The sequence below is a fragment of the Bradyrhizobium sp. SZCCHNRI20481 genome (assembly GCF_032485055.1).
In the GTDB taxonomy this organism is placed as follows: domain Bacteria; phylum Pseudomonadota; class Alphaproteobacteria; order Rhizobiales; family Xanthobacteraceae; genus Bradyrhizobium.
The window spans coordinates 1-113,189 of sequence record NZ_JAUEUE010000019.1 but is presented as its reverse complement, the minus strand read 5'-3'; the positions used below and the strand labels follow the sequence as shown (position 1 = coordinate 113,189).

Below are 113,189 nucleotides of genomic sequence, written 5' to 3'. Positions count from 1 at the left end.
GGATTTTACCGCGGAACGCCGGACGGCCAGTTCGGTGGCCAGACGCGCGAGGCGCTGCGGAACTTCCAGGCCTCGATCGGGGCGCCGGCGGACGGATTTGCCACCTCGGACGTGCTCGAACGGCTGCGGGCGCGCTGATCACAGCCCAATCTGCCCTGCCGGTAACCGTGTGGGGCGATTACCGATGCCATCAACACCATCCGGTGAATGCCCGTTTGCGGCCTGATTCGCGTCCTATTATATGGATTGTCACGATCTCGCCGCGCGACGGGTGCGCATGTCAAAGCTGAAGTCCATCCTCAAGCTGTTGAACGAGCCCGGCCCGCTGGTCGTGCTGGCGGTCGTCATCGCCATGCTCGTCGGCATCGCCGGCCCCGCCTCGGCCCAGTTCTTCAACTTCAACCCGTTCGCCTCGCCCCGCCCGGCGCCGCGCGGCGGTGGAGGTGGCGGAGGTTGGTTCGGCGGCGACTTCTTTACTCCGTTCCCGCAGCAACAGCCGAAGAGGGTGATCCAGGACTATTCCAAGGCGCCGCCGCCGGAGAAGCGTGACGGCGCGCCGGACCGCTATGTGCTGGTGCTCGGCGACGCCATGGCCGACTGGCTCGCCTATGGCCTGGAAGAGGCCTATTCCGAGCAGCCCGACATGGGCGTGACCCGCAAGATCAGGACCACTTCGGGCCTCATCAAGTACCAGCCCAAGGGCGAGCCGGCCGACTGGGCCGCCGCCGCCAAGGGCATCCTGGCGACCGAGCGCGCCGACGCCATCGTCATCATGCTCGGCCTCAACGACCGCATCTCGCTGCGCGAGCCCGCGATGGAGAAGACCGAGAAGCCCGACGACAAGAAGGGCGACAAGACCAAGAAGGATGCCAAGGCCAAGCCTGGTGAGACAAAGCCCGGTGAGGCCAAGCCGGGCGAAGCCAAGCCGGATGGCAAGGCCGACACGGCGGCCAAGCCCGACGACAAGGCTGCCGATACCGATCTGCCGCAGGACGAGGCCGACAACGACACGCCCGCGGTCGCGGCACCGGAGAAGGCCGCCCGCTCGCCGGGCGGCCTCTATGAGTTCCGGGACGAGCGCTGGGTCGAGCTCTACACGAAGAAGATCGAGGAGATGATCGCGATCGCCAAGAGCAAGGGCGTGCCCGTGCTCTGGGTCGGCCTGCCTGCGGTTCGCGGTCCCAAGGGCACGGCGGACACGCTGTTCCTCGATTCGCTGTATCGCGATGCGGCCGGCAAGGCCGGCATCACCTATGTCGACGTCTGGGATGGCTTTGTCGACGAGTCCGGCCGCTTCCTGCAGAAGGGGCCGGACTTCGAAGGCCAGATCCGGCAGCTGCGCTCCTATGACGGCGTGTATTTCACCAAGCCGGGCGCACGCAAGCTCGCCCACTATGCCGAGCGTGAGATCAACCGGCTGCTCGCGGCCCGTTCAGCGCCGCTCGAATTGCCGAACGAGCCGGCGACGCCGGACGCCAATGCCGTGCCCGGCCAGCCGGTGCCGCGGCCGGTCGCCGGCCCGATCCTGCCGCTGGTGGCGTCATCCGTCGGCACCGACCAGTTGCTGGGCGGCCCCGGCTCCCGACCTGCGGCGGTCGATGCGCTGGCGGCCCGGACCCTGGTCAAGGGCGAGGCGTTGAGCCCGCCCGCCGGCCGCGCCGACGATTTCGCGTGGCCCCGCCGCGAGGTTGGGCGCGAGCAGGCCAAGGAGCCGCCGAAGGAGTTCACCCGGCCCGAGGCGCCGATGGCCGCGACCTCGCCGGCGGAAGCAACTCCGGCCGCGCAGGGACCGGTGCCGCCGCAGCCGAGGCAGAAGCGGCTGACGACGCCGGCGGCGCCCGCCCAGCAGCCGCCAGCCCAAACGCAGCAGCCGAATCAGGGCGTCCGCGACTTCTTTGGCTTCGGCGCGCCTCAGCAGCCGGCGCGGCCGCCCGCCGCGCGCAATCCGAACGCGCCGCCGCGGCCGCCAGGATTGGTCGGCCGCTCGGCAGCAGCGCTGGAGACCCAGGGCCGCTGATCGTGACCGCATTTCGGCGCTGAGGGCGGTCGACGCGGATCATTCCGGAACAAGATGCCCCATGACAAATCGGCCCGCATTCGAGAACGAATGCGGGCCGATTTTCATCTGATCGTCCGTCAGCGGGGCTGTTGCAGCCTCAGTAGCGCCAGCGCTGCGGCGGCTGCGGCCGGCTCGGCGAGCGCATCAGCATCGCCAGCAGGAAGCCGATGCCGCCGGCGACCAGGAGTGCACCTATCGGATTGTCCTGAACCCGCTTGGTCAGGGCCTGCGTGCCGTCACGCAGCGTTTCGGAGCCGTTGCCGAACGTATCCTTGGCGAAATCCATCGCCGCATCGCCGGCCTCGCGCGCCGCGTCCTTGGCCTGGCCATACATGTTCTGCACGACGCCCGAAGCCTCGCGTGCACGGCCCGACGCCTGCGTGCTCTTGTCGCCCAACATCTCGCCGACGCCGCCTTCGATCTTGCCTGCGACATCCTTGGCCGTACCGGTCAGCCGATCCTGATCCATTGCCGCTCTCCTTCTCTGCATTGTGCGGGATTGCTGGCCTGCTAACCGGCCAGCACGGCGCAGGTTCCGGACCACTACAAAATCAGGCCGCCGTCGACGACGAGGGTCTGGCCGATGATGTAGGACGATAGCGGCGAAGCCAGGAACAGCGCGGCACCGGCCATGTCCTGCGGCGTGCCCAACCGCCGCAGCGGGATGCGCTGCAGCGCGCTCTCGAGACGCTTCGGATTGGCGGTCGTCACCTTGGTCATCTTGGTGTCGACGAGACCGGGCGCGATCCCGTTGACGCGGATGCCGTCCTCCGCCCACGCCTCCGCCAGGGTTCGCGTCAATCCCATCGCACCGGTCTTCGAGGCGTTGTAGGCCGGGTTGCCCATGGTGGAATGATAGGCCGCGGTCGACGAGACGATGATGAGCGCGCCCTTGGCGTCGCGCAGCCGGCCGTGAAATTTCGTCGCACAGGCCATCAGGCTGATGAGGTTGACCTCGACCACCTTGCGGAAGCCGTCCATGGCGAACTCGCCGCGCCGGTAGAGCACCGCGCCTTGCGCCAGCACGAGCACGTCGAGACGATCGAGTTGCGGTGCGAAGCTCTCGATCGCGCCGGGATCGCTCACATCGAGCTGATGGTAGTTCAACCCCACGAGATCGGAGCCCTCGTCTGCGGCATAATCGGCAGCACTCGGTCGCGTGCCGCTGATATCGACGCGCGCGCCCTGCGCGCGAAACGCCTGCGCAATGCCGTTGCCGATGCCGCTCGAGCCGCCGATCACCAGCACCGAGCGTCCCGTGAAATCGAGCGCGTTCATCTCCCCACTCCTTCTATTGTTATTTGTCGGATGGTGTGGGGATCAGCGCAGGCCCTGTCAACGGCATCGCGGCTGTGGCGACACCGGCATCGGCGCCTTCGCATCAATGCTGCTGCGCAGCTACTTCATCGGTGTCAGCCGCAGCAGGCGGCCGGGCGAGTCGTCCTCGATCACCCAGACGGCGCCGTCCGGCGCCACGGCCACATCGCGGATGCGCTCGCCCATGTCCCAGCGCTCGGCCTCGTCAGGCTGACCATCGGCCCGGAAGGCAACGCGGACCAGCGCTTGAACCCGCAGGCCCCCGATCAGCGCCGATCCCTTCCATTGCGGAAACATCGGACCATCATAGAAGACCAGGCCGGCCGGCGCGATCACAGGATCCCAATAGAGCGGCGGCGACGTGAGGTCCGGCCGCGTCGCATGACGCGGGATCGGCGTGCCGTCGTAATTGTCGCCGTTCGACACCAGCGGCCAGCCGTAGTTCTTGCCAGGCTCGATCAGGTTCAGCTCGTCGCCGCCGCGCGGTCCCATCTCGTGCAGCCAGAGCCTGCCATCGGGCGCGAAGGCGAGCCCGTAGGGATTGCGGTGGCCGGTGGTCCATGTCTGCGCCGGCACGCCCTTGTCCTCGGCCATGGGATTGTCCGACGGCGTCGCGCCGTCGAGATTGAGCCTGAGCACCTTGCCGCGCGCCTGCCGCGGATCCTGGGCGCTGTTCGGCTGCATGCGGTCGCCGACGGTCAGGAACAGATGCGCTCCCGAGGGATCGAACGCGACGATGCCGCCGGGCTGCCCACCGCCGCCGGCCGGCGTCTGGCGCCAGATCACGGTGGGGTCGGTCAGCGTGGCGTTGTCATTCGAAACCGACAACACGGCACGGGTCAGTACGAGCCGGCTGCCCTCGCCGCTCGGCTCGGTGTAGGTGAGATAGATCTGCGACGTCGTCGCGAAGCTCGGCGACACCGCAATGTCCAAGAGACCGTTCTGTCCGCGCGCAGCGACCGCGGGCACGTTGCCGATCTGGATCTTCTTCCCACCTTGCGTGACCAGAAAGATCCGGCCCGGCTTCTCCGTGACCAGCATCCGCCCATCGGGCAGGAAGGCGATGGCCCAGGGCGTATCGAACTCGGCAACGCTCCGCGCGTCGAACGGCCGCAACGCGCTGGCCCTGCGACCGCCGGCATTGATGCCGTCGGCATGCGCTGCCGTGGTTGCGATCAGTCCCACCACCAACGCCAAGCGCATGAAGATCTTGGAGAGCGCCATGATCACTCCGGTTTGTTGATCCCTGTCGTAGGCAACGCAAATTCGGCCACGCCGGATGAGTGCCTACCGAATGCGTCCGATCAGTGTTAATCCCGGCAGCGCGCATGCGATGCGCATTTTTCCGTGAGCCGCAAATATGCACCAGCACAGGCAACTCAGCCGCTCGGTCAAGGGATTGACCGTCCTGATCACCGGCGCGGCGTCGGGGATGGGGCGCGCGGCCGCGCGCGTGTTCGCCGATGAAGGCGCCAGCGTCGCAGTCACCGATATCGATGAGGACGGGGCCGGCGCCGTGGCGGCGGATATCCTGGCCTGCGGCGGAACAGCGCGTGCATGGCGGCTCGACCTCGCCGACCGCGACGCCATCAGCGCCGTCGTCGGCGAGGCCGCGGCGCATTTCGGCGGGCTCGACATCCTCGTCAACAATGCCGGCATCTCGGTCCGTGTCGCGATCGACGACGAGGCTTACGACGAGGCCTGGGCGAGAGGGCTTGCGATCATGCTGACGGCGCAGCAGCGCGTCATCCGCGCCGCGCTTCCGCATCTGCGCCGCTCATCCAGCCCGCGCATCGTCAACATCGCCTCGACCGAGGCGCTCGGCGCAACGGCGCTGCACAGCGCCTATTCCGCGGCGAAAGCAGGCGTGACTGGATTGACGCGCTCGCTCGCCGTCGAGCTCGGCCGCGACGGCATCACCGTCAACTGCATCTGCCCGGGCCCGATCACGACCGCGATGACCGCGCGCATTCCTGACGAGCAGAAGGCGGTCTACGCGCGGCGCCGCACCGCGCTTGGCCGCTATGGCGATCCCGAAGAAGTCGCGCACATGACCTTGAGCCTGTGCCTGCCGGCCGCCTCGTTCGTCACCGGAGCGGTGATCCCGGTGGACGGCGGGCTGATGGCCCGCAACGCATGACGTCTGACGCGCCGGCATGACAGCCGTGCGCGCGGCGCTCCGCGCCTTGCGTTGACTTCGCACATCGCCGGCGTAGCCTCTTGCTTCAGAAGAAGCGGACAGGAGTCCGCCGTCATGAGGACGTGAGGAGGACACCATGGCGATCGCCATCCGGCAGTTGCATCCGCATTTCGTCGGCGAAGTGTCCGGTGTCGATCTGCGCAAGAGTCTCGCTCGGGACGAGGTCGCGCAGTTGCAGGCCGCGATCGATCACTACGCCGTTCTCGTATTTCACGATCAGGACGTCACCGACGAGCAGCAGCTCGCCTTCGCGCTCAGCTTCGGCGACCGCGAGCAGGCGCGCGGCGGCACCGTCACCAAGAAGGAGGATTACCGCCTCACCACCGGCCTCAACGACGTCTCCAATCTCGGCAAGGATGGCAAGCCGCTGCCATCAGACCATCGCACGCATCTGTTCAATCTCGGCAACTGCCTGTGGCACTCCGACAGCTCGTTCCGGCCGATCCCGGCGAAGTACTCGATCCTGTCGGCGCGAATCGTGAACCCGAAGGGCGGCAACACCGAATTCGCCGACATGCGCGCCGCCTATGACGCGCTCGACCAGGACACCAAGGACGAGATCGAGGATCTCGTCTGCGAACATTCGCTGATGTATTCGCGCGGCTCGCTCGGCTTCCTCGACTACACCGATGAGGAGAAGGAGATGTTCAAGCCGGTCAGGCAGCGGCTGGTCCGCACCCATCCGGCGCATGGCCGCAAGTCGCTGTATCTGTCGTCGCATGCCGGCGCCGTGCTCGGCATGAGCATGCCGGAAGGGCGGCTGCTGTTGCGCGACCTCACCGAGCATGCGACGCAGCCCGAGTTCGTCTACGTCCACAAATGGACGCTGCACGATCTGATCATGTGGGACAACAGGCAGACCATGCACCGCGTGCGCCGCTACGATCAGTCGCAACCGCGCGACATGCGCCGCGCCACCGTGGCCGGCACCGAGCCGACGGTGGCGCAGCAGGCGGCGGAGTAGTTCTGACTTCAGCAGAGATGCGCGGCCTCATCCCTCTCCATGTCGTCATTGCGAGGAGCGAAGCGCAGAGGCAATCCAGACTGCATCCGCGGTGGACATTCTGGATTGCTTCGCTGCGCTCGCAATGACGACGGAGAGGCAGAGCGCCCCATTAAGCCTTCTCTGATCCCAGCGAGCGCGGGGGCTCCAACCGGACGATAAGGCCTATGCGTGCCCGGCGGCGTTGGACAGCATGCCCGGATCGATGCCGATCTTGCGCAGCGCGAGATCGTATTTGGCGTCGACATTGTCGCCGAAGATCAGCTCCGGATCGGCGTCGCAGTGCAGCCAGCCATTGTCCTGGATCTCTTCCTCCAGCTGGCCCGCGCGCCAGCCGGCATAGCCGAGGGCGAGGATGGCGTGCTTCGGACCGTCGCCCTTGGCGATCGCCTTGAGAATGTCGATCGTCGTCGTCAGGCAGACGCCGTCGTTGATCTTCAAGGTCGCGTTGGCGATGAAGTAGTCGCTCGAATGCAGCACGAAGCCGCGTCCGGTATCGACCGGGCCGCCGCTCAGCACCTTCATGGTCTCGGCGCTGTCGGGCAGGCTGATCTGATCGCTCTTCTCGATGATATTCAGTTGCATCAACAGCTGAGGGAAGTCGATGCTGCCCGCCGGCCGGTTCACCATGATACCCATGGCGCCCTCAGCCGAGTGCGCGCAGAGATAGATCACCGAGCGCTCGAAACGGGAATCGCCCATCACGGGCATTGCAACCAGCAGCTGGCCGTCGAGGTAACCACCGTGAGAGGTGTGATCCCCGATCCCTGTCACTTTGCGGCGAATGTCGCCCAGCCTTTTTGCCTCAGGATTCATCCGCAAGGACTCTCATGATCATTGATATCCTGATATTGGGATGCGCATCTGTCAATCAAGGTTCAGGTCCTCGCGAGGAAATCTGCTCACAAGCATTTCAATGGTTTGCGCCCGAACCGCACTCTAAAGACGTCTCATGTCCGCCTTGGTTCCTCACCACTCTGCCACACTGCTCGTCGCGACCGTCGTATCATCCTGCCTTGCGTTCGGTGCGCAGGCGCAGGATTCCTCGCCCTGGCAGCGCGACAGCCACTCCGCGGTGCGCCTGCTCGCGGGCTCGCGCAGCGGTCCCGTCATGCTGGGCGGCATCGCCCTTGCGCTGCAGCCGGGATGGAAGACCTATTGGCGAACGCCCGGCGATTCAGGCGTGCCGCCGCGGTTCGACTTTTCCAAGTCGGAGAACGTCGAAGCGGTGACGGTTCTGTGGCCCGCGCCGACAAAGTTCGACGACGGCGCCGGCGGACACTCGCTCGGCTATCATGATCAGGTCGTGCTGCCGCTGCGCATCGTCGCCAAGAACGCCGACAAGCCGATGACCCTGCGCGCCGACATCAGCTACGCGGTCTGCGAGAAGATCTGCATTCCCGTCGAAGCGAAGGCCGAGCTCGCCTTCACCAGCGTCGCCAGCACCGAGGATACGGCACTCTCGGCGGCCCTCGACACTGTGCCGAAGCCGGCCACCGTCGGCGATGCCAATCCCTTGACGATCCGCGACGTCAAGCGCGACGGCCAGAAGGACGTCATCGTCGACGTGGCCGTCGCCGATCCGCGCAGTGTCCAGCTCTATGTCGAGGGGCCGACGCCGGACTGGGCGCTGCCGATCCCGACCGTGCGCGACAGCGGCATACCGGGCATCAAGCGCTTCGCCTTCGAGCTCGACGGCGTTCCGCCCGGCGTGAAGCCGGACGGCGCGGCCCTGAAATTCACGCTGGTCGGCCCCGACAAGGCCTACGAGTTCAACTTCAATCTGCCTTGACGGCTGTAGCGCCGGGCGAGCGAGGCGGGGCCGGTCCAACTCAATCTTAACGTTGCGTTGATAGGGAGGACCATCGCCGCCATCCGCGCGGCCGTGGAGCCGGACCCCGCCGTGGCCGTGATGGATGCCCGCAACGCCCCCGCATCGACCGGCCTCGCAGGCCGGCTGAAGGCGCGCTTGGCTGCGCTCGGCGGCAGCGGCGAGGCGTCGCTGACGCGCCGCCTGGCCGGCACCATCTTCCTGATCCGCGTGCTCAGCGCGGGCCTCGCCTATCTCAGCCAGATCCTGCTCGCGCGCTGGATGGGCGGCTCGGACTACGGCACCTACGTCTATGTCTGGACCTGGGTGCTGCTGCTCGGCAGCATGCTGGATGTCGGCATCGCCTCCTCGGCGCAGAAGATCATTCCGGACTACCGCACCGCGGGCCAGCGGGCGCTGCTGCGCGGCTTCCTCTCCGGCGGACGCTGGCTGACGCTGGCGACGTCCACCGCTGCGGCGCTGCTGCTCGCCGGCCTGATCGCGCTGCTGTCGCCGTGGATCGACGCCAGCGAGCGCATGCCGCTCTATCTCGGCTGCCTGACCCTGCCCGCCTTCGTCGTCGCCAACACCCAGGACGGCATCGCCCGCTCGCACGACTGGATGACGCTCGGCCTGATGCCGCAATTCATCATCCGCCAGACGCTGATCATCGGCTTCACGGCGGGCGCCTTCGTGCTCGGCCTCGATCTCGGCGCCACCGCGGCGATGGCCGCGAGCGCGGCGGCAGTGTGGCTCGCGATGCTCGGCCAGATGCTGGTGCTGAACCATAGGCTCGGCCGCCACATCGAGCCGGGCCCCAGACAATATGATCTCCGCGGCTGGCTCGCGATCTCGCTGCCGATCCTCTTGGTCGAGAGCTTCTACCTGCTGCTGTCCTACACCGACGTGCTGGTGCTGCAGCAATTCCGCTCCTCGGAGGAGGTCGGGATCTATTTCGCCGTGGTGAAGACGCTCGCGCTGGTGTCGTTCATCCACTACGCGATGTCGGCGACGACGGCGCATCGCTTCGCCGAGTACCACGCGCTCGGCGACAAAGCGCGGCTGTCGGCCTATGTCGCGCATGCGATCAAGTGGACATTCTGGCCGTCGCTCGCGGCGACCTTGGTGCTGCTCGCGCTCGGCAAGCCGCTGCTGTTTCTGTTCGGCGCGCAGTTCACCGCCGGCTACGACATCATGTTCATCGCCGCGATCGGCCTCGTCGTGCGGTCGGCGATCGGTCCGGTGGAGCGACTGTTGAACATGCTGGGCCAGCAGCGCGCCTGCGCCATGGCCTATGCGGCGGCCTTCGTCATGAACCTCGTGCTCTGCATCCTGCTGGTTCCGCAGTTCGGCGGCTACGGCGCCGCGGCCGCAACCTCGCTGTCGCTGGCCTTCGAGACCGTGCTGCTGTTCCGCATCGTCAAGCAGCGGCTCGGGCTGCACGTCCTCGCCTTCGGCAAGGCATCTTGAGGGAACCAAGTTGACGCATCTGTTGCGTCATCTTGGCCTCGCCTTGGCGGAACTGCGGGCGCGGTGCCGCCACACCTCGTCCCGCGCGGCGATCACGCAAGTGTTGGGTGCAACGCCTTGATATTGGCGCGATCCTCCGGGCAGGTGACTTGATCGCGCTCTGGGGGAGAATGAGATGTCGAGACTGGGGGTCGCACTCTCGCTGGCCGGAACCCTGATGCTGGCCGGCTGCATGGAAGCGACGCTGTCGCCATCGACCGATGCGGCGTTGACGCCGCGCGACCGCCAGTTGCTTGCGCACGCCCCCTATGCCGAGGCGCAGATCCCGCAACAGTTCCAGCGCCACATCGTCGAATACACCCGGCAGGAACAGCCGGGCACGATCGTCGTCGATACCGATGCGCGGTTCCTGTACTACGTGCTGCCCGACCGCAAGGCGATCCGCTACGGCGTCGCCGTTGGCGAGGAGGCGATGGCCTTCTCCGGCGTCGCCACGGTCGGCAAGCTCGCCGAATGGCCGGACTGGATTCCAACCGCCGACATCCAGGCGCGCCTCGGGCCGTATCCGAAGCGCGTCGCCGGCGGCCCGGCCAATCCGCTCGGCGCCCGCGCGATCTATCTCTACGAGGGCAACAAGGACACCCTGTACCGCATCCACGGCACCAACCAGCCCGAATATATCGGCCAGGCGATCTCATCCGGCTGCATCCGCATGACCAACACCGACGTCGCCGACCTCTACAATCACGTCCAGCTCGGATCGACTGTGGTCGTGCTGCCGCCGGGACAGAGCGTCGCGTCCACCACCGCGAGCGTGTTCGCGCGCCGCAGCTGATATCGCGACGTTCTGCGACGCGCGCGCGGGTTACGGCGCGGGGTCGACGCTCAGGTACTCCGGAGGCACGTGGTCGGTCAGCCAGACGCCGTTGTCCGCAACGAAGAACTTCAAACGATCCCGATGCATCGCTGCGGCATCGACGCGCAGCACGATGGGCTCGCCGTGCCGGCGCCCGACATTGACGGCCGTCGCCTCATCCCAAGACAGATGCACCTGCTGGCGTGACTGCGGCCTCAAGCCTTCTGCCATGATTGCTTCGACGAAGCGCGTCGCCGTTCCGTGATACAGCACGGCGGGCGGCTCGCGCGGGGTCAAGCCAAGCTCCACCGCCACCGAATGTCCCTGCGCCGCCCGAATGCGCTGCCCGTCCTGCGAGACCGTGAAGCGCTTCTTGTCGCTGGTCGCAACCACCTGCTCCAGATCGGCCCGGCTGAGGACGGTCCCCGCCGCCGCCGCGCGCGCGATCAGATCATCGATGATCGCCCAGCCCTGCGCATCCAGCACCAAGCCGATTGCATCTGGCTGGTGGCGCAGCACGAGACTGAGGAACTTGCTCAAGCGGACCGGATCGAAGGCCATCGTCTGCATCCTAGCCGTAGCGCAGCTTCAGGCCGAGGATCGCGGCCACCAAGCCCAGCGTGATCGCGTTGGCGACGACCAGCGGCAGGTCGCTGATCAGCGCGCCGTAGAGCAGCCACATCGAGTTGCCGGTGGTCTGCAGCACGAACATGCCCATCGAGATGTCATGGGTCGAGCGCGACCGCCAGGCCTTGATGACCTGGGGCAGGAACGAGCTCGTGGTGCAGATGGCGGCGCCGAGGCCGATGATCGTGGTCAGCAAGGTCAGGGGTCCGTGCGCTGGTCGTGGAAACGCACGCTTGTAGAATGGACCGCGCCGAAGCGAAACCCGCCTCGGCGCGAAACTGGTGCCTCGTTCGGCGCTCTCTGCGATCGTTACGCCGCAGTCCAACCGCCGTCGATCGAGAGGTTGGTGCCGGTGATCTGCGCCGCATCGTCGCCGCACAGGAACAGCGCCAGCGCCGCGACCTGCTCGGAGGTCACGAACTCCTTGGTCGGCTGCGCCGCCAGCAGCACATCGTTGATGACCTGCTCCTTGGTGAGGTTGCGCGCCTTCATGGTGTCCGGAATCTGCTTCTCCACCAGCGGCGTCCAGACATAGCCCGGCGAGATGCAGTTGCAGGTGATCTTGAAGGTCGCGAGCTCGAGCGCCACGGTCTTGGTGAGGCCGGCGATGCCGTGCTTGGCCGAGACATAGGCCGACTTGAACGGAGATGCGACCAGCGAGTGTGCCGAGGCGGTGTTGATGATGCGGCCCCAGCCGCGCTTCTTCATGCCGGGCACCGCGGCGCGGATGCCGTAGAACGCGGACGACAGATTGATCGCGATGATCTGCTCCCACTTCTCCGGCGGAAAGTCCTCGACCGGCGAGACGAACTGGATGCCGGCATTGTTGACGAGGATGTCGACCGAGCCGAACGTGGTCTCACCGAGCGCGATCATGCCGGCGATCTCGGCCGGCTTGCTCATGTCGGCCGGCGAGTGCACGGCCTTGACCTTGTAGTCGCTCTCGATCGCCGCGCGCTCCTTCTCGATGTCGGCGGGGCCGCCGAATCCGTTGAGGACGATGTTGGCGCCGGCCGACGCGAAGGCGCGGGCATAAGCGAGCCCGATGCCGCTGGTGGAGCCGGTCACGACCGCGGTCTTGCCCTTGAGGTTCGTCGTCATTGCTTCACTCCTTCTTGGCGGCAGCGAGACTGCCGTCCTGCGTGAGATCGTAGGTGACCATGGTCTCGCCGGACTGCGGCCGCTCCAGCCAGTCCTTGTGACGCATCGACTGGTGGACGTCGCGAACGCCCGCCTCCCAATGCTCGACCATCGCGACATGGGAGAAGTCGTAGTCCTTCGACGAGGTCTCGTAGCTCTTGCTGCGGTAGATCAGATGCACCACCGTGACGGTGTTCTCCTGTGCTGCCTTGCACAGGATCTCGAGCGACGGATCGTTGCGCAGCTCGTCCGGCAGCCTGGCATAGAGCTCGCGCAGCGCCTTGCGCGTGTTGTGGATCATGCGGTTCTTGTCGGTGTTCATCCGCGTCCGGCTGGAATAGCGGATGTCCTTCTCGCGCTCGGCGGCCTCCAGCAGCGTCCTCGGCAGATCGCCGCGTGCGGAGAACAGATCGACCTGGAAGATCAGGAGATCACGATCGGTCTCGGTGTCGAGCACGTAGTCCAGCGGCGTATTGGAGGCGATGCCGCCGTCCCAATAATGCTCGCCGTCGATCTCGACCGGCGGGAAGCCGGGCGGCAGCGCGCCAGACGCCATGATGTGCTCGGGTCCGATCCGCTTGCCCTGCTTCTTGAATTCGACATTGTCGAAATAGGTGAAATTGCCGGTGGTGACGCCGACTGCGCCGACGGAGAGGCGTGTCTTCAGATCGTTGATGCGGTCGAAATCGACCAGCCGCTCCAGGGTCCGCTTGAGCGGCGCGGTGTCGTAATAGCTGACCGATTGCGGCGTGCCGGACGGCCACAGCGGCGCCGGCGGAAAGCGCGGCGTGAAGAAGCCGGGCACGCCGAACGCTGCGATCAGCCCGGCGCTGACCTCATTGAAGGCCGAGCGGTGATGATCGCCATTGAGCAGCGGCTTCCACGGCACCGGCGACGACACCATCTCCCAGAATTCCTTGAGACGGCCGATGCGTTTGTCCCGGTCGTTGCCGGCGATGATCGCGGCGTTGATGGCGCCGATCGAGATACCGGCGACCCATTCCGGCTCGAAATCGAAATGACACAGCGCCTGATAGGCGCCGGCCTGATAGGAGCCGAGCGCGCCGCCGCCCTGCAGGACGAGGACACGTTGCGATTCGCTGGGGGTTGCAGGCAGCGGGGGAAATGGATGTTGCGTCATTACTGCGGTCATTAGCAAAGCAAGGCGCCAACGTGGCGTCACTTCGCGGTGACGTCAATCCACCCCAAGGGCTAGGTCGGTCCTGACTCGCGCGCGAGCGCCGCGCACGCGGCCTGCGCAAGGCAGCGGCAGCCCTGCCTGTCAGGAGGGCTTCTTGCCGTCCGGCGCGGCCAGGATCATGGTCCAGAACACTTTGTACTTGGTATTCGGAGCATAGCTCGCTGCGATGCCTATTTTTGTGACACCATTTTTCAGCATGTTGGCGCGATGCGGCGGCGAGTCGCGCCAGCCCGAGAAGGCCTCCGCCAGCGTGTGGTAGCCCGCCGAGACGTTCTCGACCGCGACCGCCGCATCATATCCCGCGCCGGTCAAGCGCTTCGCCAGCGGGGCGCGCACGTCATGATCCAGCTTGTTCTTGTCGGCCATCGCCTGCGACTGCGATTCCGCAAGCCGCATCAGCTCGGGATCGACCTCGACCATGCCGAGCCCGTTGTTCTGGCGGTATTGCGAGATCATCGTCGCGGCAGCGACAGCATCGAGCTTCGCGCCCGCGACCGCCATGTCGGCATACATGGTCGGCGCCTGCACCACCGGCGTCTCGGCCGCGCAGCCGGCGAGCAGGAATGCAACGGAGAGAGCGAGTGCCAAATGCTTCAATGAACCAGTCCCTATGCCGACGAGAGAGGCGGGTTGTTGCACATCAACCGTGGCTGAAAGGTGAATCGGAGGTAAGTTCCATCGCGACAATTGCGGCCATTCCTGCCGGCAACGGTTCGTCAACCATAACGTCCGCCCGGTCAAGCGCTGTGGGGCGCGGACCCTCCGAGTGATCAAGCCAAGGACGGCGCCACAACTTTAGTGTCGCACCGGGACCTAGACGCCGCGGCGGTCGTGGCGAGACGCGATGCCGGTCGAGCGGGCTCAACAACGGGCGTCACGGCGTATGGGTCCCGGATCGGCGCCCGCCAACGCTACGCGTTGTCGGGCTTGTCCGGGACGACACTGGTTTTTTGGTTGAGGTCTACGGCTCAGAGCTGCAAGTGCTCGGAGCTCGCGGCATACATCGCCGGATCGAGCTGGCCGCGACCCACGCGGCCACGTGCCCTCACCCCGCAAAGATCCGATAATGCCGCGGCTTCAGTCCGACCCGCTCGCCGATCCTGAGCTCGCGGTCACGCGGGGCGTCGATCTCGATCGTCGCGACGCCCTCCGCCAGCGTGATTTCGGCGCGCTGCACCGGGCCGAAGCTGCGGACATGAGTGATGTCGCCGTCCAGCGTTCCGCTGCCGGCCGGACCGATCACCATGTCGTGGCGGCGCACGAACAAGGTGGAGGCCCCGGCCGCCGCGCCCTCGGCCGCGAGATCGAGCGGGCGTCCCTTGAGGTGCACCGCGCCGCCGGTGATCTCGACCGGCAACATGATCGACTCGCCGATGAAGCCGTGGACGAACGCCGTCGCCGGCGCGTCGTAGACGTCGCTCGGCGAGCCGACCTGCTCGATCCGGCCCTTGTCCATCACCACCACGCGATGCGCCACCTCGAGCGCCTCCTCCTGGTCGTGGGTGACGAAGATCGAGGTGACGTTGATGGAGTGATGCAAGGTGCGCAGCCATTGCCGCAGCTCCTTGCGCACCTTGGCGTCGAGCGCGCCGAACGGCTCGTCGAGCAAGAGGATGCGCGGCTCGATGGCGAGCGCACGCGCCAGCGCGATGCGCTGGCGCTGGCCGCCGGAGAGCTGGCTCGGATAGCGATCGGCGAGCCAGTCGAGCTGGACGAGATCCAGCAGCTCCTTCACGCGCGCGCGGATCTCCGCCTCGCTCTTGCGGACGCGGCGCGGCTGCACGCGCAGGCCGAAGGCGACGTTCTCGAACACGTTCATGTGCCGGAACAGCGCGTAGTGCTGAAACACGAAGCCGACATGGCGCTCGCGCGCGCCGCGATCGAGCGCGCTCTCGCCGTCGAACAGGATCTCGCCGGCATCAGGCCAATCCAGCCCGGCGATGATCCGCAGCAAGGTCGTCTTGCCCGACCCGGACGGGCCCAGCAGCGCCAGCAATTCGCCGTCGGCGACCTTGAGATCGACGCCGTCGAGCGCCTTGAACGTGCCGAACGTCTTGACGACACCCCTGACTTCAATGGTCATGCTGACCTCCCTCATCGAGTTGCCGTTCGAGGACGGTTTTGACGACCAGCGTGATCAGCGCGAGCATCGCCAAGAGCGAGGCGATCGCGAACGAGGCGACCATCTGGTATTCGTTGTAGAGGATCTCGACCAGCAGCGGCATCGTATTGGTCTCGCCGCGGATATGGCCGGACACGACCGAGACGGCGCCGAACTCGCCCATCGCGCGCGCGTTGCAGAGCAGCACGCCATACAGCACGCCCCACTTGATGTTCGGCAGGGTGACGCGGAAGAACGTCTGCGGGCCGGACGCGCCGAGCGAGATCGCCGCCTCCTCCTCCTGCGTGCCCTGCTCCTGCATCAGCGGGATCAGTGCGCGCGCAACGAACGGGAAGGTCACGAACACGGTCGCCAACGCGATGCCGGGAAAGGCGAACAGGATCTGCAGGCCATGGCTCTGCATCCACGGGCCGAAGAACCCCTGCGCGCCGAACAGCAGCACGAACACGAGGCCCGATATCACCGGGCTCACCGAGAACGGCAGATCGATCAGGGTGATCAGGAACGTCTTGCCCGGAAAGTCGAACTTGGCGATCGACCAGGCGGCGCACAGGCCGAACACGAGATTGGTGCCGACCGAGACCAGCGCCACCAGCAGCGTCAGGCGGATCGCGTCCCACGCCTCGGCGTCGGCAAGCGCGGTAAAATAGGCAGCGATGCCCTTGCCGAACGCTTCCACGAACACGACGATCAGCGGCAGCACCACGAACACCGACAGGAACGCCAATGCCAACGTCGTGATGACGATGCGGACCAGGCGCGGCTCGGTGCGCGGATCGGGGCGGCCGGCCTGCGCCAAGCGCGGGCTGGTCGCGGACGATGCCACGGACGGCGCCTGCAGGGTCATCTCCACGCTCATGTCGGGTCCTAGTTCAAGGGCGCCCGGCTCTGCGCCCAGCGCTGCAACCGGTTCACGGCAAAGATGATCAGGAACGCCACGACGAGCATGACCACCGCGATCGCGGTGGCATCGGCGTAGCGGAATTCGGACAGCCGGATCACGATCAGCAGCGGCGCGATCTCGGAGACGTTCGGCAGATTGCCGGCAATGAAGATCACCGATCCGTACTCGCCGACCGCGCGCGCAAAGGCGAGTGCGAAGCCTGTGAGCAGCGCCGGCGTCAGGCTCGGCAGGATCACGCGGGTCACGATCTGCCAGCGCCCGGCGCCGAGGCTCGCCGCCGCCTCCTCGATCTCCGGATCGAGATCGATCAGCACCGGCTGCACCGTGCGGACGACGAAGGGGATGCCGATGAAGATCATCGCGACGAAGATGCCGAGTGGCGTGAACGCCACCTTGATCCCCATCGCGGCGAGCGGCGCGCCGAGCCAGCCCTTCTGGGTGAACAGCGCAGTCAGTGCCACGCCGGCCACCGCCGTCGGCAGCGCGAACGGAACGTCGACGATCGCGTCGAACAGTCGGCGCCCCGGAAAGCGGTAGCGCACCAGCGCCCACACGACGATGGTGCCCATCACGAGATTCACGCAGGCTGCGGCGAAGGCGAGGCCGAACGAGATCTTGAGTGCGCTCAACGAGCGCCGGCTGGTGACGATGTCCCAGAACTGGTCGAGGCTGAGATCGGTCGAGCGGACGAACAGCCCCGCAAGCGGAATCAGGACGATCAGAGACAGCCAGGTCAGCGTCAGTCCCATGGTGAGACCAAAGCCCGGCAAGGTGCTGCGACGTGGTGCAAGTACGTTCAAAAAAAGGCCTGGTCCGTTGATGATCGGTGTCGATGGGCTTGAATCGATTGTGGTGTCCGCCCGCCGCCCCCAGCCTCGTCTCGGCAAATCGAGACCGGGGACAGCGTCTCATGCGCAATGTCGCAGATCGCCGCAACGCCAGCTTGTTGCCTTACTGTCTCGAAGCCGTATCAGACCGGCTGCCACCAACTCGTTCCTTCCGATTCGATCAATTCTTGTAGATTTGATCGAAGATACCGCCTTCCGCAAAATGCTCCTTCTGGGCCTTGGTCCAGCCGCCGAACACCTCGTCGATGGTGAACAGCTCGACCTTGGCGAAGGCCGCCTCGTACTTCTTGGCGACCTCGGGATCCCGCGGACGGTAGGAGTTGCGTGCGGCAATTTCCTGACCTTCCTTTGTATACCAGTATTTCAGGTAGGATTCAGCCACACTCCGCGTGCCCTTCCTATCGGCCACCGAATCGACCACCGCAACTGGTGGTTCGGCCAGGATCGACAGCTGCGGGGCGACGATCTCGAACTTGTCCTTGCCAAACTCGCGCAGCGCCAGATAGGCCTCGTTCTCCCAGGCGAGCAGGACGTCGCCGACACCGCGCTCCACGAAGGTCACGGTGGCGCCGCGGGCGCCGGTGTCGAGCACCGGGACGTGCTGGTAGAGGTCGCCGACGAACTGCTTGGCCTTGTCGACCGAGCCGAACCTCTTCAGCGCATAGCCCCAGGCGGCGAGATAGTTCCAGCGCGCGCCGCCGGACGTCTTCGGATTGGGCGTGATCACCTCGACGCCCTTCTTGAGCAGATCGTCCCAATCCTTGATGCCCTTGGGATTGCCCTTCCGGACCAGGAAGACAATGGTCGACGTATAGGGCGAGGCATTCTGCGGCAGCCGCTTCTGCCACTCCTTGTCGAGCAGACCCTTGCCCGCGATCGCGTCGATGTCATAGGCGAGCGCCAGCGTCACGACATCGGCCTGCAGCCCATCGATCACGCTGCGGGCCTGCGCACCGGAGCCGCCATGGGACTGCTTGACCTCGACGCTCTTGCCGGTCTCCTTCTGGTAGGCGGCTGAAAACGCCTTGTTGAACTCGACATAGAGTTCGCGGGTCGGGTCGTAGGACACGTTGAGCAGGTTTACGTCGGCAGCAACGGCCGACCCCGCCCATGCCAGGCCCGCGATAACAGCCAGAACACGCCGCATCATCCAAGCTCTCCATTCCCTTGACCAAAGCCCGCAATGCTGCAGGCGCGCACTGCAGATCGCCGGATGTGCGGTTCAGAGTCAACGAAACCGGATTCTCTTGTTTCCGGCCGGACATGGGCATTGTGCTACGAAGCGGGGCGCAATGGGATGGCTGTTCTTCGCCGCGACACATTGTCGTCGTGAGGGCGCGAAGCACAGCGAATGGGCGTGATCCAACTCGCATGACACCCGATCGCGCTTGACTTTGTTCATCGCTTGTTCTCACCACGGAATGCACCCCCTGAGTGGGAGCGTGTGGCGGTGTTGAAGACGCACGGCTGGAGTGCCGTCGGCGGAGGTGGTCCGGGCCTCATCCTTCGAGACACCCGCCTCGGGGCGGGCTCCTCAGGATGAGGGGTGAAGCAGTCCGCGAGGCCAAGGACGTCGTTCGATATCCGCGCTGTCCCTCTCCACGAACACGATGTTCATGGCCGCATGCAGCCTACACCGACGACGTCGCCACCGTGTGGATGCCGCACTCCGTCTTGCCGCGGCCGCGCCAGCGGCCGGCACGGTCGTCCTCGCCGGAGTCCGAACGGCTGGTGCAGGGCATGCAGCCGATCGAGCGGAAGCCGGAGGCGACCAGCGGATGCTGCGGCAGGTTGGCCGAGCGGTAGATTTCGGCGATGTCCTCTCGCGTCACGTTCGCAAACGGATTGAACTTCACGCGCGCGCCGTCCTGCTCGACGACCGGGATGGCCGCACGTAGTCCGCCCTGGAAACGCTTGCGGCCATTGATCCAGGCTGCGAACGGCGCCAGCGCGCGTGCCAGCGGCTCGACTTTGCGGATGCGGCAGCAGGCGTCGGGATCGGAGAACCACAACTCGTTATCGGCATCCTCGCGCGCCAGCGCCGCGGCGTCGGGCTTGATCGAGCGTACGTCCCGCAGGCCGAGAATCTCGATGAGCTGGTCGCGATAGGCCAGCGTCTCCGCGAACATGTGCCCGGTGTCGAGGAAGATCACCGGGATCGCCGGATCAACGTCGGCCGTCACCTTCAGGAGCGCCGCCGACTCCGTTCCGAACGACGACACCACCGCCAGCCGCTCGCGACCGATCGCCTCGAGAGCAGCGGCAATGACCTCATGTGGTGCGGCCGTGCGCAGCGTGGCGTCGAGCGCCGCGACCGGGATCTCCGCAACCGAAGGCGATGCAGCCAGCGTGCTCACAGCCCGGCACTCTCCGAATGGCGCAGTTGCAGGCGCTGATGCAGCGCCGAGATCCGGCCGTCGCCGGTCGGCTGGTAGAACACCGAATAGCGTTTCACGGTCTCGGTGAAGGCCTCGGCATCCGTCTGCTTCTTGACCTCGAAGGCATCGAAGCCGGCGCGCAGCATGAACACGAACTGGTCACGCAGCACCTGCCCGGTCGCGCGCAGCTCGCCGCGATAGCCGTAGCGCTCACGCAAGAGACGCGCCTGGGTGTAGGCGCGACCGTCGCGGAAGCTCGGAAACACCAGCGCGATCAGCGCGAGCCGATCGAGATAGGGCACGAGATCGTCGACGTCGCGATTGTTCGGCCAGATCACGCCGAGCTTGCCGCCGCTGCGGCTGACCAGCGCGTCCGGGCCGGCGAGAAAGCGCGTCTCCGAGACGAGGATCGCGCCCTGCGCCGGCAGCTCGGCATCGTCGGTGAGGCGGACGAACGCGTCCGCGATGATGTGTCCGCCCTTAACGAGTGGCATAAACCCGCTCCCTGAATGGTTCGACCCCGAGCCGCTTCACCGTATCGACGAACAGCTCCTCAGGGCTCGCGCGCAGCGCAAGATAGGCCTCGACGATGTCCTCGACGACGTCGGCGACCTCGGCATAGGGCACCGCGGGTCCGATCAGGGTGCCGAGCACGGCGCCCTCATCGGCGCGGCCGCCGATCGTGATCTGATAGAATTCCTCGTTGTTCTTCTCGACGCCGAGGATGCCGATGTGGCCGACATGGTGGTGGCCGCAGGCATTGATGCAGCCGGAGATGTTGATGTGCAGCCGGCCGATCAGGTTCGCCGTGTCGTGATTGGCGAAGCGGCGCGTGATCTCCTGCGCGATCGGGATCGAGCGCGCGTTCGCCAGCGAGCAGTAGTCGAGCCCCGGGCACGCAATGATGTCGGAAACGAGATTGACATTGGGAATCGCGAGGCCAATCGCCTCGAGCGCCTTCCACACCGCCGGCAGATCACGCTTGCGCACGTGCGGCAACGCAAGGTTCTGCTCGTGCCCGACCCGGATCTCGCCGAATGAAAATTTGTCTGCGATATCGGCCAGCGCATCCATCTGGTCGGCGGTCGCATCGCCCGGCGGCTTGCCGACCGGCTTCAGCGACACGACCACGATCGCATAGCCCTGCGCCTTGTGCGGGAAGACCGCGTTCTTGCGCCAGGCCTCGAACTTCTGATCGTGCGCGGCCTGCTTCAGCTCCTCCGGCATGTGCGGCAGCGTCTCGTAGGCCGGATAGAAGAAGCGCGAGCGGATATCCTCGATGATCCCCTGATCGAGCTTGAGCACGCCGTCGCGGATCTGCTGCCACTCCTCCTCGACCTCGGACGCGAACTTCTCGATGCCGAGCTCGTGCACCAGGATCTTGATGCGCGCCTTGTAGATGTTGTCGCGGCGGCCGTACTGGTTGTAGACGCGCAGGATGGCCTCGACATAGCTGAGGATGTCGTGGCCGTGGACGAACGGCTTGATGGTCTTGGCGATGAAGGGCGAGCGGCCGAGACCGCCGCCGACCAGCACCTCGAAGCCGGTCTCGCCCTGCGCGTTCTTGAGCAGACGCAGGCCCATGTCGTGGATCTTGATCGCGGCGCGGTCATGCTCGGACGCCGTGATCGCGATCTTGAACTTGCGCGGCAGGAACGAGAATTCCGGATGCAGGGTCGTGAACTGGCGCAAGAGCTCGGCCCAGATGCGCGGATCCTCGATCTCGCCCGGCGCCACGCCGGCCCACTGGTCGGAGGTGACGTTGCGCATGTTGTTGCCGGAGGTCTGCATCGACTGGATGCCCACTTCCGCAAGGTCGGCCATCGCGTCGGGCAGCTCGGCGAGCTTGATCCAGTTGAACTGGATGTTCTGCCGCGTCGTGAAGTGGCCGTAGCCGCGGTCATAGCGGCGCGCGACATGGGCCAGCCGGCGCAACTGGTTCGACGACAGCGTGCCGTAGGGAATGGCGATGCGGTACATGTAGGCGTGGAGCTGCAGATAGACGCCGTTCTGCAGCCGCAGCATCTTGAACTCGTCTTCGGAGAGCTCGCCCGACAGGCGCCGCTTCACTTGGTCGCGGAATTCGGCGACGCGCTCGTTGACCAGGGTCCGATCGATTTCGTCATAAGCGTACATGAGAGAGCCTTCAGGCTTGAGCCGGGAGCGCGATGGTGGCGCCCGTCAGCCGGATGTGTTCGCGCATATTGCCGGGCTTGACCGCACCGTCGGTGCCAACCTCGACCGGCGCGATATAGGGACCGATCGCGCCGAGATCGTCGGCCACCGCCTCCGACAACAGCGTACGTGCCTCGTCGGCGGTGCGCACGATCGCAGCATCGCTCAGCTCATCCGACCAGCTCTTGGTGCCGGTGCGGTAGATCACCGCGCCGTCCCAGGTCCGGTTCGCGGTGATGATCGAGGGACCGGTGATCTTGATCTTCTGTTGCAGCGGAGAGGTCATTCAGACGGGTTCCAGGAGTTTTGCGATCACGCCACTGAGGTTCTGCTGACGCCACGGCGCCGAATGCGCCACGACATCACCGATGATGAGAATGGCCGGACCGCCATCGATCTTGGCCACGAGGTCAGGCAGTTGATCCAAGGTGCCGACCACGGCCTGCGCGTCGGGGCGCGTGACCTTGGCGAACACACCAACCGGCGTCTGCGGCGAGCGGCCGGCGGCGAGCAGCCCGGTGCGCACGGCAGGCGCGGCCGTCATGCCCATGTAGACCACGACCGTCATCTTGGTGTCCGTCAGCGCCGACCAGTCCACCGCCTCGGCATCGCGCTCCTTGTGCGCGGTGAGGAAGGTGATGCGCAGCGCCTTGCTGCGGAAGGTCAGCGGCACCTCGAACTGCGCGGCGGCACCGAGGCCGGCGGTGATGCCGGGCACGATCGTGTAGGACACGCCGGCGTTGCGCAGCGCGTCGACCTCCTCGCCGCCGCGGCCGAACACGTAGGCATCGCCACCCTTGAGACGCACCGCGCGCTTGCCCTCGCGCGCCGCCTCGATCAAGAGCTTGTTGACGGCGTCCTGGCCGATGCCGGGCTTGCCGACGCGGCGGCCGACCGGCACGCGCGCGGCATCGCGGCGAATGCGATCGAGAATCTCGGGCGTGACCAGCTCGTCATAGAACACGACGTCGGCATCCTGCAGCGCGCGCAGCGCCTTGATCGTCAGCAGGTCCGGATCACCGGGGCCCGCACCGACCAGGGTCACATGGCCTTCGCTGCGGCCCGCATGATCCGCGCCCGCGAACGCGGTCGGATCGGCGATGCCATGCAGCGCCGCCGCGGCCTCGTGCTTGCGCCCCGCCAGTACCAGCGCGCCGATCGGGCCGTCGACGATGCGCTCCCAGAAGCGGCGGCGCAGCGGCATCTCGGTGATCAGCGGATTGATGGTCCTGCGGAAGTCGCCGATGAAGCTCGCGAGCTCGCCGATCCGCGCCGGCAGCAGCGCCTCGATGCGCTCGCGCACGCGGCGTGCCACCACGGGCGAGGAGCCGCCGGTGCCGATCGCCACCACGACGTCGCCGCGATCGACGATCGCCGGAAAGATGAAGCTGGAATGCGCGAGGTCGTCCATCACGTTGACGGGCAGACCAACGCTGCGTGCCCGCGCCGACATCGCAACGCCGATGTCGCCGGCGCCCGCGCATAGCACGGCGATAACGCCAGTGAGATCGGCGCTCAGCGGGTCGCCTTCGGCGCGCTCGATCTGGCCGTGCTCATCGCGCAGACCCGCGAGATTGAAGTCGCCGTCGGTGGCGAACCAGCGGATGCGCGCGCCCGCGGACAGCAACACGCGAAGCTTGGCGCGCACGAGTTCACCCGCGCCAATCAGCAGCACGGGGCCGGTCTTCAGATCGAGAAACACCGGCAGATATTGCATTGCGTTCTTCGGTTTCGGCACTTCGGGGTTGACTGGAATTATTTTCTATATAAGTGTCACGCCGCACACGTAAAGAGAAAATTATTCCTTGGCTTCGCCATAGAATTTTCTCCCAAGCAGGCGATGGCTGATAGCATGCACATTCTCACCAACGACGTTTCCAGAGATCGGTTGCCCTCTTCCGAGATCGAGCAAGCATCTTCCATGCCGCGCGTCCTCAGCGCCGCACCGACCATGGATCATCTCGACCAGCTCGAGGCGCAGAGCATTTACATTCTCCGCGAGGCCTTTGCACGGCTGAAGAAGCTGGCGCTGCTCTGGTCGCTCGGAAAAGATTCCAACGTCATGATCTGGCTGGCGCGCAAGGCGTTCTTCGGCCGCGTGCCGTTTCCGGCCATGCATGTCGACACGGCCAAGAAGTTTCCGGAGATGTACGCCTTCCGCGACACCTACGCGAAGGAATGGGGCCTCGATCTCAAGGTCGAGCCGTGCCCGCCGATCGACGCGGTGGATCCGACCCTGCCCCCCGCGGCCCGCTCGGCTGCGCGGAAAACCGAAGGCCTGAAGATGGCGCTCGCCAAGCACGGCTTCGACGGCCTGATCGCCGGCATCCGCCGCGACGAGGAAGCGACGCGCGCCAAGGAGCGCGTGTTCTCGCCGCGCGGCGCCGAAGGCCATTGGGACGTGCGCGACCAGCCGCCGGAGTTCTGGGATCATTTCAACGCCTCGCCGCCGCAGGGCGCGCACTTGCGCATCCATCCGATCCTGCATTGGACCGAGGCCGACATCTGGGCCTACACCGCGCGCGAGAACATCCCGATCATTCCGCTCTATCTGTCCAGGAACGGCAAGCGCTACCGCTCGCTCGGCGATCAGGACATCACCTTCCCGGTGGCGTCCAACGCCTCCAACATCCCCGAGATTCTCGCCGAGCTCGAAAGCACCAAGGTGCCGGAGCGCGCCGGCCGCGCGCTCGACCACGAGACCGAGGACGCCTTCGAGCGGCTTCGCGTCGCCGGCTATCTGTGAGCGGGGACGAGGCGATGAACATGCGAGTCCCGTCAGCCGCCCCCGCCACGCCGAACGGCACCACCCGTCCGCAGGTCCGCATCGTGATCGTCGGCCATGTCGACCACGGCAAGTCGACCCTGGTCGGCCGCCTGCTGCATGAGACCGGCAGCCTGCCCGAGGGCAAGCTCGAAATGCTGCAGGCCGTCTCGGCCCGCCGCGGCATGCCGTTCGAATGGTCGTTCCTGCTCGATGCGCTGCAGACCGAGCGCGACCAGGGCATCACCATCGACACCACCCAGATCCGCTTCCGCACCAATGCGCGCGAGGTCGTGCTGATCGACGCGCCGGGACACGCCGAATTCCTGCGCAACATGATCACCGGCGCCTCGCAGGCCGACGGCGCGGTGCTGATCATCGACGCGCTCGAAGGCGTGCGCGACCAGACCCGGCGCCACGGCTATCTGCTGCATCTGCTCGGCGTGAAGCAGGTGGCGGTCGTCGTCAACAAGATGGACCGCGTCGATTTCAGCGAGGAGCGCTTCGACACGATCAAGGCCGAGATCTCCGCGCATCTCGAGGGCCTCGGTGTCGAGCCGGTCGCGATCATTCCGATCTCGGCGCGCGACGGCGACGGCGTCGCCCAGCTGACCTCGCGGATCGGCTGGTATGGCGGCCCGACCGTGGTCGAGGCGCTCGATGGCCTGGAGCCGGCAAAGCCGCTGTCGAGCCTGCCGCTGCGCCTGCCGGTGCAGGCGATCTACAAGTTCGACGACCGTCGCATCGTCGCCGGCCGCGTCGAGGCTGGCGAGCTCAAGACCGGCGACGAGATCGTGATCATGCCGGCCGGCAAGATCGCCAAGATCAAGACCGTCGAGGGCTGGCCGCAGACGCCGGTGACGGCGCCGCAGGGCGCCGGCCGCTCGGTCGGCATCACGCTCGACCGCGAGCTGTTCATCGAGCGCGGCGACGTCATCGCCCATGTCGGCCGCGAGCCGCAGGCGGCCCGACGCCTGCACGCGCGCATCTTCTGGCTGCACGACCAGCCGCTCGCCAAGGGGGACAGCATCCTGGTGCGGCTCGGCACCCGCGAGGCGCGCGGCAGCGTGGTCGCGATCGAGAAGGCGGTCGATCCGGGCTCGCTCTCCAACGAGCAGAATGCCGCGATCGCGCGCAACCATGTCGGCGAGATCGAGATCGCGCTGACCCAGCCGGTCGCCATCGATCCCTACGCCGAGAACGCGCGCACCGGCCGCCTCGTCATCGAGGTCCAGGGCCGCATTGCAGGCGGCGGTCTGGTGCTCACGGTCGACGCCGGCAAGCGCGCCGCGCCGGTCGACATCATGCCGGTGGAATCGGCGCTGCAGCCGCAGGAGCGCGCCGACCGCTACCGCCACAAGGGCGCGGTGGTGTGGATGACCGGGCTGCCCGGCGCCGGCAAGTCGACGCTGGCGCGTGCGCTGGAGCGGCGGCTGTTCGGCCGCGGCGGCGCGCCCGTGCTGCTCGACGGCGACACCGTCCGCGCCGGCCTCAACAAGGATCTCGGCTTCACGCCGGAGGACCGCGCCGAGAACATCCGTCGCCTCGCCGAGGTCGCGACCCATCTCGCTCGCAACGGCCACATCGCGATCGTGGCCGCCGTGTCGCCCGCGCGCGAGGACCGCGCGGCCGCCCGTCGCGTCGCCGGCGACCTGTTCCGTGAGGTCTATGTCGCGACGGCCGCCGAGATCTGCGAGAGCCGCGACCCCAAGGGCCACTACGCCAAGGCCCGCGCCGGCAATCTGCAGAACTTCACCGGCATCGGCACCGACTACGAGCCGCCGCTCGATGCGGAGCTGGTGATCGACACCGCGACGCGCGGGATTGCGGACGCCACCGACGAGCTCGAGGCGTTGCTGTCCCGGACAGGCATCCTGTTCGACGACATCGCCGATCTCGGCGCCAACATCTGAGGACGCCGATCGGCGTCCTCTCCATTCCCGTCATTGCGAGCGGCTGAGGTGCGCGTCAGCGCGCCTCAGCCGCGATGCAATTCAGGATCTCACATCTCGTCTGGTCGCCCTGGATCGCGTCGCCGCGATGCGGCTCGCGATGACGGTTGAGAGATGGACGAGCCCGCCGCGTCAGAGCGCCCCAACATAGGCGGTGAGATCGTCGAGCTCGGCGTCGGTCGGCAGCCGCGAATCCATCTTTTTGGCATAGACCTCCCACATCAGCTTGACCGCGTCGCGCAGCGAGGCAGTGCGGCCGTCGTGGAAATACGGTGCGGTCGACGCGGCCGCGTGCAGGGTCGGCACCTTGAACTTGCCGCCGGTGCCGATGTCGTCCCGGCTCTTCTTGTCGAAGCTCGGCAGCACGTGGCAGGTGCCGCAGCCGCCATCGCCGACATAGAGCTCATAGCCGCGCTTCACGGCCGCGCTGGCATCGTCCCTCGGCGTGCCGTCGTCCTTGACCTGCCAGTTCGCCGGATAGTTCAGCGTCCGCACATAGGCGACCAGCGCCGCCAGCGTCTCCTTCGCTGGCTCCGGGCCCTTCATGCGGTTGACGATGATGCCGCGGATGCTGTCTTCCAAGGTCGGCGCCTGGCCGGCCCAGCCGAACACCGAGCGCTCGCCGACGCCCCACAGGGTCGGCGTATTCCGGCCATTGGGATCGCCGTCGGCGACCACATCGAGGCCGACATAGGTCTTGTTGTTGGTATGCCCGGTCGAGAAGTGGCAGGTGGCGCAGGACGCCTTGCCACCGTCCGACAGGCTCACGTCGTTGAACAGCGCCAGCCCCTTCGCGGCGGGGTCCGCCTCGGAGAGGGGTGCAGGCGGAGTCGCGGCCGCCCCAACCGTGGTGGGCGGCGCCACGGGCGGCTCGGTCGCTGCAGCGGCGGGCGGGGCCTTCCGCTTCCTTGCTGCCGTGGCAACGTGCCTGACCCTGGGCCTGTGCGCCGTCTCGGCCGCGTGGACGGATTTCGGCTTCAACGCAGCTACGAGCATCTGAAGCAAGGTCGGCTTTCTCTCAACCGCGCGTCCCTCAGCCGCGTGCAGGTACGGTGCTGTCGACTTGTCGGCTGCTAGGGCGGGCAAGGCGAGCAGGCCGAGACACAGGACGACCGACCGCAGCCCAGTGAACGACATGATGCGCCTCCCCCCACCCCTGCTAGATGCAAGTCGTTATCGATAGCTTTTACGTCCGAAGTGGGACTGTGCGGGGGCAATGAATCGGCGCGGGCGGGATCGAGCGACAGCATCGTGCCGGCCTGACCACGTCTCATGGCGAGCAGGTCGCACTATCTTGCGCGAGAGGGCCATCGACCCCGGCTTGATCGACATCGTCGACCGCACACGCCTCACCCGAGGTGCCGCCCGCAGCCTGGCTCAAATTCGGCCTCGTGACGTCACCCGCGACATCGGCGAGCAGAGCGACAGCCGCAGCCAAGCGTGGTCACCTTCTGCCCGAAGAACTACGGAGGAGTGCGCCGGTTCGCTCTTGGACGCCAAGCCTGCCCATGGGGCCGCCGTACGATCTGCAAGCAGAAATTAGCACTTGATCCGCACAGTTCACGGCACGCGCAGCAACGCTGTCGAGGCGCAGGATGGAGCATCTGGCGGCCTATTGGTCGAGGGCAGAACTGGAGACGAACGGGATTCTGCTGCTGCACCTGATGGGTGCAGCGGCCGTCGGCCTGCTGCTGGGCTACGAGCGCACCTATCACGGACGCGCGGCCGGCATGCGGACCTACGCGCTGGTTTGCGTCGCATCGACCTTGTTGACGGCGATCAACGGCTTTCCCGGCAGCTGGTATGGCGGCATGGCGGTGTCGCCGACCGTCTCCGATCCGACGCGCGTGATCCAGGGCCTGATGACCGGCATCGGCTTCCTCGGCGCCGGCGTCATCATCAAGGACGGCTTCACCATCCGCGGCGTGTCGACGGCCGCCTCGATCTGGATGACATCGGCGATCGGCATCATCATCGGCATCGGCTTCTACGGCACCGCGCTTTGCGCCACGGCACTGTCCCTGGCCGCGATGACCCTGCTCGGCAAGGTCGAACAATGGCTGCCGCATCAGACCACGCTGTCGCTGTCGGTCGTCTATCGCCATGGCCTGCAACCGAGCGAGGCCGAACTGCGCGAATGCATGCGGGCCTATGGCTTCGACGTGCTGGACTGGTGCTACGAATACAGCGAGGCGAAGCGGCAATTCCATTTCGAGCTGGTGCTGCAGGCCGCCGGCCGGTTCGAGACCGCCCAGATGGCGCGCGACCTGTCCACGGCCGAGGACGTGGTCGAATTCCGCCTGGCGCCGTCAAGGGCATGAGGGGAGCAGGACGGAAGCATACGGCCGTCGATCGCAACTGGGCCGATCGGACAAGCCAGCGATGTGCCGCCCTCGAATTGGTTGAAGCTCCGGCTCGTCACCTTCGGCGCGTTGTAGCCACAGCAACGGCGATTCACACCGCCCGCCGGTTGGACATGCGACATCCCGGAGAGATCCGCGCATCGCAACGCATGCTATCTTGCGAGTGCTTGCCCTATCTCGCATATGGAGTCGCTCGATGTGGAAGGCGCTTTGGCGGACATGGACGATCGACAGACCCGCCCTCCTGGGTGACTGGTTGTGGGACGTCTTTGTCGTCCAGCTCGCGGCCTTCCTGGACCGGCTGACGCTGCGGCGGATCATCGCCTTCCTGCCGGTCATCATCCTCGTTGTGGCATATTATCACAGCATTCCGATCCCGCCCGAATTGATGCTGGTCGGCGATATCCTGGCCTATATCGATGTCTTCTCCGTCCTGCTCCTGGTCGGCATCCTCAGCCGCCTCACGACGATCCTGTTTCTCATCAAGCAGGCGACCGCGTCGATCGGACGCCTGGCGAACAGCCTGGCGACAGCGGCGCGCCGCTTGGATGGCCGGCATCGGCGCGAGCGCGGCACAAGCGTCCGGAGGCCCGTGACCAAGGGATCCAACAAGGAAAGCGACGGTCCGGCCATCGTGATTGGGATGGCGTGGGCATAGATCCATTGTTGCGTAGGAGGGCAAAAGCGACTTTGGCAGTCGGCGCGTGGCAGCATGCAGAGTCAGGCACGAGATGATGCAACAGACAACAGACCTGCTCCGTCAATCCGTCCTGCAGTTCGTCGCGGCGCAGACGACGACGCGCAGGCCGCTCTTCGACGAGACCGACGTCGCCCGCGACCTCGGCGTGGACGGCGAGGATGCGCGCGAATTCCTGCTTGCATTTCAACGGCAGTTCGAAGTCGACCTGCCCGACTTCGCGTTCGACCGTCATTTTGGACCGGAGGGCTTCACGTTGACCGGGTTTGTCCTACGGCTTCTCAGCTTGCGCCACCTACGGCAGCCCTTGACGATCGGAATGCTGGTCGAGGCGGCACGGCTCAGGCGGTGGCCTCACAACGGCGCGTAGCCGGGATGAACGGGGCGACATCCAGTGCCTGACGATGATGCGCTACTGGTATCTTCGCTTCTTAAACGCCGCTACGTCCGCGTTAGTCAGCTTAAACCACTCACCGTTCGCTCGCTTGTCTACGAAGCGACGATGCCAATATGCCTCGATGCCTGCGGGATCATCGGTGCGGATCGAGTGAACAAGCGTTGCGGCTTCGGGAAGAGCGATACGAATTTCTTTGACTCGGCGTTCCAATTCATCGCTGCGGCCAATTTTGTAGTGGGTACCGGATTTTATGAGGTAAACTAGACCTTCCCTCGAGTTGGTCGGAGTTTCGGCCTCCACTTTCTGGCCGAGCATCTGGACGATATCGTCGTATCCCGACCTGCCCTCCAACCATGCCCTGAGGTTCGAGATCAATCCCTCTTTTGATCCAAAATAAGAGTGGATTGCCTTCTCGTTCGGGAAGTCCTCGCGCTGCCGCCTGAACATCCGAATTTCCATAATGGTCGGCAGCCGCTTATAGTATCGGGCCGCTTCCACGAAGCTCGCCAGAATATGATCGGCCTCAGACTTACCTTGAAACTTGTTCGCCGCGTAGCCAGCCTCGGCTAGGGCATCACTCCAACGAGCCCAATACAGGCCGCGCCAAGTCCCCTCGGTAATGCCGGTTGCGCTCTCGAACGCGCGAACACCTTGAGCCTGACCGCCGTTAGCCTCCGCAAGTCTCTCTATTTCACTCAAGATTCTGGCGCGCATTGTCAATTTCTACAATTTATCGAGTCTGCTGCGAGAATACTCTATTTGAGGCCCGCTTGAGTAAGCAAGATTGCGCTGCAAACTCCACAGACCGTAGAGCCGGCGAGACGACGCGCGCCGATCATTTCAGTCGCCAATCACTTCGAGCAGGCACCGCGTGTCGCGAGAGCTCACGCGCGCTCCCCTTCACGAACCATCCTTCGTATGGGATCATCAACTCGATGTCCTCAGGCACGACGTCATAAAGCCCGGCATGCTCTCCGTCAGAAAAGAACTCGACCAGATATGCCGGCGGCCTGGAACGATGATCGATCACGATGGTACCTTGCGCGCCGATCGGAAGAGGTATGGTTGGCACCAACCTCCGAAGACGAACGACGTCGTACTCCCTGAACAGCCGCTTCCGCCGCCGGAGGCTCGCAAGGCAGGCTCGGAAAGTGCGGAACACGTGTAGCTCCGTATCAGCAACAGCGATACCGAAGGCCAGACCTATATATCGCCCCGTTCACGCTGGTTTAGCCGCCCGCCACGAGGTACTGACTGCATCAGGCGAGGATCTTCAACCCGTGCTTCTGGACGATTGTCAGCAGCTTGAGCGCCATGCCGCTCGGCCGCTTGGCTCCAGTCTCCCATTTCTCGATGGTGCTTTCGCTCGTATTGAGATATCGGGCGAACACCGGCTGACTGACATTGTTGGCCTCACGGAGCCGCTTGATCTGAGCAGGCTTCATTTCACTGGCGACGGCTAGATGACGGGAATCGAAGTCCCGCATCGTCGCCTTGTCGAGCGCGCCGACTTTGTGAAGCATCGTGGCGGACGAATGAAGCGCTTCCGAGAGGTCGCTCTTGAACCTATTTTTTTTCGTCATGACAGATCTCCACCAAGTCTTCGTCCGCCAGGAGTTGCGCGAGTTGTGCGCTATTCAATGCGGTATAGCTCTTTGCGAGAGTTCGGAAGTCTTCCAGCTCATCATCGTCGATGTTCGCTCTATCCTTCTTGGCGAATAGATATTCGTAGATCCAGTATCGACCGCTCTTGGCGAGGATGATGCTCCGGTGCATGTTCTTGTTCAGACGCTTCTTGAAGACCCCACCTCCCAGATCGTCAGCCTGGCCCTTGATGACTGCCTCGACGGCCTCGCAGAGCTCGATGTCCCTGATACGAGCCTTGCGTGCCGCCTTCGAGAACCATGCGGTTTTGAAAACTCGCTTGAATTGGCCAGCCATGGTTTTATATAGCACCAGGTGCTACAGATTTCAACGCGTACCTCTCGCACGGAAAAGCCTGTTTCCCTCGTCCGGCCAAGCTGATTTGCCCTATCCAGTCCTCGGCCCAAAAATATTCCTCTTTCCTTTTTTCCGAATTCATGCTTATCTCTGCGCATCCCGTCCCACACGAGGGACAGTTCGCGACCGTCACGGACGTCGGGTGCGGGATGCGGTGGGCGCTTTGGGCTGCGGCGTGAGCAATCATGTCGACGGACAGTCCCGAGGCGCACGGCCAAGCCGTGGGGTCCTGGCATCCCGATGCTGATGCCACGCTTGCGATGACGCCAATGCGTCGCGCGGGCAACGGCGACCAGAAAGCCCGGCGCACCGGGGAGACCACGGAGCAACCGTAGAGCCATCGCGCAGGGAAGGCCGGATGTCCGGCTCGTACCTGTGGTTCCTGCCGCCTGCATTTTTTTCTGCAGGCGGGCCATGGGTGCAGCCTGCACCCGGCCTTCCCTGCGCCTCTCGTCATCGAGGGGCGGCACGTCAGCAAAGCTCGGACGCGATCACGCGCCGCGAGGACGAAGTCGCATGAGCCATCACCTCCACGAGCGATCACCTTCGTTGAGTTGTCCGCAGCCGTTTGGTGTACCTCGGAACGCCATTTGCGGCACGCTTTGCGTTGTCACCCTCCCCTGGAGGGGGAGGGTCGGCGCGCGTCGCGGCAGCGATGCGCGGCGGGGTTGGGTGATGCCACGCGCACCGGCGCTCGTGGAGAGATCACCCCACCCCGCCTCGCATCTCGCTTCGCTCGTTGCGGGTCGACCCTCCCCCTCCAGGGGAGGGTCGCAGCGTGCCCGATCCGAGAGCTCCGCACGGTTGTGGGCTCGCGGCCGAACTCTGAGGCGGTCCTGCGAAATTACTTGGCATCACTCCGCCCGGAACCAGCCCGCCTGTCCGCTGCCCCCCGACCAACTGCGATACCCCTCCCCCCTTTCGTGGCCCCCGCTTTGGCGCTAAATGCACTGCACACGCCGCCTTCGAGGCGGCCATTTCAGCACGCCAAGACACGCGCAACGTCGCCCTTATTCGAGAGAAACGTCTCATCATGACTCGTATCGACGCCCATGGACTGAAGATCGCCCCCGTCTTGTTCGACTTCATCGCCAAGGAGGCCACGCCGAAGACCGGGATCGATCCGGACGCATTCTGGGCCGGCCTCAGCGCGATCCTGCGCGATCTCGCCCCGAAGAACCGCGAGTTGCTCGCCCTCCGCAATGCCCTGCAGGACAAGATCGACGCTTGGCACCTCGCCAACAAGGGCAAGGCCTTCGACCTCGGCGCCTACACCGCGTTCCTGAAGGAGATCGGCTACCTGCTGCCGGAGCCCGCGACCCACAAGGTCGAGACCGCCAATGTGGACGAGGAGATCGGCAAGATCTGCGGCCCGCAGCTGGTGGTGCCGCTGACCAATGCCCGCTACGCGCTCAACGCGGCGAATGCGCGCTGGGGCTCGCTGTATGACGCGTTCTACGGCACCGACGCCATCCCGCACGATCCGAGCGAGTCCGGCAAGGGCTACAACAAGGCCCGCGGCGACAAGGTGATCGCCAAGGCCAAGGCGTTCCTCGACGCCGCCGTACCGCTCGCCACCGGCAGCCACACCGACGTGACCGCCTACAGCGTGATCGCCGGCCAGCTCTCCGCCAAGCTGAAGAGCGGCAACGCCACCGCGCTCAAGAACGCCGACCAGTTCGCCGGCTACCAGGGCTCGGCCGACGCCCCCTCCGTGGTCCTGCTCGCCAACAACGGCCTCCACGTCGAGGTCGTGATCGACCGCAGCCACATCATCGGCAAGGACGATCCGGCCGGCGTCTCCGACATGATCCTGGAGGCCGCAGTCTCGACCATCCTCGACATGGAGGACTCGGTCGCCGCCGTCGACGCCGAGGACAAGGTGCTGGTCTACCGCAACACGCTCGGCCTGATGAACGGCACGCTGTCGGCCGATTTCGAGAAGGGCGGCAAGACGCTCACCCGCGCGCTGAACAGCGACCGCAGCTACACCACGCCGTCCGGCGGGACGCTCACCTTGCACGGCCGCAGCCTGCTGCTGATCCGCAATTGCGGGCACCACATGTTCACCGACGCCGTGCTCGACGCCAAGGGTGAGGAGGTGCCGGAGGGCATTCTCGATGCCGCCGTCACCGGCCTCCTGGCGATCCACGACCTCAAGAGCAACTCCAAGGTTAAGAACAGCCGCACCGGCTCGATCTACATCGTCAAGCCCAAGATGCACGGCCCGGACGAGGTGGCGCTCACGGTCGAGCTGTTTTCGCGCGTCGAGAAGCTGCTCGGCCTGCCCGAAAACAGCATGAAGGTCGGCATCATGGACGAGGAGCGCCGCACCACGGTCAACCTCAAGGCCTGCATCCAGCAGGCGTCCAAGCGCATCGTCTTCATCAACACCGGCTTCCTCGACCGCACCGGCGACGAGATCCACACCTCGATGGAAGCGGGTCCGATGATCCGCAAGAACGAGATGAAGGCGCAGCCCTGGATCAAGGCCTATGAGGACTGGAACGTCGATATGGGCCTGATCGACGGCCTGCCCGGCCATGCCCAGATCGGCAAGGGCATGTGGGCGGCGCCGGACAAGATGGCGGACATGCTGGCGCAGAAGGTCGGCCACCCGCAGGCGGGCGCCACCACCGCCTGGGTGCCGTCGCCGACAGCAGCGACGCTGCACGCCTTGCACTATCACCAGGTCAACGTGCACGCCCGCCAGGACGAGCTCGCCAAGGGCGGACCGCGCGCCAAGCTCGGCGACATCCTCACCATTCCGGTGTCGCAGTCGAACTGGGCACCGGACGACGTGCGCCAGGAGATCGACAACAACTGCCAGGGCATCCTCGGCTATGTCGTACGCTGGATCGACCAGGGCGTCGGCTGCTCCAAGGTGCCTGATATCCACGACGTCGGCCTGATGGAGGACCGCGCCACCTTGCGGATCTCCAGCCAGCATCTCGCCAACTGGCTTCACCATGGGGTCGTCACCAAGGAGCAGGTGATGGATTCGCTGAAGCGCATGGCCGTCGTCGTCGACAAGCAGAACGCCAGCGACGCGCTGTATCAGCCGATGGCGCCGTCGTTCGACGGCGTCGCCTTCAAGGCAGCCTGCGACCTCGTGTTCGAGGGCCGCACCCAGCCGAACGGCTACACCGAGTACATCCTCACCGCGCGGCGGCGCGAGGCCAAGCAGAACGAGAAGGCTTAGGCCCGACGTCACAAAGCCCCGGCGATCCGCCGGGGCTTTTTTTGATCAGCGAGAGGTAACATGATCCTCAGATCATATGACCGCGATGTAGCGAAGCAGCGAGATCACGCCGAGCACGATCACGACGACGCGGCAGATCTGCTTGGCCCGGCCGTCGATCGGCAACAGATTGATCAAATACAGAATGAGGATGACGACGAGGAAGGTGACGAGAGCACTGATGAGCATGGGAGTCCCCTGGGAGATGAAGAATGCGCTGGCGCTGTGGAGCTAACCCGCTCGGCGGCTTGCAGTTCCCGGGTCGGAACTTTGGCCACTCCGTTTTCTCCGTAGTTCCACGGACCCACCTCGCATTCAGTTCTTTACCGGTTTGCGGTCGAATGCCGGGAACCGGAGATCAAAATGTTGAATCGCCTGACCATTTCTTCATTGCTGAAGACGGTCATCGCCACCGCCGCCCTCGCCGTCGTCGCCCTCTTCTCGCTGAACGCCTGGAATTCCTGGAGCAGGCTGCAATCTGCCCAGCGGATCGCACGCGTTGCCGAAGTCTCGGGCGTCTTGTTCAAGGCCATGAACAGCATGCGCAGCGATCGTTCGACCACGATCCGCGTGCTGAATGCCGATCAGGCCATGGACGGCGACACCGAGAAATTCCTGCGCTCCGCCCGTGGCATCTACGTCCCTGCGCTGGACCGCAGTCTCGATCTGCTGCAAGGCATCGACTTCCAACAGAACCAGAGCCTGGTTGCCGACCTCGACCGGCTCAACAAGACGCTGACCGCGGAGCACAGCGAGTTCTGGACCGAGATCGTCAAGCCGAAGGCGGCCCGCCGCGCCGGCCTGCCCAAGGAGTATGGCGAGACGTTCGACGCGCTGCTGGTCCTGCTCGACAAGATCACGGTCAATATCGCCGCCAGCGTCAATCATCAGAGTGCGACCGTCGATCAGCTATTGATGATCAAGCAGATGGCCTGGCTGATGCGCAACACGGCTGGTGAAGCATCGCTCGTCGTCAGCAATGCGCTGACGGCCGGCAAGGTGTCGCCCGAAGCGGTGCTGGCCTACACCAAGCAGGTCGGCGGCGTCGATGCCGCGTGGAAGGCGGTCCAGCTCGCCACCTCCGGCATGAGCTTGCCGCCGGCGCTCTCCGCAGCGATGTCGGGCACGGAGCAGGCCTATTTCACGCCGGAGTATGCCGGCCTGCGCGAACGTCTGCTGGCAGCGGTGCAAAAGGGCGAGAAGCCCGAGCTGACGCCATATCAGTGGAGTCCGTTCTCCGTGAACAAGATGACGAGCGCGGTCGCCCTGGCCGAGGCGGCGCTCGACGCGGCCAAGGACCATTCCAGCGCGCAGCAGAGCACGGCGATGGAGTCTCTGATGCTCCAGCTGACGCTACTGCTCCTGGCCGTCGCACTGGGCGGCGCAGCGATCGCCGCCGTGAGCGGCCGGGTGATCCGGCCGCTGCACCGGATGCGCGATGCCATGCTCGCGGTCGCGGGCGGCGATCTCGGCGTCGACACCGGCTACACCCAGCGGCAGGACGAGATCGGCGCGCTTGCCAACGCGCTCGAGACGTTCAAGCAGCAGGCCAAGGACAAGCTCGCGATCGAGGCCCAGGAGCGCGAGCGCAACGCCGCGACAGTTGCGCGCCAGCGCGCGATCGAGTCCTACGTCGCGGAGTTCGAAAGTCTGGTGCGCGGGTCGCTGGAGCAGCTCGGCCAGGCCTCCACCGACATGCAGGCCACGTCGGCCGGCCTCACCAACGTGTCGCGGCAAACCAACACCCGCGCCGAGGTCGCCGCGAGGGCTTCGAACGACGCCTCGATGAGCGTGCAGACGGTCGCCTCCGCGGCGGAGGAGCTGAATGCGTCGATCGCGGACATCTCCAAGCAGGCTTCCCATGCCGCCGGCATCGCCAGCCGCGCGGTCGAACAGGCCCGCATGACCGACGACACGGTGCAGGGGCTGGCGCAATCGGCGAACCGGATCGGCGAGGTTGTCGGGCTGATCAACAGCATCGCCTCGCAGACCAATCTGCTGGCGCTGAATGCCACCATCGAGGCGGCGCGCGCCGGCGAGGCCGGCAAGGGCTTCGCCGTCGTCGCCTCCGAGGTGAAGACGCTCGCGAGCCAGACCGCGAAGGCGACCGACGAGATTTCCGAGCAGATCGCCGACATTCAACGTGTCGCCAATGACGCGATCGACGCCATCAAGCGGATCGGCGGCATCATCGGCGAGGTCAACGAGGTGGCGACCGCGATCGCCGCTGCCGTGCAGGAGCAAGGCGCGGCGACACAGGAGATCTCGCGCAGCACCCAGTTCGCTGCAGATGGCACCAAGAACGTCTCCGACAACATCACCGGCGTGAAGTCGGACGCAGACGCGGCTGCGGCCGCCGCCGACAACGTGCGCAATGCCTCAGAGACGCTGGAGAGCCAGAGCAGAAATCTTGGTCATCTGGTCAGGGACTTCCTCAGCAAGATCCGCGCCGCCTGACGGTCTCGCAGGATCAGTCGGACGCCATCACCGGCGCGCGCTCATACTTCGCGCGCAGCGCCGCGGGCGCCGGCGAGAAGTTCAGCTCGGCGCGCTTGCCGCTGCTGGTCCGGTTGGTGACCTTGAGGCCGTCGTCGCTGGCAACGACGTCACCCTTGCGCAAGGTCGGATCGTTGGCGATCGACACCTTGGCGAGGCCGAAATGGTCCTTGCCGTTGCAGGTGCAGCCGTCGACGATTTCGGTGCGATACTTGAATGCGTTGGGCAGCGCCGAATACGGCTTGCCGCCATCCGTCTCGGCGCCGTCGATCGAGCTGCCATAGACGATCTCGGTCTTGGCCGCCGGGCAGAAGCTGTTGCAGGCGGCCTCCTTGCTCTGGTCACCGGTGGCGCCGAGCGGGAAATAGCGGCCATCACAGGTGCGCACGCACCACGCGGTGCTGCCGCCACCGGAATAGACCGGCTGGCTGCGCGGCGCTGGACGCTGCACCGGCGGCGCCTCGTCGGCGAACGGCATCCGGGGCGCTTGGCGCTGCGGCGCATTGAAGCCGCCGAACAGCGCGGAGATAAAATCCTGCGCTCCCGCCGTGGTCGGCGCTGCCAACGCGCCCGCGGTTGCCATGGTTGCCACTGCGGTGGCAGCGAGGGCACGTCGGCCGTTCATGACACAACTCCCCGCTTAATTGACGGCCGCAACCGGCAGCGACATCGCCTGCCGCCCCGACGGCAGCGACGTCACGCGCGGCGCACGGCCGGCATTGGTGCGCGCCTGCAGCGAGGCGGCTTTCGGCAGCACGACGACCTTCGTCCCCACCTGCACCCGGCTGAACAGGTCGGAGACGTCCTCATTGGTCAGGCGGATGCAGCCCGACGACACGAATTTGCCGATTGTCGTGGGATCGTTGGTGCCGTGGATGCGATACTCGCTGGAGCCGAGATACATGGCCCGCGCGCCGAGCGGATTGCCCGGGCCGCCGGCCATGAAACGCGGCAGATAGGGCTGCCGCGCGATCATCTGCGCCGGCGGATGCCAGTCCGGCCACTCCGCCTTGCGTGTCACGGTCTGCACGCCGGCCCAGGTGAAGCCTTCGCGCCCGACGCCGACGCCGTAGCGCAATGCACGGCCGCCGCCGAGCACGTAGTACAGATAGGTGTTGCTCGTATCGATGATGATCGTCCCCGGCGCTTCCCGCGTATCGAGGTTGACGATCGTGCGGCGCAGACGGTCCGGCAGCCGGCTGTCCTCATCCTGCACCGCAGATGCCGTCGCCTCGTCCGGCGGAAATGCCTGCTGCTCGACCGACGCATATCCGAGAATCTGGGCGTGAGATGCAGTTGCACCTGCGAGCAAGAGGACCGCGACGCCGGCGATCAGCGAAGCCGTCCGCCGCGAATTGCGGCGATGGCCGGAAGCGAGCTGTGTCATGGAATGCCCCTGTCATGCGAGCATCGCGGTGCGATGCGTGATTACCTTCCAAACGCCGAACGTCTCGTCGTAGTTCCGGCTTCGGTGTGGTCGCCCTGCGTCAGTCAAGCGTGTGAGCTCTCACGTTTGCGCGACGGAACCGGATGCCCCCCCGGCTGTTAGATGACAAGTCACGCGAGCTGTGCGCGAACGACTCGATCGGGAGATTCATGGTGCGTGTACTTCCCACCGAGCGGCTGCTCGCCAGCGGGAACGACGATTCAGCCCTGAATGAAAGTCGCCAAGAATTACCTTCCGTGATCAGACGGGTTGACGTCGTCGCCATCGCTCTCATCATCCTCACGGCCGTCTGCGTGACGGGTGTCCTCTATGTCGCCCGGGGATTTTTTCTCCCGATCGTGATGGCGTTCGTGGTCGGCACCATGCTGTCGCCGGCCGCCAACTTTCTCGAACGCTTCCACGTGCCGCGCGGTGTGGGCGCCGTGCTGATCGTGCTCGCGGTTGCGGCAGGGCTCGCCTTCATCATCGGCCTGATCTCGGCGCCGGTGCTGGACTGGACCAATCGCCTTCCCGAGCTTGCCGCCACGCTCAAGTCGAAGCTGCACGTCTTCGATCGGCCGCTGGCGCTGTGGCACGAAATGCAGGCGGCCATCGGCGGCGGAAGCGCACCGGCCTCGGCCAGCCTGGAGCTGCCCAAATTCGATTGGGTTCAGCCGACGATCGAATTCCTGTCGCCGACCTTCACCGAATTCCTACTGTTCTTCGCCACGCTCGTGCTGTTCATCGCAAGCTGGCGCGATCTACGGCGGGCGCTGATCATGACCTTTGGTGATCACGAGGTCCGGCTGCGGACGCTCCGCATCCTCAACGAGCTCGAGCTGCACCTCGGCAACTACCTCCTGACGGTGACGCTCATCAACACCGGTGTCGGCATTGCAGCCGGCCTTGCCTGCGCCATCGCCGGCATGCCCAATCCCGCCGGCCTTGGGGCGCTTGCGGCGACGCTGAACTTCATCCCCATCATCGGGCCCATCGCGATGTTCGCGGTGCTCGTCCTGGTCGGCGCAATCGCATTCCCGACCTTGAGCGCCGGCATGGTCGCGCCCGCCATCTTCGCCGTGATCACCTTCATGGAAGGCCACTTCGTCACGCCGACCATCATCGGCAGGCACCTTGCGCTCAACGCACTCGCGGTGTTCATCGCGCTGGCATTCTGGACCTGGCTGTGGGGCCCGATGGGAGCCTTCCTCGCCTCGCCGCTCCTGATCGTCGCCCTCATCGTGAAGGAGCACCTGCTGCCGGACGATTCGCCGCAACTGCCGTCAGACTAATTCGGTTTCCACCGTCGGAACTTCGGCCGAGACGCAGCGTTTGTCGAGCAGACGCAATCACCTTGCTCCGGGAGCTTGCCATGCCACCGACTGACGGTGAGACCGCCCTGAAGGATCTCGTCGACAAAGCGAACTACGAACGCCTGCAGAAGGATGTCCACGCCGTGAAAAACGATATCGCAGCCCTCACCGAACAGATCACCGATGCGCTCAATGCTTTCGCGGGGCAGGCCAGCAAGCAGGCCCGCAGCGGCTATCGCCAGGCACGCGACAACGTGGACCAGACGTTCGACGACATGTCCGAGCGGGGCACCGCGATGTTTGGTGCAGCCCAGGATGCCGCAAACTCACTCGAGGAGCGGCTCGAGGACGTGATCTCCCATCGCCCACTTGCCACCGTGGGTCTTGCGCTCGGACTTGGATTCCTCATCGGCGCCGCTTGGAGACGCTAAGCGGCGGCCCCTGAAATCCAGAGGCTTGTCTTGTTTCGGCGCCGCGTCTTCGGCGCCGATTTGAGTTTGTTGCGCAGAAGAATGAGACGCCGAGGGTATTGACATGCTGCAGCGCCTGATTGCGGACTTCCAGGAATCGACCGGGCATGCCGTTCGGCTCACGTCGCTCGCGATCGCTGCAGCGGTCGGACTGTTCGTCACCACGAGCTTTCTGTGCGCCGCAGCTTTCGTCGCCGTTCTGAATCGATACGGGCTCGTGGCCGCGTGCCTCACCGGTGCCGCCATCTTCTTCGTGGTGACGTTGGTCGCCGCAATGAGCTACATGGCGCGCAAGCGCGCGATCGCGATCCGTGCCGCGCGGACCGCGGAAACGGCGCGGTCCGCAGTCCAGTCCGCTTTTGCAGACCCGATGTTGCTGGCGAGCGGCCTGCAGATCGTCCGCATGATCGGCATCAAACGGCTGATTCCCATTCTGGCTGTCGGCGGTCTGGCGCTCGGATTCATGGTCAGCCGCCAAGCGGTGGAGGAGCAAACGCCTGCGGAGTGAGGGCTGCCCCGACCGTCATTGCCCGGCGTTGATCGCCTGCTTACGCCTCGGACCGGGCGCGGCGCTGCTGTAGCTAAGTCACACACCGTCCCGGTTGCAGGCGCTTGGCGATCTCCGTCAGCACCGACACCGACGGCTCGCAGGCCACCGGGTGCTTGGCGGCCTTCTCGTTGCCGGTGGTGATGAGCTGCGATCCCTGCGGCGACGGCGGGGAGCCCGCGCTTACACCCATGGGGGTGACGGGGAGCCGCACCAGGAAGGAGGTATCCGCGAAAGCAGCCAGCTTGATCGATACAGTCTGTGACGGCGCCGCAGTACCGTTTTGGTTGGCGCGGTCAGACTTGGCGGCCCGGTTCACGTCATTCGCTGTTGCGACGATCGTCTCGCGAGTGGTGTTCTGAACCGCCAGGCTGACGCCAAGATCATGGCCGGAAGCCAGTTGCATTGCGCCTACGAGCATGGCGGACGCCGCAAGCGAACCCAAAACGGCAACTTTCTTGGTCTGCGACATGTCTCTGCTCCCCTCGCCGCAAGGCGATCGGCATACCAACGTAAGTCGCAGGAACCGGGTTCTCGGTCGGGCAAATCACTTAACCGTGTGTAAACTGCGGCGACATTCTTCAGCTTTATGGCGTCAAAAAATTCGGTCTCACACGGAACGACTTTTCGGGTCACGCGTCATCTCGGCAGCCGGTTATTCCCCCTGCCCCATTGACCGGCGACGCGGGGCACCGCCGTGGTGATGCCGGCGGTGCCCCGCATTCTTTTCTGATCCGCCCTTCCGGTCAGATCGCGGCCCCGACATTCGCGGCGCTTTATCCCCTTTTCGTCCCGGTTATATGTTGAAGCAGCGCGGCTGCGTTCATGGTCCGCGCGCGTGGGGGCAGGGATGCTGAGCTCGCTGGATCGCGTCGGCGTATGGAGAGGGTTTGGACTGGCGCTGGTTCTCGTTTGCCTGTTTCCCGGGATTGCAGCGGCCGACGGCGCCAGGGACACTTGGATCAAGAACCTCGTCGCACAATTGAAGGTTCAGCGTCGCTATCCGCTGCAGGCCTCGGATCAGGGCGGGACGGCCAAGGTCCTGTTTCACATCGACCGCGAAGGCCACCTGATCTCGGCGGTGCTGGCCGAAACGACCGGTGACCCCGCGCTCGACCAAGAAGCGCTCGCCATGGTGGAGCGAGCCCAACCATTTGCGCCACCGCCGCCGGAACTGGCGGACGGCGATCTCACTTTTCTCGTGCCGATCGTGTTCGCGCCTCGACGGACGTCCGCAATCATCCGGCTTGAGGAGACAACGTTGAAGCTCCAAGAGACCAAGCCGAATGACGCGACGCTGAAGGCACGGCTCGACGGCGTGTGCCGCGGCTGCTGATCTCGTCTTCGATGCTGCAACGAAATCCGGCGCGCTCCGTGAGGAACGCGCCGGGGCGACGTTGTGCGCGCGGCTTGATCAGGCCGCCGGCTTGGGCATCCTGTTGCGCGAGTTGCGCTGGAAGAAAAGAGCCTGGCTGGCGACTGCCGACACCATGGCCGGCTGGAACGGCTTGGAGATCAGGAACGCCGGCTCGGGCCGCTCACCGGTGAGGAAGCGCTCCGGATAGGCGGTGATGAAGACCACCGGAACCTCGAAGGTGCGCAGCAGCTCGTTCACGGCATCCAGGCCGGACGAACCATCGGCGAGCTGAATATCAGCCAGGATCAGACCGGGCTTCTTGTTCTTGGCGAGAGCCACCGCGTCGGCATGGGTTCGCGCCACGCCGATGACGTTGTGGCCGAGATTCTTGACCAGGCTCTCGAGGTCCATCGCGATGAAAGTCTCGTCCTCGATGATCAGCACATCGGTAGCGATTTCGGCAGCGAGCTCCCGTCCGGCGGCATCCGCCAGCCGGCGGGTTTCGGCAACGTCGATATCGAGGATGAAGGCCACTTCCTCCTCGGGAAAACCCTCGAGCGAGAGCAGCAGGAAGGCCTGGCGTGGCAAGGGCGTGATGTTGGAGAGCCGCCGCTCCGGCGGCATCGGCAGGGTCGCCACTTCGGCGTCGTCGTTGAGGGCCACCGAGTTCCAGATCTGCGTGAACAGCCGGAACAGCGCAGCCCGCGGTCCATAACGCTCGTCCAGCAGAGCCGGATCCTGAATCAGGGCCTCGAGCATCGCTCCGACATAGGCGTCTCCGGAACCCTGGCTGCCAGTGAGGGCCCTCGCATACCGGCGCAACAGCGGCAAATGTTCAGCAACAAGCTGTGATCGGCTCATCCCCACTCCATTCGGTCATCTGGGCTTCCCGCCCGGGTTCCATCATGGGCTGATTACGCCCGAACCGACGAAAAGTTCCCCAAACCCGTGGAACTTTTGTCGCCCCGTCGCATTAGTTCCCGGCAGACCCTCTCGGTGGCGAGAATAATTCTTGAAGCTTCAGGGACTTAACTCTCGGGGAAACGTGGAAAAGGTCATGAAAGATGTAAAGTCTCAAGCCAGCAAGAATGCGGCACCGCGCAAGCCCGGCGGACTGAACGCGGAAATTCAATCCAGGATCGGTCATCAACTCCGCGCGATGTACGACGACGTCGTCCGTCAGGGAGTGCCGGACCGCTTCGCGGAGTTGGTGCGGAAGCTTGATGCGCCGGCAGCACAGTCCCACGTGGAAAACGGCGGGGGATCCAACGACCAAACCGACGGGAGGGAGTGAATGCCTCTCACTGATTCCTTGCGGGACGATATCCTCGCGGCCGTCCCCAGCCTTCGCGCATTTGCGATTTCCTTAAGTGGTAACAGCGATCGCGCCGACGACTTGGTGCAGGAAACCCTGCTCCGGGCGCTGGCCAACATCGACTCGTTCCAACCGGGATCGAATCTGCCTGCCTGGCTGTTCACGATCCTGCGCAACCTGTTCCGCTCCGACTACCGCAAACGCCGGCGCGAAGTGGAAGATGCCGAAGGCAACTACGCCAAGACGCTCAAGACGCACCCCTCGCAGGGCGCGCATCTTGAGTTCGAGGAGTTCCGTGCGGCACTCGAGAAGCTGCCTCAGGACCAGCGCGAGGCACTGATCCTGGTCGGTGCATCGGGCTTCTCCTACGAGGATGCGGCAGCGATCTGCGGCTGCGCGGTGGGCACCATCAAGAGCCGCGTGAACCGCGCGCGCTCGAAGCTGGCAGCGCTGCTCTATGTCGAAGGCGCCGAGGATTTCGGCCCCGACGAAACCGTGCGGGCGGTGATCGGCGGCAGCGGCGGCTGATCAGCCAAGCCGTCGCAAACAAGCCAGCAAAGAGGCGGCTCCCGAAAGAGCCGCCTCTTCTTGTTGTTGAACTTGTTGTTGTTGAACAGTTTCGCCGGGCATCGTGCGCCTTGATATCCTGTTCACTGACGAGCCCGGCGAGCTATCGCGGCGGATGCACCGGCGCGGAGAACTGCTCGGTGCGGTCGCGCTCGGTCATGTCGATGACGGTCTCCATCGGAGCGGTCAGCTCATAGACATAGCTCGCCTCGGTGAAGAAGCGTTTTGACGTGCCACCGAGTGCTTCCGGCGCAACGCGATCGAGCAGGATCAGTCCGAAATCGCTGTCGGGCCGCCGCGTCGCTTCACTGGTATTCAATTCCTCCCAACGGAAGTGGAAGACGGCATTCGGCTCTTCGCCCGTCACCTCCCATCTGGCGGTGATGTGCGGGTGCTTTCCCACCAGCGAGAGGCCCTCGTCCGAGTGCGAGGCGAGTTCGAAGAACAGCAGCGAAAGGCTCTGCGCGGCACGCGCGCTCACGGTGATGTCGGGTCCGTTGACCGCAATCCTCTCGGCATGCGGGATGGCGCGAGCTTCGAACAGCCCGCGCAGCTGCACGCCTTGCCACTGGCTCTCGCTGAGCAGCGTGACGACGTTCGACATCGCATGGATCCGCCCGATCAGCAGCTCGCGCGCGACGTCCATGTCGCTGCCATGACGCAGCGTTCGCGTCACGATGGACTGGATCACCGCCAGGATGTTCTTGACCCGGTGGTTCAGCTCGTCGATGACCGCCGTCAGTCGGCGCTCGAAGCCGATCCGCACCTGGATTTCGCGGCTCAGGCGCAGATTGTTGTAGGCGACGTAGCCGAACAGGCCGCAGATGATGCCGGTGAGCGCCATCCCGATGACGCCGACGATCGCCGCGGTCTGTTGCGCACGCCGGACCGCATTGCTCTTGGCGTAATAGACCAAGGACCAGTCGTGATTGCCGAAGGCCACGGTGCGGGTCGACGACGGAGCAGGATCGTCCGGCCCGCGGGTCCGGCTCGTCACCGCTCCCTGATCATTGGCAACCAGCTCGTCCGACGCGTTGCGCGGGTCCTTCAACGCCACCGAGAACAACGACAGATCGTCATTGGTAAGCAGCAGCGGCCCGATCTCGTACGAAAACGTCACGAAGCCCGCCGGTGCAGTCGCGCCTTGCGGGACGACCGGGGCTGCCAGCACGATCCCGATCGGACCATCGCTCCGCACCAGCGGGGTGGGATCGGACGCAACCGGCTTGCCCTCAGCCATGGCCCGCGCGAGCATCGGTCCGACGATCGGCTGCCGGTCGAGGGCAATACCGGGAAGCTTGGAGGTCTCGGCATTGCGTGGCTCGAGATCCATCAGAACGTCCAACGGACGATCGACGTTCGGCCCGAGCGGCATGTCGTCGAAATTGCGAATGGTCGGATTCGGGAAGCCAGCCTGGCGCAGCTCGGCTTGCGCGATGGGGAGCTCATCCGGCCGCAGCCGTGCGATCCACGATGCCACCACGAAGTCGGTCTTGAACGCGTAGATCGACGATCGCAGCGGCTCCAGCATGTTGGCCTTGATCACGGAGGGAGCGCGGAACAGCCCGGAGGCCACCCGGGCCAGCAGCTCACGTTCGGTCAGCCGGTCCTGCACCAGGCTGGCATGGACGTCGATGGCGCGGGCCAGCGCAATGCGATCGAGCGCCAGCTCCTGGTCATGTACGCGGTAGGCAGCCAAGCCGGATAGCGCCGTCCCGAGCAGCGCGATCAAACCGATGATGACACCCAGCCGGAGCACTCGTTCACTCTGAAGTAAAGGGTTGGCGAAGGAGGAGACGAGTCATCCAATAACCGGGCCTGCAACTCAAGGACGCACCTCGGGCGATCGGAAGTGATCGGAGCGATCAGCGGATAGCGATCCCAGGATACCGGTGCATCGGCGCCGAGACGCCTTGGGCAAGGCGCACCCCGGGTCGAGGCAACACCCGAGGGCTCAAGTTGTTCCGGCCGGATGAGGCTTTTTTGCGTCGGTCATTGCAGCAGACGCATCGAGCAACGAAGAGCCGTGCGACGCAGATCAGTCCCCGCGCTCAGGCCGACGGCTTCAGACCGCCCTTGGCTTCGATGAAGCCGATGATCCGGTCAAGCCCCTGGCTCTTCTTCAGGTTGGTCATGACGAAGGGCCGTGCGCCGCGCATGCGCTTGGCATCCGTCTCCATCTTCTCCAGAGAAGCGCCCACATGGGGCGCCAAGTCAATCTTGTTGATCACCAGAAGGTCGGAGCGGGTGATACCCGGCCCGCCCTTCGACGGGATCTTGTCGCCCGCCGCGACGTCGATGACATAGATCGTGATGTCGGCCAGTTCCGGCGAGAACGTTGCCGCGAGGTTGTCGCCGCCGGACTCGATCAACACCAAGTCGAGCCCAGGAAACTTCGCGCGCATGTCGGCCACGGCTGCGAGGTTCATGGACGCGTCCTCGCGGATCGCGGTGTGCGGACAGCCGCCGGTCTCCACGCCGGCAATACGATCCGGGGTCAGCGATCCCGAGCGAACGAGAAACTCCGCGTCCCACTTGGTGTAGATGTCGTTGGTGATCGCGGCGATGTCGTAGTTCTCCCGCATCGATTTGCACAGGAGATCCATCAGCGCAGTCTTGCCGGATCCGACCGGGCCACCGACGCCGACGCGGAGCGGACCGTGAGACGATGCCATGTCATCTACCCTTCTATCGTTCGCGCGACCGCGCGGGGCCGTGATCGGAGCAACCCTTGCCCCGCTTCATCACGACCGAAACAGCCTTGTATATTGCGTCTCGTGATGAAGGCTGGCGAGATCGGCGCGGAATGTTGCGCCGCCGATGTCGTCGAGCGAGGCGAGCAGAGCGCGGTCCGCCGTCGCGGCGACGACAGGTTCCAATGCGGCGAGCACGCGCTGGCTGTCGGTCTGCCCCAACGGTACGAGACGGCTGCCGGCGGAAATCCAGTTCGACGTGACCGCGTGCAGAAAGCCGTGCAGCAGGGCCGCCAGAGGAACGCCATGAAGCGCGCCGACCAGCCCCACGGCGACCGGGTAGACGATCGTCTCGCATTGCGCCACCGCCTCGTCGAGACCTGCGCTGTTCCAGGCTGACCGTGCGATCTCGACGAAGGCACGGCCCTGCGCGGTGGTTTCGAGCTGACGTTCGCGCGACGGTACGAAAGCCGCCGCGAGCTCGGCCACCTCGCGGAGGCTGGTCCTGTCGTCCAGCTCGACCGCGCGATACGCGTGCGCGAGGAAAGCCGCATCGCAGAAGCCGGAGCCATTGGTCAGCATCGTCGCAAGCCAGCCGCGCAGCCCCGCCGCATCGCCGATGTCGCCCGCCTCGACGGCCCATTCGATGCCGCTCGAATAGGAGAAGCCGCCGATCGGAAACGCCGGCGACAGCCACGTCAGCAGCCGATACAGCGCGGCCGAATCCGCGGCGCTGATCGAGGCCGGCCGAAGCTCCGGCTCATTTGTGCTCGTGAGCATGGGAATGACCGTGATCGTGATGGTCATGGCCGCAGTGCTCGTCATGCACGTGATGATCATGCGCGTGGCCGTGGTCATGGCCGTGATGCGCATGATCGTGCCCGGCATGATCGTGATGATGATCGTGGCCGTGTTGATCATGATCATCATCGCCATGCGCATGGCTCGGCTCGGCGTAAGCACCGCCTTCCGGATCGAACGGCGCCTCGATCTCGATGACACGCGCGCCGAGACCCTTGACCATGGCCTCGATCACGTGGTCGCGGCGGATGCGCAGGCTCTTGGCCAGGATCTGCGTCGGCAGGTGCCGGTTGCCGAGGTGCCAGGCCAGCCGCACCAGGTGATGCGGATCAGCGGCGCGGATCTCGAGCAGCGGCTCGGCCGCCGCGACGACCTCGATCAGCCGGCCGTCCTCCAGCACCAGCGCATCGCCACCGCGCAGTGCGGTGGCGTGCTCGAGGTCGAGCAGGAACTCCAACCCGCGCGTTCCGGTCATGGCCAGCCGCCGCCGATGCCGGTCGTCGAAATCGAGCAGGACGGAATCGGCGGCAGCCTCTTTCCAACGATGCTGCCCAAACACGCGTGTCGCGCGGATCATGCTGAAACCCTCATTCTCTTTTTCCGCTCAGCGGACATCGACCTTCTCAGGCGTGATGATCTCGATCTTCGGCGGGGCCGACATGCATTTGACCGCGACGCGCCCGAACGTCTTCATGTGCTCGGTCGCGCGGTGCGGCACCAAGGCCTCGGCGTTCTCCCACTGCTCGACGAACACCATCTTGCTCGGATCGGTGACGCTCTCATGCAAATCATAGGCGATATTGCCGGGTTCTTTGCGGGTCCCCGCAATGCAGGCGGTCGCAGCGGCGATGAATTCCGCACGGGTTTCGGGCTTGATGGTCAAGGTGGCAACGACATAGATCACGAACTCGTCCTCCCGGTACTTTTCTGGTTCTGGTACCGGGCGGAAGCTTAGTACATGAAGTAGCGCTGCGCCATGGGCAGCACCTCGGCCGGCTCGCAGGTCAGGAGCTCGCCGTCGGCGCGCACCTCATAGGTCTCCGGATCGACCTCGATGTTCGGCGTCGCATCGTTGTGGATCATGCTCTTCTTCGAGATCCTGCCGCGGGTGTTCTGCACTGCGTAGAGCTTCTTCGAAAGGCCAAGCTTGCGGGCGAGTCCGCCGGTGACGGCCGCCTTCGAGGTGAAGATCACGGACGATGCCGTCAGCGACTTGCCGAAGGCGCCGAACATCGGCTGGTAATGCACCGGCTGCGGGGTCGGGATCGAGGCGTTGGGATCGCCCATCGGCGCGGCGACGATGGTGCCGCCCTTGATGACACAGTCCGGCTTGACGCCGAAGAAGGCGGGCGACCACAGCACGAGGTCGGCGAGCTTGCCCTTTTCGACCGACCCGATCAGCTTCGACACGCCATGCGCGATCGCCGGGTTGATCGTGTATTTAGCGATGTAGCGCTTGACGCGGAAATTGTCGTTGTCCTTGCCCTTGTCTTGCGGCAGCGCGCCGCGCTGCTTCTTCATCTTGTCGGCGGTCTGCCACGTCCGGATGATGACCTCGCCGAGCCGGCCCATCGCCTGCGAATCCGACGACATCATCGAGAGCGCGCCAAGATCGTGCAGAATGTCCTCGGCTGCGATCGTCTCCTTGCGGATGCGGCTTTCGGCAAAGGCGAGGTCCTCGGCAATGGACGGATCGAGATGGTGGCAGACCATCAGCATGTCCAGATGCTCGTCGATCGTATTGCGCGTGAACGGCCGGGTCGGATTGGTCGAGGACGGCAGCACGTTCTTCAGGCCGGCGACCTTGATGATATCAGGCGCGTGCCCGCCGCCGGCGCCTTCGGTGTGGAAGGCGTGGATGGTGCGGCCCTTGAAGGCCTTGATCGTATCCTCGACGAAGCCCGACTCGTTCAGCGTGTCGGAGTGCAGCATCACCTGGACGTCGTAATCGTCGGCGACCGAGAGACAATTGTCGATCGCCGCCGGCGTCGTGCCCCAGTCCTCGTGCAGCTTCAGCGCACAGGCGCCGGCCTTGACCATCTCGACCAGCGCCGCGGGGCGCGAGGCGTTGCCCTTGCCGGAGATGCCGAGGTTCACAGGAAACGCATCGAACGACTGCATCATCCGGCCGATGTGCCACGGGCCGGGCGTGCAGGTGGTCGCGAAGGTCCCGTGCGAGGGGCCGGTGCCGCCGCCGAGCAGCGAGGTGACGCCACTCATCAGCGCGTGCTCGATCTGCTGCGGGCAGATGAAGTGGATGTGGCTGTCGAAGCCGCCGGCGGTGAGGATCTTGCCCTCGCCTGCGATCACGTCGGTGCCCGGGCCGATCACGATGGTGACGCCGGGCTGGATGTCCGGATTGCCGGCCTTGCCGATCGCAGAGATCATGCCTTCCTTGATCGCGACGTCGGCCTTCACGACACCCCAGTGATCCACGATCAGCGCATTGGTGATGACCGTGTCGGCGGCGCCCTGCTTGTTGGTCGCCTGCGACTGGCCCATGCCGTCGCGGATCACCTTGCCGCCGCCGAACTTCACCTCCTCGCCGTAGGTGGTGAAGTCCTTCTCGACCTCGATGATCAGGTCCGTGTCGGCGAGCCGGACCTTGTCGCCGGTGGTCGGGCCGAACATGTCGGCATAGACGGAACGCTTGATCTTGACGGACATCGATGGCCCCCACTCAGCTCTGCTTGTCTTGATTTCGAGACGCTGGCGAACCGCTCACAGCGTCCCCCGCGCGTTGGCAACCGTCTCGTCGAACAGCGCATCGAGCCGCACGTTCACGCCGCGGCAGCCGGCGACGACCTGCTCGGCCCAGCCGAGATACTCCATCAGCTCCAACTGCTGCTCGAGGTCCGGCTCGAAGAAGATGCGCGCGCGGATATTGCTGATCTTGTCGGCGATCTTGATCTGCTTAGCACCAGCCGATTTGCCGGGAGCCGCGATGACCTGGACCGCGCGCCGCTCGCTCTTCGGCAGGGTCATGTCGTCGGTGACCTCCTCCACCATCCCGGCGACGCGCGGGCCGAAGCGCTGCGTCAGCTCGTCGTGGGTGGTGTCGGTGTCCTCGATGGTGTCGTGCAGCCAGCCGGCCGCGACGAGCTCGGCGTCCTCGCCGTCGCAGGTTGCCGACAGGATGTTCGCGACCTCGGCGAGATGATTGATGTAAGGCTCCTCGTCGCGGCCCTTGCGCTGCTGGCCGGCATGACGGCACGCCGCCAGTTCGGCGGCTTCGGAGACGAGGCGTAATCCGGTCAGCATCGTCTACAGCTTGCCCATGACGTCGCCGCGGAAGCCGTAGACGGTGCGCTTGCCGGCGAGCGCGACCAGTTGCACGTCGCGGGTCTGGCCTGGCTCGAAACGCACGGCCGTGCCGGCCGCGATGTCGAGGCGCATGCCGCGGGCTTTTTTCCGGTCGAATTTCAGCGCCGGATTGGTCTCGAAGAAGTGGTAGTGCGAGCCGACCTGGATCGGGCGGTCGCCGGTGTTGGCGACCGAGAGCGTCACGGTCTTGCGGCCGGCATTGAGCTCGATGTCGCCGTCCTGAATGAAGAGTTCGCCGGGGATCATGAGTTACCTCGCAGGTTTCCACTGCGTCATGGCCGGGCTTGACCCGGCCATCCACGTTTTTCCATTCAGATCGAACAGCGTGGATGCCCGGGTCAAGCCCGGGCATGACGACCGAAAGAGTTGGGCTCGCTTCACCGGATCGGCTCGTGCACCGTGACGAGCTTGGTGCCGTCCGGAAACGTCGCCTCGACCTGGATGTCGTGGATCATCTCGGGGATGCCGAGCATCACCTGGTCGCGGGTCAGGACCTGGGCGCCGGCCTGCATCAAATCGGCCACGGTGCGGCCGTCGCGCGCGCCTTCCAGGATGAAATCGGAGATGATCGCGACCGCCTCGGGATGGTTCAGCTTGACGCCGCGCTCGAGTCTGCGGCGGGCCACGATGGCCGCCATCGAGATCAAGAGCTTGTCCTTTTCGCGGGGAGACAGGTTCATGCGGACTCTCTGGTGATCGCCTTCTGGTAATCGTCGGTTTGTAAACGTCTAGTTGAGCCACAGCCGCGGCAGCGGCCTATTCGAAGCACAGCCGAGCACCGCCATCATGTCGGCGCGCAGACTCGCGGCATCTTGGGCACAGAAGCGCGCCATTGCAAATCCATTCCAGGCCGACAGCCCGGCCTCGCCCCGGAAGGCCGGCAGGCTCTCCCTGATACGCTCGACCAGCGCGGCGTCCCCGGGCACGATAAGCGCGGTCCCGATCGCCGCGCCGCCCTTGGCGATGGCGGGCTGCGCAAGCTTTGCGCCGATGTCGCCGTCGAGGCGGATCGTTTCGGCGAACACGAGCTTACCGCCGCGCCGAACCCGCCAGCGATCGACGAACTCGCCCTCCCGCATCGTCTCCCCCATGGCTGTGCGCCCGAACACGACGATCTCGCAGAGCAGGAGGGAGGCGGTATCGGCAAGGTCGATGTCGATGCGGCGATGGATACGGGCGCGGTCGAACAGGATGGTCTCCTGCGGCAGCCAGGAGATGTGCGCGTTCGCCGCGGCCGTCAGCGCAATGTCGAGCTCCGCCGGCTTTCCGGCCGCGCGGTAGACCTTTTCCGCTGCGGCGCTCGAGAGCGTCACGCGGCTGCCTTCGCCGGCCGCGACCTCGATTGCGAAACGATCGCCGCCGGCGATTCCGCCCGCGGTATTGACGAACATCGCCGACAGACTGTCGTCCTCGGGCGAGGGAAAGCGCACCCGCAGCGAGCCGGATTCATGCAGATGATGACGCCGCGTCATGCCGTCCTGCAGCCGCACGTCGAAGCGCACCGCGCCGCGGGCGCGGTTGGCCTCGAAGATGTCGGCAGCGGCGTCGGCGGGATCGGCCCGCATCGATCCCCTCCCCCTGGGACCAGACGCGGGGCGAGTCCGCGTCGAGAAGCTACGTGATGATCAGAGCGCCATCTGGCGGCTGATCTCGGCCGGATCGAGGTTGGCGCGGGTGCAGGTAAATTTTACCGCGCCGCGATCCATGACCGCGAAGTTGTCGCCGAGTTCGCAGGCAAAGTCGAGATACTGCTCGACCAGCACGATCGCGATGTTGCCGAGATTGCGCAGATACGAAATCGCCCGGCCGATGTCCTTGATGATCGAGGGCTGGATGCCCTCGGTCGGCTCGTCCAGCAGCAGGACCTTTGGCCGCATCACCATGGCGCGGCCGATCGCGAGCTGCTGCTGCTGGCCGCCGGAGAGATCGCCGCCGCGCCGACCGAGCATCGATTCGAGCACCGGAAACAGCGAGAACACGTCATCGGGGATGCTGCGGTCGGCGCGCTTCAGGGGGCCGAAGCCGGTCTTGAGGTTCTCCTCGACCGTCAGCAGCGGGAAGATCTCGCGGCCCTGCGGCACGAAGCCGATGCCCTTGCGCGCCCGCTCATAGGGCTTGAGATGGGTGATGTCGGCGCCGTCGAAGGTGATGGTGCCGGAGGCCAGCGGATACTGCCCGACCAGCGCCCGAAGCAGCGAGGTCTTGCCGACGCCGTTGCGGCCGAGCACGCAGGTGACCTTGCCGGGCTCCGCCGCGATCGAGACGCCGCGCAGCGCCTGGGCGGCGCCGTAATAGAGGTTGATGTTGTCGACGGTGAGCATCAGCGACCTCCGGCCGCTGATGGGCGAATGGCGAATGGCGAATAGCGAATAGATTGAATTCTCTGCGTCATCGTCCCTTGCCCTATTCGCTACTCGCCATTCGCCGGCCGACTAACGGCCCAGATAGACCTCGATCACCCGCTCGTTCGACGACACCTGATCGATGGTGCCCTCGGCCAGCACCGTGCCTTCATGCAGGCAGGTGACCTTGACGCCGAGCTCGCGCACGAAGGTCATGTCGTGCTCGACGACCATGACGGTATGATCCTTGTTGATTTCCTTGAGCAGCTCGGCGGTCTGATGCGTCTCGACGTCCGTCATGCCGGCCACCGGCTCGTCGACCAGCAGGAGCTTCGGGTCCTGCGCCAGCAGCATGCCGATCTCCAGCCACTGCTTCTGGCCATGCGACAAGCTGCCGGCGAGCTTGCGCCTGAGGTCCTTGAGCCGCACGGTTTCGAGCACCTTGTCGATCTGCTCGGCTTCGCTTCTCGATCCGCGCCAGAACAGCGTGCCCTTGACGCTGTGGTCGACATTGAGGGCGAGCAGCAAATTGTCCTCGACCGACTGGCTCTCGAACACCGTCGGCTTCTGGAACTTGCGGCCGATCCCGAGCTCGGCGATGCGGGTCTCGTCGAGGCGAGTGAGATCCGTCTTGCCGTCGAACAGCACCGTGCCCTCGTCGGGCTTGGTCTTGCCGGTGATGATGTCCATCATCGTGGTCTTGCCGGCGCCGTTCGGGCCGATGACGGCGCGCATCTCGCCGGGCTCGAGCGTCAGCGAGAGATTGTTGATGGCGTGGAAGCCGTCGAAGGAGACGTGCACGCCGTCGAGATAGAGCAGCGACGACGTCGCGCGGGTATCCATCACGTTCATGCGCTCACTCCGCCATCTTGGGTTCGGTGACGCCGTCCTCGCGGGCGGCGCTCTCGGCGTTGGGCGTCTTGGTGCCGAGTTGATCCCACCACGTATTGAACGTGCCGATGATGCCCTTGGGCAGCAGCAGGGTGACGAGCACGAACAATGCGCCGAGCATGAACAGCCAGTACGGTGCCAGCACGCCCGAGGTGAAGAACGTCTTGGCGTAGTTCACGACGACGGCGCCGAGCGCAGCGCCGACCAGCGTGCCGCGGCCGCCGACCGCGACCCAGATCACGGCCTCGATCGAATTGCCGGGCGCGAACTCGGATGGGTTGATGATGCCGACCTGAGGAACGTAGAGCGCACCGGCGACGCCAGCCATGCACGCCGACAGCGTGAACACGAACAGCTTGTAGGACTCGACGCGATAGCCGAGGAAACGCGTCCGCGACTCGGCGTCGCGGATCGCGATCAGCACCTTGCCGAGTTTCGACGACACCACGGCCCGGCAGATCAGGAAGGCGAGAATGAGCGCGACGCAGCTCAGCGCGAACAAGGCGGCACGGGTGCCCTCCGCCTGGACGTTGAAGCCGAGGATGTCCTTGAAGTCGGTCAGGCCGTTGTTGCCGCCGAAGCCGAAATCATTGCGGAAGAAGGCGAGCAGCAGCGCGTAGGTCATCGCCTGGGTGATGATCGACAGATACACGCCGGTGACGCGCGAGCGGAAGGCGAGCCAGCCGAAGCAGAAGGCGAGCAGGCCGGGCACCACGAGCACCATCAAAGCTGCGAACCAGAACATGTCGAAGCCGTGCCAGTACCAGGGCAGCTTGGAATAGTTCAGGAACACCATGAAGTCCGGCAGGATCGGATTGCCGTAGACGCCGCGGGTGCCGATCTGGCGCATCAGATACATGCCCATCGCATAGCCCCCGAGCGCGAAGAACGCGCCGTGACCGAGCGAGAGGATGCCGCAATAACCCCAGATCAGGTCGATGGAGAGCGCCAGGATGGCGTAGCAGACATATTTGCCCCACAGCGCGACCAGATAGGTCGGCACCTGCAGCGCCGAGCCGGCCGGCAGCAGCAGGTTGGACAGCGGGATCAGGATGCCGCAGGCCGCAACGATCAGCACGAAGATGGTCGCGGCGCGGTCCAGCGACCTCGTCAGCATATGCGGCATCATGCTTCCACCGCCCGGCCCTTGAGCGCGAACAGGCCGCGAGGGCGCTTCTGAATGAACAGGATGATCAGCACCAGGATCGCGATCTTGCCGAGCACGGCGCCGGCGACCGGCTCCAGGAACTTGTTGGCGATGCCGAGCGTGAAGGCGCCGACCAGGGTGCCCCAGAGATTGCCGACCCCGCCGAACACCACGACCATGAAGGAATCGATGATGTAGCTCTGGCCAAGGTTGGGGCTGACATTGTCGATCTGCGACAGCGCCACGCCGGCGATGCCGGCGATGCCCGACCCCAGCCCGAAGGTGAGCGCATCGACGCGCGAGGTGGCGATGCCCATCGACGCCGCCATGCGCCGGTTCTGCGTCACGGCGCGCATTTCCAGACCGAGCGCGGTGTAGCGCAGCATCGCGAGCAGGATCGCGAACACGGCCATCGTGAAGCAGAGGATCCAGAGCCGGTTATAGGTGATGGTGATCTGGCCGAGCTCGAACGCGCCGCTCATCCAGGAGGGATTGCCGACTTCGCGGTTGGTCGGGCCAAACGCGGAGCGCACCGCCTGCTGCAGGATGAGCGAGAGGCCCCAGGTCGCGAGCAGCGTCTCGAGCGGCCGCCCGTAGAGGAAGCGGATGATGGTGCGCTCGATCAGCACGCCGATGGCTCCGGCCACCAGGAAGGCGAGCGGCGCGGCAATCAAGAGCGAGTAGTCGAACAGCGCCGGATAGCTGGTGCGGATGACCTCCTGGACCACGAAGGTGGTGTAGGCGCCGAGCATCACCATCTCGCCATGGGCCATGTTGATGACGCCCATGACGCCGAAGGTGATGGCAAGCCCGATGGCGGCCAGCAGCAGCACCGAGCCGAGCGACAGGCCGTACCAGGCATTCTGCACGCCGGACCAGATCGCGAGCGAGCTCTGGATCGAAGCGACGGCACCTGCCGCGGCCTTGGCGACGCTTGCGGGCTGATCGCCACTGCTGATCTCGGTGAGCAGCGCCAGCGCCTCCTGGTCGCCGCGCGCCTTCACGGTGGCTACCGCTTCGAGCTTGTCCACCTCGCTGGCATCGGACTTGAACAGGAGAATTGCGGCGCGGGCCTCGGCGAGCGCCTGCTTGACCGAACGATTGGTTTCCTTGGCGAGCGCCGTTTCCACGGTCGGCAGCGTCGCCTCGTCATGCGATTTGAACACCGACTTGGCGGCCGACAGGCGCGTGTTCACGTCCGGCGACAGCAGGGTCAGGCCGCCCAACGCGGCGTCGACGCTGCGGCGCAGGCGGTTGTTGAGGCTGACCGCCGCGGCGTTGTCGGGCAGCTTGTCGACGGCGGCGCCGGTGGCGGCATCGATGATCTTGCCGTCGGTCTGCTTGACATAGACCTTCTTGGTGTCGGCATCGAACATCAGCCGCTCATCCTGCAGCGCGCTGATGATCGGATAGGCCAGCGGATTGCCCGACACGGCGATCTCGCCCACCGCATCATCGGTGTCGGAGAAATCGTCATTGGCGAACTTGGCGACGGACTCTTCGAAGCTGGCCGCGAATGCAGGCGCGGCCACGGCAATCAGGACAATAGAAAGAAGAATGCGACGAAGAATCGCGCGAACAATTGCAGGCACTGGACAACCCCGGCAGGAGGAAGTGAGAAGGCGGCGCTATCCACCGCCTTCTCCAGTCGTGACTTGGACGTCAGATCGATCTCAGGTGCCCGAGCCCAGGCACTTGTTGGTCTTGACGTTGAAGTTGCCGCACTTCTTGCCGACCCAGTCGCCGATCAGGTCCTTGGAACCCTCGAGCTCCTTCGACCAGGCGTCGCCCGGGACGAGGTCCTTGGTCTTGTAGACGACGCTGAACTGGCCATCGCCCTTGATCTCGCCGATGAACACCGGCTTGGTGATGTGGTGGTTCGGTAGCATCTTCGACACGCCGCCGGTCAGGTTCGGGGCCTCGGTGCCAGGGAGGGCGTCGATGACCTTGTCCGGATCGGTCGACTTCACCTTCTCGACCGCCTTCACCCACATGTTGAAGCCGATCACGTGCGCTTCCATCGGGTCGTTGGTCACGCGCTTCGGGTTCTTGGTATAGGCCTGCCAATCCTTGATGAACTTCTCGTTGGCCGGGGTTTTGATCGACTCGAAGTAGTTCCAGGCGGCGAGATGGCCGACCAGCGGCTTGGTGTCGATGCCGGCGAGCTCTTCCTCACCCACCGAGAACGCGACGACCGGGATGTCCTTGGCCTTGATGCCCTGGTTGCCGAGCTCCTTGTAGAACGGAACGTTGGCGTCGCCGTTGATGGTCGAGACCACCGCGGTCTTCTTGCCGGCCGAACCGAACTTCTTGATGTCGGCGACGATCGTCTGCCAGTCCGAGTGACCGAACGGCGTGTAGTTGATCATGATGTCGTCCTGAGCCACGCCCTTCGACTTCAGGTAGGCTTCCAGGATCTTGTTGGTGGTGCGCGGATAGACGTAGTCGGTGCCGGCCAGCACCCAACGCTTCACCTTCTCTTCCTTCATCAGGTAGTCGACCGCCGGGATCGCCTGCTGGTTCGGCGCCGCACCGGTGTAGAACACGTTGCGCTCGCTCTCCTCGCCCTCGTACTGGACCGGGTAGAACAGGATGCTGTTGAGTTCCTTGAATACCGGCAGCACCGACTTGCGCGACACCGAGGTCCAGCAGCCGAACACGACCGCGACCTTGTTCTTGGTGATCAGCTCGCGCGCCTTCTCGGCGAACAGCGGCCAGTTCGACGCGGGATCGACGACGACGGCCTCGAGCTTCTTGCCGAGCACGCCGCCCTTCTTGTTCTGTTCGTCGATCAGAAACAGGATCGTATCCTTCAGCGTGGTTTCGCTGATGGCCATGGTGCCGGACAGAGAATGCAGAACACCAATCTTGATGGTGTCGTCGGCAGCCATGGCCGGGCCGAAGCCGGCGACGCCGAGCGCCAGGCCGGCAGCAGCAGCCAGCCAGCGACGGCGGCTGAATGGCGCCGTTAATTCCTGAGTGAGTCGAGTAAGCATGAGGTAATATCTCCCTGACGCAGACGTGCTTCACAGCCAAGGCGGCCGGCGGTCTGCGGCGGAAGAATCGCAAGAAGCATGCCATGCCGTTCACATCTCGTAAGCCATTGATCCCAATCTGGAACTTTGGCCAATCGCAACGGAAGGTCGCAATCTCGTGCCGCCGGTTTAGGCAGGCACGGTGATCATTCGGCTGGCATCGAGCACACGATTTATGCACTTTGTTTTGAATGGCTAAAATTAAAGCAGCAGAGTACCGGCTCAATCGCCGATCCGTTGCGCACCGGCCTTGAAAGTGCCGCCAGTCTGTTCCATATATCTGATAGATCGAGGCGAATCGGCCGGATCTTTGCAAGCCGCGTGTTCTTTAGCTCGTTCAGAGCTTCTGGCTTCGCATTCTCACCCATCCAATCTCGACGCTCCAAACACGCGGGTGTCTCTTCAACCACCCACCCGCGTCCGGCTGGCTGCCGACACGGGCCTCATCCTCTTATGGAAAGCCCAATCTTTTGACATCCTTTCAGGATTTTAACCTCGCCGACGCGCTGACGCGCGCGCTGAAGGAAGAGAACTACACCACCCCCACCCCGATCCAGGCACAGACCATCCCGCTCGCCCTCGAAGGCCGCGACGTGATCGGCATCGCCCAGACGGGAACCGGCAAGACCGCCTCGTTCGCCCTGCCGATCCTGCACCGCCTGCTGCAGAACCGGATCAAGCCGCAGCCGAAGACGGCGCGCGTGCTCGTTCTGAGCCCGACCCGCGAACTGTCCGGCCAGATCCTCGACAGCTTCAACACCTATGGCCGCCACATCCGCCTGACCTCGGCGCTCGCGATCGGCGGCGTGCCGATGGGACGCCAGGTCCGCGCGCTCATGCCGGGCCTCGAGGTGCTGGTCGCCACGCCTGGCCGGCTGCTCGACCTCGTCCAGGGCAACGCCGTGAAGCTGAACCAGGTCGAGTTCCTGGTGCTCGACGAAGCCGACCGCATGCTCGACATGGGCTTCATCAACGACATCCGGAAGATCGTCGCCAAGCTGCCGATCAAGCGGCAGACGCTGTTCTTCTCGGCCACCATGCCGAAGGACATCGCCGAGCTCGCGGACGCCATGCTGCGCGACCCCGCGCGGGTCGCGGTGACCCCCGTTTCCTCGACGGTCGAGCGCATTGCCCAGCGCGTGATCCACGTCGACCACTCGGCCAAGCCGAACCTTCTGGCTCAGTTGCTCAAGCAGGAGCCGGTCAACCGCGCGCTGGTGTTCACCCGTACCAAGCACGGCGCCGACAAGGTCGTGAAGAGCCTGGAAAAGGCCGGCATCCCCGCCCAGGCGATTCACGGCAACAAGTCACAGAACCACCGCGAGCGCACCCTCGCAGCGTTCCGCACCGGCGAGATCCGAACCCTGGTCGCAACCGACATCGCGGCCCGCGGCATCGACGTCGACGGCGTCAGCCATGTCGTGAATTTCGACCTGCCCAACGTGCCGGAGACCTACGTCCACCGCATCGGCCGCACGGCACGCGCCGGCGCTGAAGGCATCGCGATTTCGCTCGTCGCCGGAGCGGATGAGCTGTCCTACCTTCGCGACATCGAGCGGCTGATCAAGATCTCGCTGCCGCGCGACGATCGCCGCACGCCGGGCCTCCGCGAGGCCGCGGCACCGGCCAAACCGCCTCAGCGTGGCGGCCGTCCTGGCATGCAGAATGCGCGGACCAACGAGGGTGGCACCGCCGCAAAAGGCCCTCGCCGTCGCCGTCGTTCCAATGCTAAGATGGCGCCTCTGCCAGGCAATCGTCAGGAGCCCCAGCGGCCGTCGCAAGGCGGCGGCAAGGCCGGGTCGATTCAAGGCGTTGCTTTCCTGCATCGCGAGGGCAGACCCAAAAACCACGCTCACAACCGCAACCAACGGCCAAACTAGACGTCTATCGATCTGGAGAGAGACATGGCTAAGGAAGAGCTGATCCAGTTCGAAGGGCTGGTCACCGAAATCCTTCCCGACGCGCGCTACCGGGTACAACTCGATGCGGGGCACGAAATCGTCGCCTACACCGCCGGCAAGATGAAAAAGAATCGCATCAAGACGCTCGCGGGAGACCGCGTGACCGTCGAGATGTCGCCCTATGATCTGGAAAAGGGCCGGCTGATCTTCCGCCACAAGGACGAGCGCCCCAGCTCGACCGGCGGACCTCCGCGTGGCGCAGCGCAGCGCGGCGGCCAGTTCCGGCGGCGCTAGAGCCTTGGGCGGAGCAATGGTTCCGCCCAACCCAGCGAATTGATCAACTCTTGCGCAATCAGCGACAATTCAGCGCGTCGGCCTCGAGCCGGCGCGTCAAAAAATCATGCGCCCTCGCGCAGCTCAGGATTGTTTTGCGCGGGCATTTCCAATAGTATATCCCGCAATCGATTTTCGGCCGGACGAGATTAGCTATTACCGGTACAGCCGGTTCAGACGCTGACGACCCTTCCAAAAATTCGATCTAACCAGCCCAGGAATCTGGGTTACGCATTTGATATCTGAGAAGGGAACTACCCCCGTGAGCATGGGAACCGTGAAGTGGTTTAACGCAACCAAGGGCTATGGCTTCATTCAGCCGGATGACGGCGGCAACGACGTGTTCGTGCACATCAGCGCCGTCGAGCGCGCTGGTCTCGGCACGCTGCGCGAAGGCCAGAAGATCTCCTACGAGATCGTGGCGGACCGCCGTTCGGGCAAGTCGTCGGCCGATAATCTCCGCGCCGCCAATTGAGCGACGCCAGGGTAATCGCCTGCGCGATTGCCCGCCTGGACAACGAAAGGCCGCCTTGCGCGGCCTTTTTTATTGCCTGCTTTTTGCTACGTGAATGCCCATCGCCGCGCTCTGCTCGCCCGAAAGACCGCATGTCGCGCCGGTTCGCAGGCGCGTGCGACCGCGGCCCCGGCGCGGGCGGGCTCCGTTGCGGCAGCCCTCACCTCAGCAGTAGGTCGCCGGGCTATACATCACACAGGTCGACTGCCGCGGGCGGGTATAGGCGACGTCGCTGAGATTGACGCCCGTCTTGCCCATGACGTAGCCGATCGTCGGAACGTACTGGTAGTTCACCTCGCTGAAGATCAGATAGGTGCCGGACACCAGCAATTCAGCCGGCACGCCGACCGTCATGCCGACGGTTCGCGGTGTCGACCCCTTGCTCCACTTCACCGTCGCCTGCTTGGTGGTGGGATCGACATAGAGCTCGGTGATCGTCGCATTCACCGGCGTGGTGGAATAGGGGTACATGATGCCGGTCGAGGCGGCGAAGAAGTTCGACATGTCGCTATCGCCGACCGTGGTCGATTGCGATGTCAGATCCGACAGGGTTCGCGCCATCAAGGTGACCTTGCGGTCGACGGCGATCGCCGAGCAGAATTCGACCGTGCCGAAGAACATCACCAGCATCAGCGGCACGATGAATGCGAATTCGGTGGCCGCGACACCGCGTCGATCGGCGGCAAAGGCGTCGATGCGACGCCACAGGCGCAGGCTCGAAGACATACCCGGCATTCTTCCCAACGGCATGATGAATTCCTGGTGTCCCTCTGAAGGAGCTCGCGAGAGCCTTGTCGTGAGAGCCGTGTTATGAATACGGCTCGTTCTTGAATGCGGCCGTGCCCACCAGCAACCGCTTGCTGCCGCTCAGGTTGGCGATGTTGTAGCCGAGCCCCGTCACGAAGATCGGCCATTGATAGAACAGCCTGACGACGACGATGTCTCCGGCGGCACCCGGGCTGTAGGTCATGTTGTTGACGAAGTTGCCGCTGTTGTCGATCTGGTTGCTGATCGAGACGCTCCCGAACGAGGAGTAGCTCTTCACGTCGATATAGATCTTGTTGCAGTCGAACAGCGCGGGAACCTGGGTGCAGACGTAGCTCGCGAACTGCGCCTGCGTATAGGCGCCCTGTTGCGCCTGTCCGGTCAGGATCATGCGCGCCGAGTCCTGCGTGATCGTCTCGAGCACCTGGCCGGCAAAGAACATCAGCGCCGTTTCGATGATCGCGAACAGCAGCGCGAAGAAGACCGGCGCGACCAGCGCGAATTCGAGCGCGGCCGACGCCCGCCGGTTGCGTCGGAAGCGGCGCAGCATCCGGCGCATCGAAGCGGTCGAGGAGACGGGGGCTTGCATGGGTTCATCCGGACTGGAAAGGCACATCAATCTGAGCGAAAGGAATAGCGGAAACTCCTTGGGAAAGGGTTTCCCACGATGCGGACAGTATGGCCTGCCGCATCAACGTCCCGCTAACCGTGCTTGGGGGTTCGCACGCAGCCAGCCCTTCGAGACAGCGCGTCACCGCCCGATCCGATCATCGAAACCAAACGAGAAACCAAACGAATCGGGCGACCCAGCCGCAGCACCAGCGGCAAGGCTCGCCGCATCGTCGGCGCGGACACGCGTGGAGAGGCGGTCAGGCGCTGCCATCGACCCGGGCAGGCGTGGCAAGGCCAGCGCTCAGTTGGTCTTCGAGGCCGCCGCCGCGTTACCGCTCGCCGTGCTGGACATCGTTCCAGCCTGGTCGAGCACCGATTTGAAGTAGTTGTCGCCGTCGCCCAAGGTCACCCGGCGCTGGCAGATCGGCATGCAGCTATAGGTCTCACGGTCGACGCCGCGATACACCGTCACGAGCTGGTCGGTGGGCCCGGCGACCTGGATCTGGCGATCGATCAGCACCTGTCCGCCACGATCCATCGCAATGAAGTTGGTGGCACCGTAGCTCTTGCCGGTGACGACGATGATGCCGCCGCTCTGCAAGGTCACATCGGCGATCATCGGATTGCCGACGACGAGGGTCGCGACCCGATCGGGCAGCTTGACCAGCTTGGCCTGGTCGACATTCACGGCGATGGCGGGATCAGGCTCCGCCAAGGCGGCAGCCGGCCACAGCAGCACCGCGGCGACAGCTGCCCGCAATGCGAAGGAAACACTAGGACGACGTGACACACAGAACGACATACTCAAACCCCGGGACATTGACGAGCCGTCTCAAGCGATACGCAGCGGTGACGGCGCCCGACGCGGCAAATCTGCGCTCAATTGGTGAATGATCTGCAAACGTCGCCATTTGATCTGGGGCGGTTGCAAAACCCCTCATCGCCGGAACGGAAACGCGAGCTGGCCGCCGAACTCACCGGGCATCGTCGCCTCGTCCTTGCCGTAGGCCATGGGCAACTGCCCCGCCGGCATCCGGAACGTGCCGAACAGGATGTCCCAGATCGGGAACGTGCCGGCGAAGTTGGTATTGCCGCCCTGCTCCATCGACGTGTGGTGCCAGCGGTGGAAGACGGGCGTGGCGAGGACATATTTCAGCGGACCCAGCGTCCAGTTGAGATTGGCGTGCACGAAGGCCGAATGGAACGTGGTGAATGGTCCGACCCAGATCATGACATTGGGCGAGATGCCGGCCATCAAGAGAATGACGTCGACCGCGATCGTGCCGAGGATCAAGTTGATCGGATGGAAGCGGGCAGCCGAAATCCACTCCAGATCCTCCGACGAGTGGTGAACCGCGTGGTATTTCCAGAACTCGCCGCCATGGAACAGACGATGCGTCCAGTACAGCATGAAGTCGGAGAGCACGAGGAAGAGCATCCCCTGCAGCCATTCGGGAAGCTGCGCCAGCGGGCCGTGCCCGTTCTCATAGAAGGCGATCAACTCGTCGGCGTCGCGGATCTTGAAGAGAACGCTGGCGCCGAGCACGAGAAAGCCGATGCGGAGCACCCGGGCGAACACCGGCACGAAGAACCAGTAGACCACGTCGGTGACGAGCTCGCGCTTCTGCCACCACGGCTTGCCGGGATTGCAGGCCCAGAAGTGACTGAGCACCGAGAACACCACCGCCAGCACCAAGGTGATCGGCAACACCTTCTCGATGGTCTGGCCGAGCATCAGCGCGACTTCCCATGGCAGACCGGACATCACATTCCTCATCTCGTGAACTGTTCCGAGGGGTACTCCTTGGCGCTTAAGGAGCCGTGAACCTCGGCGCCGGCAAAACCGCTCTGCCTATCGGCCCAGCGCGATCGACATCGAGCCGCATGCTCCGCCAGCCAGGTCGACACGGCCATATGCATATAGTGCGGAATGCGGAGCAGGCCCCGCGATGGACCGGTCGGGCATGATCGCCGAAACCCTGCGCTCATCTTTTCAACGAGACCGACCGCGGCGCGACCATGCATCATTTCGAATGATCGCGCCGCGCTTCATCCTATGTTTACTCTGCACAATAACAGCCATTTGTCGCCGTGTTTCGGCGACCGAATTAACTACGCCGAAATTCCTGCCCCCTAGGGTGGCCGCATGGTCACGGTGCTGAGAACGCCGCAACGACCAGAGTTTGTTCGACCAGCCACGTGTACATGGAGTTACCTATGAAGAATCTTCTTGCTCGCTTCGTGAAGGATGAATCCGGCGCGACCGCGATCGAATACGGTCTGATCGCCGCCGGCATCTCGCTCGCGATCATTGCCGCGGTGAACGGTCTCGGCTCCAGCCTGAGCTCCAAGTTCGGCGCGATCAACACCTCGCTGAAGTAAGCGGTCGTCACGGCCGAGCAAAGAAGGCCCCGGACATCCGGGGCCTTTATCATTTCCACATTCAGCTTCGCGGCGTTCAGTGATGCGTAACCACGTTTTGTCCGCAGCCGCGTCCCGGCCCCCGCCCAGCGGGGCCGACGTCGCCTTGCGTTGGATCTGCGGCGGCCTCGGCCTGTCCATCCTCGCTCTCGCGGCCCGCATCGTCAGCGTCTGGTGAGATCGACAACCAGCCGGCCATTCCGGCTGTTTCCCGATCGTTCATTTCTTGCAGCTAGGCTCTGGCGCAGCGGCGCACCCATGCGCCGCGTCGATGCCATTGAGAGCCCATGACCCTCGATCTCGCGCGCCTTCTGCTGTTTCCGGCCCTGATGGCCTTTGCCGCGGCGAGCGATCTGTTCACGATGACCATTTCGAACCGGGTCTCCCTGGCGCTCGTCGCCGGCTTTCTGGTTCTGGCGCCGCTGAGCGGCATGAGCATGGCTGACATGCTCATGCACCTCGGCGCAGGCGCGACCCTGCTGGTGATTGCTTTCACCTGCTTTGCATTCGGCTGGATCGGCGGCGGTGACGCCAAGGTCGCATCCGCCGCCGCGCTGTGGTTCGGCTTCGCCCACCTGATGAACTACCTATTGTACGCCTCGATCTTCGGCGGCGTGCTCACTCTCGCCATCATGCAGTTCCGGCAATGGCCGTTGCCCTACATGCTGGCGGGACAACCCTGGCTTGCACGCCTGCACGCCAAGGAGAGCGGCGTGCCCTATGGCATCGCGCTCGCCCTGGGCGCTCTGATGGTCTATCCGGAGACCGATTGGGTGAAGGCGATCGACGCTGCGCGTCTTGCATTGCTCTGAAAGCACCGTGTCAACGCGGTGTTAAGGCGATTTAGATACGCCTCATTAACCATGCTTTGACGAATAACTGCTCAACTCCCATCACGGCGGCGGAAACGTCGCGGCGTCATGTGGAAAGTGAAGCGTATGAATACCGCACGCATTGTGGTTCTGACCATCGCTGTAGGCGCTGGCGGCGTGGCCGCATATCTCGCGAGCGGGTCCGACGACCGGCCGGCTCAAGTTGCCGCGCCCGCGCCGCAGATGCCCACCGTCGACGTTCTCGTCGCCAAGGGCGACATCGCCCTCGGCCAATCGCTCAAGCCCGAAGATCTGCAGTGGCAGAGCTGGCCGGCGGCCACGGCCAGCTCCAGCTTCATCCGGCGCAGCGAGCGGCCCGAAGGACAGACGCAGATAACAGGCACGATCGCGCGAGCGCCGTTCATTGCCGGCGAACCCATCCGCGAACAGAAGCTCGTCAAGGCCGACGGCTCGGGCTTCATGGCCGCGATCCTGCCCGCCGGCATGCGCGCCGTTTCCACCGAGATTTCTCCGGAGACCGGCGCCGGCGGCTTCATCCTGCCGAACGACCGCGTCGACGTGATCCTGTCCAAGCGCGAGCGCAATCCGGATCAGCCCAACGCGGGCGACGTCGTCAGCTCCGATATCATCCTGTCGAACATCCGCGTGCTGGCGATCGATCAGGCTCCGAAGGAAAAGGACGGCCAGACCACGGTGGTCGGCAAGACCGTCACGCTGGAGCTGAAGCCGGAACAGGCCGAGACGCTCGCGCGTGCCCGTCAAACCGGAACGCTGTCCCTGGCGCTCCGCAGCATCGCCGACGTCAACGTGGCCGAGCACCGCACGGACGAGACCAGCCGCAAGCGCAGCGACAGCGTTGCCGTCGTCCGCTTCGGCATTCCCAGCACGATGACGACGCAGAAGTGAGCAAGAGGACCGCCAAGATGACCTGCAGCGAAAATCAGCGGAAGATGCGGACCCTGTTGGTCCGCGCGCTGTCGTTTTCGGCCGCCGCTGCGCTGACCCTCAATCCGGCGATCGCGCCGGTGATCGCGGCAGACTACCGCCCGGCGACCGCCGCCGCCGCGGACGGCCAGATCAATGCACGCTTCCTTGCGCTCGGCATCGGCAAGTCCGTCGTCATCGATCTGCCGCGCGACATCAAGGACGTTCTCGTCGCCGATCCGAAGATCGCGAATGCCGTCGTGCGCTCCGCCCAGCGCGCCTACATCATTGGTGCGGCGATCGGCCAGACCAATATCGTCTTCTTCGACGCGCAGGGCCAGCAGATCGCGGCCTACGACATCGCGGTCAAGCGCGACCTGAACGGCGCGCGGGCGGCGCTGAAGCAGTTGCTGCCGAATGCCGATATCCAGATCGAAGGCCTCGCCGACAGCATCGTGCTGACCGGCTCGGCGTCAAGCCAGATCGAAGCCCAGCAGGCCGGCGAACTCGCCGCCCGGCTCGCCGGCGGCGCCGACAAGGTCGTCAACTCGATCACCGTGCGCGGCCGCGACCAGGTCATGCTGAAGGTGACGGTCGCCGAGGTGCAGCGCTCGATCGTCAAGCAGCTCGGCATCGATCTCTCCGGCCAGCTCAACTATGGAACGGCCGTCGTCAAATTCGCCAACTCCAATCCGTTCACGGCCTATGGCAGCAATCTGGTCTCGAACAATGCCGTAAGCGCTGCGTTCGGAGCGGCTCCGACGGTGCAGGCGACGCTGCGCGCGATGGAGAACGCGGGCGTGATCCGTACCCTCGCGGAACCCAATCTGACCGCCATCTCGGGCGAGTCCGCGACCTTCATCGCCGGCGGCGAGTTTCCGGTTCCTGCCGGCTACTCCTGCGATCCGACGACCCATGTCTGTACGACGCAGATCAGCTTCAAGAAGTTCGGCATCTCGCTCAACTTCACGCCCGTCGTGCTCAGCGAGGGCCGGATCTCGATGCGGGTGATGACCGAGGTCTCGGAGCTCTCAAACGAGAACTCGATCACGCTGTCGCAAGCCGTCAGCTCGACGACGGTCAACTCGTTGACGGTTCCTTCGATCAAGACCCGGCGTGCCGAGACCACGCTGGAAATTCCCTCCGGCGGCGCCATGGCGATGGCCGGCCTGATCCAGCAGCAGACCAAGCAGGCGATCAGCGGCATGCCGGGCCTGATGCAGCTGCCGGTCCTCGGCGCGCTGTTCCGCAGCCGCGACTACGTCAACAACCAGACCGAACTGATGGTTCTGGTGACGCCGTTCGTCGTCCGCGCCGTGGCACAGAAGGATCTCTCCCGCCCAGACGACGGCTTCGCGGCCGCGTCCGACCCCCAGGCCGATCTCCTGGGCAGCATCAACCGCATCTACGGCGTACCCGGCCGGGCCGAACCCGGACGCAACTATCGCGGCACCTATGGCTTCATCACGGACTGAGCCGGGACAAGGACCTGCAACGATGACCATCACATCCAGCCCCGCTCGATACCGCCGCCTGCCCCTTGCCGCAGCGCTCGCCGGAGCCGCAGCCCTGCTCGGCGCCTGCAACTACACCAGAGACGCTGCCACCACGGCGAGCATCCCGGACGACTACCGGCTGCGCCACCCGATTGCGATCCAGGAGGCCCCGGACTCCCTGGTGGTCTTCGTCGGCCAGGGCCGTGGCGGCCTGACCGCCGAGCAGCGCGCCGACGTGATGGGACTGGCCCAGGGCTGGATTCGCCAAGGCACGGGCGCGATCAGCGCCGACGTGCCGAGCGGCACCCCCAATGCACGGGCGGCCGCCGACTCGATGCGGGAGATCCACTCCCTGCTTGCCGCCGCCGGCGTTCCGCCGCACGGCATCACCGTACGCAATTATCAGCCGAAGGACCCGCGCCAGATGGCCGCGATCCGGCTGAGCTATCCTAAAATGTCGGCCACGGTCGGGCCCTGCGGCGTCTGGCCGGACGACCTCGGGCCGTCGATCAAGAACAAGAACTGGTTCGACAACAAGCCTGACTGGAACTACGGCTGCGCCTACCAGCGCAACATGGCGGCAATGGTCGCAAACCCGTCTGATCTCGTGCAGCCGCGATCCGAAACGCCGTCCTATACCACCCGGCGCACGGCGTTGTTCGACAAATATCGCAAGGGACAATCAACCGCGATCACGTATCCAGAGGCCGACAAGGCCAAACTCAGCGACACAGGCAAATGATCAGCTACGCCCGACAGACCCAAGAGGAGCAGCCTGACGTCGTGCCGCCGCCGGCCGACGATCACATCGCGCCCGCGCCGCGCGTGTCCGTGCAGGCGTTCTGTGAGACGGTGGAAACCGCCGCGACGGTTCAGGCCGCCGGTGAGGACCGGCGCCTCGGCAAGGCGCATCTGAAGGTTCAGATGGGCGGCATGGCGGCGGCGATCGAGGCCTACCGGTCGGCACCGACCCCGAACGTCATCATCCTGGAGACGGATGCGCGCACCGACATCCTGGCAGGCCTGGATCAGCTCGCCACGGTTTGCGACCCGGGCACGCGCGTCGTCGTGATCGGCCGCGTCAACGACGTCACGCTGTATCGCGAGCTGGTGCGGCGCGGCGTCAGCGACTATGTGCTGTCGCCGGTGACGCCGATCGACGTCGTCCGCTCGATCTGCAACCTGTTCTCGGCGCCAGAGGCCAAGGCCGTCGGGCGCATCATTGCCGTCGTCGGCGCCAAGGGTGGCGTCGGAGCTTCGACCCTCGCCCATAACATCGCCTGGGCGATCGCGCGCAACCTGTCGATGGATTCCGTCGTGGCCGACCTTGATTTGGCGTTCGGCACCGCCGGCCTCGACTACAACCAGGATCCCGCGCAGGGCATCGCGGACGCGGTGTTCTCGCCGGACCGGATCGACATCGCCTTCATGGACCGGCTGTTGTCGAAATGCACCGATCATCTGAGCCTGCTGGCCGCGCCCGCGACGCTCGACCGGGTCTACGATTTCGGCGCCGAGGCATTCGATGCGGTCTTCGATACGCTGCGGGCCTCGATGCCCTGCATCGTGCTCGACGTTCCGCATCAATGGGCAGGCTGGACCAAGCGGGCGCTGATCTCCGCGGACGACATCCTGATCGTGGCGGCGCCGGATCTCGCCTCGCTGCGCAACACCAAGAACATGTTCGATCTCCTCAAGGCCGCCCGGCCGAACGATCGCATGCCGCTCTACTGCCTGAACCAGGTCGGCGTTCCCAAGCGGCCCGAGATCAATGCGAGCGAGTTCGCCAAGGCGATCGAAAGCCCGCCGATCGCGACGATCCCGTTCGAGCCGCAGATCTTCGGCGCCGCCGCCAACAACGGCCAGATGATTGCGGAAATGTCTCCCAGTCATCGGACGACGGAGATGTTTCTCCAGATTGCGCAGCGGCTCACCGGCCGCAGCGAGACCAAGAAGCCGAAAGGCTCCTTCCTGTCGCCTCTGCTGGACAAGCTGAGGGCGAAGTAGGCACGCGTGGAGTTCTAAGTCGTGTTTGGTAAGCGTAGCGGATTGGACAACGATACCAGGACCCTCAGGCCGGCCGCGCCAGCGCCCGAGCCGGCGCCGGCTGCACCACGCGCGGCGTCTCCGGCCGTGCCGTCGCCACCTCTGGCTCCGACCCGGCAGGCTCCGCCGCCGCCGCCACCGGTTGTCGAGGCCCGGCGTTCGGACAGTTACTATCAGGTCAAGGCGACGATCTTCGGAGCGCTGATCGAAGCGATCGATCTCGCTCAGCTGGCCAAGCTCGACGGCGAATCCGCGCGCGAGGAAATCCGCGACATCGTCAATGAGATCATCGCGATCAAGAATATCGTGATGTCGATCGCCGAGCAGGAGGAACTGCTCGACGATATCTGCAACGACGTGCTCGGCTATGGCCCGCTGGAGCCGCTGCTGTCGCGCGACGACATCGCCGACATCATGGTCAACGGCGCCGGTACGGTCTTTATCGAAGTCAACGGCAAGATCCAGCGCACGGGCATCCGGTTCCGCGACAACCAGCAGCTCCTGAACATCTGCCAGCGCATCGTCAGCCAGGTCGGCCGCCGCGTCGACGAATCCTCGCCGATCTGCGACGCGCGTCTCGCCGACGGCTCGCGCGTCAACGCCATCGTTCCGCCGCTTGCGATCGACGGCCCCGCGCTCACCATTCGTAAGTTCAAGAAGGACAAGCTGACCCTCGATCAGCTGGTCAAGTTCGGCGCGATCTCGCCGGAGGGCGCGGAGATCCTGCAGATCATCGGCCGCGTCCGCTGCAACGTGCTGATCTCCGGCGGTACCGGTTCGGGCAAGACCACGCTGTTGAACTGCCTGACCAACTATATCGATCACGACGAGCGCGTCATCACCTGCGAGGACGCCGCCGAGCTCCAGCTGCAGCAGCCACACGTGGTGCGCCTCGAAACCCGGCCGCCCAACATCGAAGGCGAAGGCCAGGTGACGATGCGAGAGCTGGTGAGAAACTGCCTGCGTATGCGCCCCGAACGCATCATCGTCGGCGAGGTCCGCGGACCCGAGGCCTTCGACCTGCTGCAGGCCATGAACACCGGTCACGACGGATCGATGGGCACGCTGCACGCCAACAACCCGCGCGAAGCCTTGTCCCGCTGCGAATCCATGATCACGATGGGCGGCTTCTCGCTGCCGTCACGGACCATCCGTGAGATGATCTGCGCCTCGATCGACGTCATCGTCCAGGCGGCGCGCCTGCGCGACGGCTCCCGCCGCATCACGCACATCACCGAGGTGATGGGCATGGAAGGCGACACCATCATCACCCAGGACATCTTCCTCTACGACATGATCGGCGAGGACGCGAACGGCAAGATCATCGGGCGCCACCGCTCGACCGGAATCGGCCGGCCGCGGTTCTGGGAGCGTGCGCGCTACTACGGCGAAGAGAAGCGGCTTGCGGCTGCACTCGACGCCGCCGAAGTCGCGAGCAAGGACTGAGGAGAGACCCCATGAAGCTTCAGGCTCTCGCCCTTGCCTTCCTCGCCGCCACCGCGATCGGCGGCATCGCCTGGGTGTTCCTTTATCCCCTGCTGTCGGGTGAGCGGAAGGCCGAGCAGCGGCGCAGCACCGTCGCCAAGTCCGAGCCGGTGGTCCGCCAGGCCGAACGCAGTCAGCGCTCGCGCCGGGAGCAGGTCGAGTCGTCGCTGAAGGATCTCGAGGCGAAGGCCCAGAAGCAGAGCAAAGTCCCGCTGAATATGCGGATTTCGCAGGCTGGGCTCGACTGGACCGTGCAGAAGTTCTGGATCGTTTCCGGCGTCCTCGGCTTCGTCGTCTGCGCGGTCGCCTTCTTCGCCGGTGGCGGCCCGCTCGGCGCGCTCGGGCTCGGCTTCGCTGCAGGTCTCGGTTTGCCGCGCTGGATCCTCGGCTACCTCAAGAAGCGGCGCGAGAAGAAATTCCTGGCAGCATTGCCGGACGCCGTCGACGTGATCGTGCGCGGCATCAAGGCGGGCCTGCCGCTGTTCGAATCGATCAAGGTCGTCGCCGCCGATGCGCCGGAGCCCTTGCGCAGCGAGTTCCTCGCGATCATCGAGACCCAGGCGATCGGCATGCCGCTCGGCGAGGCCTGTGCGCGGCTGTATGAGCGTATGCCGCTGCCGGAAGCCAACTTCTTCGGCATCGTCATCGCGATCCAGCAGAAGTCGGGCGGCAACCTCTCCGAGGCTCTCGGCAACCTCTCGAAGGTGCTGCGCGACCGCAAGAAGATGAGCGAGAAGATCCAGGCGATGTCGATGGAAGCCAAGGCCTCCGCGGGCATCATCGGATCGCTGCCGCCGATCGTGATGCTGCTGGTCTATCTGAGCACGCCCGACTACATCTCGCTGCTCTGGACCCATCCGACCGGCCAGCTGATGCTGGTCGGCTGCGTGATCTGGATGTCGATGGGCATCCTGGTCATGAAGAAGATGATCAATTTCGATTTCTGAGGTGGACCATGGTCGACTTTCTGGTCACCAAGCTGCACGACCCGCACTTCATGACGATGTTCTTCGCCGCCATCGCGGCGACGGCCACCGTCTATACGCTGATCATGCCGCTGTTCGCGGGCGAAAACCTGAACAAGCGCATGAAGGCGGTCGCCAGCGAACGCGAGCGGATCAAGCAGCGTGAGCGCGAGCGGTTGAACGCCGGCGAGAAGGTCTCGCTGCGGCAGACGCCGAAGCAGCTCATCTCTCGTGTCGTGGAGGATTTCAACCTCACCAAATGGCTCGCCCAGGAAGCGGCCCGCGAGAAGCTCATCATGGCGGGCTACCGCGGCCAGGCGCCCTACATCACTTTCCTGTTCGCGCGCATGGTGACGCCGCTGGTGCTGTTCGTCGGCTCCGTGCTGTACGTCTTCGTGATCGCCAATCTGCAGAAGTCGATGCCGGTCAAGATCGGCATCTGCGTCGGCATGGCCTATCTCGGCCTGCAGGCGCCGATGCTGTTCCTCAGCAATGCGATCTCCAAGCGCCAGTTGTCGATCAAGCGCGCCTTTCCCGACGCGCTCGACCTGCTGCTGATCTGCATCGAGTCCGGCATGTCGATCGAGGCCGCCTTCCGCCGGGTGGCGATCGAGATCTCGAGCCAGTCGATCGCGTTGTCGGAGGAGTTCACGCTGACCACCGCGGAGCTCTCCTACCTGCAGGACCGCAAGGTCGCCTATGAGAACCTCGCCCGCCGCACCGGCCTGGAGGGCGTGAAGTCGGTCTGCCTCGCGCTCCAGCAATCGGAGCGATACGGCACGCCGCTTGGACAGTCGCTGCGCGTGATGGCGCAGGAAAATCGCGACATGCGCATGAACGAGGCCGAGAAGAAGGCCGCGGCGCTGCCGCCGAAGCTGACGGTGCCGATGATCCTGTTCTTCCTGCCGGTGCTGTTCGTGGTCATTTTGGGACCGACCGGCATCAAGGTCGCGGCCATGCAGTAGACGTAGACCGCTCGCGAGAAATTTCGCTTGCGGTCGCGGCTCTACCCTGGAAGCTAGGCTGAGCATGATCGAGGTCTCCGCCTGATGTCCGACAAGCTCCGCCGCGCCGATGGCGCCCGCGTCCTCGCCGATCTGAACGCGTTGCGCGCCTTCGGCACCTACAAGACCGGCGTGCACCGGCCGACCTTCTCCGACGCCCACCGGCAGTCGCTGGCCTGGCTCGCCGAGCGCCTGCCCGACGCGCAGCTGACGCCTGATATCGACGGCATCGGCAATGTGCTCGGCACCAGCGCCAAGCCGGGACGCAAGCTGCTGGCCGGATCGCATCTGGAGAGCCAGAACCAGGCCGGCTGGCTCGACGGCCCGCTCGGCGTCATCTACGCGCTGGAGGCGGCGCGCGTGCTCAATCCAGACCCGTCCATCAACGGTGCGGTGGAGGTCGCCTCCTGGTGCGACGAGGAGGGCCACTTCGGCAGCATGCTCGGCAGCCGGTCCTATGTCGGCGACGTCAGCGAGGCCGAAATCGATGCTGCCCGCGACCGCAGCAGCCCGCGCACGATGCGCGAGGCGCTTGCCGAGATGGGCCTCGCCGGACGGCCGCGCCTGCAGGCCGAGCGCGGCCGGCATATCGGCTATCTCGAAGCCCATATCGAGCAGGGCGACACGCTCGAGGCGAGCGGGCTCAAGATCGGTGTCGTCACCTCGATCGTCGGCATCTGGCAATACCGCATCACCTTCACCGGCGAGCAGAACCATGCCGGCACGACGCGGATGGCGGTGCGCAAGGATGCCGGGCTCGCGCTCGCCAAGTTCTGTGTGGCGATCGATGCGCGCTTTCCGGCCGCCTGCGGCCCGCGCACGGTGTGGACCACGGGACGCATCACGCTCGATCCGGGCGCACCGAGCATCATCCCCGGCCAGGCCGAGATGCTGTTCCAGATCCGCGACGACAATGCCGCCGTGGTCGACCGGCTCGAAGAGCTGCTGCGTGAGATGGCCACGCAGGCGTCCGAAGCAGGTCCCTGTCAGGTCGGGGTCGAGCGCATCCGCACCGGCGCGCCGGCCATGATGGACGGCACGTTCCAGGATGCGATCGAGGCCGCCAGCCGCGATCTCGCCGGCGGCAAGTCGCTGCGGATGCCGAGCGGCGCCGGGCACGACGCGCAGGTGTTGGCCACCATCATGCCGGCCGGCATGCTGTTCGTGCCGTCGATCGGCGGCATCAGCCATCACTGGACCGAGAATACCGCCGACGCCGACATCGTCACCGGCGCCGACGTGTTCGTCGACACATGCCGCCGCCTGCTCACGGGCGCGACACGATAGGGCACGCCGTCAGTCCGGCTGGTTGAGCGCGGCCATCGGCGCCGCGTTGCGCGCCTTGCCCTTGCCTTGGCTCTGCCCCTGAATCATCTGCTTGAGATAGGCGACGTTGGCGGCGGCCTCGTCCGGCGGCAGATCGGCCCGTGCGATCTGCTCGGCCTCCGCGAAGCGTCCCTGCAGGCCGACGACGAGCGCGAGGTTCTGGCGCACCCGCGCGTCCGCTCGCTGCGAGCCGTAGGCCTGGCGCAGCACCTCCTCGGCCTTCGGGAGCTCCCGCGTCAGCATGTAGGACAGGCCGAGATTGGACAGCACCGAGGGCTCGCCCGGCACGATCTTCAGCGCGCTGTCGTAATAGCGCCGCGCCTCGTCGTGGCGGCCCATCTGGTCCAAGACGGTGCCCTGCACCGACAGCAGCTTCCAATCGGGATTGTCGGGCGAGTGCGCGCGCGACAGCACGTCGAACGCCAGCTTGAAATTGCCGTTGTCGGCGAGTGCACGTCCGTAGGCCGCGAGCACGGTCTTGTTGCCGGCGTTGGCGAGCGTGGCCTGCTCGAGCACGGCGACCGCCTGCTCGCGCTGGCCGTTGTTGCGCAGCGCCTGGCCATAGGCGAGCGCGATGGCCGCATCCTTCGGGTTGGCGCGGTAGCGCTCGCCATAGACCTCGACCGCGCGCTGCGGGGTCGCGGGCGGCGGCGGCTCGGCCCGGCTGCGCAGCGAGCCCGTGACGTCGGACATGGTCTGGCAGCCGCCGAGGCCCGCAGCGACGAGCGCGGCGAGGGCAACGGACGCGAGGAGCCGGGGAATGGGAGGCGCTTGACGCATGTCACTTGGACTCGAACGGGCGAATTGAACGCGCCAGCAATAAACTGTTAACGCTAACAGCCGGTTAATGGCGTGTTCCAGGCGCAGCCGTCACATTTGCGTCGGCTTGCAGGCGATGCGGCCGGCGCGATTGCAGCGGCCTCCAAACTCTGCGAAGTCTGGCTGCCGCGCGCCAGTTAGGGAACCATTAGGCATGCCGTCGATGTTCGAGACCGCCTCCACAACGTCCGCCATCCCGATCACCTTCGTGACGAAGGCGAACTGGCCGGGGATCAAGGAGAGCCTGTCGGTTGAAGCGCGCAACTTCGCCGAGGCCAACGTCTACACCGCCAAGCCCGGCAGCTATCTGGCGCTGCCAGCCGCCGACGGCCGCATCGCGCAGGTCCTGTTCGGCATCGAGGACGACGACGCCGGGCACCGCGATCTGTTCCGGCCCGGCGCCCTGCCCGGCCTGCTGCCTGCGGGCACCTACCGCTTTGCCAATGCTCCCCATGATGCGCGGCTGGCGGCGCTCGCCTTCGCGCTCGGCAGCTACCGCTTCGGCCGCTACCGCAAGACCGAGACGCCGGAGGTTCGCCTCGTTCCGCCGGATGGCGTCGACGCCGCCGAGCTGAACCGACTTGCCGACGCGGCGACATTGGCGCGCGACCTCGTCAACACGCCGTCCAACGACATGGGGCCCGAGGAGCTCGAGGCCGCTGCAAAGCAGCTCGCCGACCGCTTCGGCGCCCGCTTCACCAGCATCGTCGGCGACGACCTGCTGCAAGCGAACCATCCGCTGATCCATGCCGTCGGCCGCGCCTCGACCCGCGCGCCGCGCCTGATCGAGCTCGTCTGGGGCGATCCATCACATCCCAAGGTGACCCTGGTCGGCAAGGGCGTCTGCTTCGACACCGGCGGGCTCGACCTGAAGCCGTCGAGCAGCATGCTCCTGATGAAGAAGGACATGGGCGGCGCCGCCAACGTGCTGGCGCTGGCGCAGATGGTGATGGATGCCAAGCTCAAGCTGCATCTGCGCGTGCTGATTCCAGCGGTCGAGAACGCGGTCGCCGGCAACGCCTTCCGTCCGCTCGACGTGTTTCCCTCGCGCAAGGGCATCACGGTCGAGATCGGCAACACCGATGCCGAGGGCCGGCTGGTCCTGGCTGACGCGCTGGCGCTGGCCGACGAGGACAAGCCCGACCTGCTGATCGACATGGGCACGCTGACCGGCGCGGCGCGCGTCGCGCTCGGTCCCGATTTGCCGCCATTCTACACCCAGGACGAGGCGCTCGCAGCCGATGTCGCGCGCTGCGCTGCCGCCGAGAACGATCCGCTGTGGCGCATGCCGCTGTGGGCGCCCTACGACTCGTGGCTCGACTCCAAGGTCGCGACCATCAACAACGCGCCGTCCGGCGGCTTCGCCGGCTCGATCACCTGCGCGCTGTTCCTGCAGCGCTTCGTCGAGCACGCGAGGAGCTGGCTGCATCTCGACATCTTCGCCTGGACGCCGTCGGCCAAGCCGGGCCGGCCCGAAGGCGGCGAGTGCCAGGCCGCACGCGCGCTCTACAAGCTTCTGAGCGAACGCTATGGCTGATCCGCGCCTCACGCCCGCGCGCGGCGACATCGCGGCCAAGCATCTCGAAGGCCAAGTGACGGCCGCGCGCTTCGTCGAGGGCGAGATGCTGGTGGTCGCCGATTCCATCGCCCCGCTGCGCCAGCAGCCGTTCTCCGGCGCCGAGCTGGCGACGCAGGCGCTGAGGGGCGAGCGCGTCACGATCTATGATCGCAACGGCGAGGGCTGGGCCTGGGGCCAACTCGCCGCCGACGGCTATGTCGGCTGGCTGCCGGAGTCGGCGCTGGCGGCGCCCGCCGCAGCACCGACGCACAAGATCAGCGCGCTGCGCAGCTTCGCGTTCCCCGGTCCGTCGATCAAGCTGCCGCCGGTCGAGACGCTGGTGATGGGCTCGACCATCGCGGTCGCGCGCGAGGACGCGAGCTTCGCCGTGACGGCCGATGGCTGGTTCGTGCCGAAGCCGCACGTGGCGCTGCTCGGTGCCATCGAGCCCGATTATGTCGCGGTCGCCGAACGCTTCGTCGGCACGCCCTATCTGTGGGGCGGCAAGAGCAGCCTCGGCATCGACTGCTCCGGCCTGGTGCAGGTGTCGTTGAATGCTGCGGGTGTGCCGTGCCCGCGCGACAGCGACATGCAGCTCGCCGCGCTGGGGCGCTTGCTCGACGGGGGAGAGCCGCTTCGCCGCGGCGATCTGATGTTCTGGAGGGGCCACGTCGCCATCGTGCGCGATGCTGACACGATCGTCCACGCCAACGCGTTTCATATGGCCACGCAGATCGAGCCGATCGGCGAAGCGATTGCCCGTATCAAGGCGAGCGGGAGCGATGTGCTCGCGATCAAGCGGCTGGATTGACTCGCCTCATCGCGCTGGCGCGTCCTCCCGATGAGGTTTTGAGACGCAGGCTCCCTCCTCCGTCATTGCGAGCGTAAGCGAAGCAATCCAGAGTCCCGCCCACGACTCTGGATTGCTTCGCTGCGCTCGCAATGACGCGGAGAGAGCGGCGCAAGAGTCCGATATACCTATCAAACAGCAACAGGCCGCGCCAAACAGCAGGGCAAGCATCCGCATTCTCGCGGCCTCATGGGCCCGAGCTTTGCGCAATCATCCGCCCTCGAAAACATGAGAGGGCGCAGGGAAGGCCGGGTGCCGACCGCACCCGTGGTTGCGTGCAACAAGCACGCGGTAGTCACCACAGGTACGGGCCGAACATCCGGCCTTCCCTGCGCGATGTTTTGCGACTTACTTCGTGATCTCCCCAGGGACCGGCTTTCTTGCCCCTGTCGGCCGCAGGCCTCATCGGCTCCCGCGACCTTGACGCCAGCATCGGGGCGCCAGGACCACACGACTTCGCCGTCCGCATGACACCGTTCGTCGGTGCGCTAATGCACACTGCAACATCATCGCGGCCATCGCATCCCGCACCCGACGTCCGTGACGACGCGTACGTCCCTCTCGTGGGGCAGGACGGGGCAGAGTATGCACGATTTCCGAAAAAAGGAAATATGAATATTTTTCGCGAGAGGACTGGACAGGCGTAAGCGGACCGCGCCCGTCGGCCAAATCACCCGCAATCGCGTGGGTTCTCGCCGCAGCCCAAGAGATCTGAGATTCTGACTGCCGGCGCTTTGGTAATTCGCCCGATCTCGAGAGTATAGCGACAGATTCGTGCCCGGCAGATGATTGCCGCTTTTGTGAAGGGTTCGGATGCCGGCCGCATGATTGACGGCGCGGCATATTCGGGCGGCCGGCGTCCGAAAGCCTCCAAGGGAGGAAACCGCGCATGGGTGGGCAGGACTGGTGCGGAGGCGCATTCCACCGTGGCCGGTCGATGAGCGGCGGGCACGACGAACAGCTTTGCAGAATGGCGGTTGTGCGGTCATGAGGTGTCGATCCTGATGGCGCTGGTTGGCGCAGTCGGTTGATGGCGCGGCTGCCGTCGCCTCTGTTGATCTAGCGCAAGGCTGGAATTGAGAAGAACGGCCACATTGAAAAGAACGGCCACGTTGATGCGACAGAGGGGCGGATCATGGGGCGCGCAGGACGCTGGCGGGTTCAAGGAGCGGCCATCGTCGCCGCGATGATTCTGCTGGCGTCGCCGGCGCGGGCCGGCTGCAGTCCAGAAGACATCGCGGATGCCTTTATCGGGACGCTGTCCGCCGCGTATGTGTGCAAGTCGGTCTATGAGAATGACGCAAGCCGCTACGCAGCGATTGCACTGACCGCAGCACTCAGCGGCGTCGCCTTGTCAGGGTCGGACACGGGGAAAGGGCAAGCCCTGGTCAATCAATTCTGCGCAGAGGCGCAGGGCAACGCCGACCAAGTCGTCAGCAAGCTGAACACGATCTTTGGCAACGCGATCGCAGAAAATGTTCTCGGCGATCTTTCCAAGGAGCTCGCAGCCGTTGGCGCGGCCGCAGACGTCGTGAAATGCGCCTGCAAGAGCGAGCAGAGCACCGTTGGATTGGGTTCCGAAGTCGGCTCATGTCTTCAGGAGGCGCTGTGCTGGGGGCAGGAAAAGCTTGGCATGCAGTCCTGCGGCGATTGCGAGGTCCTTCCGCCTGTTCAAGCCACATGCGCCGCGATCAACGCGACGTGCGAAAAAGTACATTACATGGAGTGGTGGAGGTACCCGGAATGTCAAGGCATCGGCGGTCCCGGCTCGATCTTCAGCCCTTCCAGCAAAGGCGTCTATCAGGATCAATACGATCGATATGGCGTGGGCATGGTGGAAACCGGCGACGGGACGCTGGTGGTCACGGATCCCGGCGCCTATGCCTGCCACACAGGGAGCAGTTACTGCACCTGTCCGAAACCGATGGTGCCGCACTGGCAACAGGTCCCCAACCCCGGATCCGGCGATAGCAAGTACGTGTTCTCGTGCGATTGCCCGAAGGACACCCATCCCGGCGCGTTGAAGTCGGACGGGCTCTCCGAGTGCCTGTGCGACGACACCAACCAGATGGCGGCTTTCGGCTTTGCGCCCTACGGCATGTGTCCGCCCGCGGCCTGCCCGGCCGGACAGACAAGACTCGGCGGCAACAAGAACAGCCCCTGTGTCACGCCCTGCTCCGACAAGAGCCAGGGAATGGCCTTTGACGGGAGCTGCTGCAATCCCGCGCAGATGACCAATTGTGGAGAATGTTGCCCGCCGGACACCGTGCCCAACGTCAAGACCGGCTCCTGCGAGCCACGGCCCAAGCAGCCGAAATGAGGCGGACCGACATGATCGAGCTTGGCCGACAGACGTCCTTGACAGCCGCCGTCCGTGCGATGCGGCGCCTCGCCTGGCTGCTGATCCTGCCTCTCGCACTCGGGGGGCCCGCGTCGGCGCAAACGCCGCCCGGCGTTTACACCCCCGGCGATGCTGCAGTCACCGGATTCTCCGGGGCTATTCGCCCGTTCGAGATCGAGCCCGGTCAGGATCCCGACGTTCGGACCATCATCGATCCTGGAGGGCCGTCACTGCGCATCGTCGATCTGAGACGCATGGGCGGTCCGCCCCAGGCGCAATTGGTCGGTGCGCCGAAGCCGTTCACCGTCAGCGCGAAGTCGATCGGGCAGGTGTTTGGCGTCGCTCTGGACGACAGTTCCCCCGCCAACATTTACGTCGCGGCGACATCCGCCTATGGTCTCTCGATCGTCGCGCCGGGACCTGAAGGTCGACCGCAACATGTCAGGCTCGGGACTAACGGCGCGACCTTCATGCCGGCACAATGGGGTCCGGGCGGCGGCCCGGGATCGATCTGGAAGATCAATGGCGCCACCGGCGCGGTGACGCTGTTCGCGAATGTCACCACGGGCGACAAGGCCAATTCGGGCGCGGCGCTCGGGGGATTGGCCTATGATCCGGCGACCAAGTCTCTGTTCGTCGCCGACCGTGAGACCGGGCTGATCCATCGCTTCGGCCCGAACGGCGTCGACCTCGGTGTCTATGATCACGGCGTCGCCGGCAACGCAGCCGCGGGACTTCCGACGACGCCGGCGCCGGCCGGGCCAGGCGTCGATATTACGAATCCTCAATTCGACAGCGCGCAGCCCGAGACCTGGGGCTACGCGGCACCGGATCGGCGAGTGTTCGGCCTCGCCATTCGCGACAGCCGGCTCTACTACGCGGTCGCCGAGGGCTTGCGGGTGTGGTCGGTCGGGCTCAACGCGAACGGCTCGTTCGGTGCGGACGCCAGAATCGAAGTCGTCGCGCCGTCCGCCGCCGGTCCCACCGAGATCTCCAGGATTACTTTCGACGATGAGGGACGGATGTTTTTGGCCGAGCGGCCGGCGCCGACCGGGGCGCAGGATTTCGAGGCCTTGTCCGCGCCGTCGATCGGCCGCGTGCTGCGCTATACGCTGATCGGTGTCACTGAGATCAAACAGCCGATCTGGCAGCCCTTGCCGGACGAATATGCGGTGGGATTCCCCGAACGTTTCCGCAATGGCAATGGCGGCGTCGCGATCGGCTACAGCTACGACATGGGCGGTACCATGAATCCGGCCTCCTGCGGCGGCTTCGTCTGGACCACCGGCGAACAATTGCGCCACGCCACCGATCCCAAGCTCGTGGCTCAACTCGGCCAGAACGACGCGCTTGCGATCGACGGACTGCAGGGGAATCCGATCTGGCGCATCCGCCGCGGCGATGAGCCACCGCTGCTCAGTTACTTCATCGACTATGCCGACGCGCCGCCCGATCTATCAGCTCGCGGGCACATGGGAGATATCGCCATCTTGCGCGCGTGTACAAGGGAAGCCGCACAGATACGGCTGGCGCCGCGTCCAGCCGGCGCGCCGCCTCCCGCCGGCATGCCGAAGCCGCCGGGTCTGCAGACCTGCAAGACCCATGTCTGCGGTTCGGACGGATCGGTTTGTCCGCCCAATCAGATCTGGATCATCAAGACCAAGAGCTGCGCGTCGAGCTGCGCCCCGCCCAATGTTCTGGTCAATGGCCAATGCTGCTCGCCCAAAGACCTGCAGCCGCGGGGCATCTGTTCGAACAACAATCCGTCGACTGATATCGCCAAGCCGATGTGCGGCGTCAACCAGACGGCGATCGGCCCGAACAATGAATGCTGCGAGAACAGCCAGATCTATTCCGGCCCGATTGGCCAACAACTTTGCTGCGGGACGACCGTGGTGAACGGCGTGTGCGATCCGTTGAAGCCGAAAATTCCGGACTGGAAATGCCCGAGCTGCTGTGCGCCCGGCTATGTGAAGATCGCCGGCAAGTGCTGTCTCAAGAGCCAGGCGACGTCGAAGGGACAGTGCTGCCCGGCCGGCCAGATTGCGAGCCCCGACGGCACGCTATGCATACCGCTGCACTGGCTGCCGAGACTTTCACAGTGTTGCGCCTCGGGCTTCTTGCCGACTGCGAATGGCAAATGCTGCGCGCCCGCGAATCTGACGACGAGCGGCGAGTGCTGCGCGGCCCCGGTCGACCCAAAGGATCGAAGCCAGTGCTCCAAGAAGATTGAGAAGAAGTCCACCACGGTCGTCCCCGTGATTCCGAAGCTGCCGACGACGTGCCAACCTGGTGAGCGGCGCAATGCCAACGGCGTGTGCGTGGCACGCAAGCCGGGGGTGACGCGGGACCGGCGGGCGCCGGATGTCGGTCGCCCGATCGTCTGCCCCCCCGGTTGGATTCCGGGGCCGCTTGGCGCGCGCTGCCGGCCGGCCGGCCGATTTGCGCCGCGCATGCCGGGGTTCAGACCGGTCCCCCCGCCCGGCATGATGATGCCGCGACGATGAAGGAAGCAGCGATGCACGAGGACACGAATTCGCAAATCATTACTGCACGCCAACTGCGGAAGTCGGCAGCCATATGGAGGATGACCGATGACCAATTTGATCCGTAGCGTTGCCACGGCGGCTGCCGTCTTCACGCTGTCTTTGCTTTGCGTGCAGCCCGGCCGAGCGGAGAGTTCGCGCAGCGACATCGAGGCGATCGTCAAAGACTATATAGCGACCCATCCCGAAGAAATCGAGCAGGTCGTGAAGGACTACCTCGCCAAGCACCCCGAGGCCGTGCAACAGGCCATCTCCGACCTGATCAAGAAGCGGCAAGCCGCGACGCCGGCGGCAGCGCCCGGTTCCGACAAGACTGCACTGGTGAAGCAAAATGCGCCGGCCTTGTTCGCGTCAGCGCACCAGGTCACGCTCGGCAACCCGCTGGGTGATGTCACCCTGGTCGAGTTCTTCGATTACAGCTGCGGCTACTGCAAGCGTGCGCTCGGCGATATACTCGAATTGTTGAAGAGCGACCCCAAGCTCAAGATCGTGCTCAAGGAATTTCCGATCCTCGGCCCCGGTTCGCTGGAGGCGGCGCGCGTCGCGGTAGCGGTACGCATGCAAGACCCGACGGGCGCGAAATACCTCGACTTTCATCAGCGGCTTCTCCAAAGCAGCGGACCCGCCGACAAGGCGCGCGCGTTGGCCATCGCGCAGACGATCGGTCTCGACGTTGCTCAGCTTGAAAAGGACATGGACAGCGTGGAGGTGCGCCAAAGCCTCGATGAGAGCGGCAATCTTGCGCAGAAATTGGGATTGAACGGGACGCCGAGCTATGTCATCGGCGGCAATGTCATCGTCGGCGCGGTCGGACTTGCCACGCTGAAGGCCAGAATTCAGCAGGCTCGCCAGTAGTACGCTCCGATAGCGAAGATATGCATCGACGCCCGAGGTCTCGATTTGTGCAGCGCGCAATTCCGCTGCTGTGAAGGGTTTCGGATGCCGGCAGCATGATTGACGGCGCGGCATATTCGGGCGGCCGGCGTCCGAAAGCCTCCAAAGGAGGAAACCGCGCATGGTGGGCAGGACTGATGCGGCAGGAGCCTCGGATAGAGCCGGTGCACGGTCCCTCCGCTCTTGAGCAGGACGTGCCAGTAGGGGCTGAGGTTGCCTGCCGGCGACGGACCCATATCGACCCAGGCGCGATTCCAATCGAGATCAGCCCATTGTTCTTCGGTGACGCGATAGCCGTCACGCAGCCAATCCTTATGCGTGGTTCCAGAAATCCATTCTGGACGTCCTGGAGCATCAGTCACGGCACGCTCTCCGGATTCGCGCCATCAGTTGCAGCAGAGTGGCTGCCGACAAGCGACATCTAGCTCGTCGCCGTCCCATTCCCCGCCGTCTCGTTCCTGAACGCCGCCGCGAACAGCGCGAGGGTGTAGTCGGTCTTCGGCGCCTTGAACAGCTCGACCGCCGGCCCCTCCTCCACGACCTTGCCGTTGCGCATCACGATCAGATGGGAGGCGAGGGCGGCGACCACGCGCAGATCGTGCGAGATGAACATGTAGGTCAGCTCGCGCTTGCGCTGCAGATCGCGCAGGAGATCGACCATCTGCGACTGGAACAGCATGTCGAGCGCCGAGGTCGGCTCGTCCAGCACGACGAAGCTCGGCTCGAGCACGACCGCGCGGGCCACCGAGATGCGCTGGCGCTGGCCGCCGGAGAATTCGTGCGGATAGCGGAAGCGCGTCTCCGGATCGAGCCCGACCTCCTTGAGCGCCTTGACGACCTTGGCCTCGCGCTCCTCATCCGTCAGTTTCGGCTGATGCACGCTCAGTCCCTCGGCGATGATGTCGCCGACCGACATGCGCGGGCTCAAGGCGCCGAACGGATCCTGAAACACGATCTGCATGTCGCGGCGGAACGGGCGGACCTCCTTGAAGGACAGCCCCTGCAGCTCCTTCCCGAGGAAGACGATGAGGCCGTCGGAGGAAATCAGCCGCAGCAGCGCCAGCCCGAGCGTGGTCTTGCCCGAGCCGGATTCGCCGACGACGCCGAGCGTCTCGCCCTTGCGCACGGCAAGGCTGACGCCGTCCACGGCCTTGATGTGACCGACGGTCGAGCGAAAAAAGCCGCGCTTGATCGGAAACCAGACCTTGAGATCCTTGGCCTGCATGACCACCGGCGAATCGGGTCGCGGCGGCGCCGGATCCGGCTTCGGCTCGGCGGCGAGCAGCGCCTTGGTGTAGGGATGAGCCGGCGCGGTGAACACCTGCTCGACCGGGCCCTGCTCGACGATCTTGCCGCCGTTCATGACGCAGACCCGATCGGCGATGCGGCGGACGATGCCGAGATCGTGGGTGATGAACAGAAGGCTCATGCCGAGGCGTGCCCGGATATCGGCGAGCAGCGCCAGGATCTGCGCCTGCACGGTGACGTCGAGCGCGGTGGTCGGCTCGTCGGCGATCAGCAGGGCCGGCTCGTTGGCGAGCGCCATCGCGATCATCACGCGCTGGCGCTGGCCGCCGGAGAGCTGATGCGGATAGCTGCCGAGCCGCGTCTCCGGCTCGGGAATGCCGACCTGGGTCAAGAGCTCGAGCGTGCGCGTCCGCGCCGCACTGTTCGAGATCGGCCGATGCAGTTGCAGGATCTCGCCGATCTGCCGCTCGATCGTGTGCAGCGGATTGAGCGAGGTCATCGGCTCCTGGAAGATGATGGAGATGTCGCTGCCGCGGATCTCGCGCATCTCGCGTTCGGACAACGGCAGGAGATCGCGGCCCTTGAAATGGATGCTGCCCGACGGATGTGAGGCGACCGGATAGGGCAGCAGCTTCAGCACCGACAGCGCGCTGACTGACTTGCCCGAGCCGGACTCGCCGACCAGGGCGACGCACTCGCCGCGCTTGATCTCGAACGAGACATGGTCGACGGCGGTCGACAGGCGGCCCTGCTGATGAAAGGCCACCGAGAGATCGCTGACCGAGAGCAGCGGCTGGCTGATCGCATCCATGTCGGTCACCTGAACGTCTTGCGCGGGTCGAACGCGTCGCGCACGGCCTCGCCGATGAAGATCAGCAGCGACAGCATGATCGCGACGGAGAAGAAGCCGGTGAGACCGAGCCACGGCGCCTGCACGTTGGACTTGGCCTGCGACAGCATCTCGCCCAGCGACGGCGATCCCGGCGGCAGGCCGAAGCCGAGGAAGTCGAGCGCGGTCAAGGTCATCACCGAGCTCGACACGATGAAGGGCAGGAACGTCATGGTCGCGACCATCGCGTTCGGCAGGAGATGGCGGACCATGATGACGGCATTGGAGACGCCGAGCGCGCGCGCCGCCTGGATGTACTCGAAATTGCGGCCGCGCAGGAATTCAGCCCGCACCAGGCCGACCAGCGAGACCCATGAGAACAGCAGCATGATCCCGAGCAGCGTGAAGAAGCCGGGCACCAGCACCGCGGACAGGATCAGGAGCAGATAGAGATAGGGAATGGCGTTCCAGATCTCGATGAAGCGCTGGAACAGAAGATCGACCCAGCCGCCGAAATAGCCCTGCACGCCGCCGGCGGCGATGCCGATGATCGAGGAGAAGAACGTCAGCGACAGGCCGAACAACACCGAGATGCGGAAGCCGTAGATCAGCCGTGCGACGACGTCGCGGCCCTGGTCGTCGGTGCCGAGCCAGTTGTATTCGAGATCCCGGCAGCTCTTCAGCCCTTTCTTCTCGACCACGGGTTTGCACTGTGCCTCCGTCAGCATCCAGGTCGGCGGCGATGGCGCCGGCGTCGGCAGATCGAGATTGTGCGTGGCGTAGGAGTAGCGGACCAGCGGCCAGACCACCGTGCCGCCCTTGTCCGCAATCAGCTTCTGCAAATACGGATCACGATAGTCCGCGGCGGTCTCGAAGTCGCCGCCGAATGCCGTTTCCGGATAGGTGACGAACGCCGGGAAATAAAGGTGGCCGTCGAACTTGATCAGGAACGGCCGGTCGTTGGCGATCAGCTCGGCGAACATCGAGACGATGAACAGAAACAGAAACAGCCACAGCGACCAGTAGCCGCGGCCGTTGGCCTTGAAGTTCTGCCAGCGGCGCTGATTCAGCGGCGACGGCCGGAAACGATGCCGCGTCGGCGGCACAGCCTCGCCGAGCGGAGCCTGCGCCGTGGTCTCGACCGGAGGGGGGGCCGTGATCGTCATCAAACCTCCCGCGCCTCGAAGTCGATCCGCGGATCGATCCACATGTAGGTCAGATCCGAGACCAGGTTGATCGCGAGGCCGAGCAGCGAAAAGATGAAGAGATTGCCGAACACGACAGGATAATCACGATTGAGAATGCTCTCGAACGAGAGCAGGCCGAGCCCATCCAGCGAGAAGATCGTCTCGATCAGCAGCGAGCCGGAAAAGAACGCGTGGATGAAGGTGCCGGGAAAGCCGGCGATCACGATCAGCATGGCGTTACGGAAGACGTGGCCGTACAGCACCTGGTTCTCGCTGCAGCCCTTGGCGCGCGCGGTCATGACATATTGCTTGCGGATCTCGTCGAGGAAGGAGTTCTTGGTCAGCAGCGTCATGGTCGCGAAGGCGCCGAGCGCCATCGACACCAGCGGCAAAGTGAGATGCCAGAAATAATCGATGATCTTCCAGTACCACGGGAAGTCCGACCAGCCATCCGAGGTCAGCCCGCGCAGCGGGAAGATGTTCAGGAACGAACCGCCAGCGAACAGGATGATCAGCAGGATCGCGAACAGGAAGCCCGGAATGGCGTAGCCGACGATGATCACGGCGGAGGTCCAGACGTCGAAGCGCGAGCCGTCCTGCACCGCCTTGCGAATTCCCAGGGGAATCGAGATCAAATAGGTCAGCAGGGTCATCCAGAGGCCGAGCGACATCGATACCGGCAGCTTCTCCTTGATGAGCTGCAGCACTGACGTGTCGCGGAAATAGCTCTTGCCGAAATCGAAGCGCGCGAAGTTCCAGACCATCAGCGCGAACCGTTCCGGCGCCGGCTTGTCGAAGCCGAACTGCTTTTCGAGCTGCTTGATGAAGGCGGGATCGAGCCCCTGCGCGCCGCGATATTTCGAGTTCAGCTCGCCGCCGGATCCGACCTGTCCCGGCGGACGCGCGCCGAAATCCGAACCGCTGCCGCCTGAAATGCGCGAGGTGCCGCCGGTGTCGGCGCCGGTCAATTGCGCGATGACGCGCTCCACCGGACCGCCCGGCGCGAACTGCACCACGACGAAGGAGATGAAGAGGATCCCGAGCAGCGTCGGGAGCATCAGCAAGATGCGACGGGCAATATAGGCGGCCATGAACTACTTCGCCTGCTCCAGCTTTGCGGCCTTGGAAGCATCGTACCACCAGATGTCGGGGGCGCCGACGCCCGAGGCGTATTTCGGCGGCTTCGGCGGGTGGCCGAACTGATCCCAATAGGCAATCGGATGCGTCTGCCGATACCATTGCGGTATCCAGTAACGGCCGGCGCGGAACACGCGGTCGAGCGCCCGGCAGGCCAAGGTCAGCTCGGTGCGGGTCGAAGCGGCGATCGCCTTCTCGACCAGCGCATCGACCGCAGGATTGCTGATCCCGGCGAGATTGTGCGAGCCCCTGGTCTTGGCCGCCTCGGCGGTGAAATAGGGCCTCAGGCTGTCGCCGGGCGTCGGCGACATCGACAGCCGCTCCACCGTGATGTCGAAATCGAAATCCTCGACCCGCTTGCGGTACTGCACGGCATCGACGATGCGCAGATCGGCGTCGATGCCGAGCGTCTGCAGGTTCTTGATCAGCGTGCCGTGGTGCGGCTTGAACGAGACCTCGTCGATCAGAAACTCGATGCTGAAGACCTCGCCATTCGGCAGCAGCCGCTTGCCGTCCTTCACCGGCAGTCCCGCCTGCTGCAAGAGCTGCGAGGCCTTGCGCAGGAGCGCGCGGTCCTGCCCTGATCCGTCCGAGACCGGCGGCACGAACGGCTCGCCGAACACATCGTCAGGCACCTGGCCGCGGAACGGCTCCAGGAGCTTCAACTCCTCCGCCGACGGCATGCCGACCGCGACCATGTCCGAGTTCTGGAACGGCGACACGGTGCGCGCATAGGCGCCGTACATGATGGTCTTGTTGGTCCATTCGAAATCGAACGCGTAGGTCAGCGCCTGGCGGACGCGCGAATCCCCAAACTTGTCGCGGCGGGTGTTGATGAACCAGCCCTGCCCGCCCGACGGCGTCTCGTCCGGCAAGAGCTCACGCTTGACGCGGCCGTCCTTGATGGCCGGGAAATCGTAGCGCGTCGCCCAGATGCGCGACGTGAACTCCTCGCGGAACAGATAGCTCTTGGCGGTGAAGCCCTCGAAGGCGACGTCTCGGTCGCGGTAGAACTCGTAGCGCACGATGTCGAAATTATACATGCCGCGGCTGACCGGCAGGTCGGCCGCCCACCAGTCCTTGACGCGCTCGAACTCGACGTAGCGGTTGATCTCGTATTTGCCGACCTTGTACGGGCCGGAGCCGAGCGGCACATCCAGCGGCCCCTCGTCGAACGCGCGGTTCGCGTACCAGGCCTTCGAGAAGATCGGCAGGGTCACGACGTAGAGCGGCACGTCGCGGGCGCGCTTCTCGACGAAGCTCACCACGACCGTCGCATCGTCGAGCGCCTCGGCCTTCACGAAATCGCGCAGCTGCACGACGATCAGCGGATGGCCCTTCTCCTTCAAGGTATTCAGCGAGAAGGCGACGTCGTGCGCCGTGATCTTGGACCCGTCGTGAAAGCGCGCCTCGGGACGCAGCGTGAAGCGATAGGTCAGCTTGTCCGCTGATATCGCGACGGACTTCGCGACCAGGCCATAGACCGCATCCGGCTCGTCGCTGGCGCGCACCATCAGCGACGCGAACGTCATGTCCATGCCCTGCGCGCCCTCACCTTTCAGGACGTAGGCATTGAACGAGTTGAAGGTCTGATAGGACTGGTTGTAGGCGCGCACCGACGGGATCAGCGAGAACAGCCCGCCCTTCGGCGCATCCGGATTGACGTAGTCGAAGTGGTGGAAGTCGGCGGGGTATTTCAGATCGCCGAACGCCGATGTGCCGTGCGAGTCTGCGCCGAACTCCGCGGCCATGGCCGGCTTCAGGAGGGGGACGCTGAGCGCGCCGAGCCCAAGCCCGAGCACGCCACGGCGCGACAGATGCGGGAGCGTGCTCAAGAGCGCTTCACCTTGGCAGCCTTGTCGGCGTCGTACCACCACAGATTCGGCCAGCCGGACCGCGCATATTTCGGGAACGGCGTGAAATGGCTGAAGCGGTCCCAGCGCGCGCTACGCGCAAATGGATAGGTGAACTGGGGAACGACGTAGAAATTCCAAAGCAGCACCCGGTCGAGCGCATGCGTTGCCGCTTCGAGAGAGGCGCGATCCTTGGCGTAGATGATCTTCTCGATCAGCGCGTCGACAGCGGGGTTCTTGATGCCAATCGTGTTCTTCGAGCCGGACTCGTCGGCGGCCTTGGAGCCCCAGAAATCGCGCTGCTCGTTGCCGGGCGACAGCGACTGCCCCCAGACATCGATGATCATGTCGTAGTCGAAGGTGCGCACCCGGTTCTCATACTGGACGTTGTCGACCTGGCGTACCGTCACCGCGACGCCGAGGCGCTCCAGCGACGGCTTGTAGAACAGCACGATGCGCTCGGACGACGGGTCCTGGACCAGCAGCTCGACCGTGACCGGCTTGCCGGCGGGATCGACGAGCTTGCGGTCCTTGATCTCGAAGCCTGCGTCCTTCAGCAGCTTGGTGGCCTCGCGCAGATTGGCGCGAACGTTCTCGGGATTGCCGCCCACCGGGGCTTGGTAGACCGTGGTGAACACGTCCGGCGGCACCTTGTCGCGCAGGCCCTCGAGGATCTGCAGCTCCTGGCCCTGCGGCAGCCCGGAGCAGGCCAGATCCGTGCCTTCGAAGTAGCTGTTGATGCGCTTGTACTGGCCGTAGAACAGCTGCTTGTTCATCTCCTCGAAATCGAAGGCGTAGTTGAAGGCGCGCCGCAGCCGCGCATCCTGGAATTGCGGACGCCGCAGGTTGAAGGCGAAGCCCTGCATGCGGCCGGAGTCGCTGATCGGGAATTCGTCCTTGACCACGCGCTTGTCGTTGATGGCCGGGAAGTCGTAGGCCGTGGCCCACTGCTTGGCCGAGTTCTCGTTGATCCAGTCGGCCTGGTCGGCCTTGAAGGCTTCGAGGGCGACGATGTTGTCGCGGAAGTATTCGAACTGCAGCTCGTCGAAATTGTTCTGGCCGATCTGGACCGGCAGGTTGGCGCCCCAATAGTCCTTGACGCGCTCCATCTTGATCGAGCGTCCGGGCACGAACTCCTTGATGCGATACGGGCTCGACCCGAGCGGCGGCTCCAGGGTGGTCGCGGTGACGTCGCGCTTGCGGCCCTGCGCGTCGGTGCCTTCCCACCAGTGCTTCGGCAGCACCAGCAGCTCGCCGACGATGTGCGGCAGCTCGCGATTGCCCGGACCATCGAAGGTGAACTTGACCTCGAGATCGCCGGTCTTCTCGGCCTTCACCACATGACGATAGTAGGATGAGTAGTGCGGGCTGTTCTTCTTCAGGGCCTCGAGCGAGAAGATGACGTCCTCGGGCGTCACCGGCTTGCCGTCGTTCCAGCGCGCTTCCTTGCGCAGGCGGTAGATGACCCAGGAGTAGTCGTCCGGATAGGCCGCCGACTCGGCGAGCAGGCCGTATTCGGTCGACACCTCGTCCTGCGACCGCGTCATCAAGGTCTCGTAGACCAGCCCCGCCGCGGACGCGATGTTGCCCTTCACATACATCACGACGATGTTGAAATTGTCGAAGGTCCCGAGCGAGATCATCCGCGCGACGCCGCCTTTCGGCGCATCCGGATTCACGTAGTCGAAGCGCTTGAAGTCCGCCGGATACTTGATCTCGCCGAACAGCGACAGGCCGTGGCGCCAGACCAGCTGCTCGCCGGCCTGCGCCCGGGCGGTGTCGAGAGGGGCAAGGCTGGCCGCCGTGCCGAGCGCCGGGGTCATCGCAGCGAGCACGCTGCTCTGCAGGAGCTGTCGTCGGGTAATCGTCAAATGAGACTTCCTCTGAATAAGACCGCTTGAAGCAGGTGGTAGCCGTGGCCGCTGCTGCTCCCAGATCCAACGTCTGATCGTAACCCAATTCGCAAGGGCAGGTTTCGCCGGCCTCAGCGAGGTGCTCCGGCCCGCGAACCCGTTCCATTCAGGGGACCAATATACGGCAAGGTTTCGACCAATAACCTTGCTTTTTCCTCATGATACCGGGTTGTGAACGAGGTGGATGCGACCAAAGGTCCCAAATGCGGCGAAATTCGCCCCGCAAAGCAAAACGGCCGGGCTTGGGGCCCGGCCGTCGAAAACTGGTGGGTCAGCAGCCGATCACTTGGCTGCGGTGGGCAGCGGCGCCGGGCTGTCGGCCAGCGAGTTCAGATAGGCCAGCACGTCGGCCCGCTCTGAGTCCTTCTGGATGCCGGCGAAGCCCATCGCGGTGCCCGGGATGTAGCCCTTCGGATTGGCGATGAACTTGTTGAGGTCGTCGATCGTCCAGGTGCCGCCCTTGGCCTTCATCGCCGCCGAGAAGTTGAAGCCGCGGCCTTCGCCGATCTTGTCGCCGACGATGCCGTAGAGGTTGGGGCCGACGCCGTTCTTCTCGCCCTTCGCGAAGGTGTGGCAGGCCGCGCACTTCTTGGCGGCGGCGGCGCCCTTCTCGACCGAGGCGGTCTGCAGCAGCTTCTCGATCGGCTCGGCCGCGGCCGGCGCAGCGCCACCCTTGGCGGCGCCCTCGGCCTCCTTCACGGCGATCTCAAAACCCGGCTTCTCCGGCATTTTCGGCGCGAAGATCGCGCCAGCGGAGAAGCTCGTGACCAGCACGACCAGACAGGCGGCCAGCACGGCGCCGATGATTTTGTTCAGTTCGAAGGAGTCCATTTTGGAATCAGGCTCCGAGGGCGGATTTCATTGTTCTGTCGGAGGCCGCGAGGCCGCGACCGCGAATCGCCCCAGGACTCGAGATAAGGACTCGTCAAGGCATCGAGCGGAATCGAGCCGTCGCGCCTCCCCCTGCGGCAGAAGTGAGATATCGGTTTGCCCGTGCTCTGGCAACCCGTATAAGCGGGCGGCTTTCGCTGTCCCCATCCAGTCCGGCCCGCGCTGTTGCGACCGGCTCCGACCTGCCGTTCCCGGATGACCAAATCCCGAATTCTCGTGCTGATCCCCGCCCGCATGGCGTCGACCCGCCTGCCGGGCAAGCCGCTGCTCGACATCGCCGGCCAGCCGATGATCGTGCAGGTGCTCCGGCGCGCGCAGGAGGCCGCGATCGGCCGTGTGGCCGTCGCCACCGACACGCCCGAGATTGCTGCGGCCGTCACGGCCGCGGGCGGCGAGGTGGTCATGACCAGGCCGGATCATCCCTCCGGGTCAGACCGCATCTACGAGGCCATGTGCAAGCTCGACCCGGCCCGCGAGGCGGAGATCGTGGTCAATCTGCAGGGCGACTTCCCGACCATCGACCCGCAGAACATCAGCGACGTGCTGCCCCCGCTCGAGGATCCCGCCGTCGACATCGCGACCCTTGCCGCGCAGATCCACACCGAGGAGGAGAGCCTCAATCCGAACGTCGTCAAGGCGGTCGGGTCGCCTCTCGGCGGGCGGCGCATGCGCGCGCTGTATTTCACCCGGGCCACGGCGCCGCATGGCGACGGACCAAGGTACCATCATATCGGCCTCTATGCCTACCGGCGGGCGGCGCTGGAGCGCTTCGTCAGCCTGCCGCCATCCCCGCTGGAGCAGCAGGAGAAGCTGGAACAGCTGCGGGCGCTGGAAGCCGGCATGCGGATCGACGTGATGGTCGTCGACGCCGTGCCCCGCGGCGTCGACACCCCGGCCGATCTCGAAACCGCACGCCGGCTGCTGTCCAAGACCTAAGCTGCTACAAGGCCCCACATGAGCAAGATCTTGAAAATCGCATTCCAGGGCGAGCCGGGAGCCAATTCCCACATCGCCATCTCCGAGGCCTATCCGACCGCCGAGGCCATGCCCTGCGCCACCTTCGAGGACGCGCTGAGCGCGATCTCCTCCGGCGAGGCCGATCTCGGCATGATTCCGATCGAGAACTCGGTCGCCGGCCGCGTCGCCGACATCCACCATCTGCTGCCGGCCTCCGGCCTCTACATCATCGGCGAGTGGTTCCTGCCGGTCCGCCACCAGTTGATGGCGCTGAAGGGCACCAAGCTCGCCGACATCAAGACCGTCGAAAGCCACGTTCACGCGCTCGGCCAGTGCCGCCGCATCATCCGCCAGCTCGGCGTCCGGCCGATCGTGGCCGGCGACACCGCGGGCAGCGCGCGGGACGTCTCCCAGCGCGGCGACAGGAGCGTCGCGGCGATCGCCTCGCGGCTGGCAGCCGAGATCTACGGCCTCGACATCCTCGCCGAGGACATCGAGGACGAAGCCCACAACACCACCCGCTTCGTCGTGCTGGCGCGCCAGGAGCAGTGGGCCGAGCAGAATTCCGGGCCGCTGGTCACGAGCTTCGTGTTCCGCGTGCGCAACCTGCCGGCTGCGCTCTACAAGGCGCTCGGCGGCTTCGCCACCAACGGCGTCAACATGACCAAGCTCGAAAGCTACATGGTCGACGGCAACTTCTTCGCCACGCAATTCTATGCCGATGTCGACGGCCACCCGAACGACAAGGGCCTCGCTTTCGCGCTGGAGGAGCTGAAGTTCTTCTCGCGCGAGCTGCGCATCGTCGGCGTCTATCCGGCGCACCCGTTCCGGGCGACATTCAGCGAGCGGATGGAGTGATCGGACCGTCATCTCGCAGCTCCAGATAGGCCGCCAGCTCGGCCGGCGTTCCCATCGGGAACGCCTGCTTCAGATGGTCGAGAAAGGCGGAGACGCGCGCGCTCAACAACCGCCGCGACGGATACAGCGCCCACAGCGCAACCGCTGGCGCGTCGAGATCCGCCCACTGCACGAGCCGGCCTGCAGCGAGGTCGTGGCTGGCGAGCGAGAGCGGCAGGCATGCGGCGCCGACCCCGGCACGGACCGCATCGCGCACCATGATCAGCGATGACAGCCGCAGGATCGGATCGATTGCGATGCGCGATCGTCCCTTTGCAGCCGTGACGTCCCACGCTGCGATCTGCTCGGTGCTGCGAACGACAGCAGGAACGCGCGCGCCGTCCGCCGGCCTCGTCAGGGCTGGGCTCGCCACGACCACCATCTGGTCGCGCAGGAAGATGCGCCCGACCAGGCTGTCATCAGGATCGGGATTGACCCGGATCACCAGATCATAGCCCTCCTCGACCATGTCGACGGCCCGGTCGTCGGTCGTCACGTCGAGCCGGACCTCGGGATATCGAAGCGCGAACGACGCGGCGAGCCTGCCCATCGCGGTTTGCGAGAACAGCAGCGGCGCGCTGATCCGCAGGCGGCCGCGCGGCGTGTCGCCACCCGAGGAGATCGCAGCCACGGTCTCGTCGAGCTCGGTGAGCAGCGCGCCCGCCCGCTCGAACAGCGCCCGTCCCTCCTCGGTCAGCTTCAGCGCGCGCCCGCCGCGCTCGATCAGCCTGATGTCGAGGCTCGCCTCCAGTTCGGCGACCCGACGCGACAGCGTCGCCTTGGGGCGACCGCTAGCGCGGGCGGCGCGGCCAAAGCCGCCGTGACGGGCGACCAGTGTGAAATCGGCGAGCGGCAGCAGATCCATCTGTTCCACCAATGAGACGATATGTCCATTTATAGCGTCTATTGGCTCGCATATGGATCGCTATTTTCGGGGTGTCTCAACAACCAACCCGGAGTGATCCCATGACCATCCTCGTCACCGGCGCCACTGGTACCGTCGGCCGTCACGTCGTCGAGCAGCTCGTCAAGCGCGGCGCCGACGTCCGTGCCCTCGTCCGCGATCCTGCCAAGGCGAGGTTTCCGGCGGGCGTCGCGGTCGCGCAGGGCGACCTGCTCGACATCGATTCGCTGCGCTCTGCCTTTTCGGGCGTCTCGACCTTGTTCCTGCTGAACGCCGTCGCGCCCGATGAATTCACCCAGGCGCTGGTCGCACTCAACGTTGCCCGCGAGGCCGGCATCGCGCGGATCGTCTATCTCTCGGTGATCCACAGCGACGTCTACGTCAACGTGCCGCACTTCGCCGGCAAGTTCGCCGTCGAGCGGATGATTGAGCAGATGGGCCTGAACGCCACCATCCTGCGCCCGGCCTACTTCATGACCAACGATCTCACGATCAAGGACGTCGTGCTCGGCTACGGCATCTACCCGATGCCGATCGGAGCCAAGGGCCTTGCCATGATCGACGTCAGCGACATCGGCGAGATCGCAGCGATCGAGCTGATCCGCCGCGAGCAGTCAGCCGTGCCGCTGCCGCTGACACGCATCAACCTGGTCGGTCCGGACACAATGACCGGCGCTGATGCCGCTGCGATCTGGTCTGACGTGCTGGGCCGCACGATCACCTATGGCGGCGACAACACCAGGCAGTTCGAGACCAACCTCCGGCAGGTCATGCCGAGCTGGATGGCGTTCGACATGCGGCTGATGGCCGAGCGCTTCCTCACCGACGGCATGGTGCCCGAGGCCGGCGACGTCGCGCGCCTGACGGCGCTGCTGGGCCGTCCCCTGCGCTCCTATCGCGACTTCGTCGCTGACATCGCGACCGCCGCCTGACGGCAACAAGCCCTGATCATCCACCAAAGCCAACTGTGGGGCGCCTCCGCGGACGCGTCCCATGCCAAGTCTCAGGAGGTCATCATGACTCATTCCACACGCGATAGCCCCAATGGCGCGAAGCCGAACATCCTGGTTCTCGGCGCGACCGGCGGCACCGGCCGGCTGATCGTGCGCGAGGCGCTGGCGCGCGGCGACAATGTCACCGCGCTGGTGCGCTCGCCGGGGAAGGCCGGCGATCTGCAAGGCGCGCATCTGATCGTCGGTGACGCCCGCGACGAAGCGACGTTGCGGAAGGCGCTGAAGGGTCAGGACGCCGTCATCAGTGCCTTGGGCACGCCGGCCGGTCCATTCCGGGAGGTGACGCTGCTCTTGACCGTGACGCGCTCGCTGGTCGACGCAATGCGGGCCGAGTGCGTCTCGCGGCTGGTTGCCATCACCGGAATTGGCGCCGGCGACAGCGCCGGGCACGGCGGCTTTCTGTTCGACAGGCTGATCTTTCCGCTGCTGCTGCGCAAGGTCTACGCCGATAAGAATCGGCAGGAGGCGATCATCGGCAATAGCGGGCTCGACTGGGTGGTCGTTCGTCCCTCGGTGCTGAACGACAAGCCGGGCGGACACACAGTGCGCGCGCTGACGGATCTCACCGACTTTCATGGCGGCACGATCGCGCGGGCCGACGTCGCGCGCTTCGTCTTGGATCAGGTGAGCGACGACAGCTTCCTGCATCGCTCGCCCCTGATCACGTGGTGAGACCAGCGACGCGCGGCGTCGATGCTCACGCCGCCGCCTTCCGCTCCAGGCCGAAGGCGTCGGCAAGCAGGCTGTAAGAGCGCTTGCGGGCGTCGTGGTCGAAGGTCGCCGTGATCACCATCAGCTCGTCGGCCTGGCTTGCCGCGATCATCGGATCGAGCTTGGCTCGCACTGTCGCCGGGCTACCCACGAACAGCCGCGACCGGTTGCGTGCGATCGAGGCGCGGTCCGCGTCTGTATACATGGTGGCCGCCGCCTCCTCGGGGCTCGGCAGCGGCAGGAACTGGCCGCGGTCGCGCCGCAGGCGGTTGAGGTCCATCGACGACGCCAGCCGCTCAGCCTCGGCGTCGGTCTCGGCCGTCACCACCGCGACCGCCAGGATCGCATGCGGCTGCGAGCGCCAGCGCGACGGCGTAAAATGCGCGCGGTAGGTTCGCATCGCGTCGACGGCATCGTGGCTGGCGAAATGATGCGCGAAGCCAAACCCCATGCCGAGCTGGGCCGACAGCTCGCTCGAATAGTCGCTGGAGCCGAGCAGCCAGATCGGCGGCAGCGGCGCGTCGTCGGGCATGGCGACGACGTTGTTGTAGGGATGGCCGGCGGGAAATTCGCGGGTCTCCCACAGCATCAGCTCGTGCAGCCGCTCCAGGAAGTCATCACCCTCGCGGCGGTCGAGCCGGCTCCGCAGCGCATAGGCCGTGGTGCCGTCGGTGCCGGGCGCGCGCCCCAGACCGAGATCGATCCGGCCGGGAAACAGCGCCTCCAGCATCTTGAAGCGCTCGGCGACCACCAGCGGCGCGTGGTTGGGCAGCATCACGCCGCCGGAGCCGACGCGGATGTGCTGCGTCACCGCCGCGATCTGCCCGATCATGATGTCGGGCGACGGGCTCGCCACCGACGGCAGGCTGTGATGCTCGGCCAGCCAATAGCGGACATAACCGAGCTGATCGACATGGCGGGCCAGATCGATGCTGTTGCGCAACGCCGCCGATGGCCTGGTGGCCGTGGTGGTGACGGAGAGGTCGAGGACGGAAAGCGGGATCATATACGTAAGCTAACTCGAAAAAGACAGCGAACAAGAGCCTAATGCGAACATCATCGCAATCACTTTCCTTTGCTCACAAAGACCGGTCGAAACAATTAGGCACGGCTTCTCACAGATTCATTGCGAGAATGATTTTCGGATTTCGAGAGCACTTCTCGCCGTAAGGCTTCTCCAGTTATTCGCGCCCTGTGATTGCACATAAAGATCCGTTGCGTACTTCTCAAAAACGTTCTCCAGCGTCACTTGGTCCAAAGCATTGCCCATTGGGTCGCTCAAAGAGCCAAACACCCTAACAAAACTATCGAGTGCAGGCTTGAATTGATTCATGTACGGCTGAGTTGTTAGAGCGTAGATGTCAGGGAATTTCTCGTTACGCTTGTTCAGCGCTTCTATCTTTCGCGAAATGGCATTATAGTCGCTCGACATCTTATAGATGCTATCTCGTAGCTCCTTGATTTGCTTCCCAAGGATCTGGTTCCGCCACCCTCCTGTAGAAAGCCCCTGACACAGATTCATCCAGGGATCCCAATCCCTATCGAGAATTTCTAAGAGCTCGTCGATCGCTTCGATTTTTTTCGGAACGTCTATTGATGCAGTAGCGACGCTGGGAACTTTAGTTGTTGGAGGCGAAGCTGCAGCGATCGCTGGCTGGCCGCCGCTGGGTTCAGTGGCGAGCCAATTTATGCGCATCTGCCAAATGACGCCACCGAGCGCGATGACAAGCCCAAGGATGATGACGTGAGAAGGCTCCACTTTCCGAATCCACGTTTGCTGAAGTAGTTCACTACCGACGACACCTGTAGCATAAAACTGGTCGCCCCCATGTTCCGCGAGTTTGCGCTTGAGAGGATGGACCGTGAGTCGGTGAAATATCCATAGCGTAAGGGCAGCAAGGGCGAACGGAACAACCCAATAGAACACGGTGGATGCGTCCGGCGACGTAATGCCAAACCAGACAGCTATTTTCTCATCGCCCCATCCGATCAAGGCGTTGTCGACCAGTTTGACAACGAGCTTATAGGCAAACAGCAACACAGCCTCGGCGAAAGCCCAAATGGCCCACCCTTTAAAACCTTTCGGCATCCGTTCTCCCAAGACTCATTGGCGTGGCTGTGTAGCGGAGAATGTACCAGTTTGTTCGCTATTTGTCCTACCGGTTGCACTTCTAGTGGCATCAAATTGAGAGTTTGAGACCGCTACAAAAAGCTCTCAGAGATCACGTTGCCAACCGCACGGCGCGGTACGCGGAGGTTGACGCCGAAGTGGGATAGGATTTATGTATACATTCCGATCGCGCATTTGTCCCACCAGATATGCCGGTGAAATGAGGGGTAATCTGGCATCCATATGTTGAATTAGCTGGATTTTTTCGTCCCACTATCTAAAGAACATAGTCCATATATTTGACATTCATTGAACTTTTATGGGCCATTTCCCACTTCGGGTGGGCTGTCTATGGCGGTACTCGTCGCTTATGCTGGGGCGCCGAGAGGGGACGCCCCTCTTGAGTTGAAATTTGCGCCCCATTCGGAACCTGCGTTGCCATGACCGACCTCGCCACCGCCATCGCCGACGGCCACACCGCGATTCCCAGGCCGAAGATCTCGTTCGAGTTCTTTCCGCCGAAGACCGAGGAGATGGACCGGACGCTGTGGGCCTCGATCGAGCGCCTCGCGCCGCTGGAGCCGAGCTTCGTCTCGGTGACCTATGGTGCCGGCGGCTCGACCCGCGAGCGCACCCACGCCACGATCGCGCGCATCCTGAAGGAGACCGCGCTGCTGCCGGCGGCGCATCTCACCTGCGTCGGCGCTTCGCGCCGGGAGATCGACGAGGTCGTCGACCGCTATCACGAGGTCGGCGTCCGCCACATCGTGGCACTTCGCGGCGATCCGCCCGGCGGCATCGGCACGCCCTACTCCACCCGTGCCGACGGCTACCAGACCTCGCCCGAGCTGATCGCCGGCATCAAGAAGCGCCACCCCGACATCGAGATCTCGGTCTCCGCTTATCCGGAGAAGCACCCCGAGAGCCGCGACTTCGACGCCGACATCGACATGCTCCAGGCCAAGGTCGACGCCGGCGCCACCCGCGCCATCACCCAGGTGTTCTTCGACAACGACCTCTACTTCCGCTACCTCGACCGTGTCCGCGCCCGCGGCATCGACATTCCGATCGTGCCAGGGATCATGCCGATGCACAATTTCAAGCAGGCGCGCGGCTTCGTCACCCGCGCCGGCACCACGGTGCCGCACTGGCTCGCGGAGAAGTTCGACGGTCTCGACGACGATCCAGAGACCCGCAAGCTGGTCGCGGCGACCGTCGCCGCGGGCCAGGTGCAAAAGCTCGCCAAGCATGGCGTCGACACCTTCCATTTCTACACCATGAACCGCGCCGACCTCGTGTTCGCGATCAGCCATCTGCTCGGCATCCGTCCGAAGTCCGCCAACAAGGCTGCTGCCTGATGCTCGCCCCCGTATCCCCAGCGCGTACCGCCTTCCTTGCCGCTGCAGCCAAGCGCATCCTGATTCTCGACGGCGCCATGGGCACGATGATCCAGGCGCTGCAGCTCGACGAGGCCGCGTTCCGCAGCGAGCGGTTCAAGGACTTCCATCGCGACCTCCGCGGCAACAACGATCTCTTGATCCTCACCCAGCCCGAAGCGATCGAGGACATCCACGCGCAATATCTGCGCGCCGGGGCCGACATCGTCGCCACCAACACCTTCTCGGCGACATCGATCGCGCAGGCCGACTACGACCTGTCCGACATCATCTACGAGCTCAACCGCGAGGGCGCCCGGCTCGCCCGCAATGCGGCCACGCGTGTTGCGGCCGAGGACGGCAAACAGCGCTTCGTCGCCGGCGCGATGGGCCCGACCAACCGCACCGCCTCGATCTCGCCTGACGTGTCCAATCCCGGCTACCGCGCCGTGACCTTCGACGATCTCAGGCTTGCCTATGGCGAGCAGGCGCGCGGGCTGCTGGACGGCGGCGCCGACATCCTGCTGCTCGAAACCATCTTCGACACGCTCAACGCCAAGGCGGCGCTCTATGCCATCGCTGAGCTCGCCGAGGAGCGCGGCATCGACGTGCCCGTCATGATCTCCGGCACCATCACCGACAAGTCCGGCCGGCTGCTGTCCGGCCAGATGCCAGAGGCGTTCTGGAATTCGGTGCGTCACGCCAAGCCGCTGACGATCGGCTTCAACTGCGCGCTCGGCGCCGAGGATCTGCGCGCCCATGTCGCCGACATCGGCCGTGTCGCCGACACGCTGGTCTGCGCCTATCCCAACGCCGGCCTGCCCAACGAGTTCGGCCAGTATGACGAGACGCCGGCCTATATGGCGCGGCTGATCGGCGAGTTCGCGAGCGCCGGCCTCGTCAACATCGTCGGCGGCTGCTGCGGCACCACGCCGGACCATATCGCCGCGATCGCCGCCGCGGTGGCCCCGCACAAGCCGCGCGCCGTGCCGGAGATCGCGCCGCGGCTGCGGCTGTCGGGCCTGGAGCCGTTCGAGCTGACGCCCGCCATTCCGTTCGTCAACGTCGGCGAACGCACCAACGTCACGGGCTCCGCCAAATTCCGCAAGCTGATCACCGCCGGCGACTACACGGCTGCACTGCAGGTCGCACGCGACCAGGTCGAGAACGGCGCCCAGGTCATCGACGTCAATATGGACGAGGGCCTGCTGGATTCGGAAGCCGCGATGCGGACCTTCCTCAACCTCGTCGCTGCCGAGCCGGACATCGCCCGCGTGCCCGTGATGGTCGACTCCTCGAAATTCCATGTCATCGAGGCCGGCCTGAAATGCGTGCAGGGCAAGCCGGTGGTGAACTCGATCTCGCTGAAGGAAGGCGAGGAGAAGTTCATCCATGAAGCGAAGATCGCGCGCCGCCACGGCGCCGCCGTCGTCGTGATGGCGTTCGACGAGACCGGCCAGGCCGACACCTACAAGCGCAAGACCGAGATCTGCGCCCGCGCCTACAAGATCCTGGTCGAGCAGATCGGCTTCCCGCCTGAGGACATCATCTTCGATCCCAACATCTTCGCCATCGCGACCGGACTTGAGGAACACAACAATTACGGCGTCGACTTCATCGAAGCGACACGTTGGATCCGGCAGAACCTGCCGCATGCCCACGTTTCCGGCGGCGTCTCGAATCTGTCGTTCTCGTTCCGCGGCAATGAGCCGGTGCGCGAGGCGATGCACTCGGTGTTCCTGTATCACGCCATCAAGGCCGGCATGGACATGGGCATCGTCAATGCCGGCCAGATGATCGTCTATGACGACATCGATCCCGAGCTGCGCCAGGTGTGCGAGGACGTGGTGCTGAACCGCGACCCCGGCGCGTCCGAGCGGCTGCTGGCGCTGGCCGAGAAATTCCGTGGCCAGGGCAAGCAGACCAAGGAGGCCGATCTCGCCTGGCGCGAATGGCCGGTCGGCAAGCGGCTCTCCCACGCGCTGGTGCACGGCATCACCGAGTTCATCGAGCAGGACACCGAGGAAGCCCGAGCCGCCTCGACGCGGCCGCTCGACGTCATCGAAGGCCCGCTGATGGCCGGCATGAACGTGGTCGGCGACCTCTTCGGCGACGGCAAGATGTTCCTGCCGCAAGTCGTGAAGTCCGCACGCGTGATGAAGCAGGCGGTGGCCTATCTGATGCCGTTCATGGAGGCGGAGAAGGCCGCCAACAAGGGCCGCGCCAACGAGCGCTCCAACGCCGGCAAGATCGTGCTCGCCACCGTCAAGGGCGACGTCCACGACATCGGCAAGAACATCGTCGGCATCGTGCTCCAGTGCAACAATTTCGAGGTCATCGACCTCGGCGTCATGGTGCCCGCCGCCAAGATCATCGAGACCGCCAAGGCCGAGAACGCCGACATCGTCGGGCTCTCCGGCCTGATCACGCCGTCGCTCGACGAGATGGCCTATCTCGCTACCGAGATGGAGCGCCAGGGCCTGAACGTGCCGCTCCTGATCGGCGGCGCCACGACGAGCCGCGTCCACACCGCGGTCAAGATCGATCCGAACTACCGGAATGGCCCGGTCGTTCATGTCAACGACGCCAGCCGCGCCGTCGGCGTCGCCTCCTCGCTGCTGTCGCCGGAGCGCAAGGATACCTACGCCACGGAGATTCGCAGCGAGTATCAGAAGATCGCCGCTGCGCATCTGCGCGGCCAGGCCGACAAGAAGCGGCTGAAGCTCGCGGACGCCCGCGCCAACGCGCCGAAGATCGACTTCGCCAAGGCGAAGCCGGTGAAGCCGACCTTCCTCGGCGTCAAGACCTTCGTTGATTACGACCTCGCCGAGCTGGTGCCCTATATCGACTGGACGCCGTTCTTCCAGACCTGGGAGCTCGCCGGCCGTTTCCCTGCGATTCTCGACGACGCCAAGGTCGGCGAGGCCGCACGGGCGCTCTATGACGACGCGCTGAAGATGCTGAAGCGCATCGTCGCCGAGAAGTGGTTCACGGCGCGCGCCGCGATCGGCTTCTGGCCGGCCAATGCCGAGGGCGACGACATCGTGCTCTATGCCGACGACAGCCGCACCACGGCGGTCGCGACCCTGCACACCCTGCGCCAGCAGCTCGAGAAGCGCGAGGGCCGCTTCAACACGGCGCTCAGCGACTTCATTGCGCCTGTGGGTTCCGGCGTGCCGGACTATGTCGGCGGCTTCGTCGTCACGACGGGCCTCGGCGAGGATGCCGTCGCCGACCGCTTCAAGAATGCCAATGACGACTACTCCTCGATCCTGGTGAAGGCGCTGGCCGACCGCCTCGCCGAGGCTTTCGCCGAGCGGCTGCATGCCCGCGTCCGCCGCGAGTTCTGGGCCTACGCTCCGGACGAGGCGCTCTCGCCGGACGATCTGATCCTGGAGAAGTATCACGGCATCCGTCCCGCGCCCGGCTATCCGGCGCAGCCCGACCACACCGAGAAGGCGACCTTGTTCGAGCTGCTCGACGCCGAGAAGAATGCCGGCGTGCGGCTGACCGAAAGCTTTGCGATGTGGCCGGGCTCGTCGGTGTCGGGCCTCTATTTCGCCTCGCCGGAGAGCTTCTATTTCGGCGTCGGCAAGATCGAGCGCGACCAGGTCGAGGACTACGCCGCGCGCAAGGGCATGACCGTCGCCGAAGCCGAGCGCTGGCTGGCGCCGATCCTGAACTACATTCCGGCAAGGAGTGGACAGCAGGCGGACGCGGCAGCGCGCGCCGTCGCTTCGCCCGCTCCGGCCAACGACGCCGCACCCGCCGAGCTCGCGAGCCATCCGGTGGGCTGCACCTGTGCCGTTCATCTCGCCTGGCGCAAGAAGGCGGTCGGCGCAAAGTAGCCGGCGCGCAGTCTCCCACCCCAAACTGTCGTCCCGGCCTCGCGCCGGGACCCATACCGCGTGATGCATCTGTCGGCCGCCGTGGTCGATACCGAGCGCACGACACCTCCCTGTGGTTATGGATCCCGGCGTTCGCCGGGACGACACCAGTTATGGCGGACCGCCGTCGCCTCCCATATGCGTTCGCAGGGGCAGCACCGCATGTGACCCCTCCCCGTGTCCCCCGCGCCACGGCCGCCGCGAATGACAAAGCGCCACAGCCGGCGCCATGCGATGCAGCGTGGACTTATCCCCGCTAACCGGCTGAAATGCCGCCGGGGCCTCCGGGTGGTTTTTCGTTCATGTCGTTGCAGTTCAGGCTTGCGTCCCGAAACCTGTTCCATGACAGGCTTCGTTTCATTGCCACCATCATCGGCATCATCTTCTCGATCGTGCTGGTGACCGTGCAGATGGGCCTCTATGTCGGCTTCCGCCGGATGGTCACGACCATGATCGACCATTCCCCGGCCGAGCTGTGGATCATGCCGGTCGGCACCAAATGCTTCGAGGATCCCTCGCTGCTCGACGAGCGGCAGCGGTTCCGGGCGCTGGCGGTTCCTGGAGTGGCGGAGGCGACGCCGCTGGTGATCGGCTATGCGCAATGGCGGCTGCCGCAGGGCACCACGACGCCGGTCTTCGTGGTCGGCTCGGAACTGCGCGGGCTCGGGCTGCATCCCTGGAACGTGGTGGAGGGACGGCTGGACGACCTGTCCGTGCCGGGCGCGGTCGCTATCGACCAGACCTATTTCGAGCGGCTCGGCATCGGCGGCGCCGGCCAGGCTGCAGAGCTCCGCGACCAGAAGGTGCAGGTGATGGCTGTCACCAAAGGCATCCGCTCGTTCACGACAACGCCTTACGTGTTCACCGACGTCGACCGCGCCCGCGCCTATACCGGCATCGCCTCGAACAAGGCGTCCTATCTGGTGGTCAAGCTGGCGGCCGAGGCCGACCTCTGGACCGTGCAGCGGGCCCTGCGCGACAGCCTGTCCAATGTCGAGGTACTGACCGCAGCCGAGTTCGCGAGCCGCAGCCGCTCGTTCTGGCTGTTCGGCACCGGCGCCGGTGCCGCGCTGTTCGCCGGTGCCCTGCTCGGCCTCATCGTCGGCACCGTGATCGTGGCGCAGACGCTCTATTCCAGCACCAAGGATCACATCAACGAGTTCGCGACCCTGCGCGCGATCGGCTCGTCCAGCCGCTACATCTACACCGTCATCATCTGGCAGGCGCTGCTCAGCGCCATCGTCGGCTTCGCCGGCGCTGCGGCGATCGGCAAGATCGTGGCGGCGGCGACCGCGGAATCAGCGCTGCCGGTCATCATGACACCGACGCTGACGGTCGCGCTGTTCGTGCTGACGGTGACGATGTGCGTCGGCTCGGCGATCGCGGCGATCCTCAAGGTCATGCGCATCGACCCGACCCTGGTATTCTCGCGATGACCGACACCGTGCTCGAGGCCACCGATCTCGTGCATCACCTCGGCCAGGGGGCCGGCAGGGTGCAGGCACTGAAGGGCGTGAGCCTGTCGCTGAAGGGCGGCGAGCTGGCGCTGCTGATGGGCCCTTCGGGCAGCGGCAAGACGACGCTGCTGTCGATCCTGGGTTGCCTGATGACGCCGGATGGCGGTGCCGTGCGGGTTGCCAACCAGCCGGTCGCGGGGCTCGATCCCGAGGCGCTGGCGAAGCTGCGCCGCGAGCGCATCGGCTTCATCTTCCAATCCTATCATCTGTTTCCGACGCTGAACGCCGAGGACAATGTGCGGCTCGCGCTCGATGTGCGCGGCGAACGCGCGGGGTCTGCGAAGAAGGCGGCGCGCGAGGTGCTCGAGAGGGTCGGCCTCGGTCCGAAGAAGCGGTCGTTCCCGCGCGAGCTCTCGGGCGGCGAGCAGCAGCGCGTCGCGATCGCCCGCGCCATCGTCGGCAAGGCGCAGGTCATTCTCGCCGACGAGCCGACCGGCGCGCTCGATACGGCCAATGGCCATGCGATCATGACCCTGCTCGCGGACATCGCCAAGGATCCCTCACGCGCGGTGCTGGTGGTCACGCATGATCCGCGCATCCTGCCGTTCGCCAATCGCGTCATTCACATCGAGGACGGCCGCATCGTCCGCGAGGAGAGCGGCGGCGAGTCCATGAAGAAAGTCTCGCACGCATGATATCGGGAATTCCAGAACGCGCTCACCTGCTCGGGCTCGTCGCAGCGGCCGCACTTGCTATCACCGTCACGCCGACCTCGATTCCACCGACAGCGCGCGCCGCCAATGCCCAGGAGGAACGCTGGCTGGCCGTCGCGCCCGGCCGGGTCGAGCCGGCATCCGGCCTGATCAAGCTCGGCGCGCCCGTGGTCGGGCCGATCCAGGAGGTGCTGGTCAAGCCGAACGAGACCGTGTTCACCGGCCAGGCCCTGGTGCGGCTCGGCGACGCCGAAGCCCGCGCGCAGCTCGCCAGCGCCGAGGCGCAGGTCGCGATGCGCAAGCGCGTGCGCAACAAGGAGTCGACACCGTCTGGCGCGGGTCCGCGGCGCCGGGCCGAAGACGGCGTCGCCGACGCGCAGGCGGCCGTGTTCGACGCGCGTGCTGCGCTCGACAAGGCGGTGGCCGAGCGGCGCGCCGGGCGCGGCGCCGATGCCGATGTCGACACCGCACGCACGCAACTGACAGCCGCGCAGGCGAAGCTGGAGCAGCAGGCCGACGAGCTGCGCAAGGTCACCGCTGATGCGCCACTGCCGATCAGCGCCGAGGGCCAGCTCAACGTCGCCCGCAGCGAACTGCAGGGCGCCCGCGCCACGTTGGAAAAGCTCACCATCCGCGCGCCGCTCGACGGCACGGTGCTGCAGGTCAATGCGCGCACCGGCGAGATCGCCTCGCCGCAGGCGACCCAGCCGATGGTGCTGCTCGGCGACACGTCGTCGCTGCGCGTGCGCGCCGAGCTCGACCAGCGCGACCTCGACAAGATCAAGGTCGGTCAGCAGGCCGTGGTCCGCTCCGACGCCTTCCGGGGCCGCGACGTCGCCGGCAAGGTCGCCGCCATCGCCCCCCTGGTCGAGAGCAGCCGCGCTGCTGCGCTCAGCCAGCGCAACATGACCGATGTCGATGTCGTCGAGGTGCTGGTCGATCTGGCCGAGCCGGGCCCGTTCGCGGTGGGCATGAAGGTGGACGTGTATTTCCGGCCGTGAGGGGCGCGCCGTTCGGCCTACGCCTCGCGCGCTGCTGCCCACCCTCCCCTGGAGGAGGAGGGTGAGCACCGAGCAAGCGGCACGGTCTGACGTCTCGATGGACTCCATCAATCCCCGCTCGGCGGGGCCAGCGGCTGGACGATCTCCTGGAATGGCGGCAGCGCCTCGCAGCGGGCGGCATGCGCGGCCAGCGCCGGATAGCGCGTGGCGTCGAACAGATGCGGATGCGCCTCGCGTGTGAAGCGCAGCACGCAGGCGACGGCAATGTCGGCATGGCCGATTCGCTCGCCATGCCAGTAGTCTGTCGTGATTGCGGCGCGCTCCGCCTCGAGCATCACCAGCACGCCCGAGATCTGCGTCTCGCAACGCGCGACCCACAGGGCCAGGCGGTCCTTGCGCAGCACGCGCTCATAGATCAGGCTGACGGCCTTATCGCCCAAGCCAGTCGCGAGCGCGATCGTATGCAGCTGCCTGCGGCGCAGCGCGCCGCTCCGCGCCAGCATCGCGCGCTCGGGCCCGACGGTCTCGTCGAGATGATCGAGGATCGCGACCGAATCGATCAGCGCCTCGCCGTCGTCGAGCACCAGTACGGGTACGCGCAGCAGCGGGTTGTACGGCGCGATCTTGTCGGCGTCGCCGAAGGTCGACCACGGCTTGTGCTCGAACGGCAGGCCGTAGAGCCTGAGCGCGATCGCGGTGCGACGGACGAAAGGCGAGTCGTATTGGCCGATCAGGAACATCGGTTATCCTCCTGTGCGGCGCATTGAAGCGCCGTTCGGCGCCGTTGTCAGCTCCCATGTTCAGGCGAGCAGCGGCACATGCGCTGCGACATCGCGCGGCAGCGTGCCGTCGAGGCGCGGATCGGGGGCGATCTCGATCTGGCGGCGATAGGGGCGGAAGCCGGAGCGCTGGTAGAAGGCGAGCGCGCGCGGATGATCGAAGCTGCAGGTGTGGACCCAGAGCCGGGTGAGCGGCTGTGCCCAGGCGCGGCGCAGCGCGTGGTTCATCAGCAGGCGGCCGGCGCTGGTGCCGATCAGCTTCGACGTGACGCCGAACAGCACCAGCTCGCAATCGGACTTCTTGCGGAAATCGAGCTCCAGCAGGGCTTCATCACCGCCGTCATGCGCCAAGGTGTAGATCTCGACTCCGTCAGCGCGAATCGTCTTGGCAAGCTCCGCATCGCTCATGCGCGTGCGCTGCGACCACAGCCACTCCCAGCCGACGCGGGCATAGAGGTCGCGGTACCAAGCGAGATCGGGCTGCGCGACGCGGCGAATGCTCCAGTCGCCAGTCGGATCGGGCGGCAGCACTGGCGGTGCCAGCATTTCCAGCGAGGTCACCACGGCCGCGACCTTGCCGGATGGGATGTCGAAATATCCGTCGGGAATGGTCACTCAAGACGACCTGATTGAAGAGTGATCGGCAACTTGCTTACCCCGGACGTAATTGGAACCGCACAGCGGTCCCGGCATGGTCGGCGCATTCAACATCAGGAGCCATGCCCATGCAACGACGAGACGTGCTGCTGACCGCGGCAGCAGCCAGCTTCGCGGCGACGGGAGCGAGCCCCGCCGCCGCACCGACCGCGGCGCGCCCGCGTATCCGCTGCAGCGACGGCGTGACGCTCTATCACGAGGAGTGGGGCAGCGGCCGGCCGGTGCTGTTCGTACATGCCTGGGCGCTGACCAGCGCGATGTGGACCTACCAGATCTCCGATCTCAGCCAGCGCGGGCTGCGCTGCATTGCCTTCGACCGCCGCGGCCATGGACGCTCCGACGTGCCGGGCAGCGGCTACGAGCTCGACCGCCTGGCCGACGACATCGCCGAGGTCATCGCGCAGCTCGACCTTGATGACGTCGCGCTGGTCGGCATGTCCATGGGCTGCAACGAGATCCTCAACTACGTCGCGCGGCACGGCACGGGACGCATCTCGCGCATCGCGATGCTCGGACCGACGACGCCGTTTCCGCTGCAGACCGCGGACAACGCGCTCGGCGCGCCTCACGGCTATTTCGAGCAGTGCTGGGCCGCGTGGCAGAGCGACTTTCCGAAATGGATCGAGGACAACAAGCTGCCGTTCTTCACGAAGGACGCCTCGCCGCAGATGATGGAATGGGTCGCGGCGATGATGCGCCAGATGCCCATTCCCGTCGCGGTCGCCACCAACCGCGCGCTGATCGCGACCGACCTGCGGCCGGTGCTTGCGAAGATCGACCGTCCCGTGCTGATCCTGCACGGCGACAAGGACGTCTCGGCGCCGCTCGACATGACGGGACGGCCGACCGCCAAGGGCATCAAGGGCGCCGAGCTGAAGGTCTATCCCGGCGGCCCGCATGGGCTGTTCGTGACCCACATGAAGCAGGTCAATGCCGACCTTGCTGCGTTCCTGGCTTAGCTGCTGTGGGACGTGAGCGCCCTACTCGCCCTCGTCGCTCGCCAGCACGCCCTTCACGGCGCGCGCCCAGCCGGCGAGCTTGCGCTGCCGGGTCGCCGCGCTCATCGCCGGCCGGAAGCGGTGCTCGAGCCGCCAATTGTCGGCGAACTTCTCCGGCTCCGGATAGACGCCCGCATTCAGGCCGGCGAGATAGGCGGCGCCGAGCGCGGTGGTCTCCTGGATCATGGGACGGTCGACCGGTGCGTCGAGCAGGTCGGCGAGACGCTGCATGGTCCAGTCCGAGGCGGTCATGCCGCCATCGACGCGCAGCACGATCGTGGCCGCGGACGCATCGGGCCAGTCGGCGCGCATCGCCGCCCACAGATCGTAGGTCTGGTAGCAGACGCTTTCCAGCGTCGCATGCGCGAGTTCGGCCGGCCCGGTGTTGCGGGTGAGGCCGAACAGCGCGCCGCGCACGCGCGGATTCCAATAGGGTGCGCCGAGGCCGACGAAGGCCGGCACCAGATAGACCGACTGCATCGAGTCGGACTTGTCGGCGAGCGGGCCGGTTTCCGCGGCATGCTTGATGATGCCGAGCCCGTCGCGCAGCCATTGCACGGCGGAGCCGGCGACGAAGATCGAGCCTTCGAGCGCATAGGTCCTGACGCCGTCGAGCTGATAGGCGATGGTCGTCAGCAGCTTGTTGTTCGATTTCACCGGCGTGGCGCCGGTGTTGAGCAGCGCGAAGCAGCCGGTGCCGTAGGTCGACTTCATCATGCCCGGCGTGAAGCAGGCTTGTCCAATGGTCGCGGCCTGCTGGTCGCCGGCAATGCCCGCGACCTTGATCGGACCGCCGAACAGATCGGGCGTGGTGGTGCCGAAATCGGCCGAGGAATCCTTCACCTCGGGCAGCATCGAGCGCGGCACGCGCAGCAGCTTCAACAGCGTCTCGTCCCACTGCCCGGTGTGGATGTTGAACAGCAGTGTGCGCGAGGCGTTGGTGGCGTCGGTGGCGTGCACCTTGCCGCCGGTCAGGCGCCACAGCAGGTAGCAGTCGACGGTGCCGAACATCAGCTCGCCGCGGTCCGCCCGCTCGCGCGCGCCCGGCACGTGGTCGAGAATCCAGGCGACCTTGGTGCCGGAGAAATAGGGATCGATGATCAGGCCGGTTTTGGCGCTGACGTCCGGTTCATGGCCGTCCGCCTTGAGCCGCGCGCAGATGTCGGCGGTGCGGCGGTCCTGCCAGACGATGGCGCGGTGCACCGCCTGGCCGGTGGCGCGGTCCCATACCACGGTGGTCTCGCGCTGGTTGGTGATGCCGATCGCGGCGATGTCCTTTGCAGCCAGGCCCGCCTTTGTCAGCGCGTCGCGGCAGGTCATCACGGCCGAGGTCCAGATGTCCTCCGGCTCGTGCTCGACCCAGCCCGACGCCGGGAAATGCTGCGGGAATTCCTGCTGCGCCACCGCGGCGATCGAGATGTCGGAGCGGAACACGATCGCGCGCGAGGACGTGGTGCCCTGATCGATGGCCAGCACGAAGGACATGGGGTTTCTTCCCGGGAGGTTGACGACGTTGGGGCGACAAGCAAGCGGATCAGGCGGGCGAGGTCAAGGTGGAGCGGCACGCGGGATGTCCACCCTCCCCTGGAGGGGGAGGGTCGGCTCGCATGAAGCACAGCGGAATGCGAGACGGGGTGGGGTGAGCCACAGGCGCGGTGCTCGTGGAGAGATCACCCCACCCCGCCTCACATTTCGCTTCGCTCAACGTGAGGCGACCCTCCCCCTCCAGGGCTACGGGATGCCCGAAAGCGATTCCAAGCGATTTCTGGATGTGATTCAAAGTTTTCGA

At 65.2% G+C, this 113,189-nt stretch carries 108 protein-coding genes (1 of these 108 running past the window's edge); 48 read left to right on the top strand and 60 right to left on the bottom strand.

Going from position 1 to position 113,189, the window contains the following annotated elements; all coding sequences use genetic code 11:
• A protein-coding gene (locus tag QX132_RS27775; protein WP_316163361.1) for a lytic murein transglycosylase crosses the window boundary here: on the top strand, positions 1-138 show its final stretch. 1,257 nt of this gene lie to the left of the window's left edge; 138 of the gene's 1,395 nt are visible here — the last part of the coding sequence; its start codon lies beyond the left edge, outside the window; it ends in the stop codon at positions 136-138.
• A 139-nt stretch (positions 139-277) separates the two neighbouring features.
• The gene (locus QX132_RS27770) at positions 278-2,017 is read left to right on the top strand and encodes a DUF459 domain-containing protein (RefSeq protein ID WP_316163360.1); all 1,740 of its coding nucleotides are present in this window, start codon (positions 278-280) and stop codon (positions 2,015-2,017) included.
• A gap of 139 nt (positions 2,018-2,156) precedes the next feature.
• Here the strand turns inward: QX132_RS27770 and QX132_RS27765 are convergent, their stop codons facing one another.
• The 3 genes from QX132_RS27765 to QX132_RS27755 all read right to left on the bottom strand — a co-directional run bounded on the left by QX132_RS27765 (position 2,157) and on the right by QX132_RS27755 (position 4,600).
• Positions 2,157-2,528 (bottom strand): CsbD family protein, encoded by a 372-nt coding sequence (locus QX132_RS27765; protein WP_315783615.1) that lies wholly within the window; start codon positions 2,526-2,528, stop codon positions 2,157-2,159.
• A gap of 74 nt (positions 2,529-2,602) precedes the next feature.
• Positions 2,603-3,337, bottom strand: a complete 735-nt coding sequence (locus tag QX132_RS27760) for an SDR family oxidoreductase (protein ID WP_315734491.1) — start codon at positions 3,335-3,337, stop codon at positions 2,603-2,605.
• A 120-nt stretch (positions 3,338-3,457) separates the two neighbouring features.
• A complete protein-coding gene (locus QX132_RS27755; protein WP_316163359.1) occupies positions 3,458-4,600 on the bottom strand; it encodes a PQQ-dependent sugar dehydrogenase in 1,143 nt (380 codons plus the stop codon).
• A 136-nt stretch (positions 4,601-4,736) separates the two neighbouring features.
• Here QX132_RS27755 and QX132_RS27750 point away from each other — a divergent pair, with 136 nt between their 5' ends.
• Positions 4,737-5,516 carry an SDR family NAD(P)-dependent oxidoreductase gene (locus QX132_RS27750; RefSeq protein ID WP_316163358.1) on the top strand — a complete coding sequence of 260 codons (780 nt, stop codon included), beginning with the start codon at positions 4,737-4,739 and terminating at the stop codon, positions 5,514-5,516.
• Positions 5,517-5,652: 136 nt separating this feature from the next.
• A complete protein-coding gene (locus tag QX132_RS27745) occupies positions 5,653-6,540 on the top strand; it encodes a TauD/TfdA family dioxygenase (RefSeq protein ID WP_315797043.1) in 888 nt (295 codons plus the stop codon).
• Positions 6,541-6,744: 204 nt separating this feature from the next.
• Here QX132_RS27745 and QX132_RS27740 read toward each other — a convergent pair whose 3' ends face one another.
• Positions 6,745-7,395, bottom strand: coding sequence for a YqgE/AlgH family protein (locus QX132_RS27740; protein WP_315713870.1), 651 nt, complete (start codon positions 7,393-7,395; stop codon positions 6,745-6,747).
• A gap of 136 nt (positions 7,396-7,531) precedes the next feature.
• Here QX132_RS27740 and QX132_RS27735 point away from each other — a divergent pair, with 136 nt between their 5' ends.
• The 3 genes from QX132_RS27735 (at position 7,532) to QX132_RS27725 (ending at position 10,694) form a co-directional block, all read left to right on the top strand.
• On the top strand, positions 7,532-8,371 hold the full coding sequence (locus QX132_RS27735) for a protein-disulfide reductase DsbD domain-containing protein (RefSeq protein ID WP_316163357.1): 840 nt from the start codon (positions 7,532-7,534) through the stop codon (positions 8,369-8,371).
• A gap of 111 nt (positions 8,372-8,482) precedes the next feature.
• Positions 8,483-9,859, top strand: a complete 1,377-nt coding sequence (locus tag QX132_RS27730; RefSeq protein ID WP_316163356.1) for a lipopolysaccharide biosynthesis protein — start codon at positions 8,483-8,485, stop codon at positions 9,857-9,859.
• A 175-nt stretch (positions 9,860-10,034) separates the two neighbouring features.
• Positions 10,035-10,694, top strand: a complete 660-nt coding sequence (locus tag QX132_RS27725) for a L,D-transpeptidase (RefSeq protein WP_315753347.1) — start codon at positions 10,035-10,037, stop codon at positions 10,692-10,694.
• Positions 10,695-10,724: 30 nt separating this feature from the next.
• On the opposite strand, the gene QX132_RS27720 is transcribed toward QX132_RS27725, so the two are convergent.
• The 14 genes from QX132_RS27720 to cysG all read right to left on the bottom strand — a co-directional run bounded on the left by QX132_RS27720 (position 10,725) and on the right by cysG (position 23,827).
• Complete coding sequence (locus QX132_RS27720) at positions 10,725-11,276, bottom strand: RNA 2'-phosphotransferase (RefSeq protein ID WP_316163355.1); 552 nt, start codon at positions 11,274-11,276, stop codon at positions 10,725-10,727.
• A 10-nt stretch (positions 11,277-11,286) separates the two neighbouring features.
• The gene (locus QX132_RS27715) at positions 11,287-11,538 is read right to left on the bottom strand and encodes a SemiSWEET transporter (protein ID WP_315713865.1); all 252 of its coding nucleotides are present in this window, start codon (positions 11,536-11,538) and stop codon (positions 11,287-11,289) included.
• Between the two features lie 113 nt (positions 11,539-11,651).
• Positions 11,652-12,443, bottom strand: a complete 792-nt coding sequence (locus tag QX132_RS27710) for a 3-hydroxybutyrate dehydrogenase (RefSeq protein WP_316163354.1) — start codon at positions 12,441-12,443, stop codon at positions 11,652-11,654.
• Between the two features lie 4 nt (positions 12,444-12,447).
• On the bottom strand, positions 12,448-13,623 hold the full coding sequence (locus QX132_RS27705) for a patatin-like phospholipase family protein (protein ID WP_316163353.1): 1,176 nt from the start codon (positions 13,621-13,623) through the stop codon (positions 12,448-12,450).
• 141 nt (positions 13,624-13,764) lie between these two features.
• Complete coding sequence (locus QX132_RS27700) at positions 13,765-14,280, bottom strand: CAP domain-containing protein (protein ID WP_315753355.1); 516 nt, start codon at positions 14,278-14,280, stop codon at positions 13,765-13,767.
• Between the two features lie 448 nt (positions 14,281-14,728).
• Complete coding sequence (locus QX132_RS27695; RefSeq protein WP_316163352.1) at positions 14,729-15,766, bottom strand: sulfate ABC transporter ATP-binding protein; 1,038 nt, start codon at positions 15,764-15,766, stop codon at positions 14,729-14,731.
• On the bottom strand, positions 15,756-16,664 hold the full coding sequence (cysW, locus tag QX132_RS27690; RefSeq protein ID WP_316163351.1) for a sulfate ABC transporter permease subunit CysW: 909 nt from the start codon (positions 16,662-16,664) through the stop codon (positions 15,756-15,758). The genes QX132_RS27695 and cysW overlap by 11 nt, the downstream gene beginning before the upstream one ends.
• A gap of 8 nt (positions 16,665-16,672) precedes the next feature.
• On the bottom strand, positions 16,673-17,509 hold the full coding sequence (gene cysT / locus QX132_RS27685) for a sulfate ABC transporter permease subunit CysT (protein ID WP_316163350.1): 837 nt from the start codon (positions 17,507-17,509) through the stop codon (positions 16,673-16,675).
• 208 nt (positions 17,510-17,717) lie between these two features.
• Positions 17,718-18,707, bottom strand: coding sequence for a sulfate ABC transporter substrate-binding protein (locus tag QX132_RS27680; protein WP_316163349.1), 990 nt, complete (start codon positions 18,705-18,707; stop codon positions 17,718-17,720).
• 481 nt (positions 18,708-19,188) lie between these two features.
• The gene (locus tag QX132_RS27675; RefSeq protein WP_316163348.1) at positions 19,189-19,914 is read right to left on the bottom strand and encodes a phosphoadenylyl-sulfate reductase; all 726 of its coding nucleotides are present in this window, start codon (positions 19,912-19,914) and stop codon (positions 19,189-19,191) included.
• Positions 19,911-20,429, bottom strand: a complete 519-nt coding sequence (locus tag QX132_RS27670) for a DUF934 domain-containing protein (protein ID WP_316163347.1) — start codon at positions 20,427-20,429, stop codon at positions 19,911-19,913. Before QX132_RS27670 ends, QX132_RS27675 begins: the two co-directional genes overlap by 4 nt.
• Entirely contained in the window at positions 20,416-22,071 is a 1,656-nt protein-coding gene (locus QX132_RS27665; protein ID WP_316163346.1) for a nitrite/sulfite reductase, read from the bottom strand. Before QX132_RS27665 ends, QX132_RS27670 begins: the two co-directional genes overlap by 14 nt.
• 10 nt (positions 22,072-22,081) lie before the next feature.
• Positions 22,082-22,396 carry a DUF2849 domain-containing protein gene (locus tag QX132_RS27660; protein ID WP_315734528.1) on the bottom strand — a complete coding sequence of 105 codons (315 nt, stop codon included), beginning with the start codon at positions 22,394-22,396 and terminating at the stop codon, positions 22,082-22,084.
• Positions 22,397-23,827 carry a siroheme synthase CysG gene (cysG, locus tag QX132_RS27655; RefSeq protein WP_316163345.1) on the bottom strand — a complete coding sequence of 477 codons (1,431 nt, stop codon included), beginning with the start codon at positions 23,825-23,827 and terminating at the stop codon, positions 22,397-22,399.
• A gap of 234 nt (positions 23,828-24,061) precedes the next feature.
• Between cysG and cysD the strand changes: the two genes are divergently transcribed.
• Together cysD and cysC are read left to right on the top strand one after the other, a co-directional pair.
• A complete protein-coding gene (gene cysD / locus QX132_RS27650; protein ID WP_315735681.1) occupies positions 24,062-24,856 on the top strand; it encodes a sulfate adenylyltransferase subunit CysD in 795 nt (264 codons plus the stop codon).
• Between the two features lie 14 nt (positions 24,857-24,870).
• Positions 24,871-26,787, top strand: a complete 1,917-nt coding sequence (gene cysC / locus QX132_RS27645) for an adenylyl-sulfate kinase (RefSeq protein ID WP_316163344.1) — start codon at positions 24,871-24,873, stop codon at positions 26,785-26,787.
• 171 nt (positions 26,788-26,958) lie between these two features.
• Here cysC and QX132_RS27640 read toward each other — a convergent pair whose 3' ends face one another.
• Positions 26,959-27,963 (bottom strand): cytochrome-c peroxidase, encoded by a 1,005-nt coding sequence (locus tag QX132_RS27640; RefSeq protein WP_316163343.1) that lies wholly within the window; start codon positions 27,961-27,963, stop codon positions 26,959-26,961.
• A 458-nt stretch (positions 27,964-28,421) separates the two neighbouring features.
• Here QX132_RS27640 and QX132_RS27635 point away from each other — a divergent pair, with 458 nt between their 5' ends.
• The 3 genes from QX132_RS27635 to QX132_RS27625 all read left to right on the top strand — a co-directional run bounded on the left by QX132_RS27635 (position 28,422) and on the right by QX132_RS27625 (position 30,256).
• On the top strand, positions 28,422-29,147 hold the full coding sequence (locus tag QX132_RS27635; protein WP_315734536.1) for an MgtC/SapB family protein: 726 nt from the start codon (positions 28,422-28,424) through the stop codon (positions 29,145-29,147).
• A gap of 238 nt (positions 29,148-29,385) precedes the next feature.
• Positions 29,386-29,847 (top strand): hypothetical protein, encoded by a 462-nt coding sequence (locus QX132_RS27630; protein ID WP_315734538.1) that lies wholly within the window; start codon positions 29,386-29,388, stop codon positions 29,845-29,847.
• Positions 29,848-29,920: 73 nt separating this feature from the next.
• The gene (locus tag QX132_RS27625; RefSeq protein WP_316163342.1) at positions 29,921-30,256 is read left to right on the top strand and encodes a DUF1493 family protein; all 336 of its coding nucleotides are present in this window, start codon (positions 29,921-29,923) and stop codon (positions 30,254-30,256) included.
• Positions 30,257-30,298: 42 nt separating this feature from the next.
• Here QX132_RS27625 and QX132_RS27620 read toward each other — a convergent pair whose 3' ends face one another.
• From QX132_RS27620 to QX132_RS27610, 4 genes are all read right to left on the bottom strand, one after another.
• The gene (locus QX132_RS27620; protein ID WP_316163341.1) at positions 30,299-30,997 is read right to left on the bottom strand and encodes a GIY-YIG nuclease family protein; all 699 of its coding nucleotides are present in this window, start codon (positions 30,995-30,997) and stop codon (positions 30,299-30,301) included.
• A 121-nt stretch (positions 30,998-31,118) separates the two neighbouring features.
• A complete protein-coding gene (locus QX132_RS33090) occupies positions 31,119-31,445 on the bottom strand; it encodes a DUF4926 domain-containing protein (protein WP_410052899.1) in 327 nt (108 codons plus the stop codon).
• 97 nt (positions 31,446-31,542) lie between these two features.
• Positions 31,543-31,866, bottom strand: coding sequence for a DNA-binding transcriptional regulator (locus tag QX132_RS27615; protein WP_315734545.1), 324 nt, complete (start codon positions 31,864-31,866; stop codon positions 31,543-31,545).
• Positions 31,850-32,224, bottom strand: coding sequence for a type II toxin-antitoxin system RelE/ParE family toxin (locus QX132_RS27610; protein WP_316163340.1), 375 nt, complete (start codon positions 32,222-32,224; stop codon positions 31,850-31,852). Before QX132_RS27610 ends, QX132_RS27615 begins: the two co-directional genes overlap by 17 nt.
• 1,093 nt (positions 32,225-33,317) lie before the next feature.
• Between QX132_RS27610 and QX132_RS27605 the strand changes: the two genes are divergently transcribed.
• Positions 33,318-35,486 carry a malate synthase G gene (locus QX132_RS27605; RefSeq protein ID WP_316163339.1) on the top strand — a complete coding sequence of 723 codons (2,169 nt, stop codon included), beginning with the start codon at positions 33,318-33,320 and terminating at the stop codon, positions 35,484-35,486.
• Between the two features lie 72 nt (positions 35,487-35,558).
• Here the strand turns inward: QX132_RS27605 and QX132_RS27600 are convergent, their stop codons facing one another.
• Complete coding sequence (locus tag QX132_RS27600) at positions 35,559-35,714, bottom strand: Thivi_2564 family membrane protein (RefSeq protein WP_315734551.1); 156 nt, start codon at positions 35,712-35,714, stop codon at positions 35,559-35,561.
• A gap of 174 nt (positions 35,715-35,888) precedes the next feature.
• Between QX132_RS27600 and QX132_RS27595 the strand changes: the two genes are divergently transcribed.
• Positions 35,889-37,982, top strand: coding sequence for a HAMP domain-containing methyl-accepting chemotaxis protein (locus QX132_RS27595; protein ID WP_315772599.1), 2,094 nt, complete (start codon positions 35,889-35,891; stop codon positions 37,980-37,982).
• A gap of 13 nt (positions 37,983-37,995) precedes the next feature.
• Here the strand turns inward: QX132_RS27595 and QX132_RS27590 are convergent, their stop codons facing one another.
• Together QX132_RS27590 and QX132_RS27585 are read right to left on the bottom strand one after the other, a co-directional pair.
• Positions 37,996-38,646 carry a DUF2865 domain-containing protein gene (locus tag QX132_RS27590; protein ID WP_316163338.1) on the bottom strand — a complete coding sequence of 217 codons (651 nt, stop codon included), beginning with the start codon at positions 38,644-38,646 and terminating at the stop codon, positions 37,996-37,998.
• Between the two features lie 15 nt (positions 38,647-38,661).
• Complete coding sequence (locus QX132_RS27585; protein ID WP_316163337.1) at positions 38,662-39,408, bottom strand: L,D-transpeptidase; 747 nt, start codon at positions 39,406-39,408, stop codon at positions 38,662-38,664.
• Between the two features lie 212 nt (positions 39,409-39,620).
• Between QX132_RS27585 and QX132_RS27580 the strand changes: the two genes are divergently transcribed.
• The 3 genes from QX132_RS27580 (at position 39,621) to QX132_RS27570 (ending at position 41,738) form a co-directional block, all read left to right on the top strand.
• A complete protein-coding gene (locus QX132_RS27580) occupies positions 39,621-40,739 on the top strand; it encodes an AI-2E family transporter (protein WP_316163336.1) in 1,119 nt (372 codons plus the stop codon).
• Positions 40,740-40,819: 80 nt separating this feature from the next.
• Positions 40,820-41,191 carry a YqjD family protein gene (locus QX132_RS27575; RefSeq protein WP_315734561.1) on the top strand — a complete coding sequence of 124 codons (372 nt, stop codon included), beginning with the start codon at positions 40,820-40,822 and terminating at the stop codon, positions 41,189-41,191.
• Positions 41,192-41,294: 103 nt separating this feature from the next.
• Positions 41,295-41,738: a hypothetical protein gene (locus tag QX132_RS27570; protein ID WP_316163335.1), complete on the top strand. Its 444-nt coding sequence runs from the start codon at positions 41,295-41,297 to the stop codon at positions 41,736-41,738.
• A gap of 73 nt (positions 41,739-41,811) precedes the next feature.
• Here QX132_RS27570 and QX132_RS27565 read toward each other — a convergent pair whose 3' ends face one another.
• Positions 41,812-42,249, bottom strand: coding sequence for a hypothetical protein (locus tag QX132_RS27565; RefSeq protein WP_316163334.1), 438 nt, complete (start codon positions 42,247-42,249; stop codon positions 41,812-41,814).
• A 378-nt stretch (positions 42,250-42,627) separates the two neighbouring features.
• On the opposite strand from QX132_RS27565, the gene QX132_RS27560 reads away from it, so the two are divergent.
• Complete coding sequence (locus tag QX132_RS27560) at positions 42,628-43,113, top strand: energy transducer TonB (RefSeq protein ID WP_316163333.1); 486 nt, start codon at positions 42,628-42,630, stop codon at positions 43,111-43,113.
• A 78-nt stretch (positions 43,114-43,191) separates the two neighbouring features.
• Here QX132_RS27560 and QX132_RS27555 read toward each other — a convergent pair whose 3' ends face one another.
• Positions 43,192-43,995, bottom strand: coding sequence for a response regulator (locus QX132_RS27555; protein WP_315713838.1), 804 nt, complete (start codon positions 43,993-43,995; stop codon positions 43,192-43,194).
• Between the two features lie 196 nt (positions 43,996-44,191).
• On the opposite strand from QX132_RS27555, the gene QX132_RS27550 reads away from it, so the two are divergent.
• Together QX132_RS27550 and QX132_RS27545 are read left to right on the top strand one after the other, a co-directional pair.
• Positions 44,192-44,428, top strand: a complete 237-nt coding sequence (locus QX132_RS27550) for a NepR family anti-sigma factor (RefSeq protein ID WP_315734569.1) — start codon at positions 44,192-44,194, stop codon at positions 44,426-44,428.
• Entirely contained in the window at positions 44,429-44,977 is a 549-nt protein-coding gene (locus tag QX132_RS27545; RefSeq protein WP_006612137.1) for a sigma-70 family RNA polymerase sigma factor, read from the top strand.
• A gap of 142 nt (positions 44,978-45,119) precedes the next feature.
• Here the strand turns inward: QX132_RS27545 and QX132_RS27540 are convergent, their stop codons facing one another.
• The 15 genes from QX132_RS27540 to urtA all read right to left on the bottom strand — a co-directional run bounded on the left by QX132_RS27540 (position 45,120) and on the right by urtA (position 59,210).
• Complete coding sequence (locus QX132_RS27540) at positions 45,120-46,775, bottom strand: HWE histidine kinase domain-containing protein (RefSeq protein ID WP_315813394.1); 1,656 nt, start codon at positions 46,773-46,775, stop codon at positions 45,120-45,122.
• Positions 46,776-47,067: 292 nt separating this feature from the next.
• Positions 47,068-47,691, bottom strand: coding sequence for an urease accessory protein UreG (gene ureG, locus QX132_RS27535; RefSeq protein ID WP_315753407.1), 624 nt, complete (start codon positions 47,689-47,691; stop codon positions 47,068-47,070).
• Between the two features lie 69 nt (positions 47,692-47,760).
• Positions 47,761-48,489, bottom strand: a complete 729-nt coding sequence (locus tag QX132_RS27530; RefSeq protein WP_409998891.1) for an urease accessory protein UreF — start codon at positions 48,487-48,489, stop codon at positions 47,761-47,763.
• The gene (locus QX132_RS27525) at positions 48,470-49,087 is read right to left on the bottom strand and encodes an urease accessory protein UreE (protein ID WP_316163332.1); all 618 of its coding nucleotides are present in this window, start codon (positions 49,085-49,087) and stop codon (positions 48,470-48,472) included. The genes QX132_RS27530 and QX132_RS27525 overlap by 20 nt, the downstream gene beginning before the upstream one ends.
• A gap of 27 nt (positions 49,088-49,114) precedes the next feature.
• Positions 49,115-49,414 carry a putative quinol monooxygenase gene (locus QX132_RS27520; RefSeq protein ID WP_315734580.1) on the bottom strand — a complete coding sequence of 100 codons (300 nt, stop codon included), beginning with the start codon at positions 49,412-49,414 and terminating at the stop codon, positions 49,115-49,117.
• A 47-nt stretch (positions 49,415-49,461) separates the two neighbouring features.
• Positions 49,462-51,177: an urease subunit alpha gene (ureC, locus tag QX132_RS27515; RefSeq protein WP_315775470.1), complete on the bottom strand. Its 1,716-nt coding sequence runs from the start codon at positions 51,175-51,177 to the stop codon at positions 49,462-49,464.
• A gap of 54 nt (positions 51,178-51,231) precedes the next feature.
• Positions 51,232-51,771 (bottom strand): HD domain-containing protein, encoded by a 540-nt coding sequence (locus QX132_RS27510; RefSeq protein ID WP_316163331.1) that lies wholly within the window; start codon positions 51,769-51,771, stop codon positions 51,232-51,234.
• A gap of 3 nt (positions 51,772-51,774) precedes the next feature.
• Complete coding sequence (locus QX132_RS27505) at positions 51,775-52,080, bottom strand: urease subunit beta (protein WP_315783675.1); 306 nt, start codon at positions 52,078-52,080, stop codon at positions 51,775-51,777.
• A 131-nt stretch (positions 52,081-52,211) separates the two neighbouring features.
• Positions 52,212-52,514, bottom strand: a complete 303-nt coding sequence (locus QX132_RS27500) for an urease subunit gamma (protein WP_315734589.1) — start codon at positions 52,512-52,514, stop codon at positions 52,212-52,214.
• A 48-nt stretch (positions 52,515-52,562) separates the two neighbouring features.
• Entirely contained in the window at positions 52,563-53,399 is an 837-nt protein-coding gene (locus QX132_RS27495) for an urease accessory protein UreD (protein ID WP_316163330.1), read from the bottom strand.
• Between the two features lie 60 nt (positions 53,400-53,459).
• Positions 53,460-54,155, bottom strand: a complete 696-nt coding sequence (urtE, locus tag QX132_RS27490; protein ID WP_315734594.1) for an urea ABC transporter ATP-binding subunit UrtE — start codon at positions 54,153-54,155, stop codon at positions 53,460-53,462.
• A 111-nt stretch (positions 54,156-54,266) separates the two neighbouring features.
• Positions 54,267-55,028, bottom strand: coding sequence for an urea ABC transporter ATP-binding protein UrtD (urtD, locus tag QX132_RS27485; RefSeq protein WP_315783679.1), 762 nt, complete (start codon positions 55,026-55,028; stop codon positions 54,267-54,269).
• A gap of 4 nt (positions 55,029-55,032) precedes the next feature.
• Positions 55,033-56,196, bottom strand: a complete 1,164-nt coding sequence (gene urtC / locus QX132_RS27480) for an urea ABC transporter permease subunit UrtC (RefSeq protein WP_315797063.1) — start codon at positions 56,194-56,196, stop codon at positions 55,033-55,035.
• A complete protein-coding gene (gene urtB / locus QX132_RS27475; protein WP_410052905.1) occupies positions 56,193-57,755 on the bottom strand; it encodes an urea ABC transporter permease subunit UrtB in 1,563 nt (520 codons plus the stop codon). The genes urtC and urtB overlap by 4 nt, the downstream gene beginning before the upstream one ends.
• Before the next feature lie 132 nt (positions 57,756-57,887).
• Positions 57,888-59,210 (bottom strand): urea ABC transporter substrate-binding protein, encoded by a 1,323-nt coding sequence (urtA, locus tag QX132_RS27470; RefSeq protein ID WP_316163328.1) that lies wholly within the window; start codon positions 59,208-59,210, stop codon positions 57,888-57,890.
• A gap of 509 nt (positions 59,211-59,719) precedes the next feature.
• Here urtA and QX132_RS27465 point away from each other — a divergent pair.
• From QX132_RS27465 to QX132_RS27455, 3 genes are all read left to right on the top strand, one after another.
• A complete protein-coding gene (locus tag QX132_RS27465) occupies positions 59,720-61,129 on the top strand; it encodes a DEAD/DEAH box helicase (protein WP_315734604.1) in 1,410 nt (469 codons plus the stop codon).
• A 24-nt stretch (positions 61,130-61,153) separates the two neighbouring features.
• Positions 61,154-61,444 carry a translation initiation factor IF-1 gene (gene infA / locus QX132_RS27460; RefSeq protein WP_315734606.1) on the top strand — a complete coding sequence of 97 codons (291 nt, stop codon included), beginning with the start codon at positions 61,154-61,156 and terminating at the stop codon, positions 61,442-61,444.
• Between the two features lie 301 nt (positions 61,445-61,745).
• Positions 61,746-61,958 (top strand): cold-shock protein, encoded by a 213-nt coding sequence (locus QX132_RS27455; RefSeq protein WP_006612155.1) that lies wholly within the window; start codon positions 61,746-61,748, stop codon positions 61,956-61,958.
• A 204-nt stretch (positions 61,959-62,162) separates the two neighbouring features.
• Here QX132_RS27455 and QX132_RS27450 read toward each other — a convergent pair whose 3' ends face one another.
• From QX132_RS27450 to QX132_RS27435, 4 genes are all read right to left on the bottom strand, one after another.
• A complete protein-coding gene (locus QX132_RS27450) occupies positions 62,163-62,723 on the bottom strand; it encodes a TadE/TadG family type IV pilus assembly protein (RefSeq protein ID WP_315775477.1) in 561 nt (186 codons plus the stop codon).
• Between the two features lie 82 nt (positions 62,724-62,805).
• Positions 62,806-63,351, bottom strand: a complete 546-nt coding sequence (locus QX132_RS27445; RefSeq protein ID WP_315734610.1) for a TadE/TadG family type IV pilus assembly protein — start codon at positions 63,349-63,351, stop codon at positions 62,806-62,808.
• Positions 63,352-63,675: 324 nt separating this feature from the next.
• On the bottom strand, positions 63,676-64,176 hold the full coding sequence (locus QX132_RS27440) for a pilus assembly protein N-terminal domain-containing protein (protein WP_315734613.1): 501 nt from the start codon (positions 64,174-64,176) through the stop codon (positions 63,676-63,678).
• Positions 64,177-64,311: 135 nt separating this feature from the next.
• A complete protein-coding gene (locus QX132_RS27435; protein WP_315775478.1) occupies positions 64,312-65,139 on the bottom strand; it encodes a sterol desaturase family protein in 828 nt (275 codons plus the stop codon).
• 452 nt (positions 65,140-65,591) lie between these two features.
• Here QX132_RS27435 and QX132_RS27430 point away from each other — a divergent pair, with 452 nt between their 5' ends.
• The 10 genes from QX132_RS27430 (at position 65,592) to QX132_RS27385 (ending at position 75,835) form a co-directional block, all read left to right on the top strand.
• A complete protein-coding gene (locus QX132_RS27430; RefSeq protein WP_231317342.1) occupies positions 65,592-65,756 on the top strand; it encodes a Flp family type IVb pilin in 165 nt (54 codons plus the stop codon).
• A 326-nt stretch (positions 65,757-66,082) separates the two neighbouring features.
• On the top strand, positions 66,083-66,607 hold the full coding sequence (locus QX132_RS27425) for a prepilin peptidase (protein WP_315753437.1): 525 nt from the start codon (positions 66,083-66,085) through the stop codon (positions 66,605-66,607).
• A 126-nt stretch (positions 66,608-66,733) separates the two neighbouring features.
• Complete coding sequence (cpaB, locus tag QX132_RS27420; RefSeq protein WP_315734619.1) at positions 66,734-67,534, top strand: Flp pilus assembly protein CpaB; 801 nt, start codon at positions 66,734-66,736, stop codon at positions 67,532-67,534.
• Between the two features lie 17 nt (positions 67,535-67,551).
• The gene (locus QX132_RS27415) at positions 67,552-69,027 is read left to right on the top strand and encodes a type II and III secretion system protein family protein (protein ID WP_315735683.1); all 1,476 of its coding nucleotides are present in this window, start codon (positions 67,552-67,554) and stop codon (positions 69,025-69,027) included.
• Between the two features lie 22 nt (positions 69,028-69,049).
• On the top strand, positions 69,050-69,790 hold the full coding sequence (locus QX132_RS27410; RefSeq protein WP_315734622.1) for a CpaD family pilus assembly protein: 741 nt from the start codon (positions 69,050-69,052) through the stop codon (positions 69,788-69,790).
• Positions 69,787-71,055: a CpaE family protein gene (locus QX132_RS27405; RefSeq protein ID WP_315734624.1), complete on the top strand. Its 1,269-nt coding sequence runs from the start codon at positions 69,787-69,789 to the stop codon at positions 71,053-71,055. The genes QX132_RS27410 and QX132_RS27405 overlap by 4 nt, the downstream gene beginning before the upstream one ends.
• A 21-nt stretch (positions 71,056-71,076) precedes the next feature.
• Positions 71,077-72,540: a CpaF family protein gene (locus QX132_RS27400; protein WP_315734626.1), complete on the top strand. Its 1,464-nt coding sequence runs from the start codon at positions 71,077-71,079 to the stop codon at positions 72,538-72,540.
• 11 nt (positions 72,541-72,551) lie between these two features.
• The gene (locus QX132_RS27395) at positions 72,552-73,526 is read left to right on the top strand and encodes a type II secretion system F family protein (protein WP_315734628.1); all 975 of its coding nucleotides are present in this window, start codon (positions 72,552-72,554) and stop codon (positions 73,524-73,526) included.
• Between the two features lie 8 nt (positions 73,527-73,534).
• Positions 73,535-74,509: a type II secretion system F family protein gene (locus tag QX132_RS27390; protein ID WP_315734630.1), complete on the top strand. Its 975-nt coding sequence runs from the start codon at positions 73,535-73,537 to the stop codon at positions 74,507-74,509.
• A gap of 84 nt (positions 74,510-74,593) precedes the next feature.
• Entirely contained in the window at positions 74,594-75,835 is a 1,242-nt protein-coding gene (locus QX132_RS27385; RefSeq protein WP_315797068.1) for a Zn-dependent hydrolase, read from the top strand.
• Positions 75,836-75,844: 9 nt separating this feature from the next.
• Here the strand turns inward: QX132_RS27385 and QX132_RS27380 are convergent, their stop codons facing one another.
• Positions 75,845-76,654 (bottom strand): tetratricopeptide repeat protein, encoded by an 810-nt coding sequence (locus tag QX132_RS27380; RefSeq protein ID WP_315753449.1) that lies wholly within the window; start codon positions 76,652-76,654, stop codon positions 75,845-75,847.
• 193 nt (positions 76,655-76,847) lie between these two features.
• Between QX132_RS27380 and QX132_RS27375 the strand changes: the two genes are divergently transcribed.
• The 5 genes from QX132_RS27375 to QX132_RS27355 all read left to right on the top strand — a co-directional run bounded on the left by QX132_RS27375 (position 76,848) and on the right by QX132_RS27355 (position 84,843).
• Complete coding sequence (locus QX132_RS27375) at positions 76,848-78,230, top strand: leucyl aminopeptidase family protein (RefSeq protein ID WP_315797069.1); 1,383 nt, start codon at positions 76,848-76,850, stop codon at positions 78,228-78,230.
• A complete protein-coding gene (locus tag QX132_RS27370) occupies positions 78,223-79,062 on the top strand; it encodes an NlpC/P60 family protein (protein WP_316163327.1) in 840 nt (279 codons plus the stop codon). Before QX132_RS27375 ends, QX132_RS27370 begins: the two co-directional genes overlap by 8 nt.
• A 1,174-nt stretch (positions 79,063-80,236) precedes the next feature.
• The gene (locus tag QX132_RS27365) at positions 80,237-81,421 is read left to right on the top strand and encodes a hypothetical protein (RefSeq protein WP_315797071.1); all 1,185 of its coding nucleotides are present in this window, start codon (positions 80,237-80,239) and stop codon (positions 81,419-81,421) included.
• On the top strand, positions 81,418-83,949 hold the full coding sequence (locus QX132_RS27360) for a hypothetical protein (protein ID WP_316163326.1): 2,532 nt from the start codon (positions 81,418-81,420) through the stop codon (positions 83,947-83,949). The genes QX132_RS27365 and QX132_RS27360 overlap by 4 nt, the downstream gene beginning before the upstream one ends.
• Positions 83,950-84,036: 87 nt before the next feature.
• On the top strand, positions 84,037-84,843 hold the full coding sequence (locus QX132_RS27355; protein WP_315734642.1) for a DsbA family protein: 807 nt from the start codon (positions 84,037-84,039) through the stop codon (positions 84,841-84,843).
• Between the two features lie 460 nt (positions 84,844-85,303).
• Here QX132_RS27355 and QX132_RS27350 read toward each other — a convergent pair whose 3' ends face one another.
• The 6 genes from QX132_RS27350 to QX132_RS27325 all read right to left on the bottom strand — a co-directional run bounded on the left by QX132_RS27350 (position 85,304) and on the right by QX132_RS27325 (position 93,880).
• The gene (locus QX132_RS27350) at positions 85,304-86,941 is read right to left on the bottom strand and encodes an ABC transporter ATP-binding protein (RefSeq protein ID WP_315735685.1); all 1,638 of its coding nucleotides are present in this window, start codon (positions 86,939-86,941) and stop codon (positions 85,304-85,306) included.
• A gap of 5 nt (positions 86,942-86,946) precedes the next feature.
• Positions 86,947-88,125 carry an ABC transporter permease gene (locus QX132_RS27345; protein WP_315813412.1) on the bottom strand — a complete coding sequence of 393 codons (1,179 nt, stop codon included), beginning with the start codon at positions 88,123-88,125 and terminating at the stop codon, positions 86,947-86,949.
• A complete protein-coding gene (locus QX132_RS27340; RefSeq protein ID WP_315734646.1) occupies positions 88,125-89,237 on the bottom strand; it encodes a microcin C ABC transporter permease YejB in 1,113 nt (370 codons plus the stop codon). The genes QX132_RS27345 and QX132_RS27340 overlap by 1 nt, the downstream gene beginning before the upstream one ends.
• Before the next feature lie 3 nt (positions 89,238-89,240).
• Positions 89,241-91,118, bottom strand: coding sequence for an extracellular solute-binding protein (locus tag QX132_RS27335; RefSeq protein WP_316163325.1), 1,878 nt, complete (start codon positions 91,116-91,118; stop codon positions 89,241-89,243).
• Positions 91,115-92,959, bottom strand: coding sequence for an extracellular solute-binding protein (locus QX132_RS27330; RefSeq protein WP_316163385.1), 1,845 nt, complete (start codon positions 92,957-92,959; stop codon positions 91,115-91,117). The genes QX132_RS27335 and QX132_RS27330 overlap by 4 nt, the downstream gene beginning before the upstream one ends.
• Before the next feature lie 372 nt (positions 92,960-93,331).
• Positions 93,332-93,880 (bottom strand): c-type cytochrome, encoded by a 549-nt coding sequence (locus tag QX132_RS27325; RefSeq protein WP_315734650.1) that lies wholly within the window; start codon positions 93,878-93,880, stop codon positions 93,332-93,334.
• 255 nt (positions 93,881-94,135) lie between these two features.
• On the opposite strand from QX132_RS27325, the gene QX132_RS27320 reads away from it, so the two are divergent.
• The gene (locus QX132_RS27320) at positions 94,136-94,876 is read left to right on the top strand and encodes a 3-deoxy-manno-octulosonate cytidylyltransferase (RefSeq protein ID WP_315734652.1); all 741 of its coding nucleotides are present in this window, start codon (positions 94,136-94,138) and stop codon (positions 94,874-94,876) included.
• An 18-nt stretch (positions 94,877-94,894) separates the two neighbouring features.
• The gene (locus tag QX132_RS27315) at positions 94,895-95,755 is read left to right on the top strand and encodes a prephenate dehydratase (RefSeq protein WP_315734654.1); all 861 of its coding nucleotides are present in this window, start codon (positions 94,895-94,897) and stop codon (positions 95,753-95,755) included.
• Here the strand turns inward: QX132_RS27315 and QX132_RS27310 are convergent.
• Entirely contained in the window at positions 95,736-96,659 is a 924-nt protein-coding gene (locus tag QX132_RS27310; RefSeq protein ID WP_316163324.1) for a LysR family transcriptional regulator, read from the bottom strand. The genes QX132_RS27315 and QX132_RS27310 overlap by 20 nt on opposite strands.
• Positions 96,660-96,760: 101 nt before the next feature.
• Between QX132_RS27310 and QX132_RS27305 the strand changes: the two genes are divergently transcribed.
• Both QX132_RS27305 and QX132_RS27300 read left to right on the top strand, forming a co-directional pair.
• Entirely contained in the window at positions 96,761-97,630 is an 870-nt protein-coding gene (locus QX132_RS27305) for an NmrA/HSCARG family protein (protein WP_316163323.1), read from the top strand.
• A gap of 84 nt (positions 97,631-97,714) precedes the next feature.
• The gene (locus tag QX132_RS27300; RefSeq protein WP_316163322.1) at positions 97,715-98,383 is read left to right on the top strand and encodes an SDR family oxidoreductase; all 669 of its coding nucleotides are present in this window, start codon (positions 97,715-97,717) and stop codon (positions 98,381-98,383) included.
• A gap of 25 nt (positions 98,384-98,408) precedes the next feature.
• Here QX132_RS27300 and QX132_RS27295 read toward each other — a convergent pair whose 3' ends face one another.
• Positions 98,409-99,428 (bottom strand): LLM class flavin-dependent oxidoreductase, encoded by a 1,020-nt coding sequence (locus QX132_RS27295; protein WP_315753467.1) that lies wholly within the window; start codon positions 99,426-99,428, stop codon positions 98,409-98,411.
• A 117-nt stretch (positions 99,429-99,545) separates the two neighbouring features.
• On the bottom strand, positions 99,546-100,511 hold the full coding sequence (locus tag QX132_RS27290) for a hypothetical protein (protein WP_316163321.1): 966 nt from the start codon (positions 100,509-100,511) through the stop codon (positions 99,546-99,548).
• Positions 100,512-100,972: 461 nt separating this feature from the next.
• Here QX132_RS27290 and metF point away from each other — a divergent pair, with 461 nt between their 5' ends.
• From metF to QX132_RS27265, 5 genes are all read left to right on the top strand, one after another.
• Positions 100,973-101,890 carry a methylenetetrahydrofolate reductase [NAD(P)H] gene (gene metF / locus QX132_RS27285; RefSeq protein WP_315797077.1) on the top strand — a complete coding sequence of 306 codons (918 nt, stop codon included), beginning with the start codon at positions 100,973-100,975 and terminating at the stop codon, positions 101,888-101,890.
• On the top strand, positions 101,890-105,756 hold the full coding sequence (metH, locus tag QX132_RS27280) for a methionine synthase (protein ID WP_316163320.1): 3,867 nt from the start codon (positions 101,890-101,892) through the stop codon (positions 105,754-105,756). Before metF ends, metH begins: the two co-directional genes overlap by 1 nt.
• A 341-nt stretch (positions 105,757-106,097) precedes the next feature.
• Positions 106,098-107,231 carry an ABC transporter permease gene (locus QX132_RS27275; RefSeq protein ID WP_315775496.1) on the top strand — a complete coding sequence of 378 codons (1,134 nt, stop codon included), beginning with the start codon at positions 106,098-106,100 and terminating at the stop codon, positions 107,229-107,231.
• Positions 107,228-107,947, top strand: coding sequence for an ABC transporter ATP-binding protein (locus tag QX132_RS27270; protein WP_315797079.1), 720 nt, complete (start codon positions 107,228-107,230; stop codon positions 107,945-107,947). Before QX132_RS27275 ends, QX132_RS27270 begins: the two co-directional genes overlap by 4 nt.
• The gene (locus QX132_RS27265; protein WP_316163319.1) at positions 107,944-108,966 is read left to right on the top strand and encodes an HlyD family secretion protein; all 1,023 of its coding nucleotides are present in this window, start codon (positions 107,944-107,946) and stop codon (positions 108,964-108,966) included. The genes QX132_RS27270 and QX132_RS27265 overlap by 4 nt, the downstream gene beginning before the upstream one ends.
• Positions 108,967-109,073: 107 nt before the next feature.
• Here QX132_RS27265 and QX132_RS27260 read toward each other — a convergent pair whose 3' ends face one another.
• The gene (locus QX132_RS27260) at positions 109,074-109,706 is read right to left on the bottom strand and encodes a glutathione S-transferase family protein (protein ID WP_316163318.1); all 633 of its coding nucleotides are present in this window, start codon (positions 109,704-109,706) and stop codon (positions 109,074-109,076) included.
• A gap of 60 nt (positions 109,707-109,766) precedes the next feature.
• Positions 109,767-110,360, bottom strand: a complete 594-nt coding sequence (locus QX132_RS27255) for a GNAT family N-acetyltransferase (protein ID WP_315783721.1) — start codon at positions 110,358-110,360, stop codon at positions 109,767-109,769.
• A 110-nt stretch (positions 110,361-110,470) separates the two neighbouring features.
• Between QX132_RS27255 and QX132_RS27250 the strand changes: the two genes are divergently transcribed.
• A complete protein-coding gene (locus tag QX132_RS27250; protein ID WP_315783723.1) occupies positions 110,471-111,361 on the top strand; it encodes an alpha/beta hydrolase in 891 nt (296 codons plus the stop codon).
• Positions 111,362-111,382: 21 nt separating this feature from the next.
• On the opposite strand, the gene glpK is transcribed toward QX132_RS27250, so the two are convergent.
• Entirely contained in the window at positions 111,383-112,885 is a 1,503-nt protein-coding gene (gene glpK / locus QX132_RS27245) for a glycerol kinase GlpK (RefSeq protein ID WP_316163317.1), read from the bottom strand.
• Positions 112,886-113,189: the final 304 nt, after the last annotated feature.

What these genes read in the sequence shown, in the direction of transcription:
- QX132_RS27770 (WP_316163360.1), top strand. Translation starts at nt 278, where the DNA reads ATGTCAAAGCTGAAGTCCATCCTCAAGCTGTTGAACGAGCCCGGCCCG.
- QX132_RS27765 (WP_315783615.1), bottom strand. Translation starts at nt 2,528, where the DNA reads ATGGATCAGGATCGGCTGACCGGTACGGCCAAGGATGTCGCAGGCAAG.
- QX132_RS27760 (WP_315734491.1), bottom strand. Translation starts at nt 3,337, where the DNA reads ATGAACGCGCTCGATTTCACGGGACGCTCGGTGCTGGTGATCGGCGGC.
- QX132_RS27755 (WP_316163359.1), bottom strand. Translation starts at nt 4,600, where the DNA reads ATGGCGCTCTCCAAGATCTTCATGCGCTTGGCGTTGGTGGTGGGACTG.
- QX132_RS27750 (WP_316163358.1), top strand. Translation starts at nt 4,737, where the DNA reads ATGCACCAGCACAGGCAACTCAGCCGCTCGGTCAAGGGATTGACCGTC.
- QX132_RS27745 (WP_315797043.1), top strand. Translation starts at nt 5,653, where the DNA reads ATGGCGATCGCCATCCGGCAGTTGCATCCGCATTTCGTCGGCGAAGTG.
- QX132_RS27740 (WP_315713870.1), bottom strand. Translation starts at nt 7,395, where the DNA reads ATGAATCCTGAGGCAAAAAGGCTGGGCGACATTCGCCGCAAAGTGACA.
- QX132_RS27735 (WP_316163357.1), top strand. Translation starts at nt 7,532, where the DNA reads ATGTCCGCCTTGGTTCCTCACCACTCTGCCACACTGCTCGTCGCGACC.
- QX132_RS27725 (WP_315753347.1), top strand. Translation starts at nt 10,035, where the DNA reads ATGTCGAGACTGGGGGTCGCACTCTCGCTGGCCGGAACCCTGATGCTG.
- QX132_RS27720 (WP_316163355.1), bottom strand. Translation starts at nt 11,276, where the DNA reads ATGGCCTTCGATCCGGTCCGCTTGAGCAAGTTCCTCAGTCTCGTGCTG.
- QX132_RS27710 (WP_316163354.1), bottom strand. Translation starts at nt 12,443, where the DNA reads ATGACGACGAACCTCAAGGGCAAGACCGCGGTCGTGACCGGCTCCACC.
- QX132_RS27705 (WP_316163353.1), bottom strand. Translation starts at nt 13,623, where the DNA reads ATGACGCAACATCCATTTCCCCCGCTGCCTGCAACCCCCAGCGAATCG.
- QX132_RS27695 (WP_316163352.1), bottom strand. Translation starts at nt 15,766, where the DNA reads ATGACCATTGAAGTCAGGGGTGTCGTCAAGACGTTCGGCACGTTCAAG.
- cysW (WP_316163351.1), bottom strand. Translation starts at nt 16,664, where the DNA reads ATGAGCGTGGAGATGACCCTGCAGGCGCCGTCCGTGGCATCGTCCGCG.
- QX132_RS27680 (WP_316163349.1), bottom strand. Translation starts at nt 18,707, where the DNA reads ATGATGCGGCGTGTTCTGGCTGTTATCGCGGGCCTGGCATGGGCGGGG.
- QX132_RS27670 (WP_316163347.1), bottom strand. Translation starts at nt 20,429, where the DNA reads ATGCCACTCGTTAAGGGCGGACACATCATCGCGGACGCGTTCGTCCGC.
- QX132_RS27665 (WP_316163346.1), bottom strand. Translation starts at nt 22,071, where the DNA reads ATGTACGCTTATGACGAAATCGATCGGACCCTGGTCAACGAGCGCGTC.
- QX132_RS27660 (WP_315734528.1), bottom strand. Translation starts at nt 22,396, where the DNA reads ATGACCTCTCCGCTGCAACAGAAGATCAAGATCACCGGTCCCTCGATC.
- cysG (WP_316163345.1), bottom strand. Translation starts at nt 23,827, where the DNA reads ATGCAATATCTGCCGGTGTTTCTCGATCTGAAGACCGGCCCCGTGCTG.
- cysD (WP_315735681.1), top strand. Translation starts at nt 24,062, where the DNA reads ATGGATCATCTCGACCAGCTCGAGGCGCAGAGCATTTACATTCTCCGC.
- cysC (WP_316163344.1), top strand. Translation starts at nt 24,871, where the DNA reads ATGAACATGCGAGTCCCGTCAGCCGCCCCCGCCACGCCGAACGGCACC.
- QX132_RS27640 (WP_316163343.1), bottom strand. Translation starts at nt 27,963, where the DNA reads ATGTCGTTCACTGGGCTGCGGTCGGTCGTCCTGTGTCTCGGCCTGCTC.
- QX132_RS27635 (WP_315734536.1), top strand. Translation starts at nt 28,422, where the DNA reads ATGGAGCATCTGGCGGCCTATTGGTCGAGGGCAGAACTGGAGACGAAC.
- QX132_RS27630 (WP_315734538.1), top strand. Translation starts at nt 29,386, where the DNA reads ATGTGGAAGGCGCTTTGGCGGACATGGACGATCGACAGACCCGCCCTC.
- QX132_RS27625 (WP_316163342.1), top strand. Translation starts at nt 29,921, where the DNA reads ATGATGCAACAGACAACAGACCTGCTCCGTCAATCCGTCCTGCAGTTC.
- QX132_RS27620 (WP_316163341.1), bottom strand. Translation starts at nt 30,997, where the DNA reads ATGCGCGCCAGAATCTTGAGTGAAATAGAGAGACTTGCGGAGGCTAAC.
- QX132_RS27615 (WP_315734545.1), bottom strand. Translation starts at nt 31,866, where the DNA reads ATGACGAAAAAAAATAGGTTCAAGAGCGACCTCTCGGAAGCGCTTCAT.
- QX132_RS27610 (WP_316163340.1), bottom strand. Translation starts at nt 32,224, where the DNA reads ATGGCTGGCCAATTCAAGCGAGTTTTCAAAACCGCATGGTTCTCGAAG.
- QX132_RS27605 (WP_316163339.1), top strand. Translation starts at nt 33,318, where the DNA reads ATGACTCGTATCGACGCCCATGGACTGAAGATCGCCCCCGTCTTGTTC.
- QX132_RS27600 (WP_315734551.1), bottom strand. Translation starts at nt 35,714, where the DNA reads ATGCTCATCAGTGCTCTCGTCACCTTCCTCGTCGTCATCCTCATTCTG.
- QX132_RS27595 (WP_315772599.1), top strand. Translation starts at nt 35,889, where the DNA reads ATGTTGAATCGCCTGACCATTTCTTCATTGCTGAAGACGGTCATCGCC.
- QX132_RS27590 (WP_316163338.1), bottom strand. Translation starts at nt 38,646, where the DNA reads ATGAACGGCCGACGTGCCCTCGCTGCCACCGCAGTGGCAACCATGGCA.
- QX132_RS27585 (WP_316163337.1), bottom strand. Translation starts at nt 39,408, where the DNA reads ATGACACAGCTCGCTTCCGGCCATCGCCGCAATTCGCGGCGGACGGCT.
- QX132_RS27575 (WP_315734561.1), top strand. Translation starts at nt 40,820, where the DNA reads ATGCCACCGACTGACGGTGAGACCGCCCTGAAGGATCTCGTCGACAAA.
- QX132_RS27570 (WP_316163335.1), top strand. Translation starts at nt 41,295, where the DNA reads ATGCTGCAGCGCCTGATTGCGGACTTCCAGGAATCGACCGGGCATGCC.
- QX132_RS27565 (WP_316163334.1), bottom strand. Translation starts at nt 42,249, where the DNA reads ATGTCGCAGACCAAGAAAGTTGCCGTTTTGGGTTCGCTTGCGGCGTCC.
- QX132_RS27560 (WP_316163333.1), top strand. Translation starts at nt 42,628, where the DNA reads ATGCTGAGCTCGCTGGATCGCGTCGGCGTATGGAGAGGGTTTGGACTG.
- QX132_RS27555 (WP_315713838.1), bottom strand. Translation starts at nt 43,995, where the DNA reads ATGAGCCGATCACAGCTTGTTGCTGAACATTTGCCGCTGTTGCGCCGG.
- QX132_RS27550 (WP_315734569.1), top strand. Translation starts at nt 44,192, where the DNA reads ATGAAAGATGTAAAGTCTCAAGCCAGCAAGAATGCGGCACCGCGCAAG.
- QX132_RS27545 (WP_006612137.1), top strand. Translation starts at nt 44,429, where the DNA reads ATGCCTCTCACTGATTCCTTGCGGGACGATATCCTCGCGGCCGTCCCC.
- ureG (WP_315753407.1), bottom strand. Translation starts at nt 47,691, where the DNA reads ATGGCATCGTCTCACGGTCCGCTCCGCGTCGGCGTCGGTGGCCCGGTC.
- QX132_RS27530 (WP_409998891.1), bottom strand. Translation starts at nt 48,489, where the DNA reads ATGCTCACGAGCACAAATGAGCCGGAGCTTCGGCCGGCCTCGATCAGC.
- QX132_RS27525 (WP_316163332.1), bottom strand. Translation starts at nt 49,087, where the DNA reads ATGATCCGCGCGACACGCGTGTTTGGGCAGCATCGTTGGAAAGAGGCT.
- ureC (WP_315775470.1), bottom strand. Translation starts at nt 51,177, where the DNA reads ATGTCCGTCAAGATCAAGCGTTCCGTCTATGCCGACATGTTCGGCCCG.
- QX132_RS27510 (WP_316163331.1), bottom strand. Translation starts at nt 51,771, where the DNA reads ATGCTGACCGGATTACGCCTCGTCTCCGAAGCCGCCGAACTGGCGGCG.
- QX132_RS27505 (WP_315783675.1), bottom strand. Translation starts at nt 52,080, where the DNA reads ATGATCCCCGGCGAACTCTTCATTCAGGACGGCGACATCGAGCTCAAT.
- QX132_RS27500 (WP_315734589.1), bottom strand. Translation starts at nt 52,514, where the DNA reads ATGAACCTGTCTCCCCGCGAAAAGGACAAGCTCTTGATCTCGATGGCG.
- QX132_RS27495 (WP_316163330.1), bottom strand. Translation starts at nt 53,399, where the DNA reads ATGCGGGCCGATCCCGCCGACGCCGCTGCCGACATCTTCGAGGCCAAC.
- urtE (WP_315734594.1), bottom strand. Translation starts at nt 54,155, where the DNA reads ATGCTCACCGTCGACAACATCAACCTCTATTACGGCGCCGCCCAGGCG.
- urtD (WP_315783679.1), bottom strand. Translation starts at nt 55,028, where the DNA reads ATGAACGTGATGGATACCCGCGCGACGTCGTCGCTGCTCTATCTCGAC.
- urtC (WP_315797063.1), bottom strand. Translation starts at nt 56,196, where the DNA reads ATGATGCCGCATATGCTGACGAGGTCGCTGGACCGCGCCGCGACCATC.
- urtA (WP_316163328.1), bottom strand. Translation starts at nt 59,210, where the DNA reads ATGCTTACTCGACTCACTCAGGAATTAACGGCGCCATTCAGCCGCCGT.
- infA (WP_315734606.1), top strand. Translation starts at nt 61,154, where the DNA reads ATGGCTAAGGAAGAGCTGATCCAGTTCGAAGGGCTGGTCACCGAAATC.
- QX132_RS27450 (WP_315775477.1), bottom strand. Translation starts at nt 62,723, where the DNA reads ATGTCTTCGAGCCTGCGCCTGTGGCGTCGCATCGACGCCTTTGCCGCC.
- QX132_RS27445 (WP_315734610.1), bottom strand. Translation starts at nt 63,351, where the DNA reads ATGCAAGCCCCCGTCTCCTCGACCGCTTCGATGCGCCGGATGCTGCGC.
- QX132_RS27440 (WP_315734613.1), bottom strand. Translation starts at nt 64,176, where the DNA reads ATGTCGTTCTGTGTGTCACGTCGTCCTAGTGTTTCCTTCGCATTGCGG.
- QX132_RS27435 (WP_315775478.1), bottom strand. Translation starts at nt 65,139, where the DNA reads ATGTCCGGTCTGCCATGGGAAGTCGCGCTGATGCTCGGCCAGACCATC.
- QX132_RS27430 (WP_231317342.1), top strand. Translation starts at nt 65,592, where the DNA reads ATGAAGAATCTTCTTGCTCGCTTCGTGAAGGATGAATCCGGCGCGACC.
- QX132_RS27425 (WP_315753437.1), top strand. Translation starts at nt 66,083, where the DNA reads ATGACCCTCGATCTCGCGCGCCTTCTGCTGTTTCCGGCCCTGATGGCC.
- cpaB (WP_315734619.1), top strand. Translation starts at nt 66,734, where the DNA reads ATGAATACCGCACGCATTGTGGTTCTGACCATCGCTGTAGGCGCTGGC.
- QX132_RS27415 (WP_315735683.1), top strand. Translation starts at nt 67,552, where the DNA reads ATGACCTGCAGCGAAAATCAGCGGAAGATGCGGACCCTGTTGGTCCGC.
- QX132_RS27410 (WP_315734622.1), top strand. Translation starts at nt 69,050, where the DNA reads ATGACCATCACATCCAGCCCCGCTCGATACCGCCGCCTGCCCCTTGCC.
- QX132_RS27405 (WP_315734624.1), top strand. Translation starts at nt 69,787, where the DNA reads ATGATCAGCTACGCCCGACAGACCCAAGAGGAGCAGCCTGACGTCGTG.
- QX132_RS27395 (WP_315734628.1), top strand. Translation starts at nt 72,552, where the DNA reads ATGAAGCTTCAGGCTCTCGCCCTTGCCTTCCTCGCCGCCACCGCGATC.
- QX132_RS27390 (WP_315734630.1), top strand. Translation starts at nt 73,535, where the DNA reads ATGGTCGACTTTCTGGTCACCAAGCTGCACGACCCGCACTTCATGACG.
- QX132_RS27385 (WP_315797068.1), top strand. Translation starts at nt 74,594, where the DNA reads ATGTCCGACAAGCTCCGCCGCGCCGATGGCGCCCGCGTCCTCGCCGAT.
- QX132_RS27380 (WP_315753449.1), bottom strand. Translation starts at nt 76,654, where the DNA reads ATGCGTCAAGCGCCTCCCATTCCCCGGCTCCTCGCGTCCGTTGCCCTC.
- QX132_RS27375 (WP_315797069.1), top strand. Translation starts at nt 76,848, where the DNA reads ATGCCGTCGATGTTCGAGACCGCCTCCACAACGTCCGCCATCCCGATC.
- QX132_RS27370 (WP_316163327.1), top strand. Translation starts at nt 78,223, where the DNA reads ATGGCTGATCCGCGCCTCACGCCCGCGCGCGGCGACATCGCGGCCAAG.
- QX132_RS27365 (WP_315797071.1), top strand. Translation starts at nt 80,237, where the DNA reads ATGGGGCGCGCAGGACGCTGGCGGGTTCAAGGAGCGGCCATCGTCGCC.
- QX132_RS27360 (WP_316163326.1), top strand. Translation starts at nt 81,418, where the DNA reads ATGAGGCGGACCGACATGATCGAGCTTGGCCGACAGACGTCCTTGACA.
- QX132_RS27355 (WP_315734642.1), top strand. Translation starts at nt 84,037, where the DNA reads ATGACCAATTTGATCCGTAGCGTTGCCACGGCGGCTGCCGTCTTCACG.
- QX132_RS27350 (WP_315735685.1), bottom strand. Translation starts at nt 86,941, where the DNA reads ATGGATGCGATCAGCCAGCCGCTGCTCTCGGTCAGCGATCTCTCGGTG.
- QX132_RS27345 (WP_315813412.1), bottom strand. Translation starts at nt 88,125, where the DNA reads ATGACGATCACGGCCCCCCCTCCGGTCGAGACCACGGCGCAGGCTCCG.
- QX132_RS27340 (WP_315734646.1), bottom strand. Translation starts at nt 89,237, where the DNA reads ATGGCCGCCTATATTGCCCGTCGCATCTTGCTGATGCTCCCGACGCTG.
- QX132_RS27330 (WP_316163385.1), bottom strand. Translation starts at nt 92,959, where the DNA reads ATGACCCCGGCGCTCGGCACGGCGGCCAGCCTTGCCCCTCTCGACACC.
- QX132_RS27325 (WP_315734650.1), bottom strand. Translation starts at nt 93,880, where the DNA reads ATGGACTCCTTCGAACTGAACAAAATCATCGGCGCCGTGCTGGCCGCC.
- QX132_RS27320 (WP_315734652.1), top strand. Translation starts at nt 94,136, where the DNA reads ATGACCAAATCCCGAATTCTCGTGCTGATCCCCGCCCGCATGGCGTCG.
- QX132_RS27315 (WP_315734654.1), top strand. Translation starts at nt 94,895, where the DNA reads ATGAGCAAGATCTTGAAAATCGCATTCCAGGGCGAGCCGGGAGCCAAT.
- QX132_RS27310 (WP_316163324.1), bottom strand. Translation starts at nt 96,659, where the DNA reads ATGGATCTGCTGCCGCTCGCCGATTTCACACTGGTCGCCCGTCACGGC.
- QX132_RS27305 (WP_316163323.1), top strand. Translation starts at nt 96,761, where the DNA reads ATGACCATCCTCGTCACCGGCGCCACTGGTACCGTCGGCCGTCACGTC.
- QX132_RS27300 (WP_316163322.1), top strand. Translation starts at nt 97,715, where the DNA reads ATGACTCATTCCACACGCGATAGCCCCAATGGCGCGAAGCCGAACATC.
- QX132_RS27295 (WP_315753467.1), bottom strand. Translation starts at nt 99,428, where the DNA reads ATGATCCCGCTTTCCGTCCTCGACCTCTCCGTCACCACCACGGCCACC.
- QX132_RS27290 (WP_316163321.1), bottom strand. Translation starts at nt 100,511, where the DNA reads ATGCCGAAAGGTTTTAAAGGGTGGGCCATTTGGGCTTTCGCCGAGGCT.
- metF (WP_315797077.1), top strand. Translation starts at nt 100,973, where the DNA reads ATGACCGACCTCGCCACCGCCATCGCCGACGGCCACACCGCGATTCCC.
- metH (WP_316163320.1), top strand. Translation starts at nt 101,890, where the DNA reads ATGCTCGCCCCCGTATCCCCAGCGCGTACCGCCTTCCTTGCCGCTGCA.
- QX132_RS27275 (WP_315775496.1), top strand. Translation starts at nt 106,098, where the DNA reads ATGTCGTTGCAGTTCAGGCTTGCGTCCCGAAACCTGTTCCATGACAGG.
- QX132_RS27270 (WP_315797079.1), top strand. Translation starts at nt 107,228, where the DNA reads ATGACCGACACCGTGCTCGAGGCCACCGATCTCGTGCATCACCTCGGC.
- QX132_RS27265 (WP_316163319.1), top strand. Translation starts at nt 107,944, where the DNA reads ATGATATCGGGAATTCCAGAACGCGCTCACCTGCTCGGGCTCGTCGCA.
- QX132_RS27260 (WP_316163318.1), bottom strand. Translation starts at nt 109,706, where the DNA reads ATGTTCCTGATCGGCCAATACGACTCGCCTTTCGTCCGTCGCACCGCG.
- QX132_RS27250 (WP_315783723.1), top strand. Translation starts at nt 110,471, where the DNA reads ATGCAACGACGAGACGTGCTGCTGACCGCGGCAGCAGCCAGCTTCGCG.
- glpK (WP_316163317.1), bottom strand. Translation starts at nt 112,885, where the DNA reads ATGTCCTTCGTGCTGGCCATCGATCAGGGCACCACGTCCTCGCGCGCG.